This is a genomic window from Chryseobacterium echinoideorum (assembly GCF_007474535.1).
GTDB classification, from domain to species: Bacteria; Bacteroidota; Bacteroidia; order Flavobacteriales; family Weeksellaceae; genus Chryseobacterium; species Chryseobacterium echinoideorum.
Map to the genome: position 1 here is coordinate 115,343 of NZ_VKNW01000002.1, position 115,343 is coordinate 230,685.

99 protein-coding genes (2 of these 99 running past the window's edge) are annotated in these 115,343 nt (G+C 35.0%); 36 read left to right on the forward strand and 63 right to left on the reverse strand.

Going from position 1 to position 115,343, the window contains the following annotated elements:
- The 12 genes from FOL89_RS02945 to FOL89_RS03000 all read left to right on the forward strand — a co-directional run.
- Nucleotides 1-1,146, forward strand: partial view of a glycosyl hydrolase family 17 protein gene (locus FOL89_RS02945; RefSeq protein ID WP_144281358.1) — the 3' portion only. The gene continues 66 nt to the left of window position 1, outside the view; the window shows 1,146 of its 1,212 coding nt (coding positions 67-1,212); its start codon lies off the left edge, out of view; the stop codon is at nt 1,144-1,146.
- 135 nt (nt 1,147-1,281) lie between these two features.
- Nucleotides 1,282-2,766, forward strand: a complete 1,485-nt coding sequence (locus FOL89_RS02950; protein ID WP_144281359.1) for a glycoside hydrolase family 30 protein — start codon at nt 1,282-1,284, stop codon at nt 2,764-2,766.
- 16 nt (nt 2,767-2,782) lie between these two features.
- Nucleotides 2,783-4,303, forward strand: coding sequence for an MFS transporter (locus tag FOL89_RS02955; protein WP_144281360.1), 1,521 nt, complete (start codon nt 2,783-2,785; stop codon nt 4,301-4,303).
- Nucleotides 4,304-4,306: 3 nt separating this feature from the next.
- Nucleotides 4,307-5,203 carry a glycoside hydrolase family 17 protein gene (locus FOL89_RS02960; RefSeq protein ID WP_144281361.1) on the forward strand — a complete coding sequence of 299 codons (897 nt, stop codon included), beginning with the start codon at nt 4,307-4,309 and terminating at the stop codon, nt 5,201-5,203.
- Nucleotides 5,204-5,366: 163 nt separating this feature from the next.
- Nucleotides 5,367-7,067, forward strand: coding sequence for a family 16 glycosylhydrolase (locus FOL89_RS17485; RefSeq protein ID WP_185146894.1), 1,701 nt, complete (start codon nt 5,367-5,369; stop codon nt 7,065-7,067).
- 44 nt (nt 7,068-7,111) lie between these two features.
- Nucleotides 7,112-8,668: a T9SS type A sorting domain-containing protein gene (locus FOL89_RS02970; protein ID WP_144281362.1), complete on the forward strand. Its 1,557-nt coding sequence runs from the start codon at nt 7,112-7,114 to the stop codon at nt 8,666-8,668.
- Between the two features lie 149 nt (nt 8,669-8,817).
- Nucleotides 8,818-11,430, forward strand: a complete 2,613-nt coding sequence (locus FOL89_RS02975; protein ID WP_185146895.1) for a triple tyrosine motif-containing protein — start codon at nt 8,818-8,820, stop codon at nt 11,428-11,430.
- A 181-nt stretch (nt 11,431-11,611) separates the two neighbouring features.
- Nucleotides 11,612-12,634, forward strand: coding sequence for a GDP-mannose 4,6-dehydratase (locus tag FOL89_RS02980; RefSeq protein ID WP_144281364.1), 1,023 nt, complete (start codon nt 11,612-11,614; stop codon nt 12,632-12,634).
- A gap of 140 nt (nt 12,635-12,774) precedes the next feature.
- Nucleotides 12,775-12,996 (forward strand): DUF2795 domain-containing protein, encoded by a 222-nt coding sequence (locus FOL89_RS02985; protein ID WP_027382805.1) that lies wholly within the window; start codon nt 12,775-12,777, stop codon nt 12,994-12,996.
- A gap of 122 nt (nt 12,997-13,118) precedes the next feature.
- Nucleotides 13,119-16,193 carry a preprotein translocase subunit SecA gene (gene secA / locus FOL89_RS02990; protein WP_144281365.1) on the forward strand — a complete coding sequence of 1,025 codons (3,075 nt, stop codon included), beginning with the start codon at nt 13,119-13,121 and terminating at the stop codon, nt 16,191-16,193.
- A gap of 149 nt (nt 16,194-16,342) precedes the next feature.
- The gene (locus FOL89_RS02995) at nt 16,343-18,478 is read left to right on the forward strand and encodes a TonB-dependent siderophore receptor (RefSeq protein WP_144281366.1); all 2,136 of its coding nucleotides are present in this window, start codon (nt 16,343-16,345) and stop codon (nt 18,476-18,478) included.
- 94 nt (nt 18,479-18,572) lie between these two features.
- A complete protein-coding gene (locus FOL89_RS03000; RefSeq protein ID WP_144281367.1) occupies nt 18,573-19,802 on the forward strand; it encodes a PepSY-associated TM helix domain-containing protein in 1,230 nt (409 codons plus the stop codon).
- Nucleotides 19,803-20,242: 440 nt separating this feature from the next.
- Here FOL89_RS03000 and FOL89_RS03005 read toward each other — a convergent pair whose 3' ends face one another.
- From FOL89_RS03005 to FOL89_RS03025, 5 genes are all read right to left on the reverse strand, one after another.
- Nucleotides 20,243-21,217, reverse strand: coding sequence for a hypothetical protein (locus FOL89_RS03005; RefSeq protein WP_144281368.1), 975 nt, complete (start codon nt 21,215-21,217; stop codon nt 20,243-20,245).
- Nucleotides 21,218-21,295: 78 nt separating this feature from the next.
- Complete coding sequence (locus FOL89_RS03010) at nt 21,296-21,793, reverse strand: hypothetical protein (protein WP_144281369.1); 498 nt, start codon at nt 21,791-21,793, stop codon at nt 21,296-21,298.
- A gap of 4 nt (nt 21,794-21,797) precedes the next feature.
- On the reverse strand, nt 21,798-22,394 hold the full coding sequence (locus tag FOL89_RS03015; RefSeq protein WP_185146896.1) for a cysteine peptidase family C39 domain-containing protein: 597 nt from the start codon (nt 22,392-22,394) through the stop codon (nt 21,798-21,800).
- Nucleotides 22,395-22,494: 100 nt separating this feature from the next.
- Nucleotides 22,495-23,040: a hypothetical protein gene (locus FOL89_RS03020; RefSeq protein ID WP_144281371.1), complete on the reverse strand. Its 546-nt coding sequence runs from the start codon at nt 23,038-23,040 to the stop codon at nt 22,495-22,497.
- 13 nt (nt 23,041-23,053) lie between these two features.
- Nucleotides 23,054-25,345 (reverse strand): hypothetical protein, encoded by a 2,292-nt coding sequence (locus tag FOL89_RS03025; protein ID WP_144281372.1) that lies wholly within the window; start codon nt 25,343-25,345, stop codon nt 23,054-23,056.
- A gap of 416 nt (nt 25,346-25,761) precedes the next feature.
- Here FOL89_RS03025 and FOL89_RS03030 point away from each other — a divergent pair, with 416 nt between their 5' ends.
- Entirely contained in the window at nt 25,762-26,730 is a 969-nt protein-coding gene (locus tag FOL89_RS03030; protein ID WP_144281373.1) for an ROK family protein, read from the forward strand.
- 66 nt (nt 26,731-26,796) lie between these two features.
- Here FOL89_RS03030 and FOL89_RS03035 read toward each other — a convergent pair whose 3' ends face one another.
- The gene (locus FOL89_RS03035) at nt 26,797-27,105 is read right to left on the reverse strand and encodes a thioredoxin family protein (protein WP_143883126.1); all 309 of its coding nucleotides are present in this window, start codon (nt 27,103-27,105) and stop codon (nt 26,797-26,799) included.
- 11 nt (nt 27,106-27,116) lie between these two features.
- Nucleotides 27,117-28,526, reverse strand: a complete 1,410-nt coding sequence (locus FOL89_RS03040; RefSeq protein WP_144281374.1) for an MBL fold metallo-hydrolase — start codon at nt 28,524-28,526, stop codon at nt 27,117-27,119.
- A gap of 249 nt (nt 28,527-28,775) precedes the next feature.
- Between FOL89_RS03040 and FOL89_RS03045 the strand changes: the two genes are divergently transcribed.
- From FOL89_RS03045 to msrA, 13 genes are all read left to right on the forward strand, one after another.
- On the forward strand, nt 28,776-30,305 hold the full coding sequence (locus FOL89_RS03045) for a helicase HerA-like domain-containing protein (RefSeq protein ID WP_144281375.1): 1,530 nt from the start codon (nt 28,776-28,778) through the stop codon (nt 30,303-30,305).
- Between the two features lie 109 nt (nt 30,306-30,414).
- Complete coding sequence (locus tag FOL89_RS03050; RefSeq protein WP_144281376.1) at nt 30,415-31,638, forward strand: 3'-5' exonuclease; 1,224 nt, start codon at nt 30,415-30,417, stop codon at nt 31,636-31,638.
- 221 nt (nt 31,639-31,859) lie between these two features.
- Nucleotides 31,860-33,059: a diaminopimelate decarboxylase gene (lysA, locus tag FOL89_RS03055; RefSeq protein ID WP_185146897.1), complete on the forward strand. Its 1,200-nt coding sequence runs from the start codon at nt 31,860-31,862 to the stop codon at nt 33,057-33,059.
- Nucleotides 33,060-33,193: 134 nt separating this feature from the next.
- On the forward strand, nt 33,194-33,676 hold the full coding sequence (locus FOL89_RS03060) for a hypothetical protein (protein WP_144281377.1): 483 nt from the start codon (nt 33,194-33,196) through the stop codon (nt 33,674-33,676).
- A 298-nt stretch (nt 33,677-33,974) separates the two neighbouring features.
- Nucleotides 33,975-34,694, forward strand: a complete 720-nt coding sequence (locus FOL89_RS03065) for a hypothetical protein (protein WP_144281378.1) — start codon at nt 33,975-33,977, stop codon at nt 34,692-34,694.
- A gap of 154 nt (nt 34,695-34,848) precedes the next feature.
- On the forward strand, nt 34,849-36,288 hold the full coding sequence (gene miaB, locus FOL89_RS03070; protein ID WP_144281379.1) for a tRNA (N6-isopentenyl adenosine(37)-C2)-methylthiotransferase MiaB: 1,440 nt from the start codon (nt 34,849-34,851) through the stop codon (nt 36,286-36,288).
- A gap of 3 nt (nt 36,289-36,291) precedes the next feature.
- The gene (locus tag FOL89_RS03075) at nt 36,292-37,371 is read left to right on the forward strand and encodes a PDDEXK nuclease domain-containing protein (RefSeq protein WP_144281380.1); all 1,080 of its coding nucleotides are present in this window, start codon (nt 36,292-36,294) and stop codon (nt 37,369-37,371) included.
- A complete protein-coding gene (locus FOL89_RS03080; protein WP_144281381.1) occupies nt 37,355-37,786 on the forward strand; it encodes a hypothetical protein in 432 nt (143 codons plus the stop codon). The genes FOL89_RS03075 and FOL89_RS03080 overlap by 17 nt, the downstream gene beginning before the upstream one ends.
- A gap of 87 nt (nt 37,787-37,873) precedes the next feature.
- A complete protein-coding gene (locus FOL89_RS03085; protein WP_144281382.1) occupies nt 37,874-39,169 on the forward strand; it encodes a sigma-54 interaction domain-containing protein in 1,296 nt (431 codons plus the stop codon).
- Between the two features lie 12 nt (nt 39,170-39,181).
- Nucleotides 39,182-39,883 carry a hypothetical protein gene (locus FOL89_RS03090; RefSeq protein WP_144281383.1) on the forward strand — a complete coding sequence of 234 codons (702 nt, stop codon included), beginning with the start codon at nt 39,182-39,184 and terminating at the stop codon, nt 39,881-39,883.
- A gap of 18 nt (nt 39,884-39,901) precedes the next feature.
- Nucleotides 39,902-40,423, forward strand: coding sequence for an LptE family protein (locus FOL89_RS03095; RefSeq protein WP_144281384.1), 522 nt, complete (start codon nt 39,902-39,904; stop codon nt 40,421-40,423).
- A gap of 4 nt (nt 40,424-40,427) precedes the next feature.
- Nucleotides 40,428-42,614, forward strand: a complete 2,187-nt coding sequence (locus tag FOL89_RS03100) for a hypothetical protein (RefSeq protein WP_144281385.1) — start codon at nt 40,428-40,430, stop codon at nt 42,612-42,614.
- Nucleotides 42,615-42,624: 10 nt separating this feature from the next.
- Nucleotides 42,625-43,176, forward strand: a complete 552-nt coding sequence (gene msrA, locus FOL89_RS03105) for a peptide-methionine (S)-S-oxide reductase MsrA (RefSeq protein ID WP_144281386.1) — start codon at nt 42,625-42,627, stop codon at nt 43,174-43,176.
- A 162-nt stretch (nt 43,177-43,338) separates the two neighbouring features.
- On the opposite strand, the gene FOL89_RS03110 is transcribed toward msrA, so the two are convergent.
- The 14 genes from FOL89_RS03110 to mraZ form a co-directional block, all read right to left on the reverse strand.
- Nucleotides 43,339-43,785 (reverse strand): GatB/YqeY domain-containing protein, encoded by a 447-nt coding sequence (locus tag FOL89_RS03110; RefSeq protein WP_144281387.1) that lies wholly within the window; start codon nt 43,783-43,785, stop codon nt 43,339-43,341.
- A 115-nt stretch (nt 43,786-43,900) separates the two neighbouring features.
- Nucleotides 43,901-45,793 (reverse strand): cell division protein FtsZ, encoded by a 1,893-nt coding sequence (gene ftsZ / locus FOL89_RS03115; protein ID WP_144281388.1) that lies wholly within the window; start codon nt 45,791-45,793, stop codon nt 43,901-43,903.
- Nucleotides 45,794-45,873: 80 nt separating this feature from the next.
- Nucleotides 45,874-47,256: a cell division protein FtsA gene (gene ftsA / locus FOL89_RS03120; protein ID WP_144281389.1), complete on the reverse strand. Its 1,383-nt coding sequence runs from the start codon at nt 47,254-47,256 to the stop codon at nt 45,874-45,876.
- 22 nt (nt 47,257-47,278) lie between these two features.
- Complete coding sequence (locus FOL89_RS03125) at nt 47,279-48,223, reverse strand: cell division protein FtsQ/DivIB (protein WP_144281390.1); 945 nt, start codon at nt 48,221-48,223, stop codon at nt 47,279-47,281.
- 68 nt (nt 48,224-48,291) lie between these two features.
- The gene (gene murC / locus FOL89_RS03130; RefSeq protein ID WP_144281391.1) at nt 48,292-49,647 is read right to left on the reverse strand and encodes a UDP-N-acetylmuramate--L-alanine ligase; all 1,356 of its coding nucleotides are present in this window, start codon (nt 49,645-49,647) and stop codon (nt 48,292-48,294) included.
- Between the two features lie 164 nt (nt 49,648-49,811).
- A complete protein-coding gene (gene murG / locus FOL89_RS03135) occupies nt 49,812-50,909 on the reverse strand; it encodes an undecaprenyldiphospho-muramoylpentapeptide beta-N-acetylglucosaminyltransferase (protein WP_144281392.1) in 1,098 nt (365 codons plus the stop codon).
- Nucleotides 50,910-50,921: 12 nt separating this feature from the next.
- Nucleotides 50,922-52,160 (reverse strand): FtsW/RodA/SpoVE family cell cycle protein, encoded by a 1,239-nt coding sequence (locus tag FOL89_RS03140; protein ID WP_144281393.1) that lies wholly within the window; start codon nt 52,158-52,160, stop codon nt 50,922-50,924.
- A 50-nt stretch (nt 52,161-52,210) separates the two neighbouring features.
- Complete coding sequence (gene murD / locus FOL89_RS03145) at nt 52,211-53,539, reverse strand: UDP-N-acetylmuramoyl-L-alanine--D-glutamate ligase (protein ID WP_144281394.1); 1,329 nt, start codon at nt 53,537-53,539, stop codon at nt 52,211-52,213.
- An 81-nt stretch (nt 53,540-53,620) separates the two neighbouring features.
- Nucleotides 53,621-54,862 carry a phospho-N-acetylmuramoyl-pentapeptide-transferase gene (gene mraY, locus FOL89_RS03150; RefSeq protein WP_144281395.1) on the reverse strand — a complete coding sequence of 414 codons (1,242 nt, stop codon included), beginning with the start codon at nt 54,860-54,862 and terminating at the stop codon, nt 53,621-53,623.
- Nucleotides 54,863-54,901: 39 nt separating this feature from the next.
- A complete protein-coding gene (locus FOL89_RS03155) occupies nt 54,902-56,362 on the reverse strand; it encodes a UDP-N-acetylmuramoyl-L-alanyl-D-glutamate--2,6-diaminopimelate ligase (protein ID WP_144281396.1) in 1,461 nt (486 codons plus the stop codon).
- A 15-nt stretch (nt 56,363-56,377) separates the two neighbouring features.
- A complete protein-coding gene (locus FOL89_RS03160) occupies nt 56,378-58,369 on the reverse strand; it encodes a penicillin-binding transpeptidase domain-containing protein (protein ID WP_144281397.1) in 1,992 nt (663 codons plus the stop codon).
- Nucleotides 58,353-58,718: an FtsL-like putative cell division protein gene (locus FOL89_RS03165; RefSeq protein WP_144281398.1), complete on the reverse strand. Its 366-nt coding sequence runs from the start codon at nt 58,716-58,718 to the stop codon at nt 58,353-58,355. The genes FOL89_RS03160 and FOL89_RS03165 overlap by 17 nt, the downstream gene beginning before the upstream one ends.
- A gap of 94 nt (nt 58,719-58,812) precedes the next feature.
- Nucleotides 58,813-59,706, reverse strand: coding sequence for a 16S rRNA (cytosine(1402)-N(4))-methyltransferase RsmH (gene rsmH, locus FOL89_RS03170; protein WP_144281399.1), 894 nt, complete (start codon nt 59,704-59,706; stop codon nt 58,813-58,815).
- A gap of 22 nt (nt 59,707-59,728) precedes the next feature.
- Nucleotides 59,729-60,187 carry a division/cell wall cluster transcriptional repressor MraZ gene (gene mraZ, locus FOL89_RS03175; RefSeq protein WP_144281400.1) on the reverse strand — a complete coding sequence of 153 codons (459 nt, stop codon included), beginning with the start codon at nt 60,185-60,187 and terminating at the stop codon, nt 59,729-59,731.
- A 268-nt stretch (nt 60,188-60,455) separates the two neighbouring features.
- On the opposite strand from mraZ, the gene FOL89_RS03180 reads away from it, so the two are divergent.
- From FOL89_RS03180 to FOL89_RS03190, 3 genes are read left to right on the forward strand one after another with little or no spacing between them, the layout of a single operon-like run.
- Complete coding sequence (locus tag FOL89_RS03180; RefSeq protein WP_144281401.1) at nt 60,456-61,217, forward strand: alpha/beta fold hydrolase; 762 nt, start codon at nt 60,456-60,458, stop codon at nt 61,215-61,217.
- A gap of 58 nt (nt 61,218-61,275) precedes the next feature.
- Entirely contained in the window at nt 61,276-61,899 is a 624-nt protein-coding gene (gene yihA, locus FOL89_RS03185; protein ID WP_144281402.1) for a ribosome biogenesis GTP-binding protein YihA/YsxC, read from the forward strand.
- Nucleotides 61,892-62,341 (forward strand): GNAT family N-acetyltransferase, encoded by a 450-nt coding sequence (locus FOL89_RS03190; protein WP_144281403.1) that lies wholly within the window; start codon nt 61,892-61,894, stop codon nt 62,339-62,341. The genes yihA and FOL89_RS03190 overlap by 8 nt, the downstream gene beginning before the upstream one ends.
- A 75-nt stretch (nt 62,342-62,416) precedes the next feature.
- On the opposite strand, the gene FOL89_RS03195 is transcribed toward FOL89_RS03190, so the two are convergent.
- The 4 genes from FOL89_RS03195 to FOL89_RS03210 are packed head-to-tail and all read right to left on the reverse strand — an operon-like array spanning nt 62,417 to nt 65,274.
- Nucleotides 62,417-62,647 (reverse strand): DUF3820 family protein, encoded by a 231-nt coding sequence (locus FOL89_RS03195; RefSeq protein ID WP_144281565.1) that lies wholly within the window; start codon nt 62,645-62,647, stop codon nt 62,417-62,419.
- A 14-nt stretch (nt 62,648-62,661) separates the two neighbouring features.
- Nucleotides 62,662-63,750: an AI-2E family transporter gene (locus FOL89_RS03200; protein ID WP_144281404.1), complete on the reverse strand. Its 1,089-nt coding sequence runs from the start codon at nt 63,748-63,750 to the stop codon at nt 62,662-62,664.
- On the reverse strand, nt 63,751-64,482 hold the full coding sequence (locus tag FOL89_RS03205; protein ID WP_144281405.1) for a beta-carotene 15,15'-monooxygenase: 732 nt from the start codon (nt 64,480-64,482) through the stop codon (nt 63,751-63,753). It lies immediately after the preceding gene.
- A 60-nt stretch (nt 64,483-64,542) separates the two neighbouring features.
- On the reverse strand, nt 64,543-65,274 hold the full coding sequence (locus FOL89_RS03210; protein WP_144281406.1) for a hypothetical protein: 732 nt from the start codon (nt 65,272-65,274) through the stop codon (nt 64,543-64,545).
- A gap of 46 nt (nt 65,275-65,320) precedes the next feature.
- Here FOL89_RS03210 and FOL89_RS03215 point away from each other — a divergent pair, with 46 nt between their 5' ends.
- Both FOL89_RS03215 and FOL89_RS03220 read left to right on the forward strand, forming a co-directional pair.
- Nucleotides 65,321-66,298, forward strand: a complete 978-nt coding sequence (locus tag FOL89_RS03215; RefSeq protein WP_144281407.1) for an aminodeoxychorismate synthase component I — start codon at nt 65,321-65,323, stop codon at nt 66,296-66,298.
- The gene (locus FOL89_RS03220; RefSeq protein ID WP_144281408.1) at nt 66,282-66,908 is read left to right on the forward strand and encodes an aminotransferase class IV; all 627 of its coding nucleotides are present in this window, start codon (nt 66,282-66,284) and stop codon (nt 66,906-66,908) included. The genes FOL89_RS03215 and FOL89_RS03220 overlap by 17 nt, the downstream gene beginning before the upstream one ends.
- Before the next feature lie 10 nt (nt 66,909-66,918).
- On the opposite strand, the gene FOL89_RS03225 is transcribed toward FOL89_RS03220, so the two are convergent.
- The 7 genes from FOL89_RS03225 to FOL89_RS03255 all read right to left on the reverse strand — a co-directional run bounded on the left by FOL89_RS03225 (nt 66,919) and on the right by FOL89_RS03255 (nt 73,540).
- The gene (locus tag FOL89_RS03225) at nt 66,919-67,563 is read right to left on the reverse strand and encodes a response regulator transcription factor (RefSeq protein WP_144281409.1); all 645 of its coding nucleotides are present in this window, start codon (nt 67,561-67,563) and stop codon (nt 66,919-66,921) included.
- Nucleotides 67,564-67,584: 21 nt separating this feature from the next.
- The gene (locus tag FOL89_RS03230) at nt 67,585-68,349 is read right to left on the reverse strand and encodes a sensor histidine kinase (protein WP_144281410.1); all 765 of its coding nucleotides are present in this window, start codon (nt 68,347-68,349) and stop codon (nt 67,585-67,587) included.
- Between the two features lie 16 nt (nt 68,350-68,365).
- Nucleotides 68,366-69,004, reverse strand: coding sequence for a hypothetical protein (locus FOL89_RS03235; RefSeq protein ID WP_144281411.1), 639 nt, complete (start codon nt 69,002-69,004; stop codon nt 68,366-68,368).
- Between the two features lie 11 nt (nt 69,005-69,015).
- Complete coding sequence (locus tag FOL89_RS03240) at nt 69,016-69,576, reverse strand: hypothetical protein (RefSeq protein WP_144281412.1); 561 nt, start codon at nt 69,574-69,576, stop codon at nt 69,016-69,018.
- A gap of 104 nt (nt 69,577-69,680) precedes the next feature.
- The gene (gene uvrB / locus FOL89_RS03245; RefSeq protein ID WP_144281413.1) at nt 69,681-71,672 is read right to left on the reverse strand and encodes an excinuclease ABC subunit UvrB; all 1,992 of its coding nucleotides are present in this window, start codon (nt 71,670-71,672) and stop codon (nt 69,681-69,683) included.
- Between the two features lie 51 nt (nt 71,673-71,723).
- A complete protein-coding gene (locus FOL89_RS03250) occupies nt 71,724-73,166 on the reverse strand; it encodes a M56 family metallopeptidase (protein ID WP_144281414.1) in 1,443 nt (480 codons plus the stop codon).
- A 2-nt stretch (nt 73,167-73,168) separates the two neighbouring features.
- Nucleotides 73,169-73,540 (reverse strand): BlaI/MecI/CopY family transcriptional regulator, encoded by a 372-nt coding sequence (locus FOL89_RS03255; protein ID WP_144281415.1) that lies wholly within the window; start codon nt 73,538-73,540, stop codon nt 73,169-73,171.
- A 109-nt stretch (nt 73,541-73,649) separates the two neighbouring features.
- Between FOL89_RS03255 and FOL89_RS03260 the strand changes: the two genes are divergently transcribed.
- Nucleotides 73,650-74,849, forward strand: a complete 1,200-nt coding sequence (locus tag FOL89_RS03260) for a PQQ-dependent sugar dehydrogenase (protein WP_144281416.1) — start codon at nt 73,650-73,652, stop codon at nt 74,847-74,849.
- Between the two features lie 124 nt (nt 74,850-74,973).
- On the opposite strand, the gene hemE is transcribed toward FOL89_RS03260, so the two are convergent.
- The 30 genes from hemE to FOL89_RS03395 all read right to left on the reverse strand — a co-directional run bounded on the left by hemE (nt 74,974) and on the right by FOL89_RS03395 (nt 107,519).
- On the reverse strand, nt 74,974-76,005 hold the full coding sequence (hemE, locus tag FOL89_RS03265; RefSeq protein ID WP_144281417.1) for a uroporphyrinogen decarboxylase: 1,032 nt from the start codon (nt 76,003-76,005) through the stop codon (nt 74,974-74,976).
- Nucleotides 76,006-76,046: 41 nt separating this feature from the next.
- The gene (locus FOL89_RS03270; RefSeq protein WP_144281418.1) at nt 76,047-76,727 is read right to left on the reverse strand and encodes a uroporphyrinogen-III synthase; all 681 of its coding nucleotides are present in this window, start codon (nt 76,725-76,727) and stop codon (nt 76,047-76,049) included.
- A 124-nt stretch (nt 76,728-76,851) separates the two neighbouring features.
- Nucleotides 76,852-77,508, reverse strand: a complete 657-nt coding sequence (locus FOL89_RS03275; RefSeq protein WP_144281419.1) for a peptidoglycan recognition protein family protein — start codon at nt 77,506-77,508, stop codon at nt 76,852-76,854.
- A gap of 5 nt (nt 77,509-77,513) precedes the next feature.
- Complete coding sequence (locus tag FOL89_RS03280) at nt 77,514-78,095, reverse strand: DUF1287 domain-containing protein (RefSeq protein WP_144281420.1); 582 nt, start codon at nt 78,093-78,095, stop codon at nt 77,514-77,516.
- A 164-nt stretch (nt 78,096-78,259) separates the two neighbouring features.
- Complete coding sequence (gene hemC, locus FOL89_RS03285; protein WP_144281421.1) at nt 78,260-79,168, reverse strand: hydroxymethylbilane synthase; 909 nt, start codon at nt 79,166-79,168, stop codon at nt 78,260-78,262.
- A complete protein-coding gene (gene hemA / locus FOL89_RS03290) occupies nt 79,155-80,429 on the reverse strand; it encodes a glutamyl-tRNA reductase (protein WP_144281422.1) in 1,275 nt (424 codons plus the stop codon). Before hemA ends, hemC begins: the two co-directional genes overlap by 14 nt.
- A gap of 394 nt (nt 80,430-80,823) precedes the next feature.
- Entirely contained in the window at nt 80,824-81,357 is a 534-nt protein-coding gene (locus tag FOL89_RS03295; RefSeq protein ID WP_144281423.1) for a hypothetical protein, read from the reverse strand.
- 4 nt (nt 81,358-81,361) lie between these two features.
- Nucleotides 81,362-81,532 (reverse strand): hypothetical protein, encoded by a 171-nt coding sequence (locus tag FOL89_RS17490; protein WP_185146898.1) that lies wholly within the window; start codon nt 81,530-81,532, stop codon nt 81,362-81,364.
- A 61-nt stretch (nt 81,533-81,593) separates the two neighbouring features.
- Nucleotides 81,594-82,160 carry an REP-associated tyrosine transposase gene (locus tag FOL89_RS03300; RefSeq protein ID WP_144281424.1) on the reverse strand — a complete coding sequence of 189 codons (567 nt, stop codon included), beginning with the start codon at nt 82,158-82,160 and terminating at the stop codon, nt 81,594-81,596.
- Between the two features lie 178 nt (nt 82,161-82,338).
- Nucleotides 82,339-82,686 (reverse strand): hypothetical protein, encoded by a 348-nt coding sequence (locus tag FOL89_RS03305; protein ID WP_144281425.1) that lies wholly within the window; start codon nt 82,684-82,686, stop codon nt 82,339-82,341.
- A gap of 15 nt (nt 82,687-82,701) precedes the next feature.
- Nucleotides 82,702-83,088 (reverse strand): EndoU domain-containing protein, encoded by a 387-nt coding sequence (locus tag FOL89_RS03310; RefSeq protein WP_144281426.1) that lies wholly within the window; start codon nt 83,086-83,088, stop codon nt 82,702-82,704.
- Nucleotides 83,089-83,101: 13 nt separating this feature from the next.
- Nucleotides 83,102-83,263 carry a hypothetical protein gene (locus FOL89_RS17495; RefSeq protein WP_185146899.1) on the reverse strand — a complete coding sequence of 54 codons (162 nt, stop codon included), beginning with the start codon at nt 83,261-83,263 and terminating at the stop codon, nt 83,102-83,104.
- A gap of 126 nt (nt 83,264-83,389) precedes the next feature.
- On the reverse strand, nt 83,390-83,674 hold the full coding sequence (locus tag FOL89_RS03315; protein ID WP_144281427.1) for a hypothetical protein: 285 nt from the start codon (nt 83,672-83,674) through the stop codon (nt 83,390-83,392).
- Nucleotides 83,675-83,676: 2 nt separating this feature from the next.
- On the reverse strand, nt 83,677-84,429 hold the full coding sequence (locus FOL89_RS03320; RefSeq protein WP_144281428.1) for a hypothetical protein: 753 nt from the start codon (nt 84,427-84,429) through the stop codon (nt 83,677-83,679).
- A gap of 82 nt (nt 84,430-84,511) precedes the next feature.
- Nucleotides 84,512-84,805, reverse strand: coding sequence for a toxin-antitoxin system YwqK family antitoxin (locus tag FOL89_RS03325; RefSeq protein ID WP_144281429.1), 294 nt, complete (start codon nt 84,803-84,805; stop codon nt 84,512-84,514).
- Between the two features lie 233 nt (nt 84,806-85,038).
- Complete coding sequence (locus FOL89_RS03330; RefSeq protein ID WP_144281430.1) at nt 85,039-85,401, reverse strand: hypothetical protein; 363 nt, start codon at nt 85,399-85,401, stop codon at nt 85,039-85,041.
- Nucleotides 85,402-85,419: 18 nt separating this feature from the next.
- A complete protein-coding gene (locus FOL89_RS03335) occupies nt 85,420-87,810 on the reverse strand; it encodes an EndoU domain-containing protein (protein WP_144281431.1) in 2,391 nt (796 codons plus the stop codon).
- A gap of 137 nt (nt 87,811-87,947) precedes the next feature.
- The gene (locus FOL89_RS03340; protein WP_144281432.1) at nt 87,948-91,988 is read right to left on the reverse strand and encodes a hypothetical protein; all 4,041 of its coding nucleotides are present in this window, start codon (nt 91,986-91,988) and stop codon (nt 87,948-87,950) included.
- A 208-nt stretch (nt 91,989-92,196) separates the two neighbouring features.
- On the reverse strand, nt 92,197-96,540 hold the full coding sequence (locus tag FOL89_RS03345; protein WP_144281433.1) for a beta strand repeat-containing protein: 4,344 nt from the start codon (nt 96,538-96,540) through the stop codon (nt 92,197-92,199).
- 261 nt (nt 96,541-96,801) lie between these two features.
- Nucleotides 96,802-96,969, reverse strand: a complete 168-nt coding sequence (locus FOL89_RS17500) for a hypothetical protein (RefSeq protein WP_185146900.1) — start codon at nt 96,967-96,969, stop codon at nt 96,802-96,804.
- Between the two features lie 194 nt (nt 96,970-97,163).
- The gene (locus FOL89_RS03350; protein WP_144281434.1) at nt 97,164-98,201 is read right to left on the reverse strand and encodes a patatin-like phospholipase family protein; all 1,038 of its coding nucleotides are present in this window, start codon (nt 98,199-98,201) and stop codon (nt 97,164-97,166) included.
- Nucleotides 98,202-98,337: 136 nt separating this feature from the next.
- Complete coding sequence (fabF, locus tag FOL89_RS03355; protein WP_144281435.1) at nt 98,338-99,579, reverse strand: beta-ketoacyl-ACP synthase II; 1,242 nt, start codon at nt 99,577-99,579, stop codon at nt 98,338-98,340.
- On the reverse strand, nt 99,580-100,005 hold the full coding sequence (locus tag FOL89_RS03360) for a PaaI family thioesterase (protein ID WP_144281436.1): 426 nt from the start codon (nt 100,003-100,005) through the stop codon (nt 99,580-99,582).
- A 6-nt stretch (nt 100,006-100,011) separates the two neighbouring features.
- Nucleotides 100,012-100,614, reverse strand: coding sequence for a TetR/AcrR family transcriptional regulator (locus tag FOL89_RS03365; RefSeq protein ID WP_144281437.1), 603 nt, complete (start codon nt 100,612-100,614; stop codon nt 100,012-100,014).
- A gap of 197 nt (nt 100,615-100,811) precedes the next feature.
- Nucleotides 100,812-101,228 (reverse strand): OsmC family protein, encoded by a 417-nt coding sequence (locus tag FOL89_RS03370; protein ID WP_144281438.1) that lies wholly within the window; start codon nt 101,226-101,228, stop codon nt 100,812-100,814.
- A 158-nt stretch (nt 101,229-101,386) separates the two neighbouring features.
- A complete protein-coding gene (locus FOL89_RS03375; RefSeq protein WP_185146901.1) occupies nt 101,387-104,080 on the reverse strand; it encodes a TonB-dependent receptor domain-containing protein in 2,694 nt (897 codons plus the stop codon).
- Nucleotides 104,081-104,147: 67 nt separating this feature from the next.
- Entirely contained in the window at nt 104,148-104,507 is a 360-nt protein-coding gene (locus FOL89_RS03380) for a hypothetical protein (RefSeq protein WP_144281439.1), read from the reverse strand.
- Nucleotides 104,508-104,530: 23 nt separating this feature from the next.
- A complete protein-coding gene (locus tag FOL89_RS03385; protein WP_144281440.1) occupies nt 104,531-105,190 on the reverse strand; it encodes a hypothetical protein in 660 nt (219 codons plus the stop codon).
- 64 nt (nt 105,191-105,254) lie between these two features.
- Nucleotides 105,255-105,941: a response regulator transcription factor gene (locus FOL89_RS03390; RefSeq protein WP_089741596.1), complete on the reverse strand. Its 687-nt coding sequence runs from the start codon at nt 105,939-105,941 to the stop codon at nt 105,255-105,257.
- 30 nt (nt 105,942-105,971) lie between these two features.
- A complete protein-coding gene (locus FOL89_RS03395; RefSeq protein WP_144281441.1) occupies nt 105,972-107,519 on the reverse strand; it encodes a sensor histidine kinase in 1,548 nt (515 codons plus the stop codon).
- Nucleotides 107,520-107,722: 203 nt separating this feature from the next.
- On the opposite strand from FOL89_RS03395, the gene FOL89_RS03400 reads away from it, so the two are divergent.
- From FOL89_RS03400 to FOL89_RS03415, 4 genes are all read left to right on the forward strand, one after another.
- Nucleotides 107,723-108,211: an SRPBCC family protein gene (locus FOL89_RS03400; protein WP_144281442.1), complete on the forward strand. Its 489-nt coding sequence runs from the start codon at nt 107,723-107,725 to the stop codon at nt 108,209-108,211.
- 41 nt (nt 108,212-108,252) lie between these two features.
- Complete coding sequence (locus tag FOL89_RS03405) at nt 108,253-108,930, forward strand: RluA family pseudouridine synthase (protein WP_144281443.1); 678 nt, start codon at nt 108,253-108,255, stop codon at nt 108,928-108,930.
- Nucleotides 108,931-109,164: 234 nt separating this feature from the next.
- Nucleotides 109,165-112,380 carry a fibronectin type III domain-containing protein gene (locus FOL89_RS03410; protein WP_144281444.1) on the forward strand — a complete coding sequence of 1,072 codons (3,216 nt, stop codon included), beginning with the start codon at nt 109,165-109,167 and terminating at the stop codon, nt 112,378-112,380.
- Between the two features lie 208 nt (nt 112,381-112,588).
- Nucleotides 112,589-114,637 carry an Ig-like domain-containing protein gene (locus tag FOL89_RS03415; protein WP_185146902.1) on the forward strand — a complete coding sequence of 683 codons (2,049 nt, stop codon included), beginning with the start codon at nt 112,589-112,591 and terminating at the stop codon, nt 114,635-114,637.
- A gap of 65 nt (nt 114,638-114,702) precedes the next feature.
- Here FOL89_RS03415 and FOL89_RS03420 read toward each other — a convergent pair whose 3' ends face one another.
- A protein-coding gene (locus tag FOL89_RS03420) for an outer membrane beta-barrel protein (RefSeq protein ID WP_144281446.1) crosses the window boundary here: on the reverse strand, nt 114,703-115,343 show its end. 1,591 nt of this gene lie beyond the right edge of the window; 641 of the gene's 2,232 nt are visible here — the last part of the coding sequence; its start codon lies off the right edge, out of view; its stop codon occupies nt 114,703-114,705.

Consider the following 115,343-nt stretch of genomic DNA (forward strand, 5'->3'; position numbering starts at 1 on the left):
TCTTACGGCGGTTACCGAACCAATTCCAGACGCGTGCAACCTACCGTTTCGCAGTTGAAAGAAGATATGAAAATTCTTTCGGCGATGGATGTGAAAATCATCAGAACGTACAATGTGCATCTTCCGGAAGCGGTAAATGTATTGAATGCAATTAAAGAATTGCGTCAGAAAAATCCTGAATTTGAAATGTACGTGATGTTGGGAGCGTGGATCGACTGTAAAAATGCGTGGACCGGTTTTGAACCGAATCATTATGAGGAAAGCGAAAGAAACGCTGCCGAAATTGCACATGCAGTAGAATTGGCGAACGAATATCCGGAAATCATTAAAGTGATTGCAGTAGGAAACGAAGCGATGGTAAAATGGGCAACGGCGTATTACGTGCAGCCTTCCGTGATTTTGAAATGGGTGGATCATTTGCAGGATTTAAAGAAAAAAGACGAACTTCCAAAAGACCTTTGGATTACCAGTTCGGACAATTTTGCGTCTTGGGGAGGCGGTTCAGAAGAATATCACACTCCACAATTAACAGAGTTGATCAAGTCGGTAGATTACATTTCGATGCACACCTATCCGATGCACGACACGCATTACAACCCGATTTTTTGGGGAATTTCGGAAGATGAATTTCAGTTTTCCAAAGAAAAACAATTGGATTTGGCGATGACTCGTTCCGTGAATTATGCCAAGTCGCAGTACAATGCGGTGAAAAAATACATGCAAAGTTTGGGCGTAGAAAAACCGATTCACATTGGCGAAACCGGTTGGGCAACTTTTTCCAATGAGTTGTATGGAAGCAACGATTCTAAAGCAGTTGACGAATACAAAGCCGGAATTTTCTACCATAAAATGCGCGATTGGACAAACGAAGCGGGAATTTCCTGTTTCTATTTCGAAGCTTTTGATGAACCTTGGAAAGATGCCGGAAATCCGAACGGTTCGGAAAATCATTTCGGATTGTTTACGGTAGAAGGAAACGCTAAATATGCGATTTGGAATTTGGTAGATGATGGAACTTTTAAAAAATTAAAACGAGACGGAAACACGATTCAGAAAACCTTTAACGGAAATCTAAAACGATTGTTGGATAGTTTGGAAATGCCACCACACCGAGAATTTGAAAAACAATTGATGGAAACGAAATGATAATAACGATATGAGAACCGACTCAGGAAACGGAGGCGTTAAAATTTTAGCCGAGTTTCCAGTCTTGAACTTTTGGTTCTTTTGCTTGACTACGTCGAATCTTTGATTTCAAGACAAAAGAATATTAAATAAAAAATGAAAACAAAAATCCTACATATCGCCCTAATAATCAGTTTGATGATGAGTTGTCAATCTCAAAAAAAGTGGAAAGCAGAAATCTACGAAACCTCTGCAAGCGGAAATCAATTAACTAAAATTGATGCGGTAAAACCTGTTGAAAATTCAATCAAAATCAAACTCAATCCTGAACAGAAATTCCAAAGAATCACGGGATTTGGTGGTGCTTTTACCGAAAGTTCAGCGTATTTATTGAATAAATTAAGCCCAAAAAATCGGGGAAAAGTATTGCAATTGTATTTTGGCGAAGATGGGGCGAATTATTCTTTAACCAGAACCACGATTGCTTCTTGCGATTTTTCTTTGAAAAATTACACTTATGCTCCGGTTCCAGACGATAAAGAACTGAAATATTTTTCGGTACAGGAAGATATGGACGATTTGATCCCGATGATTAAAGAAGCACAAAAAATTTCCAAAAACGGATTTAAAATACTGGCTTCACCGTGGACTTCACCGCCTTGGATGAAGGATAACAATTCTTGGATCAATGGAAAATTATTGACACAATACAACGAAACCTTTGCTTTGTATTTTTCAAAATATTTAACTGAATATAAAAAACTGGGTATTCCGATCTGGGGAATTACCGTAATCAACGAACCGCACGGTAACGGCGGAAACTGGGAAAGTATGTTGCTTACCCCAAAAGAAATGACCGATTTTGTGGAGAATTTCCTTGGTCCAAAATTAGAAAAAGACGGCTACGGAAACGTGAAAATTTTCGGCTACGACCAAAACCGTTCTGAACTTAAAAACTGGGTAGACGAAATGTACCGCTCCGAAAAATCTTCCAAATATTTTGCAGGAACAGCCATTCATTGGTATGACAGCACTTATAAAATTTTTGAAGACGAGCTACAATATGCGCATCAGAAAAATCCGTCAAAACACTTAATTCAAACCGAAGCCTGTATTGACGGCGATATTCCGAAATGGAAAGACGATTCGTGGTATTGGAGCGCAGAAGCGACAGATTGGGGATTTGACTGGGCGAAAGAAGAGGAAAAATATCTGCATCCGAAATATGTTCCGGTGTTTCGTTATGCAGGAGATATCATCGGTTGCTTGAACAATCAAGTCGATGGCTGGATCGATTGGAATATGGTTTTGGACAAAAATGGTGGTCCGAATTGGTTTAAAAACTGGTGTGGCGCTCCGATTTTGGTAGATCCTGAAAAAGACGAAGTGTATGTAACGCCTTTGTACTACACGATGGCTCATTTCAGCAAATTCATTCGTCCCGATGCTGTACGAATTGGTTTTGAAAATCCCGATAGGGAATTACAAGTAACGGCAGCCAAAAATCCCGACGGTTCAGTTGCGGTCGTGGTTTTCAATCCATCGGAACAGACAAAAAATATCGAAATTTCTTTAGAAAATCAAAAAATTCCGGTTCGCATCAGTGCAAAAGCATTGCAAACGGTTCATTTAACTTTTTAATTAAAAACACTACAAAATGATACATCAACAGATAGAAGAACAGAGCGAAAGAGTTCCATTGCTGCAAAAAGCCGCTTTTGGCGCAGGACATTTAGTGAATAATCTGTTACCCGGAGCGTTGGGTGTTTTCTCTTTTTTCTTAATTACTGCTTTCGGAATAGAACCTGCCATTGCGGGTTTATTGGCGGCAATTCCAAGGTTTTTTGATGCCTTGTCGGATCCGATTATGGGGTTCATTACAGATAATACGACTTCGAAATGGGGAAGAAGAAGACCTTATATTTTTGTGGGAGCTATTTTAGCATCAGTCTTATTTGTCGTGCAGTGGCAAATGTTTGAAGAAAACGGTTCCACGTACAATTTCTGGTATTTCTTATTGTTTTCTATTTTATTCATTTTTGCCAATACCATTTTTTCAACTCCGCTTATCGGAATGGGTTACGAAATGACTTCGGATACCAAAGAAAGAACCCGATTGATGGGGATTGCCAATATGGTGGGACAGGTTTCCTGGATGATTGTTCCTCTTTTCTGGATTTTGATCGCCAATAAAGATTTATTTGAATCTCAAGCAGATGGCGTAAGAACCTTATCAATTTATGTAGGTTTTGCGTGTTTATTTTTCGGGATTTTACCAGCCTTTTTTTGTAGAGCGAAAGATGTTTCAGATCCTGACAGTAAAGCGAAAATTACCTTCAAAAATATGACTGCCAATTTGGGGATTCTATGGAGGGATATGAAAAATATGACCAAAAACATTCCTTTTATGCGTTTGTGCGGTGCTACATTTTTAGTGTTCAACGGATTCCAGATGGTAGCATCATTCAGTTATTTCATTATTGTTTTTCATATGTTTAAAGGAAGTTACGAAATGGCAGGAACAGTTCCTGCAATATTCTCAATTTTAGGTGCTATTTGCACGGCAACGATCATCATTCCAATTGTTTCATGGATGGCAAATAAATTCGGAAAGCGAAACGCATTTATTATTTCAACATTCATTTCCATCATCGGATATATCCTGAAATGGTGGGGTTTTGTAGAGGTGGACGAAAATACCACGATTTTATTTAAAGATGTTGTTCTCCAAGTTGGCGTGGTGAAATTATCATTAGAAATTCCATTAATTCTTTTACTTCCAGTTCCGTTTATGGCTTTCGGTTTGGGCGGACTATTCACTTTAATGATGAGTATGACGGCAGATGTTTGTGATTTAGATGAACTCAGAAACGGATTACCAAGAAGAGAGGGAACTTTTGGCGCCGTGTATTGGTGGATGGTAAAAATCGGTCAGTCCATCGCATTGGCTTTGGGTGGTGTTATTTTATCCATGGTAGGTTTTGATGCCGGAAAAGCAACACAAGCAGCCGAAACAATGCACAATTTAAGAATTGCAGACATCATTGTCCCAAGTTTAACGGCAGGAATCGCCATTTGGATCATGTGGAATTACAGTTTGAATGAAGAACGAGTTGCTAAGATTAAAAAAGAACTTGAGAAACGTAGAATAAAGAAAAATCAATTAGAAAATCTTTAGAAAATGTCATACAGAGCAGAGCAATATTTATCCTTACCCAAGCAAAATCAGGATAATTACATCAAAGGAAAAACCGAAACCGAAAAAAAAGATTTGTTCAGAGAAATTTTGTTTGGCGGTGTTCACGGATTTTGTTTCAGTTTGTATGAAGACGGACAAAAACCCGGCGACATCATTTCCGAAGAACAAGTCCGCCGAAGAATGGAAATCCTGAAACCACACACGTCTTGGGTTCGTTCGTTTTCCTGCACCGAAGGCAACGAGCATATCCCGAAAATTGCCAAAGAATTCGGAATGAAAACCTTGGTTGGAGCGTGGCTCGGAAATAATCCTGAAGTCAACGAAAGAGAAGTGGAAGGACTGAAACAATTAGCAAAAGAAGGTTTCGTTGACATTGCAGCCGTAGGAAATGAAGTAATGTACCGCAAAGATTTAACTGAAGACGAATTACTGGATTTCATCAACAGAGTAAAAAAAGAAATCCCCGAAATTCCGGTAGGCTATGTAGATGCCTATTATGAATTTACCATAAAACCAAGAATTACCGATGCTTGCGACGTTATTTTGGCAAACTGTTACCCGTTTTGGGAAAGTTGTCCCGCCGAAAATTCGCTTAATTATATGAAGCAAATGTATCATCAAGCCAAAAATGCAGCAGGCGGAAAACCGGTTATCATCTCCGAAACCGGTTGGCCAAGCAAAGGCGAAGATTTGAAAGGTGCCTTTCCGTCCCCAGAAAACGCCTTGAACTACTTCATCAACACCCAATTGTGGTGTATGGACGAGGAAATCGATTGTTTCTATTTTTCTTCTTTCGATGAAAGTTGGAAAGCCGGTTCAGAAGGCGAAGTCGGCGCATATTGGGGAATCTGGGACAAGCACGAGAAGCTGAAGTATTGATGGTTGTCAATTGTTGGTTAATGGAAGTTTTTGGGCAGCTTAATCCGCCTTCCGTTCCCGCTTTTTTCCTCGTCGTCCCTCCTCACAAAAAGAGCTCCACTCAAGTCGGGCTGCGAGAGATTCAATGTTAGAAATAAAAGCATTATTTAAAAATTAAAATATTATGATTAAAAAATTACACCATATCGTTCTATTCCTTTTCAGTACACTCTATTTGGCGCAGGTCGATGTGGTGTATAATGATCTGGTCTGGTCCGATGAGTTTTCTACCAACGGAGCCATTGATAATACCAAATGGTTTCATCAGACCCAATTACCAGTCGCAGGAGGTTGGTACAATAATGAACAGCAGCATTACACCAATCACATTACCAATTCTTTCGCCAACAATGGTGAACTGAACATTGTTGTCAAAAAAGAAGTTTTTACCGATCAAGGATTTACCAAAAATTACACTTCTGCACGTCTCAATTCAAAATTTGCTTTTAAATATGGTAGAGTAGATGTACGAGCAAAAGTTCCAAAAAACCAGGGATCGTGGCCTGCTATCTGGCTTTTAGGAAAAAATGTAAATGAACCGGGCGGATTTTTCGCCTCTACTTTCGGAAATACCAATTGGCCGGCCTGCGGAGAAATTGATATGATGGAATACGGAATTTTTCCATCTGCTCCTGCCAATTTCATTCAAAGTACGTTGCATACACCGTCTTCGTCCGGAAGTTCTGTCAACCACGGCGGAATGTTGGCTTCTTCGGATATTTCAAATAATTATCACATTTATTCGATGAACTGGTCACCGAACCAAATTACCTTTTTATTGGATGGAGTGGCTTATTACACCTACAATCCTTCAGTAAAAAACGCATCAACCTGGCCTTTCGATAAAGAGCAGTATTTGTTGCTCAATATTGCAATGGGCGGCGTTGCAGGAAACATTCCTTCCACATTTACCGATGCTTCGATGATTATAGATTATGTAAGAGTTTATCAAAACACCACCCCAGATACTATTGCACCCACTCAATTTACCGCAACATTAGGTACAATTACAGGCGATTCCGTTGAATTAATTTTGAATGCGACGGATAATTTGGGAGCGATTACCTACCAAATTTCTGGCGGAGTTACCCAAACTGTTTACGGAACTTCAGGAACACCAAAATCGGTAATTATTTCCGGATTGAGCCCTACTACAACCTATAATTTTAATGTAACAGCAAGCGATGCCGCAGGAAATATGGCTGCAAATAATCCCATTCCTTTGTCAGCAACTACACTTTCCAACGTCAATACCGCTTGCCACGGAACGTCAACTTTGGCTTCGCAAGGTGCATTTTCTACGGGTTATAAATATGGTTTCCAAACCATTGGAACTGACGTGAAAATTACTTTCGAACTTTTAGACATCGATAAAATGGGCGTTGTCGCCTATTTATGGAAACAAACGCCTTTCACCGAAACACCAATGACCAATGTTTCTGGAAAAAAATTTACGCTTACGATTACCGGACAAACGATTGGTTCTACCATCAATTACGCCGTAAAATTTGCTTATGCAGGAGGTTTGTCCGTAACCAAATACTATTCTTATGTAGTTGGTGATGCGTGTAATTCTCTGACAGTAGAAGATTTTCTAAAAACCAAAGAACTTGTCTATCCCAATCCTTTCGAAAATATCTTGAATTTAAAATTATCAGAAAATAAAAATACTGTTACAGTGTTTGATTTTTCGGGTAAAAAATTGTTAGAAAAAAATATCAAAGCGAATACTGAAATAGATATGACTTCTTATCCTTCAGGAAATTATTTAATTAAAATTAAAAATTCAATGGGAACAAACTCTCATCAATTAATAAAAAAATAGTTGTTAACAATTAACAATAATACTAATCCTTAAATTTTTATAAAATGAAAAATTTATCTCTTTTTCTAATGTTGATGGCATTTGCGCTTGGCTTTTCCCAGCCAACAACCAATGCGCCTACACCGACTCGTTTGCCGGCTAATGTAATCTCTATATTTAGTGATGCATACACGAATGTGGCTACTAATTATAACCCCAATTGGGGACAGACAGGTACCGTAAATACAACATTTGTTCCCGTTTCCGGTTCGGGGAATAATGTATTGTTATATTCTAATTTTAATTATCAGGGTACAGAGCTTTCGACACAAAATGCAGCTTCAATGGAATTTTTGCATATAGATGTCTGGTCAAATACTTCAGGTGCAATATTGAAGGTTTCTCCTATCAATAACGGAACCGGAGCAGGAGAATTTTTGGTTAATGTACCCTTGACTGCGGGAAGCTGGAACAGTGTTGATTTACCAAAGTCAGCTTTTACAGGAATGACTTGGGACTCTGTTTTTCAGTTAAAATTTGATGGTCAGTCAGGAACTACACCTTCTGCAGTTTATTTAGATAATATCTATTTCTGGAAAAGTCCCGTAGATCCTACAGCAGATACCACTTTAAGCGATCTGAAAGTTAACGGAACTACTGTTGCCGGATTCAGTTCTGCAATCACAACTTATTCTGTACAGTTTCCGCAAGGCACTACTGCTATTCCACAAATTACTGCAGCAACAACAGCCAATGCCAATGCGACAAAAGTCATTACGCAAGCCAATTCTATTCCCGGAACAGCAACAGTAGTTGTAACTGCACAAAACGGAACAACAACTAAAACGTATACGGTAAACTATACTGTTTCTGGTCCTTCAATGGCGGCTCCGACTCCACCGGCAAGAGCTGCTTCTGATGTAATTTCTTTCTTTAGCGAAGCGTATACTAATGTTCCAGTTTCGGAATGGTCTACTTCGTGGGATGATTCTAACATCCAGGATATTACAGTTTCCGGAAATGCTGTTAAAAAAATTACTTTTACCAACTTTTTAGGAGTGCAGCTTGCCAATTATACAGATGCTACTGCAATGACGCATTTTCATATGGATTATTTTATAGATGCAGGTACAGACTTAGTCGGAAAAGTATTCAATCCTAAATGGTCAAACCATGCTGCTCAAGCAGGAGAAACTTCATCATTTTTATTGAATCATTTACCTTCAACCACAGGAACATGGGTTTCTATTGATGTTCCGATTACCGATTTTAATATTCCTGGCGGACAAATCAGAAATTCTTTATATCAGTTTTTGATTTCGAGTAACCTCGGAACTGTTTATGTAGACAACATTTATTTTTATAAAAACGGAACTTTAGGTGTAAAAGATATTCAAACTAAAAAAGATGCAAGAGTATATCCTAACCCTGTAAAAGCTGGGGAATTGGTAACAGTAGATGGAAATGTAAAGTCTTTGGAGATCTATAATATGACTGGTCAGAAAGTGAAAACAGCAGTTGAAAATGCAGTGAAAACAGATGGTCTTACTAAAGGGGTTTATATTCTAAAAACAGCGAACGAAAAAGGAGAAATACAGTCTTCTAAGCTTATTATTAACTAAATTATATTATTTTTTTTAAAGCCCGTCATATTTGGCGGGCTTTTCCATTTTAATTCGTTATTTTTGATTTGATGGTGAAAAGACTTCTTAGCTGTTTATTGTGTTTATTGTTTGCTTTAATTTATTCACAAAGCATTCAAAACATAGGCTTGCCTTTTATCCAGAATTATCTGCCTAAAGATTACGGCAATCACGGTAAAATCTGGGAAATAAATGCAGCAGATAACGGACTGGTCTATATGGCCTCTGAAAACGGTGTTTTGGAATTTGACGGTCAGAACTGGAAACGGTTTAGAAACTATAAAGGATATACAAGATCTCTTCATATTGCAAATGATTCTATAATATATGTTGGTGCGGATATGGATTTTGGCGTTTACAAAAAAGACAAATTCCAAAAGTTTTCTTATACCTCACTTTACCCTTATCGGAAAAATACCAACGGAATTACAGAAGAATTCTGGGGAACATATCAGATAAAAAATGAGATTGTTTTTATTTCGCATCAGAATTTATATATTTTGTATCAAGACAAAATTTCTAAAATACCAGCTCCGGTAAGATTTACAGACAGTTTTTTCGTAAATGGACTGCTTTACCTTGCAGACGACAGGAAGGGATTGTTTCTATTTGATGGAAAAAAACTGGATTTAATCTGTTCTTACCCCGAAAATACCCAATTAGAGATAGCGGGAGTTTTCAAACATGAAAACAGACTTAGAATTATCACTAAAAACCATGGGATTTTTAAAATTTCAGAAAAGAAAATTATACCAATTCCTTCGGAGGTCAATTCTTTCCTTGAAAAAAATAAAGTCTTCAGCTTTGCTTTAATTGCGGATAAATATTTAGCTTTTGGAACAGTTACCGATGGACTTTATATTACAGATCTGAACGGAAAAATTGTTCAGCATATTAATAAAAATAAAGGCTTACCCAACAACACTATTCTTTCTCTTTTTTATCAAAAAAACGGCAAACTATGGCTTGGTTTGGATTACGGAATTGCTTCTATAGACATAAGCAGCAGTATTTCTTACTTTTATAGTGTTAATGGTGATTTTGGGACAGGATATACTGCTCTTATTAATGGAAACACTTTTTTTCTGGGTTCCAATCAAGGCTTATATTCTGCTGACGGGAATAATTTTGGAAATAATCAAAAAAATCTGCCTTTTAACCTTATCAAAGGTTCTGATGGACAGGTCTGGTCTTTAGAAAAGATTGACGGAAATATGTATTGCGGTCATGATAAAGGATTGTTTTTAGTAAAAGATAATGTACTCCAGAAAATCAATGACGAATATGGTGTTTCCCAAATAGTTTCTTTTAGAAATAATTATGTATTGACGGGAAATTATAAAGGAATTTCTATTTATAAAAAAGAAAACGGCAGATTGAGATTTGTAAAAAATATGAAATACATTCTCGGAGCAATCAGCCAGATTCAGATCGAAAACGACCAGACAATCTGGATCAATATTCCCAATTATGGGATCATAAGAACCAATTTAGATCAACATTTTAACCCTATAAACAGAAAAATTTTTCTGGATTCAGAGTTTGAAGGAAATTTCCCTAAAATATTTAAAAATAAGGGAGAAATACAGATTGTGACTGCCACTCATGCTTATCAATATAATGTGGTGAAGAAAAAATTTGAATTAACGGAAGATAAGATCAATCGTGCGGTTATTAAAGAAGAGCTTCCCGGATTTTATTTCCCTAAAAAAATTTCATCAGAATACAATTTTTACCCTGTTTACAATGGTTTCGCAATAGAAAAAAGACAGTACCAAAAAGTAAACTTTGTGGCAGATTTAGTTTTCAGAAAAGCTCAGGCTTTTAATAATCATCATGAAACGGCAATACATCAGCAACAAAGTATCGGTTATAAATATAATAATTTTCGTTTTAGTTTTATAATTCCTAATGAAGAAGAGGTAGAATATCAGTATTATCTACAGGGCTTTTCAGAGGAGTGGTCGTCTTGGAATACTAAAAATGAGGCTGATTTTTTAGATCTCAAAGAAGGCGACTACACACTTCAGGTTAAAGCCAGAAAAGGAAATGTTGTTTCCGCAGTAAAAAGATTTGATTTCACCGTTAAACCGCCTTGGTACAGAACCCTATACAGTTATATTTTATATGGATTATTACTTATTACTGCATTTTATTTTTTGAGAAAACATCATCAGAACAAACTGAAAAAACAAGCGTATGATTTCCTTAAAAAACAACGGGAATCTCTGAGACAACAGGCTGAAAAACACCGTGAGGAAATATTGATAGCCAAGCAAAAACAAATGGATAAAGAACAACAAAATCTGAAAGAGGAAGTTCGCAGGAAAACCATTGAGTTAGCTACCAAAGCAAAAGATGATGAAGATAAAAACAGAATACTTTCTACGATTAACTCCAAAATAAAAGAGATAGAAGATACCCCTAATATCTCTAAAATCAGGTTAGGAGAAATCCGCAGAATGCTCAATCAGTATCTTCATACTGAAGATCATACTTTTGAAATTCAAATGGATGAGCTGCATCAGGAGTTTTTCAAATCTATGAAAGTCAGGTTTCCTAATCTTTCTATTTATGAGCTGCGGCTTTGTGCCTATCTTCGAATTGGTTTAAACTCAAAAGAAATGGCAGATATTTTCCAAGTTCTTCCGTCAAGCATCAACGTCAGCAGATCAAGACTGAGAAAAAAACTAGGGCTAAAACCCGAAGATGATTTGTATAACTTTCTTAACGGATTTTAAATATTTAAAATCTAGTTTCAATCCAAATTTTATTTTTTTAAAGCAAATTGAGTTTTTAAAACTTATAATAAATATTAAATTAAAGATAGCTAATAATTATTTATGAAATAATTGAAGGATTACAAGGATAAAAACAAAAATTCAAGTATTATTAATAAATTTGCCATACAAAAATCAGCAAATGATATATCTCGTTACCGGAGGAAGCGGTTTCATAGGTTCCCATCTTATAGAAAATTTATTAAAAAAAGGACATTCTGTCATTAATATTGACAATTTTGATGATTTCTATGATTATAAAATAAAAATTGAAAATACTTTAGAATCTTTAGGTAAAAATCTTCAATTTGAATTTACCGAGAAGACCAAAGATATAGAAGTGCTTTCTGCACTCACAAAATCTTCAGACTACCAGTTGTTTTTTCAGGATATACGGGATAAATCGGAACTTGAAAAAATTTTCAGAGAAAACAAAATAGATATGGTCATCCACTTGGCAGCTCTTGCAGGTGTTCGTCCGTCTATTGAAAGACCTTTGGAATATGAAGAAGTCAACATCCGCGGAACGATGAATCTTTTGGAGCTGTGCTGCGAGTTTCAGATTAAAAAATTTGTCTGCGCATCCTCATCAAGTGTGTACGGAAACAACGAAAAAATTCCTTTCTCTGAAAATGATAATGTTGATCATCCCATCTCGCCGTATGCTGCAACCAAAAAATGTGTGGAGGTTTTAGGTCATGTATATCATAGTTTACATAAGATAGATATCATACAGCTGCGGTTTTTTACAGTGTACGGACCTAGACAAAGACCTGATCTGGCTATCCATAAATTTACAAAATTAATTTTTGAAAATAAAGAAGTCCCTTTCTATGGCGATGGAAATACCGCAAGAGATTATACTTATATTGATGATATTATCGAAGGTGTTTTAAAATCTGCTCATTATCTTGAGAAAAATTCCGGTGTTTATGAAATTATTAATCTTGGGGAAAGTGAAGTCGTTACTTTAGCTGAAATGCTTTCTGAAATTGAAAAAAATCTAGGTAAAACTGCCACCCGGAAAAATCTGCCATTACAGCCGGGAGATGTCCTGAAAACCAGTGCAGATATAGCAAAAGCAAAAAAAATAATTGGTTACAAACCCGTCACAAACTTCCAAAATGGCATAAAAAAATTTGTGGAATGGTTTTTGAGAAAATGACAGCAATACGCCGGAAAAACTTTGGTAGTAGTACTTTAAAGTTTCCAGCAATAAATATTTTATTAAAAGAATTGAAAATCAAGTCATAAAAAAGTTTATAATATAACCTATTTTTATACTTTTGCAAAAAAATAAAAATTATGTACTGGACATTAGAATTAGCTTCTTATTTAAGCGACGCACCTTGGCCGATGACAAAAGCAGAACTTATCGACTATGCGATCAGAACTGGTGCACCAATGGAAGTGGTAGAAAACCTTCAGGCAATTGAAGATGAGGGTGAAATATACGATGCAATTGATGAAATCTGGAGTGATTATCCTACAGATGAAGATTATCTTTGGAACGAAGACGAATATTAATAAAGCAGATAAGCTTTAGGCATCGCGCTTAAAGCTTATTACCTTTTCTATATATCAATTTACACGTTAAGTGTTATTAAAACGCTTAAAGCATTTTCGCTTAAAGCATAAAGCAAAAATTTATGAGTTTTTTAAACAAAGTTCTTAAAGGGTTTTTGGGAGACAAAAAAGCGCAGGACCTAAAAGAAGTAAAAAAAGTTGTAACAAAAATCAAAGCCGTTGAACCAGCGATCCAGCAATTGTCTGATGATGGTTTGAGAGAGAAAACTGCTGAGTTCAAATCTAAAATAAAAGAAGCGACAAGCAATATCTCGGCGCAGATAGAACAAATTAAAGAGCAGATCAAAAACTCTAAGAATGTAGATGAAAAAGAAGCTCTTTTTTCTAAAATTGAGGTTTTAAAGAAAGATTCTTACGAAATTGAAGAAAAAGTTTTAGCTCAGGTATTGCCGGAAGCTTTTGCTTTGATCAAAGAAACATCCAGAAGATGGGCTGAGAATGGTGAAATCCGTGTAACAGCGACTGACTGGGATCAGCAATTGGCTGCAGCAGGAAAAGATTTTATTGAAATTCAGGGCGATCAGGCTGTATGGAAAAATTCATGGAACGCTGCGGGAACTCCCGTAGTATGGGACATGGTACATTATGACGTTCAGTTTATTGGTGGTGTGATTCTCCACAGCGGTAAAATTGCGGAGATGGCAACCGGTGAAGGTAAAACATTAGTAGGGACACTTCCGATTTACTTAAATGCACTTCCGGAAAGAGGGGTTCACGTAGTAACAGTTAACGACTATCTTGCGAAAAGAGACTCGGCTTGGATGGGACCATTGTACCAATTCCACGGAATGTCTATCGACTGTATTGATAATCATCAGCCTAACTCAGACGGAAGAAGAAAAGCATACAATTCTGATATTACTTACGGAACCAATAACGAATTCGGGTTCGATTATCTTAGAGATAATATGGTGACTTCTCCTACAGAACTGGTTCAGAGAGAATTGAATTTTGCCATTGTCGATGAGGTAGATTCTGTATTGGTAGATGATGCAAGAACACCATTGATTATTTCCGGACCTGTTCCGCAGGGAGACAGACAAGAATTTGATGTTCTAAAACCATCTATTGACAGAATTGTTGAAGTTCAGAAAAAAACAGTTTCTGCGATTTTTAACGAGGCAAAAAAATTAATTGCTGCAGGGAATACCAAAGAAGGTGGTTTCAAACTGCTTCAGGCTTACAGAGGTCTTCCAAAAAACAGACAATTGATCAAATTTTTATCAGAAAGCGGAAACCGTGCATTGCTTCAGAAAGTTGAATCTCAATATATGCAGGACAACAACCGTGATATGCCGATTGTAGATAAAGATCTTTATTTCGTTATTGAGGAAAAGAACAATCAGGTGGATTTGACTGATAAAGGGGTTGAATACATGTCTCAGGGAAACTCTGATTCCAACTTTTTCGTATTACCGGATATAGGAACAGAAATTGCTGAAGTGGAGGCTAAAAATTTATCTAAAGAAGAAGAATTTGAAGCTAAAGAAAAACTTTTTTCAGAATTTGCTGAGAAATCTGAGCGTGTCCACACCATGAGCCAATTGCTGAAAGCATATACATTGTTCGAAAAAGATGATGAGTATGTGGTGATTGATGGTGAAGTAAAAATTGTGGATGAGCAGACTGGTCGTATTATGGAAGGAAGACGTTATTCTGATGGTCTTCACCAGGCTATTGAAGCAAAAGAAAACGTAAAAATTGAAGCTGCTACACAAACTTTTGCAACAGTTACCCTTCAGAACTATTTCCGTATGTACAACAAACTGGCGGGAATGACAGGTACAGCAGAAACTGAAGCAGGAGAATTGTGGCAGATTTATAAATTGGATGTAGTGGTAATTCCTACCAACAGACCAATCCAAAGACATGACAGACAAGATTTGGTTTACAAAACCAACCGCGAAAAATATAATGCAGTAATTGAAGAAATCGAAAGACTTACCGCAGCAGGAAGACCTGTTTTGGTAGGAACAACTTCGGTTGAGATTTCACAGTTATTATCAAAAGCACTCCAACTTAGAAAAATTCAGCATCAGGTTCTGAATGCAAAGCTTCACAAAAAAGAAGCGGAAATTGTAGCAGGAGCAGGACAGCCGGGTGTCGTAACGATTGCAACCAATATGGCAGGTCGTGGTACCGACATTAAGCTTTCTAAAGAAGTAAAAGAAGCAGGAGGTTTGGCAATTATTGGTACAGAAAGACACGATTCAAGACGTGTGGACAGACAGTTAAGAGGTAGAGCCGGAAGACAGGGAGATCCCGGAAGCTCGCAGTTTTATGTTTCTCTGGAAGATAATTTAATGCGTTTATTCGGTTCTGAAAGAATTGCTAAGATGATGGATAGAATGGGTCATAAAGAAGGCGAAGTAATTCAGCACTCTATGATTTCTAAATCTATTGAAAGAGCGCAGAAAAAAGTAGAGGAAAACAACTTCGGAGTAAGAAAAAGATTGTTGGAATACGATGATGTAATGAATAAGCAGCGTGATGTAATTTACAAGAGAAGAAAGAATGCATTGTTCGGAGATCATTTGAAATACGATATTACCAACATGATTTTTGATGTGGCAAATTCTATTGTTTCTAAAGGAAAGATTGCAGGAAGCTATAAAGATTTTGAGTTTGAAATCATCAAAAACTTCACCATGGAATCTCCGGTTTCTGAAAATGATTTTAAATCAAAACAAATTCCTGAGCTTACCCATATTCTTTTCAAAGCAGCTCAGGATGACTACAATATGAAGCTTAACCTTCTGAAGGAAAAATCATTCCCGATTATTGAAAATGTATATCAGAATCAGGGTTCTATGTTCAAAATGATTCAGGTTCCTTTTACAGACGGAACCAAAACATTAACTATTGTTACTGATCTGAAAGAAGCGTATGAAACACAGTGTGACAGCTTGATCAATGATTTTGAAAAAAATATCACATTATCTATTATTGATGAGAACTGGAAGCTTCACCTTCGTGAAATGGACGACCTTAGAAGATCTTCGCAAGGTGCCGTTTACGAGCAGAAAGATCCTTTGGTAATTTATAAACAGGAATCTTTCCACCTTTTCAGTGAAATGGTAGATAAGATGAATAAAGAAATCATTTCATTTTTATACAGAGGAGAAATTCCTGCATAAAATTTAATTTTCTATAAATAAAAAAGTCCTGCTGAGTTATTCAGCGGGACTTTTTATTTGGAATAAATCTTAACAGGCTGACAAATATCACTCATTTTGTTAATTTAGAATAATTAAAAACAATATATTTGCAAAAAGTTTTTAATGCTATGAAGAAAGTTTTGGTATGTATATCTATTTTGGGATCAGTTGCAGCAGTTGCACAGGAAAAAGATTCTGTTAATGCAAAGAATATTGATGAAGTAGTTGTTATCGGATATTTGTCAAAAGACAGCCAGTCTGCCAACAAAATGCCTTTGAAAGATATTGAGAATCCGCAGGTTTACAATACTGTAAATAAAAATGTAATCAAAGAGCAGGTGGTGACCAATTTTAACGATGCTTTGAAGAACGTTACCGGAATTACAAGACTTTGGGAGTCTACGGGAAGAGGCAATGATGGAGGAGAATATTATTCAATGAGAGGGTTTTCTTTACAGCCTAACCTTGTCAATGGAATGCCGGCTTTTAACAACGGAACATTAGATCCTGCCGGAATTGAGGTAGTTGAAGCTATAAAAGGACCTTCAGGAACATTGTATGGAGGAAGCGTAATTTCTTACGGCGGTCTTCTGAATGTTATTACCAAAAAACCGTATCATTATTTCGGGGGAGAAGTAGGTTACGTTACCGGAACTTATGGTCTGAATCGTGTAACAGCAGATGTGAATGCTCCCGTGGCAAAAAATATGTTTGCAAGAGTAAATGCAGCATACCAAAAACAAAACTCTTTTCAGGATGCAGGATACAGCGAATCAATTTATGTAAATCCTTCCTTAAAGTTTATCGCTAATGATAGATTTACTTTCTTTATCAATACTGAGATTAAAAAATCTGATGTAGCCAATGCTCCCATGATTTTCTTAAGCAGATACAGTCCGTTATCATTTAATTCTATTGATTTATTTGAGCAGAATTACAAAAAATCGTATACTTCAAATGATCTGAATATCAAAAATTCTACTTTCAATATTCAGGCACAGGCTCAATATAAAATATCCGATAACTGGACATCAAGTACCATACTTTCCAGAGGTAATACTAAAACCGATGGTTACTACCAATATTTATGGGATTCTTCCAACGGAAATGAGTTTACAAGATTTATCACGAAGGCTTACGGAGAAACCAATACAACAGGAATTCAGCAGAATTTTGTAGGAAACTTCAATATCGGAAGCGTAAAAAACAAACTTTTATTCGGATTAGATTACTTGCAAAGAGAATTTTTGATTGGAGGAACGGGCTGGACAGGATTCGGAACAATTTCTTTAATAAACCAAACCGATACATCTTTTCAAAACTTAAATAAATCTGCTGTAGATAATGCGCTTGCAGGAACCAATCAGGAAATAAATACAATGACGGCACAGATTTACAGTGCATATGTTTCAGATGTGATAAATATATTTCCTAACTTATCTGCAATGTTAAGTTTAAGACTTGATCATTTTACAGGAAACCCTACGGCATTTGCTACGGAAGAATCTGAGCCTACTACTACTTTGTCTCCAAAATTAGGATTGGTTTATCAGCCGATAAAAGATAAGGTTTCAGTTTTTGCAAATTACATGAACGGATTCCAGAATGTTGAGCCGCAACTGGTTCAGTTTACAGATCAAACCGGAAATGTTACCGGACAGGAAGTCCGCTATTTTACTCCGGAACAGGCCAATCAGTGGGAAGTGGGTACTAAAGCAAGCTTAATCAAGGATAAACTATCTGTTACAGCGAGTTACTACGATATTAAAGTTAAAAACAAATTGATGGGAACAGGTCGTGATATAAGTCAGGAAGGAGAAGTAGAAAGTAAAGGTTTCGAAATAAGTGTTGTAGGTAGCCCGATTGAAGGATTGAATGTTATTGCAGGATTCAGTTCTAATGACAGCAAAGTGGTTGCAGGAGACGATACTTATGTAGGGTACAGACCTGAAGAAGCTGGACCGAGAAATATTTTTAACTTTTGGACAAACTATAAAATCCAGCAGGGAGTTCTGAGAAATGTAGGAATTGGTTTCGGAGCCAATTCTGCAAGCGAATTATATACATTAAACAGAGCCGGAGTCGGGACTTTTGCAATTCCTAGTTATGCTGTTTTCAATGCGGCATTGTCTTATAATGCTGAAAAATATTCAGTAATAATGAAACTGGACAATATTGCCAATAAAAAATACTTTACAGGTTGGTCTACAGTCACTCCACAAAGACTGAGAACATTATCTCTAAGTTTAAATTATAAATTTTAGAATAAAATACTTTGAGTAAAAAAGTTTCTTATAAAATACATTCTGAGCCAGGCTTTTTACAGCTTGGCTTTGTGCGTTTAATTCAATCGTAGAAATGAGAAAAAAACATCATCATAAAAAAAAGAAGCCGACGCTTTTCAAAAAATGGACAGGAAAACTGCACCTCTGGTTCGGGCTTTCTATCGGGCTTATTATATTTGTTGTTTCGGTGACAGGAGCTTTATACGTCTTTAAAGATGAAATAGAAAACTATACCCGTAAAGATGTTGTCTATCACAATGAGAAAAATGTTGAGCAAAAGCAGACTCTCCCCATTCGTGTTCTAGAAAAAGCCGTAGAAACTCAGGTTCCGGAAAAATACAAGATTCATTGGGTAAATGTTCCGATTGATAAAAAAATGTCTTATCAGTTTTACTGGTATGAGCATGATACAGAAGGGACATGGAATTATTTTGATGAGTTTCCCATATATAAAGTTGCCTACGTAAACCCATTTACAGGAGATGTTCTTCGGGTTTATGATGAGAAAAACGGTTTCTTCCAGATTGTAAAAATGATTCACTGGAGCTTTTTATTAAAGCAGGATTGGGGAAAATATGTTGTTGGGATACCGGTTATTATTTTTGTTATCATGCTGATTTCAGGAATTATTTTGTGGTGGCCAAAAAACAGAGCCGCCCGCAAGCAAAGATTTTCGTTTAACTGGAAAAATGTTAAAAGCTGGAAAAGAAAAAATTACGATTTACACAATGTTTTAGGTTTTTATACTTCTGTTTTTGGGTTGATTTTTGCAATTACGGGACTTTTTTATGCTTTCTTTGTCGTTCAGACGATGATATATGTAGTTTTTTCCGGCGGAAATACTGTTTATCCGGACTTCTCTCATATTACAACAAAAGCACCTGTTGAAATGCGCAACGAAACTACTTTAGACAAAGTAATGGCAACAGTAGAGCGAAAATACCCTGATTCTTACGGATATTCTATTGATTTGGGACACGAGCATATGGACGACCATGAGCATCCTAATTTTTCAGTTTTTGTAAAGCATCTTTCCTACTCTTATCATAAAAACAGCAGTCTTATTTTTGATGAAAACTCAGGTGAGCTGCTTCATACACATGATCACGAAGACAAGAATATGGGTGAAAAAGCAGTTGCTGCCAATTACGATGTTCACGTAGGTTCTATTTTAGGTCTTCCGACTAAGATTATCGCATTTATTGTAAGTCTTATGTGCGCATCTTTGCCTGTTACAGGTTTTCTAATTTGGTGGGGTAGGAGGAAGAAGCAGAAGAAAGCTGTCATATCATTCAAAAAATAAAGAATTATTTCGATTACTAAAGATTAAACCCTCTGCTCAAAGTCACAGACTTTGCGCAGAGGTGGGTGGCTTCTTTTGGTTACAATTTCTACTTTAAGACCAATATCTGCATATTTTTCTTCTATTAATTTTACCATTTTTTGAAGCCTCTTTCTTGTAAATCTTTTTCCTCCGCCATTTCCTAATAATTGTTTTCTATAAATTTCTTCAATTTCTTTGTCTATTTTAGAAAGATTTTTAGGCTTAGCTGTTAAAACAACGTTTTAAATTTCCTGAGCAGTCATGCCTAAATCCTCAGCCTTTGTTCCATTTTTAGCTCCTTGCAACAGTTCTTCTATAAATTTTAGAAATCCCTTGAAGCCTTTTGCGCAGGCTTAGAAAATAAAAACCACTTCTACTGTACTTCAAAAGTGGTTTTATTAAATATTTAGATAACGGATCTACCTTTCATCGTTTTTAATTTCACTAAAGGTAATTATTTCCATTTTATCTATATTTGTAATATAGGCATCAATGGAGAAGCATTTTATTTTTTGCTCATACTCATACATATACCAATTGGTTTTACTGCCATATGGATTAAAGGTAATAATTCCTGTCCAGCTTTCCCATTCTCCAAATGATTTATGATGTTTTAGATTTCCGTTTGTAATTCTCTCTACAAGCTTTAGTAATGTAGTATTATCATTTGTCTCAAAAGTGAAAATTAGTTTATAAATATTGCTATTTTCTGATATATACTTTTTTTGGTATTGCTTGCTTGGGTCAGATTGATAATTATCTATTCTTTTTAGGCGGCTTCTGCCTCCATTTTGAAGGGCATCTGTTAGTAATTTTTCTTTTTTTTCATTCTCAGATTTGACATATTCTTTTATGGAAGAGAACCCTATATATATGTCTTCTAATATTCTAAAAGAGATTAAATTTCCTGATTTTGCATAAATTAAGCTAATATTAACTATCAATTTATTGCCTTTTGCATTGGAGATCAAAACCTTTACTGGAACAAACATTTCTTGATTTGGATTATTTTCATCAATTGAGATTCTGTTCTCTTCAATGAAAATTTCTTTCACAAAAGAATCTTCCCAGTCAATCTTTACTTTTGTATCGTCAACCGTAAATGTTTTTTTACAATTAAGAAAATTTCTTATGATATTATCACCATACATTGCACTATTGTATTTATAGTCTGAACTATCAGACATTCTCTTATAGCGCAATGTGTCTCCATTTTTCAGATATTCATCCAGTAATTGTCTATAACTTTGATGTTTTTTAAAAAATGAAATTAAATTGTCATCTTTTAAATAATTGGTAATCTCCTTTATATCTTTTTCTATAATCTGCTTGTTTTGAGAAAATAATTTAATATTCCCTACAAAAGTGAGAATTAAAAAAAGTATATATTTCATAGTTTGCTGTTATTATATAAATTATGATTAAATAACCCACTTCTTTATTTCGGAAGTGGGTTTTATTTTTTTGTAAAATTACCTCAAAATCTTATAGGTTGTATAATCTTTAAAAGTTTTGAGTTCATAAATTTTATTTTTATCAACATCTATTATCCTAATATTGTCTAAAGGTACATTTTGACAATGAATAAAACTGATGAATTGTGGAGCATTAAAATATCCTTTTACAATAATGTCAAAGCCTTTTTCTACTTCTATTGAACTGTACCATTCCCACTTTTTAATTTCTTGGAAATTATAAATAGACATATCTATATCAACTAAAATCTCATCATACTTGAAATTATCATCATCTAATTGCTTTACTTTAGATACAATCCCTTGTGGTAAGAGTTTCTCCCATTTAGGGTCTTCATAATGAAGGTTTTTATTTTTTAAGAATGCTAAAACTGCATTTTTAAAATTATCCAATACCTCTTTGGCATTGTTAATATTTCTTACTCGAATAATTTCATATTCTTTCAAAGGCTTTTCTCCTTTTACATTATATTGTATATTTCCTTGTTCTGTCATCACATTACTTTTTTATAATTACTGCTTTTTGTTTAAATATTTCTTTAAAATCTTCCATTTTCATAGAATAAGAAGTTCCCTGATTCATAGGCAAAGGGTCTCGCAAAAATACTTTCCCATTTTCTACTTTTTCCAATACTACTGCATGGCTACCAAATTCTCTTGTTCCAATGCTTATGATTGCCTTATCCCCATCTTGTAATTTTTCCAATAATTTAGGTAATGCAATTTTACTTTCAGAAATAGCTGTTACTTCATCTTCTAACCTTTTAAAATACAAAGCATCAGGTATATCTAAAATTGAAGCACCATTCGCATCTGTTTTTAATGCTCTTGCTAATTCATCTTCTAACTTTAAAATTCCTTTATCGTGCAATATCATTCTCAAAGAAGTTGCAGCACAAGTATGGTCAGTTGATTGTCCAAAAATTTTGGTTTCACTTATCCATCTCTCTATTTTTATCCCTGCATTTTCTGCAAATGATTTGGTTGCATCTCCCCCTCCTTTTTGAAATTTCTTCCCTTTTACAATTACTTCTTCAATATCCTGAGCCTCTTCTGCCAAATCCTCTGCTTTAGCTCCATTTTTAGCTCCTTGCAATAGTTCTTCTATAAATTTTAGAAATCCCTTGAAGCCTTTTGCGCAGGCTTAGAAAATAAAAACCACTTTCTACTATACTTCAAAAGTGGTTTATTTTTTATCAGCTATATTTAGTTGCTTTATTAGGATTCATTATTATTTGAATATTTTCTGAAGTAATTTTAATTTTTGAAATAGGACAATTATCAACAGATATTTCATTACCTGAAATTGATATATTTTTATCCTTTAAACAGTCTGTTACACTTTGTATCAATAATGGCATTGAATGATTTGATTTAAAATTAAATTGAAGATTTTCATATAGAATATGATTATTTAATTTTATATACTTCACATACATACTTTCAACTATTGATTGCTCTTTTAGGGGCAATTGTAATTCATATTTAAAAGAAAAATCACCAATAAGCAATTCATCCAAATTTGTTATCACAGGAGTTTTATCTTTAAATATTCTAATGATTACATAAACAAAATCTTCTAATGTACATTCTTTAAGAAATTGTTTAATTGCATTTAATTTTTCACTCCTTTTTCTTTGGTTATTTTGTCTTTCAAATATTTCGTCTATTGTAAGGCTGTCATCCATATCAAAAATATAACCAGTGTATAATTCTTCTAATGGCAATGTGTTTTTATTCATAATATTTTAAATTTTATTGATATCGTGTATATTTTATAACATCTCTTAATTGGTAGAGCAATTCATCTGCATACAATTGTTTCAGCTTGTTATTAGCATTAATAAATGATAGAGATTCTTTATTGGTTATCTTTCTCATCGTATTTATCAATTGTGCATTTTTTTGATTATATCTTGCAAAAGCAGCAGGTTGTATAATTTTTTCATATTCCTCCCAAGAGGGTAATTTTCCTTTTTTTTGCAAGCAAAATGCTTTTTGTTCTCTAGTTACAGCTCTTAATTCTTTTAAATCATTTGCTATAAACATTTCTATATCCACATAACTTATAGATGAACTCTTAGGATGGTTATGAGTAATTATCAAGTTTCCTTTACCTGCCAAATCTTCTGCATCTCTCATTACATTTTTAGAAAACTCCACATTATCTAATTGCTTTTGAGTTATTAAACCAGAAAGCTCATTGCCTTTATCATCAAAAATTTTCGCTGCTTCATATTCCAAAGAACGGATTTCGTTTTCAACTCTTTTTACGTTTTTTAGTTTGCCTATATCATCATAAACTCTAGATAATTTTCGATAACCACTCGCTCCCGCTCCTTCTGCCACTTTTTTTCCTCTTAAAACTACCTCCTCTATATCCTTCGCTTCTTCTGCAAAATCTTCTGCTTTAGTCCCATTTTTAGCTCCTGTGAAAAGTTCCTCAATAAATTTAATAAATCCTTTGAAACCTTTTGCACAAGCCTTACCAAATCTAACCATAAATTTTGAAAGGAAAGCCAATAAATCTGTAATTCCTAAAGTTGCCACAGATATACTTTCTCTTGCCAAAACCTTTAGCAGACTTACTGCTTTTTGTACATAAGTAGCTCCTTTTACTACATTGCCTTCTCCTGCTGTAAAGATAAGAAGCAATATATTTATCAATACTTCAAAAGCAAATACACCAACATAAAATGCTATTGTATAACGAGAAGCCTTATCCCAATATTCTTTCATCTTATCCAAAACAGCTTCCATATCAGAAGAAGATAAATTACTACTTCCTGTAAAGAGGTCTTTTATGCCTTGCAAGAACTTAGGCACATTTTCATGTACCCAATCCAAAACATCTTCTGCTTTTTCCAAAAGGTCTCTTCTTTCCAAATACTGCTGATAAGAAAATGTAGTGGTAGGCTGTGAAAGAAACTCCAAAATATACAAAATACATTGCACCAAACCTACTAAACCATTCATCACTCCACAGTTAAAAGCATTGAGGATTTTCAAAAATTCAATTCCTTTCTCTGCCAAATTAGTAACTACATCTTTAATTTCTGATAGAAAGGTTTTGATAGTATTGATAACTCCCGTAATTCTGTTTATCAAATTTTTAAAAGAATCAGGTAAATGTTCAATGGAAGCATCTTTAACTTTACTGGCTGATTGCGTTACTAATTCCCAAACTTGGCTAAAAGCTGTTTCTACACCCTGTACAAAAGGGTTATTTCCTAAATTTTCAAAAAAATTGGCTGCCTTATTTATATTTACAGGAACAGCAACCCCTGCAAAAACAGGAATCAATGGGGAATAGTCTTTAGAACTAGGATTGTAATTTTTCTCTGTGGGTTTAAAGCCTTCTAATTGTTTCGCACACCATCCAATAGCATCAGCAGGAATGGAAGTAATATTACCTATAATTTCTTCAAATCTTCTATCACCAGTATAAAACTGATATTCTCTCATCAATGCATCACGAACAAGAGTAGCATTAATCTTATCTCCCTCATAAGTATAAGCTAACTGTGCTAGATATGCAGCTTCATCTTCCATAGAGGTAATATTTTTAAAAAATTTCCCTCCTATGTTGGATGGTAATGGCTCAGGAAATCTTTTAAAAAGAGTTAGAAAATAATCTCCCATCTTGGCAATATAGAAATCTCCTGCAAAGTTAGACTTGTTAGGATTAGGCTTCTCATAGAATAAGAATAAACTTTGAGGCTCTCTTTTATTGGAATTGTAGCTTCCTAATACTTCTGAACCATTTTCACATGGCAGTACTTCTGCCCTGTATTCGTACCCTTTTTTTCCTTTTTCATCTACACCAGTAGAAGGAAAAACAGATACAGGGTCATCTGTGAGATAAGAATAACCTAAAGGCGTATTTTTATAATCGTGGAATTTACTCCTAAACTCTGGAGAGTTATCCCTATCAATTATAGTATTTTCAAAAGCATTCTTATTCTCAACAAACCCTTTACTCACTTCTTCAAAAGAGAGTATTTTGTATTGTGATAAATCTCCAAATTCATCATCAAAATTTTCCATAAGTGTTGTTTTAATAATTAATAATTCTTTTTGGAAACGTTTCTGAGGCAAAGCTAAATGCTACAAGCGACAAAACTTGACGTGTTTTATTTTTTTGTATAATTAAAAACCCCGCTACGCAAAGTCTTCCGACTTTGAGCAACAATAAAAAATAAAAAAAGTGAAAGCTATACCATAAAAGACAATAGAATTAGCAGATAGTAAAACAAATGAACTTTGGAAATACAATAATTACGAAAAATAGATTAGCGTAAAGTCACAGACTTTGCCAGCGGATTTTCTGATTTGGTGGGGTAGGCGCAAAAAGCAGAAAAAAGCTGTCATATCATTCAAAAACTAAAGAATTATTCTCATTACTAAAGATTAAATCAATCTTTTTTATAAATTTATTGCTTCTAAATTATACAATAATAAAAATGTCAGTAATAGATTTGTCAAAACAGGTTGCATTAGGGATAGATATTGGTGGTACCAATACCAAGTTCGGATTGGTTAATCACAGAGGTGAAATTATAGTTAAAGGTTCTATTTCTACTGATCAATATGAGACAGCAGAAGCTTTTGTAGATGCTTTGCACGAAACCATTAAGCCGTTAATAGATAAACATTGTGACGGAAAGATAATGGAAGGTATCGGAGTAGGCGCGCCGAATGCAAACTATTATACGGGAACAATAGAGCAGGCTCCCAATCTTCCATGGAAAGGAGTGATAGAGTTTGCTGATTTAATGTCCGCCAAATTTGGAAGTCCTTGTAAAATGACCAATGATGCTAATGCTGCTGCTTTGGGAGAAATGATGTACGGAGCCGCCCGAGGAATGAGAGATTTTATTATGATAACTTTAGGAACCGGCGTAGGAAGCGGAATTGTTTCGGGGGGGCATCTTATTTACGGACATGATGGTTTTGCCGGAGAATTGGGTCATACAATTGTAAAACCTGGAGGAAGAAAGCATTGGAGCACAGGTTCTGAAGGTAGCCTTGAAGCGTATGCTTCTGCAACGGGAATTGCTATTACAGCTAAAAAAATGAGAGCAGAGTTTCCGGATTCTATGCTCAATCAGTATCCTGAAGATGCCATCAATTCTAAAACAGTTTATGAATGTGCAGAAAAAGGAGACGCTGTAGCCATTGAAGTTTTCAGATATACAGGTCAGAAATTAGGGGAAGCTTTGGCAAATTTTGTCATGTTTTCTTCACCACAGGCAATACTTCTGTTCGGAGGCGTTATTAAAGCAGGAGATTTTATATTAAAGCCTGCAAAGCTCCACATGGAAAGAAATCTTCTTCCTATCTTTAGAAATAAAGTGAAACTTGTCTTTAGCGAACTTGATGAGGCGGATGCTGCAATTTTAGGAGCAAGTGCATTGGTTTGGGAAAAATAAGATTCGAATTTATACATAAAAATAAAAGCATCCGAAAATGGATGCTTTTTGCTTTTTATAGTAAGGCTAAATTGATTCCGAAAACTGCTTTAAAAGATCAGTCAGTGTATTGACATCGTGTACTCCGCTTTGCTTGTACAGCAATTCACCATTTTTAAAAACAGCCAGAGTCGGAACTCCTCTTACGCCTACCTGAGCCGCAATATCTGGATATTGGTCTACATCCAGCATCATAATTCTTGCAGATTCTCCTACATTCTCTTTTACTTTTGTTAAAACAGAAGACTGTACTTTACAAGGCTGACACCAGGTTGCAAAAAAATCAATAAGAACCGGACGCTCCGAATTAATAACTTCCTGAAATTTTTTAGACATTTAGATCAAATTTAAAGAACTTTAGACTGACAAACAAAATCTGAAACCGGAAGTTTTTCTGTTTTTTTAATTCCGTTAAAACCACCTTCTATTTCAGTGAAATTTCTGATTCCGTGTGAGTTAAGTATGCTCGCAGCAATCATGCTGCGGTAACCTCCTGCACAGTGTAAAAAGAAATGTTCAGAATCATCAATGGTAGAAACCCATTCGCTGATGATATCTAAAGGCCTGTTGTAAGCATTCTCAATATGCTCTGAAGAATATTCTGATATTTTTCTTACGTCAATCACTTTTGAGTTTGCAGTAAAAAGCTCAGCAAATTCAGCAGGAGAAATTCTCTTCACTTCATCAGTTTCTTTATTGGAATTTTTCCATGCATCAAAACCTCCTTTCAGATATCCCAAAACATTGTCAAAACCAACACGGCTCAATCTCGTGATTACTTCTTCTTCAGTACCTTGATCAGAAACCAATATGATAGGCTGCTGAACATCTACTATCAGTGTTCCTACCCAAGGTGCGAAATCTCCTTTTAGTCCGATATTAATTGAGTTCGGAATAAAACCTTTATGAAAATCTCCTGGATTTCGGGTATCTAAAACTAATGCGCCCGTTTCTTCTGCAAAACTTTCAAAGTCTTCAACGGAAATGGGGGTAAGACCTTTATTCATCACAACTTCCAAACTTTCATAACCACCTTTATTGAGAGCTACATTCATTCCGAAATATTTTGGTGGAGCAGTTAATCCGTCCAGCACTTCTCTCACAAAAGATTCTTTATCAGGCTGATTGAGTGCATAGTTCGTTTTTTTCTGATTTCCCAAAAGATCAACAGTTTCTTTCTGCATATTTTTTCCACACGCAGATCCTGCTCCATGTGCCGGATAAACAGTAATACTATCATCTAAAGGAATGATTTTAGCCTGCAAACTGTCGTACAAAATTCCGGCAAGATCTTCCTGTGTGAGATTGGTTGCTTTCTGAGCCAGATCCGGTCTTCCGACATCACCTAAAAATAAAGTATCGCCAGTGAAAATGGCCGTTTCTGTTCCGCTTTCGTCAATAAGCAGGTAAGTGGTACTTTCCATCGTATGACCGGGGGTGTGAAGCACCTTTATTTTTATTTTTCCAATTTCAAAAATCTGTTCGTCCTCAGCAATAATTGCTTCAAACTCAGGTTGAGCAGTAGGACCGTATACGATAGAAGCATTTGTTTTTTTGCTTAAATCCAAATGTCCCGAGACAAAATCTGCATGGAAATGAGTTTCAAAAATATATTTTAAAGTGACATTATCTTTTTCTAATCGATCCAGATAAGGTTTCACCTCTCTCAATGGATCTATAATTGCTGCTTCATTTTCAGATACAATATAGTATGCACCTTGGGCAAGACAGCCTGTATATATTTGTTCAATTTTCATTGGACTTATTTTAAGCAAATTTTAATACAAAGTACGGAATTTATTGTAAGCTATAAAGTATCATCATTAATAGTTTCTGTCAATAATGAAAATTCCGATTAAAATATGATTCGAAATTGCTGATTATCAACAGTAAGCGTATGTTTCGCCGATTTTTATGTTTTTTATCATCTTTTTTAACAATGCTGATCAAATATAAAAGAATAATATTCTCAAAAAATTTTATCTTTAAAAATTAAAAAAATTCAAATGTCAGACAAAACAAAATTTATTAACGAACTTTCAAAAAGATACACCCCAAAAGGCGACCATATTATTTTAGGAAAAGGAATGCTTGATGGAGAAGTTGTAACCGAAGTGAATGTAACCATCCCTTTAAAAACGATCAACCGTCATGGGCTGATTGCCGGTGCAACGGGAACAGGAAAAACCAAAACGCTTCAGGTTTTTACCGAACAGCTTTCTCATGCCGGAATTCCTTCCTTAGTTTTAGATATTAAAGGCGATTTTTCTGGAATTGCTGCAGAAGGAAAAATGAATTCAATCATTGAAGAACGCTATGCAAAAACTCAGCTGCCTTACAATCCGCAGGCTTTCCCTGTTGAGCTGATGAGTATTTCAGGCGAAAAAGGTGTAAAACTGAGGGCAACGGTTACAGAATTCGGTCCTGTTTTATTAAGCAAAATTTTACAACTGAATGATACACAGCAAAGCATCATGTCTATTGTATTCAAGTATTGCGATGACAAAGGCTTGCCATTAATTGATTTGAATGACCTAAAGAAAGTTTTACAATTTGTGACTGATAATCCGCAGGGAAAAGCAGAATTATCTGTAAATTATGGTTCTATTGCTTCTGCTTCTTTGGGAGCCATTCTCAGGTCTATTGTTGCTTTAGAGCAACAGGGTGCTTCAGATTTTTTTGGTGAATTGAGCTTTGACGTACATGATTTGCTTGAAACACGAGACGGAAAAGGAGTTGTCAATATTTTAAGAGTGGCGGATATTCAGAATAAGCCACAGTTGTTCTCTACTTTTATGCTTTCACTTTTCGCAGAAATTTATATGACTTTTCCAGAGGAAGGAGATAGCGGAAAACCGAAACTGGTGCTGTTTATTGATGAGGCACATTTAATTTTTGATGAATCTTCCAAAGCTTTGGTTTCACAAATTGAAACTATGGTAAAGCTGATCCGTTCCAAAGGAGTCGGAATATATTTTATTACCCAGATTCCGGGAGATGTACCGGAAAATGTACTTTCACAATTAGGGTTAAAAATTCAGCATGCGTTAAGAGGTTTTACCGCAAAAGACAAAAAAGAAATTTCAAAAGCAGTCGAAAACTATCCCACGACAGAATTTTATAATGCTTCAGAACTCATTCAGAATTTAGGAATTGGGGAAGCTTTTGTTACTGCCTTGGATGAAAAAGGAATTCCTACACCTTTGGTTCATACTTTTCTGATTTCTCCCGAATCCAGAATGGATGTTTTGAATGATGCTGAAATTTCAGATTTAACTTCGAAATCATATTTGGTGTCTAAATATGAAAAAGCGGTCGACCGTGAATCAGCTTACGAAATTTTGGCAAAAAGAATGGAACAGGCTGTAGAAAATTCTGCATCAGCACAAAAAACAAAACCTGTAAAAGAAGAACCGGGAATGTTTGAACAAGTAATGAAAAGCAGCGCAGGAAGAACTTTTGCCAACACTTTGATGCGCGAAGGTGCGAAAGCGATTTTAGGAATGCTTGGTTTGGGAGGAAGGAAAAGAAGGTAGTTACAAGTTTTCGGGGAATTTTATTATTTTAGCAGAATTGCATTTTAACAATCGAAAGTCAAAGGGTTTGGTTTTTGATTTGCCCAATTTGTAAAGTAATTAGAAATAAATGTATTCAATTATAGATATAGAAAGTAATGGTGCAGGTTTTAGAAAAGAATGCATTATAGATATTGCCATCTATCGGTATGATGGTCAGAAAATTGTAGACCAGTTTATCTCATTGGTAAATCCCGAAAGCGATATTACTCCTTTTGTGCAAAAACTTACAGGGATTACCCACAAAATGGTAAAAACAGCTCCTAAATTTCACGAATTGGCAAAAAGAGTCGTGGAAATCACACAAAATACCACACTGGTAGGTCATAATATAGATTTTGATTACAGGATGCTTCGCCAATCATTCAGCAGGCTAGGATATGATTTCAAAATCAATACTTTAGATACTATTCCTCTGGCTAAGAAACTAATTCCTGATGAAGTAAGTTATTCTCTTCAAAAATTGGTAAAATCTCTTGGAATTCCGCTTTCTAACGCTCACCGAGCGGAGGGTGATGCAAGAGCGACTTTAGAATTATTCAAACTTTTAATCTCTAAGGATACTGAGAATGAAATTATCCAGAAACAGCACGAAGAGAGCAATGCTAAGAATTATATCAACAAGATCAAAGAGTTAACTCAGGATTTGCCCAACGAAAAAGGATTTGTTTACTTTCAGAATTGGGACGGGAAAATTATTTTTTCGGATTATGTGCAGGACATTAATAAATTTTCTAAAAAACTGTTCAATTCAAAATCTAAAAAATGGGAAAAAATCCAGAACGATACAGAGCAGATTCATTTTGAACTTACAGGTTCAGATATTATTGCTAAAATGATTTTAAATTCGAAAGGGATTAAAAAAAGAGAGATACTTCCATTCGGACTATATTATAGAAATCAAAAATACATTGTAGAAAAAAATAATTTAAACAAAACCGAGAAGCCGATTCTCAAGTTCAAAGCATTTACACAGGGTACAAAAGCAATACAGTTTATTAATCTCATTGAAGAATTTAATAATCCTGAAAATCTTAAAACAAAAATTGATTTCAGAAAAAAAGATGAACTTTGGCTTGGAACAGGCAGAAAACTTGGTGAAAGAATATTTATCATTATAGAAAAAGGAAAACCTGTTTCGTATGGTTTCTACGAACTTTTTACCCAAATTCAGACGATGAGTAAGATTTCAAAACTGAAGATTGATTTGCCGGTTCCTGCTACAGATCTTATCAATGACCTTCAACTGGCTCTGCTTCGCCGTGATTTTGAAACACTTCCGCTACCAAAATAAGGGTTCTTCTTTAGATCAATTTTCTCAATGTAAAAAAGAAATAGTATTTTTGCTGAAAATTAAACAGAGCAATGCAAAATTTTAAACAAAATAAAACCGGTAAAAAGGGAGCTGTAAAGTTCTCTAAGGTTTGGAATATTTAAAAGAGTAGCTTGCATAAAATAATCATTGCGGCAGACTCTTTTCGAAGAATCTGCCGTTTTTTATGCCAAAATGAAATTATGAATTCAAAAGATTTACTTAAGATTGCCAATGAATTTGGTACCCCGTTGTATGTATATGACGCAGAATCAATAAAAGCTCAATACGAAACACTTTCTTCCTCATTTTTAAAACACACCAAATTTTTCTATGCTGCCAAAGCTTTAACCAACATCAATATCTTAAAGTATATCAAAAACTTAGGAGCTTCGTTGGATTGTGTATCTATCAATGAAGTGAAACTGGGCTTAAAAGCAGGTTTTACAAAAGAAAAAATACTTTTCACACCCAATTGTGTAGGTTTAGCTGAAATTGAAGAAGCAATGCAGCATGGTGTTCACATCAATATCGACAATATTTCTATTCTTGAACAGTTCGGCAATAAATACGGAAATTCGTATCCGATTTTTGTAAGAATCAACCCGCATATCTATGCTGGTGGAAACCATAAAATTTCTACAGGACACATTGATTCGAAATTTGGTATTTCCATTCATCAAATGCGTCATATCGAAAGAGTAATGAAATCTACCGACCTGAATGTAGAAGGTCTTCACATGCATACCGGAAGTGAGATTAAAGATCCGGAGGTTTTTATTCAGGCATTAGAAATCATGCTCGAATTGGCAGAACATTTTCCAAACCTGAAATATCTTGATATGGGAAGCGGTTTCAAAATTCCGTATCAGGACAGCGAAATGGAGACGGATGTGAAAACTTTAGGCAAAAAAGTGGAAAAGGTGCTTTCGGAATATGCTAAAACAATGGGAAGAAAGTTTGAGCTTTGGTTTGAACCGGGAAAATTCTTAGTTGGAAAAAGCGGGTATCTTCTGGTAAAAGCAAATGTCATTAAGCAGACTACGGCTACTGTTTTCGTGGGAGTCAATTCAGGATTTAATCATCTGATCCGACCTATGTTTTATGATTCTTACCATGAAATCGAAAATTTATCGAATCCTAAAGGAGCCGAAAGAATTTATACTGTTGTAGGAAATATCTGTGAAACCGATACTTTTGCATGGGACAGAAAGCTGAATGAGGTAAGAGAGGGTGATATTCTGGCTTTCCACACTGCGGGAGCTTATGGTTTTGAGATGAGTTCCAATTTTAATTCCAGATTAAAGCCTGCGGAAGTTTTATTTTTGGATGGTAAAGCACATTTAATCAGAAAAAGAGACGAGTTTGAAGACTTACTGAGAAATCAGATTGAAGTTTTATAGAACGTAAATCACCAAAAGCTTAGGAAACTTCACAATCAACTGTGGAGTTTCCTTTTTTTGGCTTAATTTTTACTATGAATTTTAATGATTAGCTTTTATAAATTATTACTCATTTTGTTCAAAAAATTATAGATATGAAAACATTAACATTTTTATTAGCTTTAATAGCTTCCAATCTTGCTTATTCTCAGACTTTAGATGAAAGAGACGACTCTTTTATCATGGAAAACAATAAGAATTTGCTGAAAATTGATATAAAAGAGCCTTTTATGCAGGTTGCTGTCAAAGGATGTTCAGATTTTCAGCCTGCAAGTTTCGAAGGCGGAGCTGCAGCTTACAAAGAGATTTTGAGAAAATATATGTATACATTTCTAAATTCAGATTTTTATACCTTAACAGGAGATTTTACTTTTACACTGACTATAGATGCAATGGGAAAAGTGATTGATGTTGTTGGCGAACCGAAAGTGATGAATAGTGAAGTTTTTTTTGATGATATGCAGTATGTTGTAAGAAGAATAAAAACCAATTGGACGCCTGCAATGTGCAATGGCAAACCGGTAAAATCTGAAATGAAATTAAAAATGAATTTCTCATCTCTGTCGTCTGATATGTAGTCGATGATAAAATATTTTGTAATGTTTTCTTTTAGATTTTAAAAGTTTTTGCGGGAGACAGAGCTAAAATTGAAAGCACTGAAATGTTCATAGAAATAATTAAGATTTGTTATGAAGAAAACAAACAAGCACTGTAACCCGAGTTAGAAATGGTAAATCTGTAACTATCACAAAAAATAGTCAGTATTAATTTTACATAGGATTATTTTGATCACGGAGATTAAATATATTTCACCTTAAAATTAATAAAAATCTTATTTTAGCTGTTGTTAATTTTACAACAGTTATTTTTTTAGATATGAATAAATTTTTTGTTTTAGTTGGGCTGTTTATTACATTAGTTTTTAACGCTCAGGTATTATATGAATATCCTAAAGGTCAGCTTTTTTATGAAGGAGGAAGAGAGGCTTTCAACAAGGAAATCAAGGAAGTTGCCGGAAAAATAGACTTGAAGCCATGTGAAAAAACGGAAGCTTTATTCATGCGATTTGTTGTATATCCTGATAATAAAGTAAAGTATGTGGCAGATCCTGATGTAAAAGCGGTTGAAAACAATAAATGTCTGAAAGATAAAGTGCTTAAGGTTATAACACAAATGAAAAACTGGAATGTTGCGGAAGTAAATGGAAATAAAACTCCAGCCATGTTTTGCGCCCTTTTTTACGATGATTTGTTATTCAATAACGTAATGAGCGAAAATGATTTTTCCAAACCAGTCTATATGCACAAAGAAAAGGAGAGCGATATCATGAAGTTTAGAGAAAACTTCGCAAAATGTTTCGATAACCGTGGTTATACACCAAACGGAACCTACTCTTTCATTATCAATTTTGATATAGATACAAATGGAGAAGCGGGCTTTTTTTATATAGAGAATCAATCTAATCTTGAAAAATTCAACGAAATGGTGGTAGATTGCGCATCTAATACAAAAAAGTCCTATTGGAAGCCGGCTTATTACAAAGGTGTACCCATAAAACAGGTTTTCAAGATGCCTATTAAATTTAATGAGGACTAAAATTTCTGAGATTTTTAAACTCAGTAATTTCTGCCATTCTGTCACAATATTTTGTATCTTTGCAAATTCAATAGTTCAGAATTTAATGTTTTGAGTTCAAATCTGTATGTGTAGAACCCGGGACGTTAAATTTGAAACCTTAAATAAGATTATCGTGCAGGAAAAATATATAGACGAAACCAAACAGGGAGAAGCTTTTGCTATTGCGGAAAAAGACGGAAACTCAAAAAAATTATTTTTAGAGAGCTACGGTTGTCAGATGAATTTCTCTGACTCTGAAATCGTTGCATCCATTCTTAATGAACAAGGCTATAACACCACTCTTAAAGTTGAAGAAGCAGACCTGATTCTTTTAAATACATGCTCCATCCGTGAAAAAGCTGAGCAAACGGTAAGAATGCGCCTTTCTCAGTTTAAAAATCTTAAAAAAGAAAAACCGAACATGACTGTCGGAGTTCTGGGTTGTATGGCAGAAAGGCTGAAAACCAAATTTTTAGAAGAAGAACAGTTGGTTGATCTTGTGGTGGGTCCCGATGCGTACAGAGATTTACCCAATCTATTAAAAGAAACCGAAGACGGAAGAGATGCTATCAATGTAATTCTTTCAAAAGAAGAAACGTATGCAGATATCAATCCTGTTCGTTTAGGCGGAAATGGCGTTACAGCCTACGTTACGATTACGAGAGGTTGCGACAATATGTGTACGTTCTGTGTCGTTCCATTTACGAGAGGTCGTGAAAGAAGCCGCGATCCGCATTCTATTCTGGATGAATGTAAAAACCTTTGGGAAAGCGGATATAAAGAAATTACCTTGTTGGGACAAAACGTAGATTCTTACCTTTGGTATGGAGGAGGTCCTAAAAAAGATTTCGCAAAAGCATCTGAAATGCAGAAAGCAACTGCGGTAAATTTTGCCCAATTGCTTGATTTGGTGGCGAAAGCTGTTCCCGAAATGAGAATTCGTTTCTCAACTTCAAATCCGCAGGACATGAGTCTGGATGTTTTCAGAATGATGGCAAAGCACGACAATATCTGTAAATATGTTCATCTTCCGGTTCAGAGCGGAAGCAACAATATGCTGGAAGCAATGAACAGACAACACACCCGTGAGGAATATTTAGATTTGATTAGAAAAGCAAAAGAAATCGTTCCGGAAGTGGCGTTTTCTCAGGATATGATCGTTGGTTTCTGCAATGAGACTGAAGAAGATCACCGGGATACATTAAGTCTGATGAGAGAAGTGGTATATGACTACGGTTATATGTTTGCCTACTCAGAAAGACCGGGAACACCTGCTCACAAAAAAATGGAAGACAATATTCCGGCAGATGTGAAGCAGAGACGTTTGGCTGAAGTCATTGCCTTACAGGGAGAATTGTCCAGAAAAAGAATGAAATCTTACGTAGGAAGAGTTCATCAGATTTTAATTGAAGGAACTTCCAAAAAGAATGAAAACCAATGGAAAGGAAGAAATTCCCAGAATGCGGTTTGCGTTTTTGATAAACTGGAAGGACAGAAAATTGGTGACATTGTGGACGTTTTTGTTTTTGACAATACACAGGGCACGCTTTTAGGGGAAACGGTTTCAAAATAAACGATGTCTGACTTACCGACAAAACAACTTTTAGATAATATTTCTGCATTATTGGAAAATGCCAGAAATAAGATTGTTGTTGCCGTTAATCAAACCATTGTTCTTACCTATTACGAAATAGGAAGAATGATTGTTGAAGATGAACAAAAGGGTAAAAGCCGTGCGGAATATGGTAAAACTGTTCTAAAGGATTTATCTTTACATTTAACAGATAGATTTGGAAAGGGATTCTCGGTAGAAAATCTTGATAGAATGCGATTTTTCTATAAAACTTATTCTGAACAAATTTCGTCAACACTGTTGACGAATTCTTCAGATGCAATTTCAAAGATATCTGGAAGTGTAAATAATATTCAACAGGCATCAATTCTGAATTTTAATCTTTCATGGTCTCACTATTTAAAATTAATGAGAATAAAAGACCCCAATGAAAGAAAATTTTATGAAATTGAAAGTTATAAAAATAACTGGAGCTTAAGAGAATTGCAAAGACAGTACGATTCATCATTATATACAAGACTATCTTTAAGTAAAAATAAAGAAGAAATTCTTCAGCTTGCTGAAAAAGGACAAATTGTAGAAAAACCCAAAGATCTCATCAAAGATCCTTATATTTTGGAGTTTTTAGGCTTATCTGAAAAACCTCATTATTCTGAAAACGAATTGGAATCTGAGTTGATTGATAAATTAGAACATTTTCTTTTGGAATTAGGAAATGGTTTTACTTTTGTTGCAAGACAGGACAGAATAACCTTCGATGAAAAGCAGTTCCGTATAGATTTGGTTTTTTATAACAGAATTTTGAGATGTTTTGTCTTAATTGATTTAAAAATAGGGGAACTAAAACATCAGGATATAGGGCAAATGCAGATGTATGTGAACTATTACGACAGAGAAAAACGCCTTGAAGGTGAAAATAAAACCATAGGGATTGTTCTTTGTCAGGATAAGAGTGAAGCTTTGGTAAAATATACTTTACCGGAAGATAACGAACAGATTTTTGCAAGTAAATATTTTACCGTTTTGCCAAGCAAAGAGGATTTTATTAACATTTTAAACTCAGACAATGGCAAAATTTCATAAGTATTGCCTAAGTGTATTGTTGGTAATAATCTGCAGCAATATTTCGGCTCAAATTTCCAACGGAACAGTCGAAAGTGAAGGCTGTAAACAATTATACGAGCTTTATAACCGGATTTTAAATCAGAGTTGTGAGGCTTCGAATGAAATTTGTGTAAAAGAAAACCCTGCACAGAATTTAACTATTAATCAAAGGCAGGACGCAATTGATCTTATAGGTAAAATTTTCTACGGAAAACAACAGAACAATTCTTATTATAATATAACAGGATCAGATTTTTCTGAAAAAGAAAAGCATAATCAGCTCCTGAAAAACTTTGAAAAAAACAGCAAAGACAGTTTCTTCGCTGAAATTTTATATTTTAAAACTAAAGTTTCAAAAGTCAGAAACAAAGATTATTTAGAAGTTATTGGTTAAAATCAAATCAAATTATTTTTAAACCAATTAACAGATCTGCAGTTATTATATGCAGGCTAAAACTAAAATCAATAATCTATTTTACTTATGAGCAACGAGCTACAAAATATAAAAAACCGTTTCGGAATCATCGGAAATTTTCCGGCTTTAAACCGTGCCCTGGAAAAATCTATTCAGGTGGCACCAACAGATATTTCAGTCCTTGTGATTGGAGAAAGTGGGGTAGGAAAAGAATTTATTCCTAAAATCATTCATTCAGAATCGAAAAGAAAACATCAGCCTTATATTGTCGTCAACTGTGGAGCTATTCCTGAAGGGACCATCGATTCCGAGCTTTTCGGACACGAAAAAGGAGCATTTACAGGCGCAACAGCAACCAGAAAAGGTTATTTTGAAGTAGCTGATGGAGGAACAATCTTCCTTGATGAGGTAGGGGAATTACCTTTACAGACTCAGGTTCGTCTTTTAAGAGTTCTGGAAAGCGGAGAATTTATGAAAGTAGGTTCTTCACAGGTTCAGAAGACAAACGTGAGAATTGTTGCAGCAACAAATGTGAACATGATGAAGGCAATTCAGGACGGAAGATTCCGTGAAGATTTGTTTTATCGTCTGAATACCGTCCAAATTGATATGCCTGCTTTGAGAGAACGGAAAGGCGATATTCATTTGCTTTTCAGAAAATTTGCCATAGATTTTGCTGAAAAATACAGAATGCCCGAATTGGAGCTGGAACCAGGTGCGGTTCATTATATCGAAAATTATACTTTCCCGGGAAACGTCCGCCAATTGAGAAATTTAGTTGAACAAATGACGGTAGTAGAACGTGAAAGAAAAATATCAGTAGAAAAACTTGCAGAGTACATTCCGATGGATGCACATCTTCCGATGGTTGTCAGCCAGCCGAATACACAAAAGCAAAGTGATTTTGGAAGCGAAAGAGAAATTATGTACAAAATTCTCTTTGATATGCGGAATGATATTAATGATTTAAAATCCTTAACTTCGGAACTGATTAAAAACAGAGGGAATTCAGATTTGAGCAATCAGGAAAAAAATCTGATTAACAGAATTTATACTTCGGAATCACAGCAGCCGGCAAATCCGAATTCTCTTTTGTTTTTTGAAAACAATAATAACTCAGGACAGAATAACATTCAAAATCCTACCATCATATCTAATTCTGATGATAATTTTGATGATTTTGAAGACGTGGAAATTGAAGATAATAAACCGGTATCTCTTTCACTACAGAATAATGAAAAAGATCTGATTGTGAAAGCCTTAGAGAAGCACAACGGAAGAAGAAACAGAGCGGCAGATGAACTGGGAATTTCTCAGAGAACGCTCTACAGAAAAATTAAACAGTATAATCTGGAAGATTAGAATTAATAAAAAATGAATATCAACTTAACACCTAAGCCAATCAACTTCAAGTTTGGAGAATATATCAATAAAGCTTTTGAGCTGCTAAAAAAAGATTTTGGAAGTATTTTCGTGGGATTTCTCGTGACTTTTCTTATGTCTATCATTCCGTTTTGTGGCTATTTAGCAATGGGGAATTTTTATAAATTTCTGAGAAATAAATCAAAGGGAATTCCTGCAAGTCCGGGAGATATTTTCAATTTTGATGATTTTGTACCTTATTTGATCTTGCAACTTATCATTTTGGCGGGTATTGTCGCTGTTTATCTCCCTATTATTTTTATGATTCCTGCTACAGCGTATGTAGATCCTGAAATGGGAAGAACAGGACTTCCTATATTCTTTTATTTGTATATGATGGTTTTTTATGTTGTGTTCTTCTTCTTTATCGTCAAAGGATTTTATATCATGGCATTAATATCGCTTAAAAAAGTAACCGATATTAAAACTGCATGGAAGATGTCTGTAATTATGACAAAAGATAATTTTTTCAATATTCTTGTTTTTTGTATCGCAGTAAGTTTATTAGGTTCTTTAGGAATTATTGCTTGCGGAATAGGAATTTTATTTACACTTCCTTTTGCTTATACAGCTAATTATTTTGCATTTGAAGATGCAATGGAGCAGATAAGCTATGATGAAATTACAGAAATCGGAACAGAAGAAAACGTATAAAATTTAATCAGAAAATCAATGAACACGCTCAAAAATGTTTTTATTCTATTGGTATCTATAAGTTTGCTCCATTCTTGCTATACATTTACAGGATCTTCTTTGAAGGACGAAAAAACCGTTCAGATCAACGAGTTTCCTAATAATGCAGCTTTAGTAAACCCGACACTTTCCCAGCAGTTTTCTACAGATATTCAAAACAGATTTTTGCAGCGAACTACTTTAAAAGGGACCAAAACCAATCCGGATATTTTGATTGAAGGGGAGATCGTAGATTACGCAATCACACCCACCACTATCAGTTCGTCAACACAACAGACCAGTGCAGGAACAATTCAGCAGTCTCAGAATAAACTGACGATTACCGTAAAAGTGCGTTACGAAAATAAACTTCATCCTGAACTTAGTTTTGAAAGAAATTATTCTGATGAAGCTGTTTTTAACAGTGACTTGACGCAGAGTCAGATTGAAACATCACAGGTAAAGCTGGTAACAGAAAGAATTATTAATAAGATTTTTAACGACATTGTAGCTAATTGGTAAAATAATGAATAACAGAGTTTTAGAATTATTAAAAAATCCAAAAATCATTCAGTCAGAAGATTTGAGTCTTTTGAAAGAGGAAATTAATTCTTCCCCGTATATTCAGAATATACGTGCACTTCATCTTTATGGAGTTCACCTTTTTGATAGAGAAAATTATCAGAAAGAATTATCTACTACAGCAGCCTACACTACGGATAAGAAAATTCTTTATCAGCTGATTAATGGTAAATTACAGCAAAAGCCGTTAATTCAAAATGTAAAAGAAGAAGAAACGAAGCCTGTTGAAAATGATAACGGAATAGGTCAACTAAAACATGATTATGAAGCTGTTTCCCAAGATCTTATCGCTCCGAAGCCTGAGATTAAACCTGTTTTTGTAAACGGAGAAAGAAACCGAATTTTATATGAGGGTGAAGAAAATTTCCTGGGTGAAGAAAATTCTGAAACTATTGATCTGGAATCTACACTAGAATCCGGAGTAATCGTTACCCAAAAAAAAGAGGTATCCTCAGAAATTCAAAATACAGACGAAGAAATTCTTCAAGCAAATAATTTAGAGGAAAATCAAACAGCTTCCATCCAGTTAGATTCAAAAATACCTGAAACTTTATCTTCCCAAGAAGAAAAAATAGAAGAAAATCAGCAGGAAATCAGTGCTTTGGAAAATGAAACTGAACCAGTTGCAGAAAATCTGAATATAGAGACAGTTATTGACGAAGATACAATTGATTCAGAGAAAGCTTCGGATAAAATAAAGGATGAATCAGAATTAAGTTTTCTGAAAATAGAATCTTTTGAGCCTGGAAATGAAGAAGGAGAAGAAAATCAGCAGGAAATCAGTCCTTTAGAAAATGAAACCGAGCCAGTTGCAGAAAATCTGAATATAGAAACAGTTATTAACGAAGATACAATTGATTCAGAGAAAGCTTCAGAAAAAATAAAGGATGAATCAGAATTAAGTTTTCTGAAAATTGAATCTTTTGACCCTGAAAATGAATCAGAATCAGAAAGTATATCTGAAAAAATTGATCGCAAGAATGAATCAAACGAGATTCTAAATCCGGAAATCATCATTAATGAAGACAAAATTGAAACCCCTAAAATTGCCGAACAAATAAATGATGACACTCAGCTGAGTTTTCACGGAACAGAGTCTTTTTTTCCTGATGTGAAAATTGAGACTTCACATCCTGAAACTCAGGTAAAAATGGAGACTTCTAAATCTTCTGTAAATAAATATGAAGAAGAAATGAGACGTCTTATTGAAGAAGTTGAAAAGAAGATGAAATCACAGAAGCAGGAAAGTGCAGCTGAAATGGCAAAAGATGAAGAAGAGCATTCGGGAAGTGAGATCAGTTTTGCAGAAACACAGGATTTTGTTGTTGATAAAAAACAGAAAGAAGATAAAATAACTGCAGATGATGAACAAAATATTTCACAAAAAATAAATAATGATGAGGTAGAACCGGAAATTGCAAATTCCACATGGAAACCGATGAATTTTGAAAATAATCTTCCCGATGCTTTATTAAAACAAAATAATAAAACTGAAGAAGTCTCAGTAAAAGAATCTGAAACTGTGAAGAATCTGGAATCTGTTGAAGCTGAGCCTGAAGAGCAAAAAAAAGGTTTTGAAACTGATATAGAAAACGAAGCAGCCATTGAAGAAACCACGATAACGGAGGACGAAGGTGAGAAGGAGGAAGTTCCTGTAATGAATGTGTCTTTTTTCGGATCGGAAATTTCAAGTTTGCTGATTAATAAGGAAAATAAAACGCCAAAGGGGGAAACAGAAAAAGATATAAGTGCTTCTGAAACTCCTGAAAAAGCTCTGGCAGACAGTAATGTTCCCGGATTTATCAATACCTGGCAAAACTGGCTGAAAATTGATCGTACAGAAGAAATTCTGAAAGAAAAAGCTGTAATAAAAACTAAAGTAATTGAGTCTTTCATTGAAAACAATCCTAAAATCAGCCAGCTGAAAGATGAAGTTAATTTTGTTGTGAAAGAGAAAACTGATGATATTTCACATCTGATGACGGAAACTCTTGCCAATTTGTATGTTGAACAAAAGCTTTATACAAAAGCGATCAATGCTTTTCAGATTTTAATAGGTAAACATCCTCAAAGGAAAGATTATTTTGAAGCTAAAATTCAGGAAATAAAAGACAGCAGAGGAAAAAATTAATATATTTAAAATGGATAATGTGAAACAAATTACATTTGGTGGAGGTTGTTTTTGGTGTGTTGAAAATTGTTTTAATATGCTTAACGGTGTTATTTCTGCTGTTTCCGGATATTCAGGAGGTGATAAAGATCATCCGACTTATGAAGAAGTTTGTACAGGAGAAATAGGTCACGCAGAAGTCGTTCAGATTACTTATAATGCTGATGTGATTTCGTATGAACAGTTGATGGATGTTTTCTTTTTTCTGCATGATCCTACACAGCTCAACAGACAGGGAAACGACATTGGAACCCAGTACCGGTCAGTAATTTTTTATAAAGATGAAGAGGAGAAAGCAAAAGCAGAAGAAGCTATTGAGATATCAAAAAAAACAGAAAGATGGGAGGGAACTTATGTAACCGAGCTGTCACAACTGGAGAAATTTTGGTCTGCTGAACAATATCATCAAGGATATTATAATGAAAATCCTTTACAGCCTTATTGCAGTGCGGTTGTAGGACCGAAAATCCAGAAGTTTAAGAAGTATTTCGGAGAGCGGGGAATGCTCAGAAGTGAAGCTTAAATTTCTGTAAATTTTAAATAAATAATGAAGCCCGAAAAATAAATTTCGGGCTTCTTTAATCAAATCGATATGCAAAGGTTGAATATCCAAAAAAAATTAATGATAAATGATAAAATTTAATGCATGATGATTGCACCTGAATTATCTTCTATCAATCATGCATTATGAAAGCAGCTTTTTTGCCATCTCGGAAATACTTTTCCCATCAGATTTTCCGGCTAAATTTTTAGATGCTATTCCCATAACTTTACCTAAATCCTTCATAGATTCGGCACCAGTTTCAGCAATGATTGCTTTCATTTCCGTTTCCAGCTCTTCTGAAGAAAGCTGTTTAGGCAAAAACTGCTCAATTATTTTCATCTGAGCTTCTTCTACTTCTGCCAAGTCATTTCTTCCCTGCGCAGAAAACTGGTCATAAGAATCCTTACGCTGCTTCACCATTCTCTGAAGAATAGCAATTTCCTGCTCCGGAGAAACTTCTTTTCCCAAAGCTTCAGTTTTCAATAATAATATTTGTGATTTTACAGCGCGAAGAGAATCTAAAGCTACTTTATCTTTAGCTCTCATCGCTGTTTTTATCGCCTCGCTTATTGTTAATTCTAAACTCATATTAATTAATTTAACAATGTATCAATGTAACAATTTACCAATGAGGTACTTTAAAAAGCTCAGCATGACAGTTCGGGATTGTTACATTGGTACATTTCCACATAGCTACATTATTTTAGTCTACATCTTTATTCAAAAATCTGTTTTCTCTTATTTTCATATCTCCGTTATTATCAGAAAGATACGTGTTGATATTCTGGTCTGATGCGTTGCTTCCGTCAATAGAAATATTTTTTCTCTTAAAAGCAGGAACAGACTCAAACTCATTGGCCATATCAAAATTCTGGTAACGAGAATTGAACTCTTTCAGTTTATTTCTTCTTTCCAGAACACGCTCCTGATCTGCAGGTTTGCTGACAAAAGTAAATTCACTTTCTGTTTGACTAGGTATCTCAGTTTCAGTTTTTGGCTCTGTAATATTTTTTTGTTCTTCTTTTACTTCAAATATATTTTGAGCCTTTGGAGCGGTTTCTTCGTCTGTTTTTGTGAAAGTTTCCACCTCATTTTTGGGTTGACCAAAATCTGATTTTGGCTCGTTTACCGGCTCATTAACAGTAAAACTAAACTCTACAGGCTTTTCATCAGAATAGCTTTTTGAGAATGAATCGTTTTTTTGTTCTTCTTTTTTATCTTCAAAATCAAATGAAAATGACTGAATTTCCAAATCATTATCTCCTTCTTCGTCAAAAGAGAAAAGATTGTATGCATCATCCTGAGATTCATCGTTGTTTTTCCAGCTTTGAGCGGGATTGTCAATCGTATCTTGCTCTTTTTCAGGGGATTTTATTTCAGTTTTAACGTCTTCATCCTCAATAATCATTTTTTTTTCAGTAGAAGAAATTTTAAACTGAGGGGAATCCTGTTCTTCATCGTCTAATCTGAAAAGGTTTTTTCCGCCAAAATCATATCCATGCTCCGGAGTTGTTTCTCTTTCTTCCTTTGTTTTAAAAGGGGAAGCCTTTGGAGTATCCAAAGCATCATTCAAACCAATTCTGATTTTCTCTGTAGGACCTGCAAATTTTTTGTTGTCATTAGAGAATCCTGTAGCAATCACCAATACACTTACTGCATCGCCTAATTCTTCATCAGCGCCAACTCCGAAGATAATATCTGCTGTATTTCCGGCTTCTTTCTGGATGTAATCCATAATGATTCCGATCTCATCCATTGTAGCTTCTTCTGCACCACTTCTGATGAGTAATAGTACATTTCTTGCTCCGGTAATCTTATTGTCATTCAACAACGGAGAGTCCAATGCTTTTTTCACTGCTTCTTCCGCTTTGTTTTCGCCTGAAGCCATGCCTGTTGACATCAAAGCTGTTCCAGAATTTTGAAGAACCGATTTGGCATCACGGAAGTCAATATTTACATCAAAATAACCTGTGATTACCTCTGCCATTCCTTTAGCGGCGTTGGTTAATACCTCATCAGCTTTAGAAAAGCCTTGTTTAAAGCCTAAATTTCCAAACTGTTGTCTTAATTTATCATTATTGATAACAATTAAAGAATCAACATTATTTCTTAATTTTTCAAGACCATTTTCTGCCTGTTCCAGTCTTCTTTTTCCTTCGAAGCTGAAAGGTACGGTAACAATTCCTACAGTCAGGATGCCCATATCTTTGGCAACTTTAGCAATAACGGGAGCAGCTCCGGTTCCTGTACCACCACCCATTCCGGCAGTAATAAAAACCATTTTGGTATTCTGTCCCATAGCTGCTTTGATGTCTTCAATACTTTCGATAGCCGCTTTTTCTCCTACTTCAGGATCTGCACCGGCACCAAGACCTTCGGTAATGGTAACGCCCAACTGCACTTTATTGGATACCGGATTGTTGTCTAAAGTCTGAGCATCGGTATTACAGATCACGAAATCTACTCCGTGAATTCCTTTTTCGTACATGTGCTTCAGTGCGTTGTTACCGCCGCCTCCAACACCGATTACTTTTATAATTGATGAATTTCCTTTTGGCAAATCAAATGAAAATCCTTGTGAACCTATATTTTCCATGTCTAATTTTTTTATAATTGATAATCGATTCTGATAATTGATGAGAAAATCATTCATCGCTTATCATTCATCATTTATACTTATTCTACTTCTTCAAAGAATTTTTTTACTTTTTCCATCAAAGACTGCCCGAAAGTCGGCTTTGACTGTTTTGCAGGCTGTGACTTTATCTCCTCCTGAATCTGTTGTGGCATTACTGTAGGTCGAGAATCATCATTCTCATCCACAGCTGTCTGTATTTCTTCAGTTTTAGTTTCTGTTTTATTTTCAACAGTTTCCTCTGCAACGGGAGTTTTTTTATCACGGATCTTTAAACTTTCCATTAATAATCCGATGGAAGTAGCAAATTCCGGTCCCTTAAGATACTGATTTTTATCGTTTGCGATATATTCATTAGCAAAACCGATTCTGCTGTCAAAACCTGTGGTATAATTTGCCAGTTGACGAAGATGCTTCAGGTTTGAACCACCACCCGTCAAAACGATTCCTGCAATCAGTTTTTTCTTTTGCTCAAATGCTCCGTATGCTTTTAGTTCTGTATTGACCATCTCCAGAATTTCCTCTACTCTTGCATTGATGATCTGCGCCAAAGTTTTAAGAGAAATTTCTTTATCCGGTCTTCCGTGAAGTCCCGGAATGGTTACAAATGTACTGTCTTTTTCCAGCTCGGGAACAGCAGAACCGAACTTAACCTTTAATTGCTCGGCATGCTTTTCTATAATTGAACATCCTTCTTTAATATCTTCGGTTATAATTCCACCTCCGTAAGGAATGACGCATGTATGACGGATGATATTATCTTTAAAAATAGCAATATCTGTAGTACCACCACCAATGTCTACGATCGCAACTCCTGCTTCTTTTTCTTCTTTGGTAAGAACGGCTTCAGAAGATGCCAAAGGCTCTAAAGTAAGCGCTTCCATCTCAAGACCGGCTTCTCTTACACATCTTGCAATATTTCTGATGCTTCCCATTTGCCCAACGACAACATGAAAATTGGCTTCGAGACGTTTTCCGTGCATTCCGACAGGCTCCTGAATTTCTCCTTCAGAATCAACCTTATATTCCTGTGGTAATACATGTATAATTTCTTCGCCGGGAAGCATGACCAGTTTTTTTACCTGATCCTTTAATGCTTCAATATCATCATCCGTAATAAATTTATCCGGATGTTCACGCATAATGTAATCGGAATGCTGTAACGAGCGGATGTGTTTGCCTGCAATTCCAACCGTTACTTTTTTGATAGGAACTCCTGCACTTGATTGTGCTTCCGAAACAGCCGCCTTAATTGAGTTGATGGTCTGCGAAATATTATTCACAATACCTTTGTGAACCCCAAGACTTTTGGCTTTCCCAACACCGAGAACTTCTATTTTCCCGTGTGCATTCCTCCTTCCGACAATGGCGACAATTTTAGTTGTCCCAATGTCCAGACCTACTGAATACTCTTGATTTTCCATTGTTTATATCGATTTGATTTTTTTATTCTATTTTAATTTTTGCCTTCGTTTTCTGACTTGTTGCTGTTGTCTTTTTCTGTGTTTTCCTGACTTCTTTTGACTTTGCTGTCTGAGTTTTTACGGAGGCTGTTTTTTTAATTTCAGAGACTTTTGTCACTGGTTGTTTCTTTAATGAGGAATTTTCTGAAATTTTTGCCAGATCTTTTCCTCTTGCTTTCAGTAAACTGTCGTTTTCCTTAAAATAAGGGTTCAAAGTAGTAACAATCTGGTTTTGATATTTTACAGAAATCATACTGTATTTCTGAGAATCCTGATAAACAAGATATTTTTCTACAAAGGTTTTGAAGCCTTTTACCTTGAAATCTATATTGTCTAAATCGCCAATCTCTACTTTATAATTGCCTTCACTTGTAAGGAGATTGTAGTCATTGTTTCTATCTTTTGAAATTCCTATGAAATATTTTTTGCTGAAATCATCTTTGTCAATTTTCTCGATGAGTTCTGCAAGCTTTTGATATTCATCTTTTTTTACATCACCGGTAACCAGCATGCATGGATGAGAGTATGTTTTGGAAATTGGAAATTCTACTCCTTTTTCGTCTACATAAAAATCTCTTCCGTCTTTATTTAATCTGAAAACAGGAACTCTCTGTTTAATATCCAGATTTAATTTTCCATTGAGATTCAGGTAAACATTCGCACTGTCTACAGCGGGAAGCGTATTGATTTTCTTTTCCAGCTCAGGAATGTTTAGATCTCCTACTTTTCGTGAAGGATTCTCTTTATTCACAATCTCACGGATGTCTTTTTCATCAATAAAATAAACCGGCGTTTTTTCATTCATTTTTACAGAAATCTTATTGTCGGTAATCTTTTGCCCGCTGAATTTCTTCAAAGAGAAACTCAACAGAAATCCGAGGATGATTACTGTGATGACAATTTTTAATATTCTGTATTTATTTTTCATTATTTTAAGATGATAGATTTTAGATGCCAGATTTCAGACATTTAAAATTGTTTTAATTTTATTTTTAATTATTTACTACTTAGCCACTCACAAATAGGATCGTACAACGTATCTATATTTCCTGCTCCTACCGTAAGAAGAATATCAAAATCTTTTTCTTTTATTTTATTAAAAGATTCACCTAATGTTGAAACTTCTTTTTTATCTAATTTCACTTTTTCCAATAACCAGTCTGAAGTAATTTCTTCAAAATTTTCCTGAAGTTCTCTTGCAGGATAAATATCCAATAAAATCAGCTCATCTCCTTTACTTAAGCTTTCTGCAAAACCATCCGAAAAATCTTTGGTTCTGCTGAATAAATGCGGCTGGAAAACTATCAGAAGCCTTTTCTCCGGATTGAATGTTCTCACCGAATCTATCACAGCATTAAGCTCTGTAGGATGATGTGCATAATCATCAATGTAGATCTTTCCGCTGTCGAAAATATGTTTTGTATATCTTCTTTTGATTCCTTTAAAAGAAGATATTCCTTTTTTAAGGATTTCAAAATCAACTCCTAAATTATTCAGAATCGCAATAGCTACCGTTGCATTTTCTACATTATGCGTTCCGGGAATCAGCCATGCAAATTCTTCTTTCTTGCCGTTATGATGAAAATCAAACATCATCCATCCGTCAACAATGTGCAAATTGTCTGCATAATAATCGGCTTTTTCGTTTACGGCATAGGTGAGATGCGGTCTCCCGATTTCGATTCCTTTTCTTACAAAAAGCTGTTGGTCTTCCGGAACTAAAGCTGCAAACTGTCTGAATCCTTCTTCAATGGTATTTTTATCGCCGTAAATATCCAGATGATCGGCATCTGTGGATGTTATTACTGCCCAATCAGGAGAGAGATTGAGGAAGCTTCTGTCATATTCGTCTGCTTCTACAACTGAATATTTTTTTCCGTTGTACAGAAAATTTGATTTAAAATTCTCTGAAATTCCACCTAAAAAACATGAAAAAGGCAAATCTGCTTCTTTACACAAATGAGAAACCAAAGTAGATGTTGTTGTTTTTCCATGGGTTCCGGCAACTGCGATACAATCTGTGTTCTCTGTAATTAACCCTAAAACTTTTGCACGTTTTAAGACTTCAAATCCATTTTCATTAAAATAATCTAAGATTTCCAGCTTTTTAATGGCCGGAGTATAAATTACCAATGTATCTGCTTTCTGAAGCGTTGTAATTTTTTCATCAATAATATCTTCAAAAACAATATCAATTCCTTCGCTCATCAGAGTTTGTGTGAGTTTGGTATTGGTTTTATCATAGCCCAATACATTTTTGCCCGAAGCATGGAAATATCGCGCCAAAGCACTCATTCCTATACCTCCGATTCCCACGAAGTAAAAATTTTGATATGTATTTAAATTGTTCATTTTATATTATTTGAGATTTGAAGTTTGAGATTGCTTATAACAGTCTCATTACCATTTTTTCTCTTTTTTCTCTAAATTTTGCTTTGTCATTCCGGGGAATGAGAAATCTCAATATGGAGATTCTTCACTTCGTTCCGCTGCATTCAGAATGACATCTGTAATACTTATTTTATCATTTTAAAAATCTCATCTACAATTTCTCTTGCTGCATTAGGCTTTGCAAAATATTTCAAGTTTTGAGACATTTCCTTTCTTACATTTTCATTTTCACATATTTCTGAAAGAGTATTCCAGAATTTTTCCTTCATTTCAGAATCCTTTACCATTCTGGCTGCTTTTTTTTCGACCAGATTCATCGCATTTTTGGTTTGGTGATCTTCTGCTGCAAATGGAAACGGAATCAGAAGTACAGGTTTTTGAGCTACTGCCAATTCTGAAATGGCAATAGCACCCGCTCTGGAAACTATAATATCTGCTGCCGAATAAGCCAAAGCCATATCAGAGATAAATTCTCGAATTTGGATGGATGCATGATGCTGAATATTGGATGTTATCTCAGCAAAATCCAACTTTCCGGTTTGCCAGATGAGTTGATAATCCTTTTCTTTTATTTTGTCTAAATTGTCCTTCCATCCGTTATTTAAAGTTCTTGAACCCAAAGAACCACCAACTGAAAGAATGGTAAGTTTATTCTTTTCCAAGCCTAATTTTTCTTTAGCCAAATCTTTGTCAATCAGATCTGTAATAATATTCTGACGAATAGGGTTTCCTAAGAAATAAGTTTTGGTTCCTGAGAAAAATTTTTCCATATCCGGATAAGCTGTGAAAATAGCTTTAGCTTTTTTTCCGTTGGCTGTATTTGTTTTACCAGGAAGAGAATTCTGCTCCTGAATAAAAGTCGGAATTCCCATTTTTGCAGCCATAAACAAAGCCGGTCCGCTTGCAAAACCTCCTGTTCCTATTGCGAAATCTGGTTTAAATTTCTTGATGACTTTTTTGGCTTTCAGCAAACTTGAGATAAGCTTAAAAGGCAAACCTATATTTTTCAGCAAATTTCCTCTGTCGAAACCTGCAATATTTAATCCTTCAATTCTGTAGCCTGACTGAGGAACTTTTTCCATTTCCATTTTGCCGTTGGCTCCGATGAACAAAAATTCTGCATGAGGAAATCTTTTTTTGATTTCATCTGCAATAGCGATTGCCGGGAAGATATGCCCTCCTGTTCCGCCGCCGCTTAATAAAATTTTTAATTTTTTGTTCATAATTATTTATCTCTATGCAATGTCGTTTATTTCAGCAATACTTTGCTTTTTGCCCATTCCTTCTTCATCGTAAATTTGTATCCTGGAACTGATGTTTAAAATAATTCCTAATTGGATGTAGGTGACCAACATAGAGGTTCCTCCATAACTAATCAGTGGTAGTGGCTGCCCGGTAACCGGAATCAGATTAACAGCTACGGCAATATTTACCGCCAACTGGATAAAAATCATCACACCGAGACTAAGAACGAGTAAAGAACCGAAAAATGCGGGCATTTTACTGGCTATCATTACAATTCTTACCACCATAATGAGATACATACTGATGAGAAATCCAGCTCCTATTAAGCCATATTCTTCAACAATTACTGCAAAAATAAAATCGGATGCAGATTGTGGCAGCATTTGTTTTAAAGCAGATTTCCCAGGTCCCATTCCGGTAATTCCACCATGAACGATGGCGGCTTTCGCCTGCATTACCTGATAATTTTTTGCCTTTATACTTTCATCATCTACATCGGCAGATTTTGCTTTACTTGAAGTAAATGTTTCGATACGGCTCATCCATGTATGAACACGGTTGCCACCAATTAAGTTGGTATTTAAAGCAACCAGTAAAAACAAAACAATAGCAACAAACGAAGCAGATATAAACCCTGCAATATACTTCCAATGAAGTTGTCCAATAACCAGAACAATTACAGAAACCATTAAAATCATCAAAGCCGTGGAACCATTATCTTTTGCAACCAATACAAAAACCAGAAGAATTGGTCCGAAAATGTACATTATATTCTCAATTGGAAGTCTTTCTCTCGTTATTTTTTTGGTTAAATATCTGCACAGATAAATAATCAGCATTAAAAAAGCAAATGACGAAGGCTGAAACGAAATGGGTGTCCCGGGAATTTTCAACCATCTTGAGGCACTCGCTCCGTCGATAGTTTGTCCTGTAAACATTGTGATGATCAGTAAAATAATCATTAAACCAAGCATGATACTGCTGAGTTTACCCATGTATTCATATTTTACAGTTCCTACCAATCTCATGATTCCCAGTCCTAAGACTACAAAAAACATGTGTTTCATTACGTGACCGGTTGTGGTTCCGTTATTCACAATATATTCCAGATTTGAGCTTGCAGAATACACCGGGAAAATGGAGAAAATGGAGATCACAAGAATGACCATCCAAAGTACCTTATCGCCCTTTAGAAATTCAAATCTGCTTTCTGTAATCTGTTCGTTCATATTATTAAATAAATAATGAAAAATTCTTTTTCACTTTTAACTATTCATTGTTAATTCTTTAGCACCTGCTCTTTAAACTGTTTTCCTCTGTCTTCGTAGCTTTTAAATAAATCAAAACTTGCGCAGCACGGTGAAAGTAAGACCGTATCTCCCTTTTTAGCAATAGCTTTTGATATTTCTACTGCGCTTTCCATACTTGAGGTATTGTATATAATGTCTTTTTTATCTTTGAAAAAATCAATAATCTTCTGGTTATCAATTCCGAGACAAACAACTGCTTTTACTTTTCTTTTAACTAAATCTTCTATTTCGGTATAGTCATTTCCTTTGTCTACTCCGCCGACAATCCATACGGTTGGATTTTTCATGCTTTCTAAGGCATAATATGCCGCATTCACATTGGTTGCTTTGCTGTCGTTAATGTATTTAACGCCATCAATTTCAGTTACAAATTCCAGTCTGTGTTCAACTGCCTGAAAAGTCATCAATGAGTTTCTTATACTTTCATTATTGATTTCCAGTATTTTACCTGCGATTGAAGCGGCTAGGCTGTTGGCAACATTATGATTTCCTAATAAAGAAAGTTCATCAATTTTCATTGATAGCTCATCTTTCAGCTTAACTACAATTTTATCTTCCTCAATGAAACCTCCTTCCGATAATTTTTCGTGCGTTGAAAAAGGAATCATTTTAGCCTTTACTTCAAACTTTTCGAGAATGTTTTTACTCATTTCATCGTCCTTGTTGTAGATGAAAAAATTGTCATTCTCCTGATTTTCAGTTATTCTGAATTTGGCTAATGCATACTCTTCGTAGTTGTAATTGTACTGATCCAAATGATCTTTAGACAGATTTAGCAACAAAGAGATATACGGTCTGAAATTCTGAATATCATCTAATTGAAAAGAGCTTACCTCCAAAACATAATATTCATAGTTTTCATCGGCAACCTGCTTTGCAAAACTAAAGCCGATGTTTCCGCCGAGACCTACATTTAATCCGTCATTTTTCAGTATGTAATAGATCAGGGACGTTGTTGTTGTTTTTCCGTTGCTTCCTGTAATGGCGATGATTTTGGCATCGGTAAATTCAGAGGCAAATTCAATTTCAGAAGAAAGCCTGATTCCTTTCTCGTGAATTTTATGGATGATGTCTGCTTTTTTCGGAATTCCCGGGCTTTTTACAATCCAGTCAGCATTGAGAATTCTTTCTTCATCATGATTTTCCTCCTCAAATTCAATCTCATTTTCCAATAAAAATTGTTTGTAGTGATCTTTAATGGCAGATCTGTCTGAAAGAAAAACTTCCAAGCCTTTCTTTTTCGCCAAATAAGCAGCACCACAACCGCTTTCTCCTCCTCCTAAAACAACTATTTTCATATCATTTTATATTTAATGATTAAAAGATTTAGATCATTTAAGAATTTTAAATACTTTAAATCTTTCAATTTTAAATTGATTTTATCTCATCTTCAATGTAATGAGACATACGATTGCCAGCATAACTCCAATGATAATCATTCTGTTAACGATTTTACTTTCGTGAAATCCTTCTTTCTGATAATGATGATGCAAGGGTGACATTTTAAACAATCTGTTGTTTTGGGCATATTCAATCCCAAATTTTCTTTTTCTATATTTAAAAACAGCTACCTGAAGCATTACCGAAATGTTTTCTATCAGAAAAATTCCGCAAAGTACAGGAATCATCAGTTCTTTTCTTAATATAATGGCTAAAACGGCAATCACTCCGCCCAACATAAGGCTTCCCGTATCACCCATGAAAACCTGAGCCGGATATGTATTATACCAAAAAAATCCGATGACCGCTCCCACCATTGCGACTGCAAAAATGGTAGTTTCACCCATATTCGGAAGAAACATGATGTTGAGGTAATCTGCAAAAATGATATTTCCTGAAACATAAGCAAAAAACGCCAATGCAAGGAGAATAATTGTACTGGTTCCTGCGGCAAGACCATCAATTCCGTCGGTAATATTAGCTCCATTGGAAACAGCGGTTACAATGAATATCACAATCGGGATAAATACCACCCAAGCCCATTCGTGAGCATCTTCGTCATTCATCCAAAATAGAAAACCGCTGTAATCGAATTCGTTATTTTTAGTGAATGGAACTGTAGAAACGGTGATATTTTCGGTTGGCATAAAGTTTTGCTCTACATTGTTTCTGTTGACTACTTTTGCATCTGCATATTTTCTCTTTACCGTAATATCAGAATGGAAATACATTGTAACTCCGACAATTAACCCCAAACCAACTTGTCCTATTATCTTAAATTTTCCGCTTAAGCCGTCTTTGTTTTTTTTAATTTTCTTTAAATAATCATCTAAAAAACCAATAGCTCCCATCCACAAAACGGTTACAAGCAAAAGGATAATATAAATATTGGTAATTCTTGTAAACAGCAAAACCGGAATAATGGTTGCCAAAATAATGATGAGACCACCCATTGTAGGAGTTCCTTCTTTTTGTTTCTGACCATCCAAACCAAGATCACGAACCAATTCGCCCATCTGTTTTGCTCTGAGATAATTGATGATTCTCTTTCCGTATACCAAAGCAATGGTAAGAGAAAGCAAAACTGCCATTCCTGCACGGAACGAGATATACCTCAGCATTCCGAGACCGGGAATGTGAATTCCGTGATTGGTTAAATATTCATATAGGTAGTATAGCATTTAGTTCAAAGTTTATGGTTTAAGATTTAATGCTTAAATTTACTTGCTCATCAGCTTCCAAAGCTCATTAATTATTTCTTTATCATCAAAATGATGTTTTACACCATCAATTTCCTGATAATTTTCGTGACCTTTTCCAGCAACGAGGATAATATCTTTTGGCTCGGCAAATTTTATTGCCATTTTTATCGCTTCTTTTCTGTCGGGAATCGAAGTATATTTACTGAAATTCTGAGGTTCAACACCTGCTTCAATTTCTTTTATAATTGCATTCGGGTCTTCCGTTCGCGGATTGTCTGAAGTGATGATCGCCAACGTAGATTTCTTTGTCGCAATATTTCCCATTTCTGGTCTTTTTGAGTGATCTCTATCGCCCCCGCAACCGAAAACTGTGATTAGCCTTTCGTTTTTTGTTCTGATGTCATTAATGCTGTCTAAAACATTTTCTAATGCATCGGGAGTGTGAGCGTAATCTACAATAAAGAAAATTCCGCCGTCTGATTTGAAGGTTTCAAACCTTCCGTTTACTCTTTTTAGTCTGCTGATTGCCTGAAGAATTTCATCGTGTTCAAAACCCAATTCAGAAGCAACCCCGAAAACCAACAAAAGGTTATAAACATTGAATTTTCCCGTTAATGTAGTCCAGAATTCTTTTCCGTTGAAATTAAGCAGCATTCCGTTGAAATCAACTTCCAGAAGTCTTCCGTGATAATCTGCCATAGTTTTCAAAGCATAAGATCTTTTCTGTGCTTTTGTATTCTGAAGCATTACATTTCCGTTTTTATCGTCAATGTTGGTAATGGCAATAGCTTCATCATTTAATTCATCAAAAAACCTTTTTTTAGTTTTAAGATATTCCTCGAAAGTTTTATGATAATCTAAATGATCGTGTGTAAGATTGGTAAAACCTGCAACTTTGAAATGTAAACCTTCAATTCTGTTTTGGGCAATCCCGTGAGAGCTTACTTCCATAAAGGCAAATTCACAACCTGCATCAACTGCTTCAGCTAAAATTTTATTGATGGTAATAACGTCCGGAGTGGTATGTGTTGCAGGAATAACCTCATCACCAATCCTGATCTCAACTGTTGAAAGAAGAGCTGAGCTATATCCTAAATTTTTAAAGACATCAAAAAGTAGAGTAGAGACAGACGTTTTGCCGTTGGTTCCGGTTACACCGATTAATTTTAAATTTTCAGAAGGATTCCCGTAAAAATTAGAAGCCAGCCTTCCTAAAGTTTTTGAAGAATCTTTTACTTTTACATAAGTTACATTTCCGGCTAAATTTTCAGGAAACTCTTCACAAACTATTGTTTTTGCTCCTTTTTCAATTGAAGATGCAATAAATGAATGTCCATTCACAACGGTTCCTCTCATTGCAATATACAAAGAGTTCTCTGTCGCCTTTCTGCTGTCGAAAACCAAATCGGAAATCTCACGGTTTTGATTACCACGAATTTCTATTACCGGAATTCTGTTTAATAAATCATTTAACTGCATTTTCTTATGCTTTATTTAGTTTTGAAGAGATAAATAAATTCTCTGGTTTTTACTAATATTTGTCCCTTCCAGCGGAAACTGCTCTTTTATCCTACCAACCCCTTTAAAATCTATTCTGTATCCTAAATTTTCAAGCTGCGGAATTACATTTTTCCCGATTAATCCCACCACATTTGGCATTTTTTTATTGGTTACAACCACTTTTACATTAGGTTCCACCATTTTATTCAGATTAACCTTTTTATCAACAAGCATTTCTTTTTCAATATTTTGCGGTGTCTTCAGGAAGGTTTTACCAGCTATTTCTTTAAAGACCGGTGCAGATACGGTTCCCCCATAAAATCCTTTGGAAACATTAGGCTCGCTAATCATCACATAGCAAGTGTATTTAGGATTGTCTGCCGGATAAAAACCGGCAAATGAAGCTCTGTATTTCATCGGACCAGGCAACCAATATTCAAATCTTGCGGTTCCTGTTTTTCCTGCCATTCTTAAATTAGGCGTGAAAATACTTTTTGCGGTTCCTTTTTCTACTGCTTTTGTTAGGGCGCTGGTCATCATTTTAATAGCTTTTTCAGATGCCATTTTGCTTACCATTACTTCCGGTTTCGCATTATACAGTACCTTACCGTCTTTCATTATCTTATCAATAAATAAAGGCTTCAGCATTTTGCCTCCGTTAGCTACTCCGTTGTAAAATGTGGTGAGCTGTAGAAGATTAAAATTACTTGCATATCCAAAAGATGTGGAGGCAAAAGTTCCTTTACTCCATTTTTTATGCTCTGGAGTATACACAAATGGTTTTGTAATACCGGGAAGCTCAATATCCATTTTGTCGAGCATTTTCCATCTTTTTAAATGATCAAGGAAAATACTTGGCTTATCACCATAAAATTTTGTAATTAATTTAGCGGTGCCTACATTACTTGATTTAGCCAAAACATCACTAATATCGTAGGTTCCGTGACCATGTCCGTCGCTGATTCTTTGTCCGGCATACACCCACACCCCGTTTCCGATATCTACTGTTGTATTCTCGTCAATAAATCCGTCATCCATTGCTGCTAAAAGCGAAACCGTTTTAAAGGTAGAACCTGGTTCGATACCATCTTTCAGCGCATAGTTATAGGAATCTGTATAAGTTCCGTCTTCGGTTTTGGTTAAATTAACCAAGGCTTTTACCTTTCCCGTTGAGACTTCCATTACGATTACTGTCCCATGTTTTGCTTCGAAATTAATCAATTGTTTTTCTAATGCTGAATGTGCTATATCCTGGATTCTTAGATCTAAAGTAGTATATACATCCTGTCCGTCTGTAGGTTCGTTTACTTTCCAATAATCAATTGGTTTCCATTGGGAAGAATTCACTCTTTGTTCTAATCTGCTTCCGTCTGTTCCCGTAAGGTATTTAGAGAAAGCACCTTCAAGACCTGAGCTGTATTTGCCACGATCCATTCCGATGGTTCCTGACCCGATTTCTGTGGTTGCAAGTTCACGCTTATAATTACGGTCAACAATAAAACCTCCTTTATTTTTTCCTTTTCGGAAAATCGGAAAATTTCTGATTCTGTCATACTGGTCAAAATCAAGACCTTTTACCAGAGTGTAATATTGATTTTTTTTCTTTCTCTGCTCATCAAATCTTTTTCTGAAATCAGCTCTTGGCTTTCCGAACATTTTGCTTAAAGAGTCAGTAAGGGCTCCGATATTATTGCTATAAACGGTATCTTTTATGGTTTTGAAATCAAGATAAATATCATATCTCATCACTGTTGTTGCCAATATGGAACCATCTGATGCGTATAAATTTCCTCTTGCTGCCTTCAAAGTAGCTGTTCTGTAATTATTGTTGATATAGTCATCTTTAATTTCCTGAACATTAGTATTTTGAAGAATAATGATTCTTCCCAAAAACATGACAAAAACGCATAGAGCGACCACTGCAAAAAGGTATCCCCATCGCAGCGTTTTTTTTCGCTTGTTATCGTAATCATTTTGTTTTTGCATCAGTACTGTCTAATTTTATTAACAATTTATGTGGATGGTTTTCCAGCGGTATTAATGAATCTGCAGCTACTTCTTTTCCCAGCTGAGATTCCATTTTTACTTTTATTAATTTACTTTGAGCAAATGCATTTCTTGATTTGTACTCTTCTGTCTGTTCTTTTAGTGCGTTGACAATTTTAATTTTTTTATTAACCAGATGATTGCTGTAAATCATTGCCATCATTAAAACAAAAAGCAGCAGAAAGTACTTGTAGTACATCTTTAGCTCATCCCGATTGAGGAAATTTCCCTTTACAATATCTATAAAGGTGAGCTTCTTCTGAGGTTTGTATGTTGTTCTTTTTGCCACAGCTTTTTTAATGTCAATTTGCTTTGCAGTGAATTTGCTTTGTTGTCAATTGTCAATTTTAAAAATTCACTACTGACAATTCACTCGTTTACCTTTACAATTTTATTCCTGTTCTCATTTTTGCACTTCTGGCTCTTGAGTTTTCTTCAATTTCCTTGTCATCAGGAATTATCGCTTTACTTTTTACCAGTTCAAATGCTTTTTTATAATTTCCGTAAATATCTCTTTCCGGTTCGCCTTCAAACATTCCGTTTTTCAAAAATCTTTTTACAAGACGGTCTTCAAGAGAGTGATAAGAAATCACGACAAGTCTTCCTCCCGGTTTTAAAATATTATATGACTGTACCAGCATTTCTTTCAGAACTTCCAATTCCTGATTAACCTCAATTCTTATTGCCTGAAACAGCTGGGCATAAAATTTATTTACTTTATGAGGCGGAAGGTAACTGAACAGTTTTTTCAGATCTTCGGTAGTTTCTATTGTTTTTGATTTCCTGTGATGAACGATGTCACGTGCCAGTTTTCTAGCCTCTCTGAGTTCGCCATAATAATAAAAAATATCTGCTAAAGCTTCTTCGTCATATTCGTTGATAACTTTTTTAGCGTCAAGACTTTGCATTACGTTCATCCGCATGTCAAGCGGAGCATTACTTCTGGTAGAAAAACCTCTTTCAGCTTCATCAAACTGATGTGAAGAAACGCCGAGATCAGCCAGAACTCCATCCACCTGAGAAACGCTGTACATCAGCAGAGAATTTTCCAGAAATCTGAAATTTTGGTTGATGAGCGTAAATCTTTCGTCATTAAAAGAATTTTCAAGTGCATCAAGGTCTTGGTCAAAGGCGTATAATTTTCCTTTTCCAGAAAGGCGGCTTACAATTTCACGGGAATGCCCACCACCACCAAAGGTGCAGTCCACGTATATTCCGTCAGGATTCGTCACCAAATCGTCCACACTTTGCTTCAATAAAACGGGGTTGTGATACATTCTGTATTTGTGTTTACATTAATTATTCTTCATCAAAAGCTCCCATTACATCTTCTGCCAGATTGGCAAAATCTTCTTCATTAGTTGCTATTACTTTTTCATAAGCTTCCTTATCCCAGATTTCAAAAAGTTCTCCGGCACTTGTGACAACAACATCTTTTGTAAGATGGGCAAAAGAGGTAAGGTCTTTAGAAACCTGCAGTCTTCCGGCGGTATCAAGCTCTACCATTTTTACTCCTGCAGTAAACATTCGGATAAAATCTGCATTTTTTTTGATGAATCTATTCAGTTTGTTAATCTTTTCCATCAGTTTATCCCAGGCTTTCATAGGATAAACTTCAAGACATGGTTGAAACACAGAGCGTTTTACCACAAAGGTTTTATCCTCAAAGTTCTCCATCTGCTTGATAAGCGATGAAGGCACTTTCAGGCGACCCTTGTCGTCTATTTTGCACTCGTATGTTCCAATGAAATTTCTCATTTGGGACAAAATTAGAAATATTTTTCCAAAATTTCCCACTTTTTCCCACTTTTTGACTTAATGTTAATAAGTTTTGATGTTCGTTGATTATCAGTTAGATAAATATTATTATTTGTCAGTCTTTAAAAGCTTTATTTATTGCATAAGAAAAAGAATTTCAAATTTCTTTTCAGAAGTGGGCGAATATATTATTTTTAGTTTAAATTAGAGACATCAAAACAATTTTGGTGTTTAATTTGTATTTTTGCAAGGCTTATACAGGCACTTTATGAGATTTAGTACAAAAAAAGAAAAGAAATATAACTTTATAGAAGCGGGAGAAGGTCATCCGCTTGTGCTTCTGCATGGGCTTATGGGTGGTTTGAGTAATTTTGATAAAATGGTGAATTTTTTTTCAGAAAACGGATTTAAGGTGTATGTGCCTCAACTGCCGATTTACGATTTGCCGGTTCTTAATACCAATCTTACAACCATTGCAAAATACGTTATTAAGTTTATTGAAACCACGATCGGAAAGCCGGTGACCATAGTAGGAAATTCTATGGGAGGTCATGTAGGTCTTATTTTAACACTAGCAAGACCGGATCTGGTTCAGAATCTGGTTCTTACCGGAAGTTCAGGATTATATGAAAGAGCTTTTGGTGATAGTTTTCCGAGAAAGAATGACCGCTCTTATATCAGAAAGAAAGCGGAGGAGGTTTTTTATGATCCTGCTATAGCTACTGAAGATTTAGTAGATGAAGTTTTCAGCGTGGTGAATGACCGAATGAAAGGCATCAAGACGGTAATGCTGGCAAGAAGTGCCATTAAACATAATATGCTGAATGATCTGCCAAAAATATCCAGACCTACGTGTCTGATTTGGGGGAAGCAGGATAATGTGACACCACCGGAAGTGGCGGAAGATATGCATAAATTTATTCCGAACTCAGATTTATTCTGGATTGATAAGTGCGGACATGCTGCGATGATGGAAAAACCGGACGAATTCAACGAAATTCTTTACAACTGGGTAAAAGATAAAGTATAAAACAATAGCCATTAAGAAAGTTCTTAATGGTTTATTTTTCTAAATAAAAATCAGATCAATGGTTATTAAAACAGCAACTTTTGTAAAAAGCAGCGGCAAATGGCAGGAATGTCCTGAGCCGAATATGCCTGAATATGCTTTTATCGGGAGATCAAATGTAGGAAAGTCTTCGCTTATCAATGCGATGATGAATCATAAAGATTTAGCAAAAACTTCGGGTACGCCTGGAAAAACTCAGCTTATCAATCACTTTTTAGTAAACGAAAACTGGTATCTTACTGATTTGCCGGGATATGGATATGCAAAAGTGTCAAAAGTTATCAGAAAAGATTTTGAAAAGCTCATTACCAATTATATTTTAAACAGGAGAAATCTGGTCAATCTTTTTGTGTTGGTAGACTCGCGTCACAGTCCGCAGAAAATAGATCTGGAATTTATCCAGTGGTGCGGAGAAAGCGGTGTTCCGTTTTCAATAGTATTTACAAAAGCGGATAAACTTAAACCTAATGTTGCACTCCAGAATATTGAAAATTATAAAGCTGAGCTTCTTAAAACATGGGAAGATCTGCCGGAATTGTATCTGACTTCAGCGGAAAAAAAAGAAGGCTGTGAGGAAATTTTACATTTCATTCAGAAAACTAATGAATTTTTAGCCAACAATAGTGTAAGTTTTGATGAGTAATATAATCTGGAAAGTAAAAAGTTTTGAAGAAATGACGACTTCTGAACTTTATGAAGTGATCAAAGCGAGAGTAGATGTATTTGTAGTAGAACAAAACTGTCCTTACCCTGATCTGGATAATTATGACAGAAAAGCCCTTCATCTATGGGCGGAAAAAGATCATACCGTTCTGGCTTATTGCAGGATTTTTGATAAGGGTATTAAATATACTGAATGTTCTATTGGGAGAGTTTTAACCTCAGAAAACGGACGCGGGAAAAATTTGGGAAAACAATTGATACAGTATGCTGTTGAAATCATTGAAAACCGCTTCAGAACTTCTGAAATAAGGATTTCTGCACAAGATTACCTGCTAAGATTTTATTCTTATTTCGGATTTGAAGATACGGGTAAAAAGTATCTTGAAGATAATATTCCGCATACGGAAATGTTCAGAAAATGAGATATGTTTTACGAACGATAAATAAATAAACCGGACTTTTCAATCCGGTTTTGTTTTTTGGTATTATTGAGTTCATTATTTTTTGAAATTGACTAATCCTTTACGAATGGGGATCAATAAATCTGTTAAACCGTTCAGTTTTATTTCATAAACCGTAGCAAGCTGCATCCCCAGTTTTCCTTTTGGCATTCCCTGCCTCTGAAACCATTCAAGATAACTGATCGGAAGATCTGCCAAAACCGTATTCTGATATTTCCCGAAAGGCATTTTTACGGTACATATTTCCTGTAAAATTTCAGGATTGATTCCATTCTCCATTTTTATACCATTAAATCTATTTTTTCTTCTAATTCATCATCTTTGTCAGGAAGCTGAAGCTCAGGCGTTTCATCATCTGAAAACTCATTTCTGTATACTTGGATCAGGAGCAAAGTAAATGACACCAGAATAGGACCGAAAACCAATCCCATAAATCCAAAGAGCTTCATTCCCATGATAATTCCAAAAACGGTGTTGAGCGGGTGAATATCTTCCAGTTTTTTTAGAAGCGTAAAGCGAAGAACATTATCAGTAAGACCTACTACAACCATACAGTAAGCTCCCAAACCCAATCCTGCGCCTGTATTTCCTTCTGCAATCATAAAAATACAGATCGGAACATATATAATGGCGGCTCCTACAATAGGAATCATGGAAGCAGCAGCGGTTAAAGCAAAAAGTAATATCGGGCTTGGTGCGCCAAAAATAAAGTAACCGATCAATGCAACAATTCCCTGACCCAATGCAACGACGGGAATTCCGATGGCATTTGCCATGATCAGTTTTCTCATCTTCTCTCCAATCATGGAGACGTTTGATCTTTTTAAAGGAGCGGCAGAAGCCAGAATGCGTTCAAATAATCTTGGTCTCTCAAACATAAAGTAGAGGATGAAATACATAGACATTACAACAGTCAAAGTATTGAGTGTTCCGCTAAGTGCTGAGGTAGAATATTTTCCGGCAAAATCTTTCAGCTTTGTCATGTTTTCTTTGCTCAGGATATCAAAATTTGTTTTAGAATAAACAAAATCATGAATCTTATCAATAAAAATATTGAACTTTTCCATGTACGCCTGTGCGTTTCCCAGCTTTTCGATCAGTAAATCAGCAATGAAATAAATTGGAAGAATAATGATAATCAAACTTGCGAACATCAATGCCAGAGAAGACGCCCAAGGTTTCCATTTTCGTTCTTCCTGAAGATAAAAGTTGTATTTCCTGCACACTACATAAATAGTAATTGCTCCCAAAACAGAGGGAATAAATAAAGCGAGATTAAAGCAGATAAGAGCTGCTAAAATCAAAATAATTGCAAGAAGAGATACCTGTTTTATTTTGATACTGCTAATTTGATTTTCTTTATGTAACATTTAGCGATTGATTATTTGTCTTGGTTTTCCTAAAAATGCACAGTAAGTGGAATACATTACTATGTTGATGAATGGTAAACTAAAAATTATACCAACACAGCATAAAAGTATTCCTGAAAGACTGATTATTCCTCCCAGTAATGCCGTGAGTAAAAAAACAGCGTAATTCTCCTTAGCAATATTAAATGTTTTGTTGAGAGCATCCATTGCAGTGGCATTTTCAAATAATAAAATAGGATATCCCATTAAAAATAAAGGATATACAAAAAGAAAAGGAAGCCCACAAAGCGATAAGGATACTAAATAAATGATAAAAGTGATAAGTCCGTAAAGCAATATATTGCCAAGATTTTGGCGATAACCAATAAAAAGATCAGAAAACTGAATTGGAATTTTTGTGTTAAATTTATTAGTTATGTAGATTAAACCTACCGTAAGCGGTGCAAGCAGAATACTCCAAAGTCCCGAAAAAGAGTAGTAAACCCGGGATTCAGGTCTTTGCCAAATCGGAGAATTAGAAGAAAATTCACCGAAATTTTCATAATCGAAATCCTGCCATACCGTGAATCCTGTTAAAGATTGGATAATGCTGTCGCCAATGATATAAATAATCATGTATAAGAAGACGTACAAAAATACCCCCTTATACATTTCGAAAGCATGAGAGATGATAGAGCCGGTTTCTTTTGCAGGAACCGAACCCTGCTCATCAAATTCGTTAAATTCTGACATAGTTTAATATTTTTATGATTACTCAAATTTAATTTTTTTGAGTCATTAAACCATGAAAGATTAAGGATTTTCTGCTTTTTCTGAAAAAATAATCTTGTAGAGAGAATAAATCATTGCATTCCAAAAAGGAAAAGTAAAAAGTGCGCCCACAAAAAACAGCCCAAATCCGATGTATTTGAAAATGAAAGCAATCAGAATACAAACAAAAATTTCAAGGAAGTAATTTTTCATCGCTTTGAAACTTAACGAAAGTCCTTCAAAAATGGTCTTGTTCTGGAAAAACATCAGCGGAGCGATGAATAAAGTAACTGCAATCCAGAATATTGGAAAAATGATTGTTCCCAAAAGCTGAGAGTAAGGTATGATCCAAAACAGAAAATAGGAAGCATATCTGAAAAAATTAAGACCATTGTACCCGACAAACAGATCCGAAAGGCTGATCTCTTCTTTCATATCCATTTTTCTGTAAATCTGGAAAAAGCCTAAATTTAAAGGATAAAGAAAAATGACCGTTCCTAAGACAGAGTACATAAACAACCTTGAACTTTCAGTTTGCGAAAGAACCTGAGCTTTCTCCAAATAAGCTTCTGTACTTGTTTTATAGGCTTCAATCAGTGCTTGATTCTGCTCCCATATTCCGAATTTTGTGGCGAAGAAAAACAGAGAGGTGAAAAATATTGAAAAATAAATAATGGAAAACATCAGCTGATAGATCAGCGTCTTATTCCAGTAAAAAAAAGCCTGCTTTACTATAAAATCTATTCCCGGTTTTGATGGATAATTCTCCTGCATTGAAATTTTTTATGCAAAAGTAAACATCAATAACTATTTTTGCGGAATGTTTTCTGTAAATACTCAAAAATTTTTGGAAATGGACGAACTTTCGCAGCAGAAGGTTCCTTTTTTCTTTATGATTGATTTTTTAGTAGACAATATTGAAATATTGAAAGAAAATGAATTAAAAGAAAGAGGTTTGTTGGTTGATTTTCAGATCTTTTCTAATGTTTCCGGACAACATGAGTTAACTAAAAACCCCAAGTTGCATTCTTATCCGGAAACGCTTGAAAGTTTCAGAAAAGGTTTTGATTATGTTCAGAAAAACATCCGCTTAGGCAATTCCTACCTTACCAATTACACCAGAAAAACCAAAATTAAAACAAATCTTAGCCTGGAAGAGATTTTTTATCATTCCAAAGCTAAATATAAAGTGTTATATCCGGAATTTTTCGTATTTTTTTCTCCTGAAACATTTGTGAAGGTGATCAACGGAGAAATTTTTACCTATCCTATGAAGGGCACTATTGATGCTTCTGTAGAAAATGCTGCAGACGTGCTGAAAAATGATAAGAAAGAAAAAGCAGAGCATTACACAGTGGTTGATCTTTTAAGAAATGATCTCAGCAGAGTCGCAGATGATGTAAAGGTGGATAAATTTCAGTATATTGATTTTTTAAAAACCCATCAGAAAGATTTGTATGCGATGAGTTCTGAAATTTCAGGAAAAATTAAGCCTGAATATAAAGAGAAAATCGGAAGTATGATGCAAAAACTTCTTCCGGCTGGTTCTATTCTAGGCGCACCAAAACCCAAAACACTGGAAATAATTCTCGAGGCAGAAGGCTATGATAGAGGATTTTATACAGGAATCTGCGGCTGGTTCGACGGTAAAAATCTCGACAGCTGCGTGATGATAAGATTTATTGAAAAAGAAAATGATGCTCTTTACTTCAAAAGCGGTGGCGGAATTACCCACATGAGCAAACTGGAAGATGAGTATCAGGAGATGAAAAATAAAATATATGTTCCAATTCATTGAAAGTATCAAAGTAGAAGATCAGGAAGCTTTCCTTCTTGAGTTCCATCAGAAACGTGTAAATCAGACCTTTGCCCATTTCGGAAAGGAAGGCTCTATTGATCTTGAGAAAATTTTTAAAGACCTCAATCACGATGAAGATGGTTTGTATAAATTAAAAATCACTTATGATTTAGACAAACATTTTCGTACAATGATGATTCCTTATGCTATTCCGGAAATTCATAGTTTTCAGTTGGTTGAAAATAATACTTACGATTATTCATTCAAATTTGAAGACCGGAAAGAACTGGAAAAAATGAAGATGAAATCTAAAGCTGAAGAAATTATTATTGTAAAGAATAATCATATTACAGATACTTCTTTTTCTAATATTCTTTTTCAGAAAGGTAAAGAATGGTTTACACCGGCTACTTATCTTTTAAACGGTGTACAAAGACAGAATCTTCTGAAAAAAAAGAAAATCAAAGAGATGGAAATTACCCTTCAGAATATTAAGGAGTTTTCTCATTTTCAGTTGATTAATGCGTTGAATGACTTTGATGACATGTTCATCTATCCGATTCACAAAATCAGCAATCTTCCGGGAAACAATGATTATTTGGATTTTTAATTAAATTGTTTCAGCACAGGTGATGTTTCATTGCAAAAAGTACAAGACCTACTCTGTTTTTTATTTCTAATTTAATGAAAACAGAATCTCTGTAACCGTCAATTGTTTTCGGGCTTACAAACATTTTGTCGGCAATTTCTTTATAAGTAAGTTCGCTGCATGCCCACTTAATAAATTCGAGTTCTCTTCCTCTCAGTTCTGAAAGTAAAGATTCGGTTTTGAGGTCTTCGGTTTTCACTTTTAATAATTTTTGAGCAACAAAATCAGTATAAAAACTGCCTTTTTCGTACACCGTATCAATTGCCTGAAATAAAATAGAAGGCTGCATATCTTTCAGCAAATACCCTTTGGCTCCTGCTTTCAGCATTTTGATCAGGATTTTTTCATCATCTTCCATAGTCAGAGCAATGACTTTGATTTCCGGATGATTTGTAGAGAGCCATTCGGTGGTTTCAATCCCGTTTTTAAAAGGCATATTAATATCCATCAACACAACAGCAGGAAATTCTTCTGTTTTTTGCAATGCTTCAATAAAATCTTCACCGTTTGGCTTATTCATCACAACGCGGTAATTGGGATTTTCCACAATCATATTTTCTAATGCTTTAGACATCAGGGTATGATCGTCTACAATAGCAATGGGGATTGTTTTCATAGGTAGCTTTTTAGGGTGTAATTAGTTTTTGTGATAAATGATAGTTGTCTGCGTTCCTTTTTCTAATTGGGAAGTAATGGAAAAATCTGCATAAATTATTTTTGCACGTAGCTGCATGTTTTTTAGTCCTGATCCGTCATTTTCTGTGGTGGTATCAAACCCTTTTCCGTTATCTGATATAGTAACGAAAAGATTTTCCGGTGTTTCATCAATAAGAATTTCTACGTTTTTAGCGTTTGAATGTTTCAAAATATTGTTAATACTTTCCTGAATGATTCTGAAAAGAATCAAGCCGTGCTTCGGAGAAATATCAATGTCGTGCTTTTGCGAAATGATTTCTATGTCCAAAAGTCTCAGTTTTCTGATTTTTAGAACCTCGCGTTCCAGAGATTCCATCAATCCGAAATGGATAACCTGCTCCGTAATCAATGTTTTTGATAAATTTCTAATGTCCTGAATGCACTCGCCCAGCAATTCGCTCAACTCTGTAAGTTCTTCTTTCTCCGAAGTATTTATTTTGCTGATGAGCTGGTTCTGTCTTAGCCTCACTACCGAAAGTTTTTGTCCCAGATCATCATGAAGTTCCTGACCGATGTAATTGAGTGTCTGTTCTTTAATTTCAATCTGAGAAGTCGTCAATTCTTTTTCAAAACGCATGTCTTTCTCTTTTTGCTGAATCAGCAAGGTGGTTTTTTTTTTAAGAAATATTACATAAACGAAAATCATCGTCAGAACTACGATTAGCAAGGTAATGGTAAAAATGATAACCAGATTATTCTGTTCCATACGATGATTTGATTATTTATATTTTTTCCGGTTTATTCAGAATCAGACCCAAAATGATAATAGCGTTATTGATAAGATTTAATAAAAATAGAATAAAAAAATAAATGTTCATAGAAACTGTAGTACGAAAGAAAAATATGGGAATGATTCCGATATAAAAAATGAGACAGGCAACGGAAATCCAGAATGGCAGATAGTTTTTTATCCTGAATATTTTATCAGAATTGAAGGTTTGATATAAAAACAGGATCACCGAAAAAGTGAGCAAAAGAATATTAACATAAAAAATGCTGAAGGAAAAATGCTTGAAAAAATCCGGATTAAAATAAATCATTACCCCAATATTTATCCAGAAAATCATCAGAAATAATAGTTGTATCTTTTTGAGAACAGGAATATAAAATAGGCGGTAATAATATAATAAATAAAGAAAAAAAGCACCGAAAACGCCTAAGATATAAAAGGTATCGGTTGGTTTTTTTGTTGCTCTAAAATAGAAATAGCAAAAAAGATCTATGACAGCAAGCAATATAAATCCGGAAAAAAAATATACGTTTACTTTCTGGATTTTTTTGTAATTCCAGAAAATCATCATCAGAACGATCACCAGAATGATCATTGATACTTTTTTGCTGATTTCTACATCCCAATTCATTTGCTTACTTTTTAGTTCATGGAATTGGTCAAAGAGTTGGGTGGCGGCGCAAGATTGGTCATGTTCAATGGCTGAATAGACTGAATGTCTTCATTTTCGTCCATCGTTTGTACTCTTTTAAGGGCTTTGTTGTTTTCTTTTTCCGCTTTTGCAGTCGGCATTAGAAAAACGGTTTGGTAACCTGCGTACTCAGGTTTTGCCATTTTACCTGCAGGATGATTTTCCGGATATTTTCCCAAATAAATTCTTATTCCGGGATCTTTCAGATTTTGTTTTTTAGCATTTTCTTTTACGTATTTGATGTAGCCTTCCATATCTTCCAGAGAAAACCAGTACCAACGGGAATCGGGATTTCCGTTTCTGGATTGGGCAAGAATCTGGTTGTTGGTTCTGGAGTATTCGTCAAACAAAACTCTGCTTTCTTCATAGGTAATCAGCTTCTTTTTGTAGCTGTCACTTACGGGTTCTTCCGGCGGAGGGGGAGTACATCTTACGGTAATGACTGCAATAAAAGCAAGTACAATCAGACTCAAAATTGAACCTGAATTTCTGAACAAAAATTTAGTTTTCATGTTTTACTATTTTATAAGGTTGTGTAACAAAGTTAGTTATATGCTTCCTTACAAAAAAGGGGTAAAACACCGTTTTTTAATCCAAAAAAAATATCGAAGCAATATTATCCTTTCAAAGCAGCAATCTCATCACGCAATTTGGCAGCTTTTATAAAATCTAAATTTTTAGCGGCAGCTTCCATTTCTTTCTGCTTCTGAGTGATAATTTTCTCTACATCTTCAGATGAATAATTGGCTTTAGTTTCTGCAACTTTCTGCACAATTTCTTTCTGGGTATATCTTTCATCAGGGAAATCCTTGCTTCTTCCTACCAGATTTTCGGATATCTTTTTATTTAATGCAGTCGGAACTTTGCCATGTTCCTCGTTGTATGCTATTTGTTTAGCCCGGCGATATTCTGTTTCATCCAGGGTATTCTGCATAGATTTCGTAATTTTATCAGCGTACATGATGGCTCTTCCGTTCACATTTCTCGCTGCACGTCCTACAGTCTGAATCATAGATCTTCGACTTCTGAGCATTCCTTCCTTATCTGCATCTAAAATGGCAACCAATGAAACTTCGGGTAAATCTAAGCCTTCTCTCAATAAGTTTACTCCAATTAAAACATCAAACAATCCTAAACGAAGATCCTGCATAATCTGAATACGCTCAAGAGTTTCTACGTCAGAGTGAATATATCTTGTTCTGATTCCGAATTTTGTGAAATATTTGGTGAGTTCTTCTGCCATTTTTTTGGTTAAAGTAGTCACAAGAACACGTTCGTCAATCTCTGCACGTTTCCGGATTTCTTCCATTAAATCATCAATCTGATTGACAGTCGGACGAATTTCAATAATAGGATCTAAAAGTCCGGTAGGACGAATAATCTGTTCAATGTATTCCCCTCCGGTTTTTTCAAGCTCATAATCTGCAGGAGTTGCCGAGACGTAAATAACCTGATTTTGAATCGCTTCAAATTCTTCAAATTTCAAAGGCCGGTTATCCATTGCAGCCGGAAGACGAAATCCGTACTCTACTAAAGCTTCTTTACGGCTTCTGTCGCCGCCATACATAGCATGAACCTGCGGAACGGTAACGTGGCTTTCATCTATTACCATTAGAAAATCTTTAGGGAAATAATCTAAAAGGCAGAATGGTCGTGATCCGGGAATTCTTCCGTCCAGATATCGGGAATAATTTTCAATTCCTGAGCAATAACCCAGTTCTTTAATCATTTCAAGATCAAGCTCGGTACGTTCCTGAAGTCTTTTTGCTTCAAGCGGTTTTTCGATAGAACCGAAAAAATCAACTTGTTTTACCAGATCGTCCTGTATGTTTCTTATCGCTCCGTTTAATGTTTCTTTTGAGGTCACAAAAAGATTGGCAGGATAAATCTGAATCTGTTCAAAATTGGACGTTACATTTCCTGAAACCGGATCAAAACTTTGGATTTTTTCTATTTCGTCACCAAAAAACTGAATTCTTACTCCGTTATCCGCATATGCCGGAAAAACATCTACTACATCGCCTTTTACCCTGAATGTACCTCTTTGGAAGTCTCCTAAGGTTCTGGAATATAGCGCATTAACTAAAGAGTGGAGTAGGGATGTTCTTGTGGTTTTTTCACCAATAGCCAGTGAAATCAAAGATTTATGAAATTCTGACGGATTTCCGATACCGTAAATACATGAAACTGAGGCTACAATCAGTACATCTCTTCTTCCTGAAAGCAAACTTGCAGTGGCTGAAAGTCTTAATTTTTCAACCTCTTCGTTGATGCTGAGATCTTTTTCTATATAAGTTCCCGAACTTGCAATATAGGCTTCAGGCTGATAATAGTCGTAATAACTCACGAAATACTCTACTGCGTTTTCAGGGAAAAATTCTTTGAACTCCATAAAAAGCTGGGCGGCCAAAGTCTTATTGTGTGCCAAAACCAAAGTCGGTTTCTGTACATTATTCACTACATTAGCAATAGTAAAAGTTTTTCCCGAACCTGTTACCCCAAGTAAAGTCTGATATTTTTCACCGATTTCGACCCCTTTTGTCAGTTTTTCAATAGCGGTAGGCTGATCTCCGGTTGGTTTGTATTCTGATTGAAGATTGAATTTCATACAACAAATTTAGGAAATAAAAAAGAGTTCGAATCGGACTCCTCAATATAATTATTGTGCTTTTTTAGGATTTTCAAAATGTAAAGCCATCGGTAGACTAAATGCAGTTCTCACAGGTTTTCCATCATCGGTTGCGGGCTTCCACAATGTTTCTCCTAATGCTAATCTGACTGATCTTTCTGCTTCCTTATTAAAATCTTCATGGGTACCTTTTCCAATTATTTTTTCTACTTTCCCTTTTTCATCAATGGTTATATAGACGGTAGATTTTAGAGTTTCTTGGTCATTTTTGATATAAGAGGCATCAAATATTTCTATTGCTTTTTTTCTTATGTTTGATACTCCGCCCGGAAATTCTGCCTGTATAAATTTTGCTGACGGGGGTGGAGGCGGAGGAATGGAAGACTCACTGTTTGTAATAATATTTTCCTCAGTTTTCGCATTTGCTTCTTGTCGGGGTTTTATTGTGTCTTTTTTTGTTTGTAATAAAAATTCACCTGTATCACTTTCTTTAAACTTAATACTGATATCTTTTTTTGCATCAACATTTCTAGGTTGGTCATAAGCTTCAGAATGATCATATGACTGTTTTTTTGCATTTAATATTATTTTTGAATCATCAATTCCAGTATTATCATTCGCATATACTTTTTCGGCAAAAGCGAATGTAAGTACGATAAATACTGGTAATGCCAGACATTTTTTGGCTGTTGCAAATTTTGAATTCTTTTTTGTCATCATAATAAATCTTTTTTTAGTGTTATTAAAATTAAATTGGTGTATTAATTGTAAATTTTGCTGTTTCAGGATTTCCTGTAAAATGAGCTCCTGATAGATTTTTACATTTTTATTTTCTGCAATTACAGCTTCATCAGCGATAAATTCATGATTGTTGATAATTGCTTTTTTATAGAAATAAATGAAAGGATTAAACCAGAAAACAGCTTTTACAATTTCTATAAAAAGAATATCGGCTGAATGTTTCTGTTTAATATGAATTTCCTCATGAAGAAAAATAGAATCATCAATTCTGGAATCCTTAAAATAATTTTCGGAGAGATATATTGTATTCCAAAAGCTAAAAGGAGCTAAGTCATTTTCAAGAAGAATAATTTTTCTATTTTGATAGGTGGTCTTTCTTCCCTTCAATCTTTTGATTTTAAAAAATGAATATCCAAATTTTAAAAGTAAAATACCTGTTACTATGCAATTGACAATCAATAAGAAATCTCCATAATCAAAGTTTTCTTCTTGAGATATAATCGGAGTTTGTAAAATTGGTTTTTCAGCTTCTTCTGTAAAAACAGTTTTTGGGATCTGTTCCTGAACCTGTTGAGTTTCTATGGTAAAAAATGGAATGATTAACGAAAAAACTAAAGCAACAATCAAATAATATCTGTTGAAAATGAATGTTCTTTCTTTCGACAGGAATAAATAATAAATACCTAGTAAAAGCCCAGAACAGAGAATTGTTTTTATAAGAATCGTTTCCATGATTAGTCTTTTATTTCTTTATCAATAATATCACGGAGTTCTTTCAGCTGTGTTTGTGTCAGTTTTGAATTAGAAGTAAAGAATGAGGCAAACTGTGTTACAGAGCTGTTGAAAAAACGGTCAATCATAGAAGTCATTTCTTCCTTGAAATATTCGGTTTTTGCTACTTTCGGGAAGTATTCGCGCGAATTTCCATAAACTTTAAATCCTACAAGATTTTTGTTCTGCATTCTTTTGAGAAGTGTTGCAACGGTGGTTGCAGCGGGTTTCGGATCAGGATAAGATTCCAGGATATCTTTCATAAAAGCTTTTTCTTTTTCCCAAAGAAAATCCATCAGAATTTTTTCGGAATTGGTCAGTTTTATTTCTTTCATGTTCTACAATTTTTAAATTTATTCTACAAATGTAGAGATTAGTTTTTATTGTGCAAATTTTATGGCATTATTTTTCCACTTATCAAAAAAACGAATCTTAAATATTATTATGAAAAAACTACTCTTACCTATTTTGATGGCATCTGCCACAACCATTGTATCGTGTCAGGGAAAAGGAAAACCAAGTGAGCCATCTGCAAAAGAAGAAAAACCCAACACCAACTACCAACCTGCTTTCGAAGGACAGACCAGAATTACTCCCGTAAAAACCTCAACTCCATATAATGTAGAAGTTTTGAATACGTCTTTGGGAAAACCTTGGGGAATCATCAATCTTCCTGACGGACGTTTTTTAATTACCGAGAAATCAGGCTTTATGAATGTTGTTTCTGCTGACGGAAAACAAGTTTCAAAAATTGAAGGCTTTCCTGAAGTAGATTCCAAAGGGCAGGGTGGAATGCTTGATGTAGCTCTTGATCCTGACTTTAAAACGAATAACATGATATTCTTCGTTTTTTCTGAACCTTACGGTGAGGGAAACTTAACGTCTGTTGCAAAAGGAAAACTTTCTGCAGATATGAAGAATATTTCTGATGTAAAAGTGATTTTCCGTGCTACTCCTTCTTATGATGGAGATAAGCATTACGGTAGCCGGCTTGTTTTTGATAAAGACGGAAACCTTTTTGTGAGCACCGGAGAAAGATCTGATAAGGTGACAAGAGTATATGCCCAGAAAACAGATAATTATTTAGGAAAAATTTTAAAAATAACGAAAGATGGAAAACCTGCTCCCGGAAATCCATTCATTGGGAAAGAGGGCTATAAGCCGGAAATCTATGCTTTCGGAATCCGTAGTCCGCAAGGTCTTGCTTTAGATGAGAAAGGTCAGCTTTGGGATATTGAAATGGGACCGAGAGGCGGTGATGAAATTAATTTGATTCAACCCGGAAAAAATTACGGATGGGGTGATGTAACTTATGGTATTGAATATAACGGCGACAAGATCAATAACGGAACAACCCAAAAAGAAGGAACAGAACAGCCTGTTTACTATTGGGATCCTGTAGTTTCTCCAAGTGGAGTCACTTTTTACAACGGAAATATTGAAGAATGGAAAAACAACCTTTTCATTGCCTGTCTCAGCGGACAGCATATTAACAGAATTGTTCTGAAAAATAATAAAGTTGTAGGTGAAGAACGCCTTTTATTAGATCAAAAAGAAAGATTTCGTGATGTTTTGAGTGCTATGGACGGAAATCTTTACGGTATTACCGACAGTGGAAAATTATATAAAATTTCCAGAAAATAAATTCTTGCTTAATCAAATCGATATGTAATTCCGGTGCAGATAAATATTATGCACAGGAAATAAAAATCCCTTTCATGAAAATGATAGGGATATTTATTTAAAGCTATTTTAGTAAGTATAAATGTTAATTACTTGGTTTCCATTCCACAACTGCTCTGATAAAAGCTTCCGCATTTTCTACCGGAATATTGGGTAAAATTCCGTGTCCCAGATTAGCAATGTATCGGTCTTTTCCAAAGCGATTAATCATTTCGGTAACCATTTTTTTAATAGTTTCGGGACTCGAATGTAATCTTGCAGGATCAAAATTTCCCTGTAAGGTAATTGAATTATTGGTAAGCTTTCTTGCTGTTTCCGGACTTACTGTCCAGTCTACGCCCAATGCGGAAGCATTAGAATTTGTCATATCTTCCAATGCAAACCAGCATCCTTTTCCGAAAACGACAACGTGCGTCAGCGGACTTAAAGCATCTACAATCTGGTTAATATATTGCCATGAAAATTCCTGATAATCAATAGGAGAAAGCATTCCGCCCCAGGAATCAAAAACCTGAACGGCAGATACACCTTTTTCTACCTTTCTCTTTAAATAAGCAATGGTGGTATCGGTAATTTTCTGAAGCAGTAAATGTGCCGCTTCCGGTTGTTGGAAACAGAAAGATTTTGCAATATCAAACGCTTTGCTTCCTTTTCCTTCCACACAATAGCAAAGAATGGTCCAAGGAGAGCCGGCAAAACCAATCAGAGGAATCTCGTTGTCTAATTTCTGTAAAGTAAGTTCTATTGCATCAAAAACGTATCCTAAAGTTTCATTCACATCGGGAACAGCAACATTCTGTACATCTTCCATGGTTCTGATCGGGTTATCCAGCCACGGACCAACAGATTCTTTCATTTTAAAATCAATTCCCATCGCCTGTGGAACGACCAGAATATCAGAAAATAAAATCGCTGCATCTAAAGGAAACCTTCTGATCGGCTGTACAGTTATTTCCGAAGCCAATTCCGGGGTCTGACATCTTGTGAAAAAGTCGTACTGATCACGGAGTGCGATAAATTCCGGCAAATATCTTCCTGCCTGTCTCATCATCCAAACCGGTGGTCTTTCTACGGTTTCTCCACGAAGTGCTTTTAAGTATAGGTCGTTTTTAATCATATATAATTGATGGTTGTTGGTTTTCACTAAGTGTTTTTAGGCTAAATCTTTTTTAAATTGCTTCTGATAATTGATAACAGATTTAACAAAGTATTTTGTTTGCTTGTGAAAATCTCAGATTTTGTATGTTTTTTTAATTCCTTAGAGGTAGTTTCTCCAATCGAAAAAAGAGTGGCAGCTTCTAAAGAGTTATTTTTTGCAAAACTACGAACTCCGCTTGGGCTAAAAAAAACTATTGCGTGATATTTCTCATTTATTACAGGGTAAAGTTCTTCTGTTTCATAAACTGTGACTTTTTTATACTCAATATTCTGCAGCGGAAGCTCTCTGTCTAAAACATCTAAAGCTAAATTTCCGCAAAAATGAATGAATTTTTCGTGCGCACAGTTTTCAGTAATAAACTTAGATAAAGTTTCTGCATTTTTCAAAACTTTGAAGGTACCGAAACCGTTTTTGCGGAGTTCTTTTTTCGTTTTTTCTCCTACACAGTAGATTTTATTGTAGTTTTTGGCTGTGAAATCTTCGTTTGGCTGAAACTTATTTTCAAAAAATGCCTTTACACCGTTTAAGCTTGTGAAAATTAAAGATCGATCTTTTAAATCAAAACTTTTCACGGGAAGTGATTTCGTTTTTATTACCTCTATATAATCTGCCGAAATATCATTTCCTAACTTGTCGGAAATGTATTTTGGATCAATTTTTTTGGTAAATAAAATGTTCATTGTTTTGTTTATTCTAAAAGATTTTAATGCAAAGTCCGCAAAGATTTTCTTTTAAATTATTGAGAATATTTTTCGTTCGCAAAGGTGTTACATCAGCAAAGAGCGTAAAGTTTTTTGGTATTAATTATGGTTTATCTTTTAATTTTAAATCAGAAACCTTCTCTCTGACTTTGGTCATGAAATCTTTTCCCGGGTCTTCTTTTCCTGTGAAGTATTTTGCGTCAGATTCTTTCCAAAATTTAGAATTTCTGAAAACACCATATTCCGAGTGTCCGATGAGGTATTCTATTTTATATTTTTGAGCTAAATATCTTACCAACTGTGCGTTTGCAGTAACTTGTTTCTCCGTAAGAGGCTGCTTTTTGCTTCCTATATTTTCAACTCCGATGGCGCAGTAGTTTAAGCCTATTGTGTGTCTCGCAAACATATTCGGTTCCATCAGCTGATAAATCGTTCCGTCTCTGTCTATGATAAATTGTGATGTAACATTTAGTGTACTTTGCTTTTTTAAAGTATTTCTGGAGTTTTCAAGATGAGTTTTGTTGAAATATTTATAGTTGCTTTCAACGGTTCCGCCTGCAGTGTAATGCAAAACAATCATTTTAGGATTGATCACGGGAGTTTTTTGTATTAAACCATGATGATCCTTCAGATATTCAAGGCTCAGTCTTACTCTCTCCTCGTTATAACTGATGGGTTTACTGATGATTTTAATTTCGCCTTTCTGTGCCACTGAAAAGCCGCCCATCAATAAAAACACAAAGTAGATCAAGTTTTTCATATCATTTATTTCTGATATTGATAATGTCCTGTAACAGTAAAATTGAACAAGCAATCTTCAATCACTTGTCCGCCACCAATATTATGAACAATTAAATATCTTTTTCCGTCTGCAGATTTTTTGTTGATCACAATTCCGATATGCGTTAAATTTCCCGGAAGAAGCCATGTTACAATATCTCCGGGAACATACAATGTGGGATTCCTCTCAATAGGCTTAGATTTGCCAAATTTAGCAAAGAAAACCTGCAGGTTGGGCACTCTTCTGTGATCAATATTGGTATCTGGTTTTTTCAGACCATATTTTTTAGGGTATTTAGAAAAATTTTTCTTCATATCTTCATGTAATTCTTTCTGAAGATCTATTCCCAACTTTCTGTAGGCACGGATGACGACATCTGTACAAACGCCTTTGTTTGCAGCGACATCCCCATTAGGATATTTGATTGAATAATAGGCAGGATCGTAAGTTACTTTATCTTTTGTTAAGCTTACAGCAGCATCAGAAAGCTTTTGAGCAAATGCATTCTGAGCATTTACAGCACAAATAAAAAACATGAAAATAAATACGGAAAAATACTTTTTCATTGACTTAATTTTGATCAGAGACAAATGGGCAAAGTTCAAAAATTAATTTTGAATACTAAGAGATTTTAGACATAAAGAAATGTTAAGATTCAGATCAATATAAATTGAGAAGTCTCTTTTAAATAATTAGATGAAAAATATTTAACGCATTCTGTATTAATAGCTTATATTTGTGTTTTAATCTCAGCCATTAGTTCTTTACCTCCATTTTCAAGTACGATATTGGCAAATTTTTCACCGAAATTTTCTTCTTCATTGTATTCAAAACTTTCGTCGGTTGCAATATAATTTTTTCCGTCCAGCGAGCAGAGTGCTGCTTTAAAGCGGATCTGGTTTTCTACTATTTCTGCAAAAGCACCAATGGGAGCGGTACAGCCGCCTTCCAGTGTGCTAAGGAAATTTCTTTCGATCTCTACGCAGATTTGTGTTTCTTTGTGAGAAATTTGTTTCAGAATGTCGTTGATCTCCTGTTTGTCAGAATGTCCGGCAACGGCAATTACGCCTTGAGACGGCGCAGGAATCATTAAAGGGAGCATTTCGTAATCAATATCCATATTCATCCTTTTGATTCCGGCCAATGACAAAAGTGTGGCATCAAAATCCTGCTCTTCGAGTTTCTGAAGCCGGGTCTGGATATTGCCTCTGATGTCGGAAAACTCTGCATCCGGATAATGTTTGAGCCAGAAAGCTCTCCTTCTTAAACTGCTGGTTGCTAATTTAAGTTCGTGAAATTCTTTATTTTCGGCAGATTTTCTTCTGATGAGAACATCCTGCGGATAATCTCTTTCGAGGTAGGCGATCAGCTCAATATTTTCCGGAAGTTTAGTCGGTACATCTTTCAAAGAATGAACTGCGATGTCGATTTCGTCATTCAACAAAGCAGTATCCAAATCTCTCGTGAAAATGCCCGTAATTCCCAGAGAATATAAAGGCTGATTGAGATTTTTGTCTCCCGAAGAAACAATCGGGATGATTTCTGTAAGGTGATTAAGGTTTTGTAAGTGCCTTGCTACTTCTCTTGCCTGCCAAAGTGCAAGTGCCGAATTTCGGGTTCCTATTCTAATGCTTTTCATTGAATTCTTTATTGGGTTGTTCAACTAAAATTTCGTGCATTAATTTACTAATTTCTTCGGCTTTCAAAGGATTATCAATGATATATTTTGCAAATCGGCTGGTAATTTTCTGAATCATCTTGTCAGAAAGCTCCATGTCGTTGATATTGACATATTTATTTTTTCGGTAGAAATTATGCATTTCGTTGCGTTCCATGTTTTTCAGAACCGCTTTGAAGTGATGAATGTTGGGCGCAAGTTTTCTCTTTTTTTCCCATTCCAGAAAGTCTTTTGCCATTTCTTTGATAATTTTTTCGGCTTTCGGGATTTCTTTTTCTCTTTGCTGAATGGTTTCCTGAATCTGCTTGGAAAGTTCATCCACATCAATCAAAGTTACATTTTCAAGTTCCGAAACAGTGGTGTGAACATTATTCGGAATTGAAAGATCAATGACCAGAATTTCTTTTCCGTTTTTCAGGTGAGTTTGGTTGATGATCGGCGCTTTTGCCCCGGTTGCCACGATAAGGATATCCGTGCTTTCCAGTTCTCTCTCAAAATTTCCATAATCAATATTCGGGATATTGTATTTTTCGGAAATTTTTGCTGCTTTTTCCTGAGTCCGGTTGGCAATTTTGATTTTCGGCTGATAAACATGTTTTACCAGGTTTTCTACCGTATTTTGTCCGATTTCCCCAACTCCGAGAAGAAGAATATTTTTTTCGGTAATTCTTTTCTGGTTGTTTAAAATATAATGCACCGCTGCATAAGATACAGATGCAGCACCATTTGAGATTGCGGTTTCGTTTTTTATTTTTTTGGAAATCTGAATGGCAGAATTGATGGATCTTTCCAGAAACGGATTGGAGTTTTTCCTTTCTTTTTTGAATCGGGCATAGGCTTTTTTGATCTGTCCTATGATTTCAAAATCTCCGATGATCTGACTTTCTAATCCGGCTGCAACTCTGAAAAGATGATTCAAAGCTTCTTCCTTCGTTAAGATATTGGCAAACTGCAGAAAATCTGAAAGATTGACGCCAATGGTTTTGCAGTATTCTTCTGCCACAAAAAGATAGTTGGAAGTAGTGGTATAAATCTCGGTTCTGTTGCATGTGGAAACTACAAATGCATCTCCCAGATTTTCCTGATGGATTCTTTCAACAAAATTTTTAATATTATCATCAAAAAAAGCAAATTTTCCCCGTGTTTCCACATCTGCCTTTTCGTAGCTGATGGATAAAACAGCAAAATTTGATGTCTGATGAATATTATTATACTGTGTCATAATCAGGGGCAAATTTACGGAATTTTTGGCGAATTGTCCTCTGATTGTCTGTATGATAATTATCGTAAAAACCTATGAATTTAAAAATGATTTTTATGGAAGTGTATTAATATTTATACTAATGGAAATTGTTATTAAAACAGCCATGTTATTGTGGAATTTGTAATTTCTGCTCATCTTTATGTTTATATAAAGATAAAACTTTTGAAGTAGTTTTAAAATAGAAGCCACACGAAGGGATTCGTGCGGCAGCGGGGGGATGGCTACGGTAAGCTCACCTGATAAAGATAATAATTCTAACCAAAATAGGTATTCTGATAATGTTTTCCCAGCAGCATTTCTTGCTCCTGTAAGTTTTGCTTACAAAAAAAACCACCCGCAGGTGGTTTGACTATTAATGAAATCTTTTTGATTTTTTCATGTTCGCTTTTAATTTAAAGAAAGTAGGAGTCGCTTCAATGTATTCTATTCCGCTATCGGAGTTTACTGTGTACTTGTCTCCGTTTTTTGAATAGTTTTTCCCGATTAAATATTCCTCTACAGTATTTGTAATCTGTGCAAAAGGATTTACAAACTCAAATTCTAAATACTCAAAATGATCTTCTATATTATATTTAAATTTCAAAGATTTCAAATCTTTTCTATATTGAGTTTCTTTAAAATATAAAACTCCATCAGTTTTTTTTTCTTTTGTAATAGTTTTCGAAATAAAAGAGCTCAATAATGCTCCATCTGCATACTCATTTTTAAAAATAGCAACAATTACCCAAATAAAATCTTTAAGAGTGCAATGTTTTAGATAGTTTTCAATTTCCGTTTTTTCCTCATCAAATTTCATAAGTTCTTTAAAACTTTCCATAGGATCGTCAATTATCCGCATCGGTTCTACATAGTAGAACGGCTCAAAATTTAATTTTTCTCTTTTCATAATATTATTGATATTTTATATATTCTATTACTTCTCCTAATTCTTCTATCCAAGTATCGGCTATTTTTTGATCGTACAAACGCCTAGCAATCTCGTCTCCATTCTTAGCTTTTGTTATAATTTCTGCCTGTTCATTATTAACTCTATTAATAATACGTCTAATTATTTCTTTCAAATCATCCCCCTCCGAAGGCAAATCCCTCCGCTGCCGCACGATTATATCGTGTGGTCTGATATTACAAATCAAACATTCTAAAAACAACAATGTAGTCTAACAAACCTTTTTCATCAGCATAATCAACAGCACTGCTGTACCTGTAGTCTTCTGCACGAAAAACCAAACCTGCTTCCACAGGATTCTGATGTACATAATTAATTTTTTGGAAAATAACTTTATTACTCCATAGTTCAATGGGTTTATTATCGTGTCTCCAAAATTGATATTGACTCACATTCGATGTTTTTGAGCCTTCTTTAAGAAAGAAATCCAGCAGAAATTTTTTTCTGCTTTCTTTAGGATTTTCTTTTATTGCTTGTACAATTGCTTTGCTTGTAAATCTTTTTAAATCGCCAATAAGAAGTTCTGGTTTCTGCTTATTTATACTTCTGAAAACCAAATGCACATGGCTTGACATAATGCACCAAGCATGAATTTCCCAACCTTTATTCTTTTGGCAGAATCTTAGACTTTCCAAAAAAATTTCTTTATATTCATTTCGGATAAATACATCAAGCCAGCCTACAACGGCAAAACTTATAAAGTATAATCCTTCGGGATTGTGGAATTTGTAATTTCTACTCATCTTTATGTTTTTATAAAGATAAATAAAATTACAATTTGAGAAACTTTGTTAAAAGGAAAAGCGACACGAAGGGATTCGTGCGGCAGCGGGGCAATTTCTAGTAGTAGGATTTTTTTTAATTTTTCTAAAACAAAAAAAGTAGCTGCCCAAATTTTTGGACAGCCTTCTCTAGATAATTTTAACTGTTACTTTCTACAAATTTTTTAAAATCTTCTAAAAATTTTAAAAAATCTTCATGAGTAAGTTGTAAGGTTGAAGATTTTGGATCTTGCTTGCCTGCTCTTTGGGCAAGCATATCTATAAGCAAAACCCCTTTTTGGTTTACATAGATTTCTAAATCTTCCGAAGCCCAATTGTACTCTTCTCCATAAGGTTTTGTTCTTCCTAATTTTACACCATCGATGATTGTCTGAACTTTTTGAGGAGTCCACCCCCAACTTCCAAAATTATTTAATATTTTTTTTTCAGATATGACGCCATACATAACTGTACCATCCCAATCATATTTTTTAAAGTCGTATTTCATTTTAATTTTAATTTTTTATAATAATGGATATGAGTTTATAATATTTCCTAAGTCATCAATCTCAATAAGAATATCGAAGTTTCCTAAAGAGTCCTTCATCTTATATTTCTTAAATTTCAAATTAATAGAATTTGGATCTAGCCCTACTCCTTTCATAACAGTATTTTCATACACCAAAGCTACTTCTTCCTTTATTCTTTTCACGCTCCAGTTTCTAGGAAACATTGATGATTCTGCACTTTTGGGAAATAACTTTCCTTTTAAGCTTTTTATTGTTACTCTTGCTTTAAATGGTACATCTTTTGGCAAGTCTGCAACTCTTGTTATTCCTGGTGGTTCTAATACAGAATCTACTTTTAAAAATTCATTCAGCCAATGTCCGCCTTGTCCTTTTTGTACAATGTAAAAATCATCTTTAAAGAATTGTTAATTTTTCTAAAGCAACATCTCCACTTAAATGGTGTACAAAGTTTGCATCAAATTTATCTGCATATTTAATATAAATTTTTTCGCGTAGCAATCCTTTGAGTATATCTTCTACTTTTTCCACATCATAACTTGCCCTTTTCAAATTCATCAAAGTCTTTTGGTACGCTTTATCATAACGGTTTCCTTGAGCAACAATTTCGCCTTTGTAGACTAAAAGTAAAATATTATATAAGTAAAAGAGACTGCCCTTTCTAGACAGTCTCTACAGTAAAATTTATAGATACTTAGACAATTCTTCATCTTTATAATAATAGTTTTTGAAAAAAAATATTATATCATCTATTTTAATGCTGTTCAACATTAATAAATTGGCAATCAAATTACCATCATTAATTTTCTCTATAGTCCATTTTTTAGTTTCTTTTATTAAAACAATATCAAATTCCTTATTATCATAACTTGAACTAAAAACTTTTCTATTTTTATTATCTCTTTGCTCTTTCTTTAAATGAACAAATCCTTTAAAACCAATAAGGTTCAATTTTTCTTCTATAGTCATAATTATTTATTTTTTAAGAATATAACATCTACGGAAATATAAATTCCATCAGAGTTTTTAATTGTAGTATCTTCTATTTTAACATTAGTAAAGCCTAACTCGTTTGCCATTTTACCAGTAAAAGTTCTTTTCGCAGCATTTTCTGGTGTCATTCCTGCTTTAATAAACTCATTGAAAGAATACAAATTATCTCCAATTTTTTTACTTGCTCTCCAAGTACCTCTAATCTTGAAAATCTCATCATATTCATTATTAATAAAATTAAATAAATTTTTGAATATTTTCCTTCCGTTTTTTTCTAAAGAAGTGTTTTTTGTGACAATTGAAATATTAAACTCTCCATCACTATCCAACCAAGCTTTAGCAACATTTTCATTTTCAACTCCCCGAATAAAAGCCCAACCATCTTCTTCAATTATCTTATTTATTTTTATTTGTTTTATTAAGTCCTCTAATATTTCTCCCACTTTTTTTACATCATAGCTTGCTCGCCTCAAATCCATCAAAGTCTTTTGATACACTTTGTCATAACGACTACCCTGAGCAACAATTTCCCCTTGATAAATCAAAGCAAATTTTCTGCTTGGACTTATCGCTCCTATTATATCCGGGTTAATACCTTTTTCTATTTGACCCAAAGTATTTGCAGCATCCAGCTCCATAAAGAAAGCGCCATTTTGTACTAAAGCATCACATTCTACCGTTTTTGAAAAGAACCCTGCACTTGGGATTACCCATTCTGTCTGTTGAAACAAGCGCAAATCTTTCCTTTGGAAAACTCCGCTGTCCGATAATAAGGAAATAAAAATATGGCAACCAAAAAGTTGTCATTAGTGTTTAAAAAGAGGAAATTAAATTACCATCTTTATCCCATTCTTTGAAAGTATCATCAATGGTTATATTATTATGGTTATTTGATTCTTGATTTAACTTTCCATTTTCAAAATAATATCGTATCCAACCCTCTTGATAACCGTTCTCATATTCTTCCTCTTTAAAAACAACGCCATTGTCATACTTAGAAAAAACAATTCCAGTAAATGGTTTTTCTTTATAATAAAAAATTGGAACACCTCCGCCATCTAATCTAGGAATTTTTAAATCTTTATCATTCTTTTGTATTCGTAACATATTTAAAATATTTAATTGATTAAACAAAATTTTAAAATCCAACAAATTTTACTCCTTTGGTAATATAAAAACAGTGTACACAGGGAGGTTGAATAGTTTTTGAAGAACTACCCAGTATATAGTTTGTAAAAACCTTAGCTAGTGTCTCTCAAATCTTACTGTGTTTAAATCTAAAAATTATGAAATTTTTTGAAAATAAAATACGGCAACTTGCGGTTGCCGTTGGTTAATTTTTAAATATTACTTTCTACAAATTTTTTAAAATCCTGTAAAAATTGTAAAAACTCTTCGTGTTTAAGTTCCAAAGTAGAGGACTTTGGATCTTGCTTGCCTGCTCTTTGGGCAAGCATATCTATAAGTAAAACCCCTTTTTGGTTTACATAGATTTCTAAATCTTCCGAAGCCCAATTGTACTCTTCTCCATAAGGTTTTATTTTTCCTAATTTTACGCCATCGATGATTGTCTGAACTTTTTGAGGAGTCCACCCCCAATCACTAAACCGACCTAATGGGTAATATATTCTCTCTTCAAGTCTTATAAAATAGTATGGATATTTATCAATATCCAATTTTTGAGTTTCAAATTTATATTTCATTTCTATATTATTTTAAAATTAAAGCATTGGGTGAGCATTAACAATATTGCCAAATTCATCTATTTCTAATCTAATTTTGAAACCATTTGTAGACAAACCTTCATATTTATCAAATACATCATCAACTTGTCGAGGTCTTTTATTCAAGCCTTTTGCAACTGTATTTTCATATACCAAAGCTACTTCCTCTTGTATTCTTTTTATACTCCAGTTTTTTGGAAACATAGATGATTCTGCACTTTTGGGAAATAACTTTCCTTTTAAACTTTTAATTTTTACTCTTGCTGTAAAAGGAAGGTCATTTGGCAAATCTGCAACTCTTGCTATTCCTGGAGGTTCAATTATAACATCTACTTTTAAAAATTCATTCAGCCAATGTCCACCTTGTCCTTTTCGTACTATATAATAGTCTTCTTTAAAGAAAATTGTTAAACTTTCTAAAGCAACATCTCCACTTAAATGGTGTACAAAGTTTGCATCAAATTTCTCTGCATATTTAATATAAATTTTTTCTCGTAGCAATCCTTTGAGTATATCTTCAACCTTTTCCACATCATAACTCGCCCTCTTCAAATCCATTAAGGTCTTTTGGTAGACTTTATCATAGCGGCTACCTTGAGCAACAATTTCTCCTTTGTAAACTAAAGCAAATTTTCTGCTTGGACTTATCGCTCCTATTATATCCGGGTTAATACCTTTTTCTATTTGACCCAAAGTATTTGCAGCATCCAGCTCCATAAAGAAAGCCCCATTTTGTACTAAAGCATCACATTCTACCGTCTTTGAAAAGAACCCTCCGCTTGGTATTACCCATTCTGTTTTCTGAAACAGCCTCAAATCCTGTCTTTGGAAGGCCTCGCTATTTAAATCCAAAAATACTGAAATTGCAGAAGCTTTCAAACCCTGCTGTACATTTTTTGCAGCTTTGGGCAGCAATACAAAAATTCCCCGGTAAAAAGAAACAATAAGCTGTGGTGCTGCTACAATAGCGCCGCCAATTCCATAAATAAGATCCCAATCTTTAAGAAACTGCTCCCCGCCAGGAAGTTTTTTTATTTCCTCCCGAAAAGTTTGTATAGTAAGATCCGGTATGGCAAGGCTGAGATCTGCGGCGGCAGCTAAAAGAAGATAAGGGTTTCCCGTAGTCGCAAGAGTACCTACTCCCAAAATAATAGCGGCAATATCTGCTACAATACGCAATCTGTCATTTATTATTGCCCATTTTTCTGCATCCGCTAAAGCTTTTACATAGATTGCCGGAACTTTCGTAATCATAGTAACCCCATCAAACTCTTCTTCAAAATATACCATTTCTAATGGTAAAAACTGCCTTCCTTCATCTAAGTCTTTGTATATTGTTTTTTGTGTGATGCTTTTAGCATTTGTACTTACCCCAAGATCATCCGTTTCGTAATTTTCTACTTCAATATATTGTTCTTGTTGTTGTTGCAGAAAGAATGTTTCCTCATCAGACAAACCAAATAAACCCAAGACTTTTCCCGAAAGTTCAGTAACTTTTGTATTTACTCTATAGCCTTTTTTAATTTTAAAAATTGGGACATCCTCTTTTATCTTGTGATTTTGTGCGAAAGACCGCATGATTCCCGCAAAAATGATTCGGTTAGATTGCGGCTTTCCATCAGCATAGCTTATCCCATCGAGGTTATAATAAATCCTGTTGCAAAGCTCAGGTTCTTTTCTGAACCGATTCATGATGTAACCGGGAGAAGAAGCTTTGAAGACATTTACCAAGGCAGAGCTTCCATCTTTCCAACCGCTAAAAAAGCCATTATCATCATATTCTGTAAGAGTGATAAGATGCTGCATCACCTTTTCATCATCCAATGCCATTCTTTCAAAGACAAAATCCGGTGTATTGGTATACAGAAATATCAACTGTTCTGGAGTACTCGCTTGGTTAAAATAGAATTCGTAAATTTTAGAAAAATATCCGAGATAATTATATGAAGTGTCTTTTTCAAAATCTCCATAACCCACATATTGTACAAGGTTTTTGAATTCCTTATATGAAAATGTTTCTAAAACAATTGCTTTTTTTCTACGAAGGCTTTCTGTATTTGCATTTCTATGAAAATAGTATTTCAGCCGAAAGTGTAGCTTCTTTTCTGTTAAGTCAATATCAAATTCTATTTCGGTTTGCATCCGAACCAAATCTACCAGTTCTTTGTTTTTATTCAGGTAGGTTTTTAAACGGATTGTGTTTTCCTCCCGATCAGAAACTGATGATTGTTCAGCATGCCAATCGTAGTTGTCAATATTATAGTCTAAAATATAGTGATTAGAAAAATAGTTTTTTCTTCGAAGTTCATAGCAAAGATATTGCTTGTTGATAAAATCATCTGTTCTCCATTCTTCCAAAATCTTTTGTGGTGATTGTAATGTGTCCATTTTTCTTCGTTTTTTTTAATTGTTAAACAATTCATTATTTACTTTCAAAAATTTCATGAGGATTATAAGGCAGCACAAAAAAGTGCTGCCCAATAATCTCGGGTTTTGCCCGATTCATGATGAGAAATTTTAAAAGATTAGACTAAAAACTTAGAAAGCGGAGCCTGATTTTCGTATTCTTCCGGCGACAAAGTCTGTCCCTGTTTGTCTAAAATTCTTGTAATTCCAAAATCAGGAAGAGGGTAAATTACTTTTAAGTAAGAATCTGCATCTGTAGTAAATACAAATTTCCTGTCATCAGAATTAATGCTGACTTCTTTAAAGTCAAAGCTCTTAATGAGTCTCGCATTTACTTTAAAGGTGATTCCGTTTTCTCCGGTAGGATAGGCTTCTACACCTTCAATTTGTGAAACTTCTTCTGCAATACGCTTGTAAAGTTTTATTGAAGAATCTGATCCTGTCAATTCACCATCTATTTCAAATGAATTGCCCAAACATTCAAATGTTTTAGGATAAACTCCCACATCCTTGAAATCCTGAATTGTCGTAAACGAAACATCATCCATTTCATTAAAACTAATCTCTATCCATTTGTCTGAAGACTGACCAAGCTGATTGTTGTTCAGTGCAAAATTGCTTCCGCACATTTCGCCTAACTGATCGTCAAACTTTACTCCCGGTTCGCAATTGCAAGGCAAAGCTTTTTCAACTCTTAGACCGATAGAATCTGCCTGAAGAATGGTAAGTGAAGTTGGGATTTTCTCTCTCCACGGTTCGCCCTGTTTTTTACCGACAGCAGCACGCATTTCGTCTACAATAGATAAGAACAACGGATCGTCAATCACCGGAACTTCACCGCCGTTCCAGATTTGTCCGGTTGCCATGAAGTGTCTTACGGCTTCTTCAAAACCAGGTCTTACGGTAACGATTACTCTTGCCATTCCTGATTGCATAAACGCTCTGAAGGTAGGATCGTTATCATCAAACTGATACATTTGTGACCATTTGTTTCTTTCTCCCCAATAAAAAGGGTAGAAGTAGTAGCTCATAATGTCCCATTCAAAAGCCTGTTCCATAAACTTCACGAAGGCGGCGTACTGATCTAAGCTTGAATCAACTTTTATATCGGTATTTAGGAAAGTTTCAACACCGGAAGTAAAGCCGTTATTGTGATATTTTCCTTTACCGAAAGTAAGTTCAGTAAAAGGATTCTGACTGATCATGTAAGAAATACAATTCTTTCTTAAAATGGTATTCTCAATCTTTCTGTAGAAGCCTGGGTTTGAACCTTTAATCTCTACACCTAAAGCTTTTGCTTCTGCTAAAGCTTGGTTGTATTGGTCTAATTCAATCTCGTAGGCTTCAATGATTTTATTGAAGGTTTTTTGATGCCATGCGTTTTTGGCTTCTTGAGTCAACTTGCATTTTACAGTTGCATTTACATCAACGGCATGAGCCGCAATACTAGAAAATGATACTGGAATTGAAGGATAGAAGTTACCAACCGTTACCAAAGTCCCATCCATATATTCACCACCAATTCTCAAAAAGTGTCCTAAAGTACCTTCTCCTCCCGATTGAACAAATCCTCTTGCACCAATAGAAACATAACCTTCTGGAATTTGAATTTCTGCACTTCCTGCAATAGCTTCATCCCATTCAGACTTAGTATTAGACTCTCCGACTGTGTTTGAAAATGCTTTTCCTACATATACATATTCTTCTGGTTTTTTCTCTATCTCAACATTATACTTACTGATCCAGTATTTTAAAATAATTTCGCCAGTTGGACCATCTAAAGACATGAAATTTTCCAATTTATGTATGGTTGATTCTCTCGGATCTACAGGTTTAATCAATTTTTCCGATTCGTCAATCATTTTGATTCCTAAATTGTGAAGCTTAGCAGGTTCAGGAATCATAAACTCAAACATCATACGTTTACCATAATTGTAGATTTGGTTTTTTACTACCTTATCTACCCATCGGTAAACTCCGACAACATGATTGCTTCCTTTTGTATTGTCGAAACCATGTTTATTGTTTTCTTCGTATTCTTCAAGAATCTTATCAATACGTTCTTCTTTTACTTTGGTAACGATTCTGTCTAAAGCTCTTGCTGTAATGTCTTTAGCTTCTGTTACCGCCTGTCGATTACTTTCTTCTTTTGAATTGTGAGTGGCGTAACTTGCGTTTGCAGAGATTCCAAAACTTGCAGAGTTACCAACTTTCCAATTTGCTTGTGCTCCAGCGTTGGCGGCAAAGTCTTTCGATTCCTGTAAGATTTTAGAAATCTCACTCTGCATTTCGTGCCTTTCGGTTGTTGTAGTATCTGTCAGTTTTTCTTTTTCAGACTCTGAAGATTTGGTAGTCTGAGATTCGCTTCTTTTTAGTCTTCTGGTTGCACGCTCTTTGTACTCGCGCGCCATAATGTTTTCGATATGAGCAACGTCTCCTTCTACATAGCAGTAGGTGCTTTGCTCAACCTTTAGATAGTCTGCAACCCCGATATTTTTCATTCCGAATCCGGAAGGGATAAAAGTTTCAATAGTCGGATCTACAGGCGGATTTCCTTTAGGTGGATTTTCGGGAGGGAGGCATCCATCGGCACCACGGAAATGATACTGTTTTGTTGTTCTGTCTAAATCATTAGGATCAACAAACAGAGTAACATTAAAATCGTACACCACACCATTAGCTGATGTAAATTTCCCTTCCACAACAAACTGCTCGACTACCGTAGTTTTAGAAACTAAAATTTTAGGCATATCAAATAAAAGATATGATCCTCCCCCTAAAGAAGAAAAACTTGTTGAAGAAATCTCAGTATTGTTGACCGTCGCTTTATATTGTGCGGAAACCAAGTCTATATGGTCGTTAAATGCTAATATAAGGCTCCACTCCGTTGAGCTTCTTGCAAATGTTTTAATACTGAATGGGATATACCCTGATGAGGATGAATTGGTAGTAACCGGAATTACAACACCTCCGACTTTAGCAGAAACCTGTTGGTTGATCACCGTATTGTTCAGTACAGTCTGTTGTAATGCCTGATTATTCTGATGGATGTTATCATTAAGCTCTTGGAATGTATTAATTCCTGATAAAGCTTCCGCTACAGTAGAAGCTCCGAATAATCTGCATAATGCATTCTGCTCTTGCTGACCAAGAACTCTTCCTATTTCAGCGGCATCAATTTCCGGAGTTTCATAATGGAATTCAAATTCAGGGATTTCAGTGTCAGAAACAGTGATTTCCATGATTTCTTCCTTTATGCGGTGAAGTTCCATTTCAAGCTCGCTGTTGGCATAGAACTTTTCCGGATCGGCTATACTGAGCTGTGTAAGATAATTGATTCTGTTTTCCAGGATCTGCTTTTTTCTGTCGGCTTCAGTGGCTTCTCTTTGTACTTCTCTCAAAAGAGGTTTTACGTTTTGCTGATACTCATTATAAGCGGACTTTTGGGCTTCATCATATTGTGTTCTGTATTTTTTTTCTAGCTTGGATAAAGAATCGGCAAGCTTTTGAGTTTCCTTCAGTTCGTATGATGCTTCGGCAAATCTCATTGCGGTATTGTTGAAAACCGTTCTTTGGGTAGAAGATGTGGCAGCAGTACCAAAATTTACAGAAGGAGTTGCAAATAATTCTTTTGGAAGAACAACTTTGGCTTTCTTTAAGTCTTCAAATGCTTCTTCTGTACCGTCATAGTTTTCAAGAATATGATTCAGGTGAAGAAACTGCATCAATGTTTCTTTTGCATAAAAATCTTTTTGGGTAACCACCTGATAAATTAAATTATCCCAAATCAGTTTCATATTGGCAATGTAAGGGGATGTATTTGAAGCTTTATAAGTTTCAACTTTTACATCGAATTCAGTTTTTGAGGCTGTTGATTTATTTCTTGCAACCCATACAGCCAGATCGTGAAAAGCGGGATTGATTGATATTAAATTATCTTCTGAATACATTGTGATAAGCTGCTGCTCATCTATTCTTCTGCATACAGCCTGTAATGTTTTGTCTGTTGAGATGTGCTCATCGAAAACTCCTTTATGAATTTCTTTTCTGAATACAAATCTTCTATTTTTGTTTTTAGGATCGGATAATTCCGGATTTCTCATCGCTGCAAACCTGAAAAGAGTTTGCGAAGAATTGTTTGTGTTTAAATCTGTTGACATTTTAAAATTGTTTTGGTTTTTAAGATTAAAATTTTTTGGAAAGTTCTTTTTAGCAGAAAATTTCCGGGCATAGCTTTATTTTTTAAAGTGGTTTCAGGCTAGATGATGTCCACTGATTTTCTTATTCATCTGTAAAGTTTTATTATTGCAATAGTAGGGGGGTGAAGCGACAAAACTTGACGTATTATAACTCCGAATTAAATTTTTTTTAATTTAAAAAAGCTGCAGAATGATAAGAGCCTTTTTTAATTAATCTCCTTTCAGCAGTAATGTAATATTCTGTGGTTTCTCCTGTACGTATTGTATCAATAGAATGATCTTCTCTTCTTACATTAATCTCAAAAGGGGCGAGATTGGTTACGGTTATCTGTCTTTCAGGGATGAGTTCGGCTTCAAGTTCCAGATATTCTTTTGTATATTCTTCTGTAATAATTACAGTGTTTATTTTACACGAAGCGCTTATAGGATAGTCGGGATTGATGAATTCTGCGGTGATTTGTGCCATGCTTTCATTCACGAAATCAGAAGTTGCATAACCTGCTGCAGCGTGATTGCCCCATCCGAAAGCAGAGTTCCAGTTGTTGATTTGGGCAGTATTAACTCCGTTGACAGGATGGCTTGTTGGTATTGCATCAGTTATCCCATAACCGGATAAAGTTGTTGGTTTGGAAGTTATTGACGAAAAAGTGTGAATGTGATTATTTAATGCATAACTATTGCTATCTACAGAACCATCTGCTTTCAAAAATTGTGATGAAGTACCTCCTACCTTTGCAATTGATTCAGCCGTAAATTTACCTGTACTATCTAGGTAAGCTTGACCAGTTGTTACTGCATCTCCTTGTGGTCTAAAATATATAGCACCTGTTGTTCCCTCACCTGATAATATTAATGAATTACCATTAGTACCTCCAGTTCTAATTCTATTAACATTGAATCTTTTAATTACAAGTTCTCCACTGACAGAACTTATACTGTCGGTTACATCTAAATTACCAAAAACAAATTGATTACCAGATACGTGTAAAGCATGATCTGTAGATGGTGTAGAAACACCACTGAGTCCGATACCCACTCTACCATCAGATGTCCATCGTATAGCATTTTTAGTATTATATGCCTCACCACCTAAATAACCATAAGTCAAAGTAACAGTCCCAAGTGTAGTTGCGTTACTATAATTACCATAATGACCAAATGCGTCTACTGTACCATTGCTCCCTATAAGTTTTATGAAGTCTACTGCAAATCCACTATTACCGTTAGTTGTAGAATAATCTCTTGTTATTGAAGATGAAAAACTACCTAATCTTATTGGACCAGTCATAGTACCACCAGATAATGGTAAATATGAATTAGTATCAACTGAACCATTAGCTTTTAAGAATTGACTTGAAGTTCCTCCTAATTTTATAAAAGAATTTGAAGTAACACCAGTGGAATTAATTTCAGTATGTTTAGTTGTATTATCAAAAAACTGAAATGTAGCACCATTTACACCACTCAGACCTTTACCTACCGCTTTGATATATGCAGTAGGTGTTGTTGATGTTCCGTATTTAAAAGCAAGTGGGATAATATTAGCATCTGCACCACCTTGGTCATGAAATGTTATTACATCTTGTTCGTAAACACTTCCACTATTAGATGGCTTGATTGTTAATGCACCAGTTAATTCTCCACCAGTTAATGGTAAATACGGAATAGTACTGGCATCAGTTAATATCCTTTTCCATACACCCCATGTAGTTGATATACCTGTACCATTTCTAAAATACACTTCATTTAAACTTGCATCAAAATACATTTGATGAAATCTATCAGTAGCAGACTGTGTTATTAATAAATTACCATAATTACCTGCATTTAAAGGTTTATTAGTTAAATTACCTCCAAGGGCATAAAAACCTTGTGTTTTATATAAATCAAAATCTGCTGATACAGGTCTAATATTATCTTCAAACATACTATCTGTAATTCCATAACCATCTAAAGTTGTAGGTTTAGATGTTAATGAATTAAAAGTATGTGTGTGTGTAGTTTGTGAATAATTAGCAGGATTAAAATTACCAGTATGATAAACTTCGTTCCACGTACCAAATGTGCTATTTTCCTCAGTAACAAAAAATAATTTATTAAGTCTTGCACCTAAAGAAAATCCATAAGTTTGATTTGCTGTATTATATGGTGTGAAATTAACTACCGCACTATTAGTGTTATTCGGTCTATTAGTTGAAGTTGCCCAAGCTGATGCATTTCTAAGACCAAAAGCATCTGTCCCAATTAAATTATGTTTTGATACTCCATTACCTTCAATTTTTAAAACACTTCCATCAGAAATTGCACCTATTTCAGCTAATGACCACGAAGCATCACCTGAACCATTAATAGTTTTTGTTGTATTACCAATAGTTATATTTCTCGAAGTACCCCAGTTAGCTGTAATAATATTTCCAGTACCATCAAATAAAGTTCCATTAATAAGTCTTTGATTTGTTAATTTTATGGCACTATTAGCACTTTCCGTTCCAGTTAAATTATTTAAGTATGTACCATGAAGGTTTAAAGGACTTCCCTCAGAGGTGATTAGATTAATTATAGGTGGATTAGTTTTAATAGCATCATGATTTACATTGATTAAACCTCTTATACTTATCTCAGTCCAGTTTCCCCAATTAGTTGCTAAGTCACCTATATAAATATGTCTTTCAGCATTATTATTAGTCCCAATTGAAACATATCTAACTCCAACATTATTAGGATTTTTACCTATAAAAGTTACTGAGTTACTTCCTGCGAAATTTATACTCGAACCATAAAATGTATAAAACTGACAAATAAATGTACCAACCAATGCACCGTAGGTAAATACATCAATATAAAACACACCCATAACATTAATGTTAGGTAATGTTATATCAATAATACCCGTGCCTTGTACTGTTCTTGATGCTAAATTATGTATATGTTTTCCAGTACTTAACCTGCCTGATGTTTCAAAATTTCTTGTATTTAGATTTACATTTGCTGTTGCACCTGTAAATGGAATAAATTTACCATCTGATTCAGTTTTAGTATAGTAATTAGATGCAATACCGTAAGATGCAATTTTACTATTGAACCATTCTTTAGTAATTAAAGTTTTATTGGTTGTATCAGCATCTAATGTATTTACAGTAGATTGTGGCATTAAAAATTCACCTCCTGAAATTATATTTTGATAAGATTTAGTTGGTTCTAATCCACTTCCAAATATATTAATATTAGAGTAAACTAATTGAGCATTAAACTTATGACCTGTACCTGTTCCTGCATCAGTTATATTATGTGTCTGACGAACATAACCATTAGTAAGAGTATCAGAAAATGCAACAGTATTCCCATCAACTATTCTTACTTGAATAATAGAACCATCAAGAATCCCTGTAATAGGTGAAGTTCCTTGTGTAAATTTTAAATTAACATAAGCATTAGTTGCACCAAATCCATGAGCAGGTAAACTAATAGTTTTAGATATTAAGTCTATTGCAGTAGAATCGAATGTTTTAAAATGAGAAGGATTTTCTTTAAATGTATAATTAGAACTTTGACCAAAAACATTTACATTATTACCTTGGTTATATCTATTTACACTACCACCAAATGAATTTACAAATAGACCAGTGTTTAAATAACCAGCATTTGCACCTAAATGATTCACATAACCACTAGTATTAAAAGCACCTGCATTTGCACCTAAATTATTTGTATAAACGCCAATATTATATCTTCCTGCAAGATACCCTAAATTATTTGAATGAACACCTGTATTAAATTGTCCCGAATACAGTCCTAAATTATTAACATAATTTGCAGAATTATACATACCTGAAAACTGCCCTAAATTAATAACCGATAATCCTGAATTAAGTTGTCCAGCGAATCTTCCAATATTAATTGTTTCAGCACCTGTTGAAGAAGTTCCTGCAAGCTGACCAATATTTATATTTGGATATGATGTAGCTTGAAATGAACTTCCATTCCAATAGTGGGTTTGGTATGAAAATATAGTTTCATTTGAATTATTTTTTATATAATTCAGAAATCTTCCCACGTTAGTAACTTCAACAGTATCAGGATTTAATCTTAATCCTTTTGAGATTGTAGTATCAGTTCCATTATCAATAATGTTAGAATTACCTATTACGTTTGATCCCGTAAATTTAGGAATTGTGTTTATTGTACCTGATATACTACTAATCAAAATATACTCCGAGCCGCTCCATCTGTATTGAAAGTTATTATTGGTAGTGATGTAAATTTTTCCCTGTTCTCCGGGGCTGGGTAAATCTCCAAAAGAATCAAACTCCAAAACGTCATCTACATAACTTGGGAGCTGAGAAGAAGGGATTTTACCATCAATGAGATCTGCTTTCTTGCTTAGCTTTTGGTCTGTATCTTCAGGAAACTGTCTGTTTTCATGCCAATAAGCATCCAGATCATTCCAAAACGTATTGGTATCAGGAATGTTGTCTGGATCGAAATCGAAATTAAGTTCTTCATTTTCTGCCATTTTTTATTATTTTTGTTAAGGTTTTTAAGATTAAAATTTTTGAAGTTTCTTTTTAGTAGAAAGCTTCCTATTTTAGCCTTTATTTTTTAAGGTGGTGTCCGGCAAAGGATATCCACCTTTGTTTTTAATCAGTAAATTCATTTTTATAAGACATATTTCTTTCTGTTCAACATTTTTATCAATGCTGAGTTTAAAAGGATTCGAAAAATTTGGCTGTAATTATTTCATAAGAAAACCGAAAGGTGGTAGAATCATACTTAATTAATTGCCTTCTTCAAGAACATCATTTTCAAAATCTTCTCTAAAGAAATTCTCAATCTCATTAATATAATTTTCATAATCCGGTTCTTCATTTTCAATGTCAGTCCAGTTAATGGTGTAGAAAGTGTCTTCAATTGCCACTTCAGGCTTGTAATTATTATTTTCCATATTTGATAAGTTTTTTTGTTGAAATTATTCCTTCATCAGTTTTATTAATGAATGCTGTGTTTTAAAATGATGATTTTCAAAGGTAAAATGCCAATGCGACAAAACTTGACGTATTATATTTTATTTAATCAAAAATTTTAATAATGTTTATATAAGTCTTTTACCTTATTTAATATTATTATAAGTCAAAAAGATTATAATTTGTTTTTAATCAGTTTTTGTACAATTTGATTTAAGGTTTCTTTATGATCATCAATATAGCTTAGTCCTGCCTGTACCAGATTTTCTATATTAGATCTTCTTACATTATCCATGGCAGGGGAAGCACTCTTCAACGAAGGATTTAGTCGATAATAATTTTTCTGATTTCTTACGCCTAAAGTCTGAAACATTTGGGAAAGCTGATAATCGACCGTTTCTGCATTGGCAGACATCAGAATATCAATGATAGGATTTACCCAACCGATTTTTCCGGCTTTTTGGAGTTTTTTAAACGAGTAAGATTTTGCTTCAATACCTGTTCCTATTGAGATAATAATCATATCTTTTACTGTGGGATGGTTGGTTTTCTGATGATTTTTCAGAATTTCGGCAAAAGGAATTTTTCTCGTTTCTGCATAAGCACACAAAGCAGGATTATTGGCAAACATTCCGCCATCAATGAGACTGAAAATTTGTCCGTACATTGATTTGATCTGAACGGGTGTAAAGTAGGTGGGAGCTGCAGAAGTTGCTCTGCATACGTCTTTTACATAAAAATTGTCGGTGCTTACTCTTGCTTTCCAGGAATTGAAGAGCTTGGCTCTTCGGTTTTCTATATCATAACTTGTAATTAAACAGGGCTTTATCAACTCCTTTAATTCCAGATTTCCAAAAAAATCATTAAGGTTTTTTTCTAAAGCTTCCTGAGAAATTTTCTCGTTTAAAAGTCCAAAAGGATTCACGAGTTTTTCCCAGAAGGAAACCTGAAATATATCGCCGCCTTTTTCAGAGTAAAGCTCCAATCCTTTTTGGATAGAATATTTCGCTTTTCTATGTTCATCAGGACAAAGAATGATAGAAGCAATCAAAGCTCCGGTACTGCTCCCTGCAACAAGGTCAAAATAATCGCCCAGTTTTGCACCGGGTTTGTCGTGTATCTGAAGCTGCTCTTCAATATAACGCAAAATGATGCACATTATAATTCCTCTGATGCCGCCACCGTCTAATGAAAGTAAAGTTGTTTTTTTCATTTTTCTACTTTTGGATAAAACAAAAGTAGCAGCGTGAAGCGACAAAACTTGACGTGTTTAAAAATAATTCTGAAAAATAAAAGAAAATCCTCTCATGGATCAATCGGTTGTCTATGAGAGGATTGAGGAGCAATGTTTAAGAAAATTTCTTAAAGATAAGTGTTGCATTATGTCCGCCAAATCCAAAGGCGTTGCTCAGTGCATAATTGATGTTTTTTTCTTTCGCTTCACCAAAAACAATAGGAATATCTTTAGGAATATTTTCATCAATATGATGAAGGTTAATGGTTGGCGGAATAATCCCGTTTTCAATAGCTTTAATGGAAAGAATGGCTTCTGCTGCTCCTGCCGCACCTAATAAATGTCCGGTCATAGATTTCGTAGCGCTGATGTCAAGATTTTTACTTCCTTTAAATAATTTATTAATTCCGTTCAACTCAACCAGATCTCCTAATGGAGTAGAAGTAGCATGAGGGTTTATATAATCAATATCTTCCGTGTTGATCTGGGCTTCTTTCAGGGCTAGCTGCATGGCTTTAATGGCTCCTGTTCCGTCAGGATGAGGTGCCGTCATGTGATACGCATCGGCGGTCATTGCAGCTCCTGCCAGTTCTGCATAAATTTTTGCACCTCTTGCTTTTGCGTGTTCATATTCTTCTAAAATTAATGCGCCGGCTCCTTCTCCCATTACAAAACCATCTCGGTCTTTATCATAAGGGCGGCTTGCTGTGGCAAAATCGTTATTTCTTGTAGACATGGCTTTCATTACAGAAAAACCTCCTACAGAAGCAGGTGTTATAGCAGCTTCAGATCCGCCGCTTACCATTACTTTTGCTTTCCCTAATCTGATGTAATTAAATGCATCCATCAACGAAGTATTTCCTGTTGCACAAGCGGAAATGGTGGTGTAGTTGATTCCCTGAAGCCCAAATTTCATAGAAATCATTCCCGAAGCCATATTGGCAATAAACTTAGGGACGAAAAAAGGATTGAATCTTGGTGTTCCGTCTCCTTTAGTAAATTCCATTACCTCACTTTCGAAAGTCCACATTCCGCCCTGTCCGGTTCCCCAGATAACACCGGTATCGAACGGATCCATTTTTTCAAGTTCCAGACCGGAATCTTTCAAAGCTTCAGCAGTGGAGTACATGGCATACTGAGAAAACAGATCACTTCTTTTGATCTCATGATGAGTTAAATAAACTTTCGGATCAAAATTTTTAACCTCACAAGCAAATTTTACTTTAAATTTTTCGGTATCGAAATGAGTAATTTCATTGGCACCGCTTAACCCATTAATACTGTTTTGCCAAAATTCTTCTACATTGTTTCCTAAAGGCGTCACTGCGCCCAGACCTGTAATGACAACTCTTTTCATTTAATTATTGATTTTAAATAAGTTTGAGGTTCCTCTTGCAATAATGCGTGTTTTGTCTGTATTCCAGATTTCACATTCGGCATTTACAAACTGTTTGCCTCTTTTGATGATTTTTGTTTCTGCTATAATATGATCATGTTCTTTGGCTGTAGAGAAATAATCTATATTGTTGTTGATGGTTACAATAAAGTTTTTTTCGTTAAGAGAAAACATGGTGGCTCCGATGACATCATCAAAGATCGCTGCTGTCACACCACCGTGAAGGTTCCCCATCGGATTCAGCCACTCGTGTCTTACGGTGTACTGAAATTCCAGATGTCCTTCTTCAGCCGAAATCACCACAGGATTCAGCCATTTCATAAACGGAGAAGGAGATTCTGTAAACTCTTTTCCGACAGATTTCTGTAATATTTTTAATTTATCCATAGTATTTTATGAATGTATTTTAAGTTCTTGCTCTATAATTTTTGAAACTTTATCTAAAGTAAAATGAAGATATTTTTCATTTTCCATTGTTTTGGCTAAAAGAATACCGCCTTCAATCATCATAATAAATAGAGAAGCATATTCTTCGGCACTGATCTCAGGATTAAATTCGTGATGATTCTGTCCTTCTTCGATAATTTCTGATAGTGTTCCGATCCAGTCACTAAATGAAACCTGTACCTGCTTTATCAATTCGGGAAAAGTGTCATCACATTCCGTAGCAGCATTCAGTAGCGGACAGCCGCCATTTTGAAACACCGTCTTCCAGTTTTTTCGATAAAAGGATAAAAAGACATTAAGTTTTTCTGTCACTGTCGGGAATTCCTTGTTCAGAGATTCCGCCATGTTTTTTTTGAGAACAAATGCATTATAGCAATAGGCTTCAAGGGCAACCTGATCTTTATTTTCAAAATTTCCGTAGATACTTCCCTTGGTTAAACCTGTAGCAGAACTGATGTCTGAAAGAGAGGTGGAAGCATATCCTTTGGTATTAAACAAAGTAGCTGTTTTTTCAATAATGAATTGTTTGGTCTTTTCCGCTTTCGACATTTGGTAATGTTGTTTCGCAAATATATGAAAAATATACCAATCGGTATTTTTAATTGAAATTAAATTGATGAAATGAAGATTAATAACTCGGAAAAAAAATCAGGAACCTTTTATGCATAAAAAATCCCGCTCCGTAAGAGCAGGATCTGTAAAAATAATTTGAAAAAGAGAACTCCGAATAAGTTCAATTTAAATATCTAAGCTAATGTTGCGCTTAAAGTAATTTCAAAGTTAAAAGCAGCGCTTACAGGGCATCCTTCTTCCGCAATTTTAGCATATTTCTGAAATTCTTCTTCTGAAATTCCCGGAACTTTAGCCGTTAAAGTCAATTCTGATTTTGTAATCTTCCCAACATTCGGATCTAAAGTAATAACAGATTTTGTAGTCAATTCTTCCGGAGTAAACCCTGCCTGAGAAAGTTCTGCACTTAGTTTCATGGTGAAACATCCGGCGTGAGCTGCTGCAAGAAGTTCTTCAGGATTTGTTCCTACTCCTTCCTCAAATCTGCTGCTGAACGAGTATTGAGTTTGGTTTAAAGTTGTACTTTGAGTGGTTAAATGACCTTTTCCTTCTTTTACGGTACCGTTCCAAACGGCTGTTGCGTTACGTTTCATATATAATATTTAGGTTTAAAATTAAAAACTAAGATACGAAAAAGCACGATTTCATAATCATTAAATTATTGAAACCATGCCTTTTTAATTTTAAAATTTGATAATAAAGTAATTTTAAAATTTATACAAAATTTCAAACTTAAATCTTAGTCTCAACCTTAAAATGTTACATCAAAGCCGACGTAAAAATTAGCTTTCATAATGGGAGCATACACCATCCCACCATCAAAGTAATTTCCGAAAGGATTTCTGAAATCAACAATCGCATTTTTCTGTGAATAAGATGTTAGATTTTCTCCGCCCAAATATGCTCTGATTTTTTTGTTGAAATTTCTGGAAATCTGAGCATTAAGAACTGCATAAGATTCTGAATAAGCAGGAATTTGAAATTCAGCAGGATTGGTTGAGGTGATAGGCAATCTTTGTTTTCCAACCAAGTTTAAAGTCGTATCAAAACTCCAGAAACCTTCTTTAGTATTTTTGTTGGTTGAATAGGCTAAATTTACAAACCCACGATGTTTCGCCATAAACGGAACCTGTCTTCTTCCATCCAGATAATCTGCCTGAACATCATAATATTTATATGCTAATCTTACATCAAAATTTTTCAGCGGAGTGAAATCCCATTGTGTCTGAAATGAGTTGGCAAAAGATTTTCCGTCCAGATTATAGAAGGTCAGTTGTTGAGGCGAACGATCCAGATCTACCACTACCTGATCCTGAAAATCTGTTCTGAAAAAATCTGCAACAACGGTAGATTTTCTTCCGAAAATTTTAAATTCCTGTTGTAAACTTGCGCCGTAATTCCATGCAATTTCGGGTTTCAAGCCATAAATGCTTCCATTATTCTGCAAAATCTGAATATTTCTGTTGGATGCGAAGTATTGCTGGTTTTCTGCAAATATATTGGCCGTTCTGAAACCTCTTCCTGCGGAAAGTCTTAGAATAGTCTGTGGAGTAAAATCGTATTTAAAATTTAACCTCGGCGTAAACTGGGTTCCTGCTAAATTATGAAAATCTGCTCTTGCTCCCGCAACTAAAGTATATTTTAAGCCTGTTAAAGTGTATTCAGCAAAAATTCCCGGAACTGTTTCGGTTCTTTTAATACTATTATTCAGGTAAATTTCGTCATATCCGTCATACAGGAAACTTGCTCCTGTTTTGTATTTATGATTGGTGTTGCCAATAATGCTTTCAAAAATTAAGTTGGAATAATACGTATGCTGATTACCCGAATAATTTCTCAAACCGAAAAAGCTGTCCTGTTGATGATAGGTATATTGATTCATCCATCCTAAACTTTGGTAAGGTTTTCCTTTGAAAACATAGCCGGTTTTATTCCAAACCTGAAATCTTGAAATATCTATTCCAACACCGTAAAGATTTTGCTGTGCCTGCGGAAGTTTTTTATCAAACCCGATTTGTCCTGCAGTTCTCTCGTCTTTAATAAAGTTAATGCCGAAATGTGAGCCAAAACCTGAGTGTTCTAAATCATTGAAATTTAATAAATAAGCAGCATTGATCTGAGTTCCTTTGGGTCTGTCCAGAAAACTGTCGTTATTCATATCGGTATCTCCGAAAGTTCCGTTTCCATGAAGAAGGAAAGTCTGAGTCCAGTGATCGTTAATGGGTTCCACATGGGTAATGTTGGCTTCTGCTCTTCCGTTGAAATCCGCAAAAAGGTTGAGCGAAGTTTCCGATTTTTCCGAATGTTTGATTAATTCGGTATTGATCTGACCTGTAATGCTTTCATAGCCGTTGGTAACGGTGCTTCCGCCTTTGGTAAGCTGAATGTTTTCAATCCATCTTCCGGGTATGAAATTCAGTCCGTATGCAGAAGCCAGTCCTCTGATTTCCGGAAGCAACTCTTTAGTAAGGCTTGTGTATTTTTGGTCTAAACCCAACATTTTGAGCTGTTTCGTTCCGGTTACTGCGTTGCTGAAAGATACATCAACGGTTGCATTGGTTTCAAAGCTTTCAGATAAATTGCAGCAGGCTGCTTTCAGCAGTTCTTTTTTGTCAATATTAAAAATCAGTCCGGCTTCTTTTTTATTAATTGAAGTGGCTGCTTTTGAGCCTGTAATATTCACTTGCTCAATGTTTTTTTCTGAACCGGAATGTGAAGTGTGATCTTCTGAATCATTATGATTGATGTGATTTTGTTTTTGGGATTCTTCTTCAAAATGAACTTTAGGATTGGTCTCCCCAAAAGCAATATCGCGGTCATAAAGACAGCAGCCGGGAAGTTTTTTATAGACTTCATCTGTCGTTTTGTACATCTCGTTGTCATGTCCCACCTCGGCAATTTTCTTTAAAATTTTGTCTGCTGAAGTTTTTGATGAGTCAAAATGTAAAATTACGCTTTGTTTTTCGGCATTCCATTCTGCTGAATCTGCACCGGCATCCTGAGCGGCTTTTTCAATTCTTGCTTTACAAGAGCCGCAGTTTCCTTTCACGAAAAATTCGTTTTCACCTTTTTTATGGTCAGAATGATCCATCCCCGGAACAGAAGAGTTTGAGTTTCTTTCATAATGGCAACAAGCAGGAAGGTTTTTATAAACCTCATCATCAGCCTTAAATTTTTCGCTGTCGTGACCGGCTTCTGCTACTTTTGAAAGAATCTGGTCTGCTGAAATATTTTCTTTGGTTTCAAAGCTCAAAGTTTGCGAATCTATCGAATATACAGCAGATTTAGCACCTGCTTTTTTTGCAGTGTCTTCAATTCTTTCTTTGCACATTCCGCAGTTTCCTTTTACCATAAACTGATGTTTGGTAAGGGTCTGTGCAGAAATTGTTAGGGAAAAAAATAACAGTAATGTTCCCAGAAATGTCCGGGTAATATATGATTTCATAAGTTTTTAAATTAGATTAAATAAAATAGCTGTTCATTACATATGTAATAAACTTTGTGAATTGTATTTAAGCTAATTTAGGCGGCTGCCAGATTTCTTTTAAACTGTCTGAAATAAAAGGATCAATATACTGAACCTGAATTTTGGTAATAGATGAAAATAAAGTAATTTCTCCGAAGTTATTTTTGGTGAAATTATTTTCCAGAAATGTATGACAGGTCATACAAAAAGAACAGCAGTCATCGTTGCACGATTGGTGTTCTTTTTTTGATTCTTTGGAGTGATCACTGTTTTTATCACAACACGATTTTGTTTTCGATTCTGTTTTACAGCAATTTTCCTGCGAAACCTGTGCATAAAAATTATCTTTAGGAATCAAAAAAATTCCTAGGCACAAGATGATTAATAAAAAACGAATAGGTTTCACAAGGCAAAGTTAAGAAAAAATGTTTAAAGTGGTGCGCCGACTTGCTTTGCACAGTCATGCCACGGTTCGCCATGCGCAGGATTGAGTTTTGGTTTTGGTCCTGTTTTGGCTACAGAAGGTTGGGAAGCAGGAGCAGAAACAGGTTGTGAAGTTTGTACAGGTGTACTTGCTGCGGGTTGTGCGGCAGGTTTACTGTTTAAAGGCTGACCTACAGGAATGTCACATCGGTGTCCCGGTTGTCCGTGAGGCGGATTCATTCCTGGGGCGGTTTTCACCTGTTTTCCATTGTTGTCGATGGCAATTTTTCCCGGACTTACAGCATTAGGGTCTATTTGTACGGAGCCATTCGGGGAAACACTCATATTTTGTGCTGAAGAATTTGCAGGCTGAGCCGCACTGCCGTTGAGTGGCTGACCTACAGGAATTTCGCAACGGTGTCCCGGTTGTCCGTGAGGCGGATTCATTCCCGGAGCTGTAACCATTGTTGATCCGGTTTGAGCGGTAGATTTAATACCCGCCTGATCCATTAAAGTTGTCTGAGGTTTGCTAAATGCTACATTAGGCTGTTGTGCGACACCTTCTTCTTTTATGTAGGTAGGTTTTTCATCTTTTTTACATGAAACAGCAATCAGGGAAGTTGCAAAAACACCTAAAAGTAAATTTTTCAAATTAAATCTCTTCATAAAAACAAAATTAGCAAAACATTTTGAATTGTTTTGCTAATTTAGAATTTATATGATTTAAACTTTAGTTCTTCACCAAAAGTCTGAAACCTTCTCCGTGAACATTGATGATTTCCAATCCTTCATCATCTTTCAGAAGCTTGCGGAGTTTAGCAATGTAAACATCCATACTTCTTGCCGTAAAATAATTTTCTTTTTTCCAGATTTTTCTCAATGCGAGGTCTCTTGGCATAAAGTCATTTCTATGCAGGCAAAGTAATTTTAAAAGTTCATTTTCTTTTGGTGAAAGTTTGTATTCTTTATCACCCACTCTCAGTTGTCTAAGCATAGAATCAAAGAAGATATTACTGATTTTAAATTGTTCCTGTTCTTCGTTCTCAAGGGTAGAACTTCTCTGAAGAATTGCTTTTATTTTATACAAAAGTAATTCTGTATCAAAAGGTTTGGTGATGTAATCGTCTGCTCCTAGCTGATATCCTTTCAAAATATCTTCCCTCATATTTCTTGCAGTAAGAAAAATGATCGGTGTGTTTTTATCAATTTTTTTTACGTCTTCTGCTAAAGAAAATCCGTCTTTTTTCGGCATCATTACATCAAAAATGCAGATGTCAAATTCGTTTTCTGTAAATTCTTTCAGCCCCTGTTCTCCGTCTACGGCAAGGGTAACCTCAAAATTATTGATGGTGAGATAATCCTTCAGTACTGCACCGAAACTTTGATCGTCTTCTACTAATAATATTCTGTTGCTCATATTTTATATCTTTTAATTTATTATTTAATTTTAAGCCATTGGAAGCTTGATGATAAACTTGCTTCCCTTTTCTTTCTGAGATTCTACAATAATCTGTCCCTTATGAAGTTCAACAATTTTTTTTACGTAAGAAAGACCCAGACCCTGACCTTTTACATTGTGAATATTACCTGTTTCTTCTCGGAAAAATTTTTCAAAAATCTTGGTTTTGTTTTGGGTTTCCATTCCCATTCCTTTATCTGAAACTTCAAGTACGTAGAAATTACCTTCGTTTCGCGTTTCTATTTGTATTTCTGGAGTATCCGGTGAATATTTGTTGGCATTATCCAAAAGATTGACCAGCATATTCGAGATGTGAAATTCATCTATTTTAAACTGATATTTTTCAGCATGAAAATTTTGTATTAAAGTTCCGTTTCGCTGTGCGACAATCAGCCCGAAAGATTCTGTGGTTTTTTTTATTAATTCCCGTACGTTGGTTTCTTTCAAAAATAATTTAACCTCATTCCGTTCCAGTTTGGACATGTTGAGGACGTTTTCAACCTGTTTTTTCATTCTAAGGTTTTCCTGCTTGATGAGGTTTGAATAATATTTTACCTTTTCAGGATTGGTTGCAATTTTATCATTAGCCAAAGAGTCTGTTGCTACGGAAATTGTTGCCAGCGGAGTTTTAAACTCATGAGACATATTATTGATAAAATCTGTTTTTACCTCTGCCAGTTTTTTCTGTCTCATCATATAATTAATGGAAATAATATAAATTCCGAGAATGGTAAGAAGAGATAAAAAAGTACCCAAAAGCATCGGCCAATTGTTCATAGCCAATGAATATTCCTTTTTAGGAAAAACTAATGCCAATGTATAAAGCGTTCTGTCTTTTGTGTCGGTAAAAAGGGGATAGGAATATGAATGATTATCTTTTTTTTCTTTAAATATCTTATTGGAGATATTCGTTAGTTTATTGTTTCTGTCGGAAACACCATATCCGAATTCGGAGTTGATTCCTTTCATCCGAAGTTCTTTGGTGATGACAGAATCAAGAGTTTTCAAATCTACTCTTTTACTGATGGGACGATTGGTGCCGGCTACTCTTACAAATTCTTTAAGCTCGTAGTCGCCACTTTCAATATCACTGTTGATTTCCGAAGTAAGAATCTCTCTTTTGGTTGTGTCTTTTTTTATTTTGTAAGCGGCGTCATCCGTATACATTTTGGTAAGACGTATAGAGTCTCCCAAAGAAGAAAGAGGAAGCTGTTTGGTTTCGATGATATTTCGGTAGTAAATTATTGATTTTTGTGTACCTGAATCCTGAGTCTGCTGAATGGTGGTAAGGGAAGGTTTATCTGAATTGGCTTTAATATCGTCACGAAAATTAGAATAGTATTCATTCAATAATTTATCTGCTTCTATTTTTGCGATATTTTCTGATGTATTTTCCAAAGCGGAATACACTTTGTTAGAAAACTCTTGTTCTAAAGCTACGTAATAACCTTTAAGCCAATAAAACTGAAGTGTTACGAACACAATCAGTGATATAGTCATAAAGACAGAGATAATCGGAATGAATTTATTATTCATTGCATATGTGGTTAAAATTATAAATGTTAAAATTAAGCATTTTAAGATTTGGTAAACAAAATATGAACCAAATTATTGTGTTTTTTTTCTTAAAAGTATAGTTTTTAACATTTAATTATAAATATTGATGAATAATCTTAACGCAAATTGTGAAATGCTTGTCTTAAATGGTCAACAGAAATTAATTATTAAAATAAATCAGTATGAATTCAGGAGCTATTTTTACCCCAGATTTTGATTCGAAAAGCGTGTATGTAATGAAGATCTACCAGCAGAATGTTGACACCATCTGGAATCATTTTACGCAATCAGATTTACTTGATTTGTGGTGGGCACCAAAACCATGGAAATGTGAGACTGTAAAACAGGAGTTTTCTGAAAACGGAAGTTGGCTGTATGTCATGATCGGTTCCAATGGCGAAAAACATTTTGCCAAAGCACAATATGGTGAGATTAAAGCTAAGAGAAGTTTTGACTGGACTGATGCCTTTTGCGATGAAAACGGTATCATTAATGAAAAACTTCCTAAAGCAAAATGGCTTTTTGGTTTTACCGGGGTCGAAGAAGGGACGAAGGTTACCATGAATATTCATTTTGATTCGGAAGAAGAAATGAGATCAATCTTGGATATGGGATTTGAAGAAGGCTTCAAAATGGGACTTCTCCAATTAGAAAAAATTCTGCAGAAGTAGTTATCTTTGTAGTGGAAGAAGCAAAATTTTCTTCATTAAAAATGATCGCAGAGCAGATTGTATACGAAGACAACCATCTTTTGGTAATTAATAAAAAAGTCGGACAGCTCGTTCAGGGTGACAAAACAGGCGATGAATCTTTATTGGATTCCATTAAAAATTTCATCAAAAAGAGAGACAATAAGCCGGGAAATGTATTTCTTGGTCTGGTTCACCGTATCGACAGACCAACTTCTGGTTTGGTCATTTATGCTAAAACGTCAAAAGCTTTGTCGCGTTTAACTCAAATGGTCAAAAATCGGGAAATCAAAAAAACATATTGGGCTGTCGTGGCAAAAGAAATGATTCCTCAGAAGCAAAGGCTGATCCATTATCTGAAGAAAAATGAAAAAAATAATAAAGCGATTGTCTTTCCAAAGGCAACTGAGGGTGCAAAAGAAGCAATTCTTACGTACAGTATAATTAAAAATCTAGACCACTATCTTCTTTTGGAAATTGATCTTGAGACCGGAAGGCATCACCAGATCCGGGCTCAGTTGTCAAAAAGCGGTGTTCCGATTAAAGGAGATTTGAAGTATGGTTCACCTCGATCAAATCCTGATGGAGGAATTAACCTGCATGCCAGAAAACTTGAATTCATTCATCCTGTTACCAAAGAAAAAGTTGAAATCACAGCTCCTGTTCCTCAAAATGATGCAGTCTGGAGAGCTTGTGAATAGTAGCAATAAGCCTTAATCTTTCAAAACAATAAGTAACATAAACCAATCCATTTATTAAAGTTTTGGAATATATGGTTAAATGTTAAAATTTCATAGATTGCAAATAAATAGGATAAAAGGTGAATAATTTTATTAATGTCTCATTTTTTGACTAATTAAATTATGGTATTGTTAATTTTAATGTTGTGTGATAAATAATAAATTCATACATTTATCAAAATTTAATCCATATCTATGAAACATTATTACAATTTCTTTACTTATCGAAAAAAAATAAAGAGTCTCCAGAACTCTTTGATTTTATTTGTTCTTTTCTTAATTGCATCATTTCAGTTTTTTTCTGCACAATTGTATCAGGTTGCCGGTACATGTGCCAGTTTAGGAACAACGACTTATGCACTTAACAGCTCTACCAATGCTTCTGCTACTAATAGGATTGCTGTAATATACCCTGCAAGTCAGCTTACGGGAATTGCTAATCAGCAGCTTACTGCTCTGTATCTGAAGAAATACACTTCCACAGATCTCGGCGGAACACCTAATTTGAAAATCTACCTTAAGGAAACATCGAATTTGGATTTTGGTGCAGGTGCAATAGACTGGGCTGCCACAACAGCCGGAGCAACTTTATTGTATGATTCAAATCCTGCAACCGCAACAGCGGGAGCTGCGGGATATAAATCTTTACAGTTTTCTAGTACTTTTATGTATTCCGGAACGAGCAATCTTATGCTTCTAATGGAATATGTAAATACAGGAAACAACACCAGTGTCACCTGGCAATATGAATACAGTACTGGTTGCGTAGATACAGGCAATGATAACACAACAAAATATATCAATACAACCAACGGTACATTGGGGTCATCTTTGTCTTCAAGTAATTACAGGAGACCGGTCATAGGCTTTGATTATACGGTGACTTGTCCTGCGACAAGTGTTCCCACAGTTTCAAATATAGCAACCAATGGAGCTACTGCGACATGGGTTGCAGGCGGATCTGAAAGTAGTTGGGATTATGCCGTTCTGCCATCCTCAGCAGGATTGCCTACTACATGGACCAATACAACAGCTACAACAGTTAATTTATCTTTAAATCCTCAAACAGAATATATATTTTACGTGAGAGCAAATTGCGGAGGAACAAACGGAGAAAGTGTGTGGAAAGCTAGTTTACCTTTTTATACTTTATGTGTACCTGTAGCTACGATGTTTGAGAATTTTGATTCTTACGCTACAGGAAGTATTGTACCTGTTTGCTGGGATAGAATTATTACCACTAATGGAAGTCAGACTATTAGTTCTGCTACTCCGGCATCGGGAACCAGAAATATTTATCAATACAGCACTACTTCTCAAAACCCTACAGCAGTTGTTTTACCAGAATTCAGTAATGTGAGTGCTGGAACTCATTGGTTGAGGTTTAAAGCTAGAATAAGTTCTGCTACAGGAACTTTGAATGTAGGTTATGTTACAGATCCTACAAATGCAAGTACATTTACCCTTATTCAGGCATTGACGATTGCCAATACCGCTTACGATTCTACATCAGAATATACGGTTATAATACCATCAACAGTTCCTGCTAATGCAAGACTAGCGATAATGAATACGCCTGACGGTAAATCTTACTATTGGGATGATGTTTACTGGGAAGCTGTACCTTCTTGTCTTCCTCCTGTATCTCTTACTTCAACAGCTTTAAGCAGTGATTCGGGAAGCATTACATGGCAGGCATCTCCTTCTTCACCTACCAATGGATATGAATACTATTATTCTACATCAAATACAGATCCTACTGCTGCCACTACACCATCTGGAGCTACAGTAGCTGGAGTAAATACGGCTACTATTTCCAACCTTATGCCCAATACGATATATTATGTTTGGGTAAGATCTGTGTGTTCTTCATCAGACAGAAGTATTTGGCGTGCTGTGCCGTCCTTCAAAACCTTGTGTGCTCCGGTAGCTACAATGTTTGAAAATTTTGATTCTTATTCTACAGGAAGTATTGTGCCTGATTGTTGGGACAGAATTATTACTGCAACTGGAAGTCAGTCCATTAGCTCTACTACTCCAGCATCGGGAACCAGAAATATTTATCAATACAGCACTACTGCTCAAAATCCTACAGCAGTTGTTTTACCAGAATTCAGTAATGTTAGTGCTGGAACTCATTGGTTGAGGTTCAAAGCGAGAGTAAGCTCTGCTACAGGAACTTTGAATGTAGGTTATGTTACAGATCCTACAAATGCAAGTACATTTACTCTTATTCAGGCACTAACGATTGCCAATACTGCTTACGATTCTACATCGGAATATACGGTTATAATACCATCAACAGTTCCTGCTAATGCAAGATTGGCAATAATGAATACGCCTGACGGTAAATCTTACTATTGGGATGATATTTACTGGGAAGCTGTGCCAAGCTGTTTTGCCCCTTCTTCAGTGGCAGTATCTGGTATTACTCAAAATGATGCCTTGGTAAGCTGGGCTGCGCCTGCTACAGCGCCTGCCAATGGTTATGAAATTTATTATTCAAGTTCCAGTACGCCGCCTACATCTTCCACAGTGCCTAGCTTAACAGGAATTACAGGCCTATCTGCTAATATAGGACCTTTGCAGGCATCAACCAACTATTATGTTTGGGTAAGATCTGTGTGTTCTTCATCAGATAAAAGTAACTGGTCTGCTGAAGTAAGTTTTACAACACTTTGTGGAGCAATTACAGGTGCTTATTTTGAAGATTTTGAAGGTTATCCTGGAGTTTCCAATGGTAGTACGGGTGGAGTATTGCCAAATTGCTGGACTAACCTTGGAACAGCCAACGGAGGTCATATCTCTAACAGTACTACAATTAGTGGAAACAATACTTTGTATTTATGGACTTCAGGAGCTCGTATTGCTTTCGTTGCATTGCCGGCAATGAGTACGTTGCAATCTGGCGATTACAGACTAAAATTTGATGCAAAAGCTTCTGTAACTGCAGGAGGTATTCTTGAAATCGGATATTTAGATACGGCTAATGCTTTCGTAATATTGACAACATTCAGTGTTAGTGCAGTTAATACTACGTTTCCTTTTTCTTTTGACATCCCTGTTCTCCCTGCCGGAGTTACGCAGTTGGCAATTAAGAATCCCGGAACTCCTGCCAACAGTTTATCAATAGATAATGTCTCTTATGAACTTAAAACATTATCTACATCTGAAACTGTAGTGAAAAATACTATTAAAGTGTATCCTAACCCGTTCACGGATATTGTGAATATTGATAAGCCAGAGTTGGTAAATTCAATTCAAATAATTGATTTGTCTGGTAAGCTGGTAAGAAATAATATGAAAGCAGAATCTGTTTTAAGATTAAATGATCTTTCTCAGGGAATGTACATTTTGATTCTTGAAATGAAAGACGGGTCACGACAATCCATAAAAATAATTAAAAAATAGTTTTTTTAATTTGATATTTTACAAAAAAGGTTTCAGAAATGAAACCTTTTTTATTTATAATTTAATGAAAAGTGTTATTTATAATAAATTTTTTAAAATACAATGTATTTAGCTATTAAATGTTTATATTTAATAATTATTTAATCCATAATCTATGAAAAAAATCTATCGGTTTTTCTTTTGCGAAAGAAAAAAAATTTTGAACGTCATGACAGCTCTTATACTGTCATTTATATTGAGTTATGAAAGTCTATATGCACAAGTGAGTGCATATAGTTTTAGTCAGTCATCCGGAACCTTTACTGCAATATCCGGTGGCACCGTTTTGGGATCAGCAACGGGTAATACTACTTCTACTAATCTTGGAAGTGGTATTTTTCCTGTTACTCTGCCTTTTAATTTTAATTTCAATGGTATTTCTCACAATTCCATCAACGTCTCTGCTAATGGTTTTATATCATTTGGATCTGTTGCACCAACTACGGGTTACTCTTCTCCTATTTCTGGAACCACAGCTTATGATGGAGCTGTAGCTGCTTGGGGAAGAAGTATAAGCAGTTTTTTTGATGTAAATGGAAGAACAGGAAATATTTCTTGGGCAACAGAAGGGACTGCTCCTAATCGGGAAGTAGTTATTCAATGGTCTAATTTTAGGACTAATTCTGCGACAGCAGTTACAAGTGTTTATTCATTCTCATTTCAAATACGTCTTCAGGAAACATCAAATATTGTAAAGGTGGTATACGATTCAGGAAGTTTTCTGATTGGAAGTACTGCTGTTTCAGGATCCGCACAGGTGGGGCTAAGAGGCAGTTCTAATTCTGATTTTAACAACAGATTAAACAGTACAGCAACAGAGTTTTTTAATTCTGGAGCGGGAACGGCAAACAACAGTGGTCAGGCGTTTAATACTTCAAATTCTGTTCCCGGAATGCCACCTTCGGGACTTACCTATACCTGGATTCCGCCTACCTGCTATATTCCTGTAGGATTTTCGGTAGTTTCTACCTCTACAAATACAGCTGATCTGGCATGGTCTGTTTCTCCATCATCACCTAATACATATGATATATATTACAGTACAAGTAATACACCGCCCACATCATCTACGGCACCAACGATTCCAAATATATCGGGAACAAGTTATCAAATAACAGGGCTAGCCCCTTTAACTACTTATTATGTTTGGATAAGATCAAACTGTGGATCTGGTAATACAAGTGTATGGTATCCTGAAACTGTATTTTTTACAACAACATGTCTTCCTCCCAATGTGCATAGCTCTACGGGAGCAACAGTTTGTCCCAATCAGACAGCAACACTTTCTGCAACAGCTAATGCCGGCATCAATTTAAACTGGTATGATGCTCAGACCGGCGGAAATTTGCTTACCACCGGGAATACTTTTACCACACCAGTATTGACAAATACGACCAATTATTATGTAAGCGCATCATCTGGAAGCAGTGGTATTCAGACGGGAAAAGCAACTTATAATCCCTCGCCTTCTAGCGGTGCGGGAACTACAAATTTTGGTCTTGTATTTGATGCTTTAGGATTTTTTATCCTTGAGAGCGTTACAGTTTATCCGGTGAGTGCAAGCGGTGCTTCTGGCACACTTACAATTGATGTAATCAATTCAAATGGAGTTGTTGTGAATACAAAGACGGTGAATGTTACGGGTGCGCCAACGAGTGCCCCTGTTGCACAGGTGATTACTCTTGATTTTCCTATATTTCCGGGCTCGAATTACAAAATCCGCCCGGGTAGTTATACGGGTATTTCTGGTTTATTGTTTGATCCTTCTGCAAATGCACCGGCAGGAAATTATGGTTATCCATATACTGTACAAAATTTAGTAACAATTCAAACCAGTACATTGACTGCAGCACCTACAAACACGGCAAGAAATGATTTGTACTATTATTTTTACGACTGGAAAATAGGAACTAAATGCGAGTCTCCAAGAACAATGGTTACAGCGACGGTAGATTCTGCAGGCTGTCTTTCAACATCAGAAACGGCTAAGAAAGATGTCATTGCTGTATATCCTAATCCTTTTACAGATGTTGTAAATATAGACAGACCGGAATTGGTAAATTCAATACAGATAACTGATTTGTCCGGCAAACTTATAAGAAATAATATGAAAGCAGAATCTGTTTTAAGATTAAATGATCTTTCTCAGGGAATGTATATTTTAATTCTTAAAATGAAAAATGGGTCAAGACAATCCATAAAAGTAATCAAAAAATAACAGAATAAACAAAATTAAACAGGCTCTCAGGAAACTGGGAGCCTATTTTGTATATATTAAGATATCTATTGTCCAGACTGTAATATTCCGTTACTTTCCTCCTTTTTGCTGTTTAATATATTAGCATCTTCTTTGGCAAGTTTATTTTTTGTAGGAATTTTATAGTTGAGCGACAATCCAAAATTCCGGCTGTCGTATTTTGTTCTGAGAAAAACATTATTTCCTCCGTCCGGATTATTGGTTCTGATCTGCATAATTTGCCCGTTCAGAATGTCATTTCCAAATACAGAAACCGTTAAGCGGTTATCCAGAAATTTTTTTGATAACGTAATATCTAAAGAGTTATTGAAAGGCTTTTCTGCCGTGAAATAAAAATATCCTGCTCTAGGTGTTAGATAGCTGTAATTAGCAGTCATTTTAATGTCTTTTGGTAAAAGAATCTGGGTCATCACATTGAAAATCCAGAAACCGTTATTCTTGAGATTATTAATGTCATGTTTCTGATAGCCTGCATACAAATACATAAAATTGATTTTGTCCGGATTAAAATCAAACTTCATGATTTCACTCAGCGGCTTGGTAAAAATCATAAACGGAATAGGTAATCCAACATTGAAATTGTGGATTTTCATTTCCGAAATATTTACCTGCTCGTTAAAGATATTTTTTCCTTCTCTGCGGATGATCTGTGCTACCTGATTTTTAG

What these genes read in the sequence shown, in the direction of transcription:
- mraY (WP_144281395.1), bottom strand. Translation starts at nt 54,862, where the DNA reads ATGCTATACTACCTATATGAATATTTAACCAATCACGGAATTCACATT.
- mraZ (WP_144281400.1), bottom strand. Translation starts at nt 60,187, where the DNA reads ATGAGAAATTTCATTGGAACATACGAGTGCAAAATAGACGACAAGGGT.
- FOL89_RS03390 (WP_089741596.1), bottom strand. Translation starts at nt 105,941, where the DNA reads ATGAGCAACAGAATATTATTAGTAGAAGACGATCAAAGTTTCGGTGCA.
- FOL89_RS03075 (WP_144281380.1), top strand. Translation starts at nt 36,292, where the DNA reads ATGTCTGACTTACCGACAAAACAACTTTTAGATAATATTTCTGCATTA.
- FOL89_RS03270 (WP_144281418.1), bottom strand. Translation starts at nt 76,727, where the DNA reads ATGAACATTTTATTTACCAAAAAAATTGATCCAAAATACATTTCCGAC.
- FOL89_RS03385 (WP_144281440.1), bottom strand. Translation starts at nt 105,190, where the DNA reads ATGAAGAGATTTAATTTGAAAAATTTACTTTTAGGTGTTTTTGCAACT.
- ftsZ (WP_144281388.1), bottom strand. Translation starts at nt 45,793, where the DNA reads ATGGAAAATATAGGTTCACAAGGATTTTCATTTGATTTGCCAAAAGGA.
- FOL89_RS03225 (WP_144281409.1), bottom strand. Translation starts at nt 67,563, where the DNA reads ATGAAAACAATCCCCATTGCTATTGTAGACGATCATACCCTGATGTCT.
- FOL89_RS03255 (WP_144281415.1), bottom strand. Translation starts at nt 73,540, where the DNA reads ATGAAAGAAATAAAACTGACCAATTCCGAAAAAATTCTGATGGATTTT.
- FOL89_RS02960 (WP_144281361.1), top strand. Translation starts at nt 4,307, where the DNA reads ATGTCATACAGAGCAGAGCAATATTTATCCTTACCCAAGCAAAATCAG.
- FOL89_RS03080 (WP_144281381.1), top strand. Translation starts at nt 37,355, where the DNA reads ATGGCAAAATTTCATAAGTATTGCCTAAGTGTATTGTTGGTAATAATC.
- ftsA (WP_144281389.1), bottom strand. Translation starts at nt 47,256, where the DNA reads ATGGAAAATCAAGAGTATTCAGTAGGTCTGGACATTGGGACAACTAAA.
- FOL89_RS03360 (WP_144281436.1), bottom strand. Translation starts at nt 100,005, where the DNA reads ATGGATAAATTAAAAATATTACAGAAATCTGTCGGAAAAGAGTTTACA.
- FOL89_RS02985 (WP_027382805.1), top strand. Translation starts at nt 12,775, where the DNA reads ATGTACTGGACATTAGAATTAGCTTCTTATTTAAGCGACGCACCTTGG.
- FOL89_RS03040 (WP_144281374.1), bottom strand. Translation starts at nt 28,526, where the DNA reads ATGAAAATTGAACAAATATATACAGGCTGTCTTGCCCAAGGTGCATAC.
- murC (WP_144281391.1), bottom strand. Translation starts at nt 49,647, where the DNA reads ATGAACAATTTAAATACATATCAAAATTTTTACTTCGTGGGAATCGGA.
- FOL89_RS03140 (WP_144281393.1), bottom strand. Translation starts at nt 52,160, where the DNA reads ATGAACGAACAGATTACAGAAAGCAGATTTGAATTTCTAAAGGGCGAT.
- FOL89_RS03275 (WP_144281419.1), bottom strand. Translation starts at nt 77,508, where the DNA reads ATGAAAAACTTGATCTACTTTGTGTTTTTATTGATGGGCGGCTTTTCA.
- FOL89_RS03405 (WP_144281443.1), top strand. Translation starts at nt 108,253, where the DNA reads ATGATCGCAGAGCAGATTGTATACGAAGACAACCATCTTTTGGTAATT.
- FOL89_RS03155 (WP_144281396.1), bottom strand. Translation starts at nt 56,362, where the DNA reads ATGCAGTTAAATGATTTATTAAACAGAATTCCGGTAATAGAAATTCGT.
- FOL89_RS03250 (WP_144281414.1), bottom strand. Translation starts at nt 73,166, where the DNA reads ATGGAAACGATTCTTATAAAAACAATTCTCTGTTCTGGGCTTTTACTA.
- msrA (WP_144281386.1), top strand. Translation starts at nt 42,625, where the DNA reads ATGGATAATGTGAAACAAATTACATTTGGTGGAGGTTGTTTTTGGTGT.
- FOL89_RS03235 (WP_144281411.1), bottom strand. Translation starts at nt 69,004, where the DNA reads ATGAATTGGGATGTAGAAATCAGCAAAAAAGTATCAATGATCATTCTG.
- FOL89_RS03330 (WP_144281430.1), bottom strand. Translation starts at nt 85,401, where the DNA reads ATGAAATATAAATTTGAAACTCAAAAATTGGATATTGATAAATATCCA.
- FOL89_RS03000 (WP_144281367.1), top strand. Translation starts at nt 18,573, where the DNA reads ATGAGAAAAAAACATCATCATAAAAAAAAGAAGCCGACGCTTTTCAAA.
- hemE (WP_144281417.1), bottom strand. Translation starts at nt 76,005, where the DNA reads ATGATTAAAAACGACCTATACTTAAAAGCACTTCGTGGAGAAACCGTA.
- FOL89_RS03220 (WP_144281408.1), top strand. Translation starts at nt 66,282, where the DNA reads ATGTTCCAATTCATTGAAAGTATCAAAGTAGAAGATCAGGAAGCTTTC.
- FOL89_RS03395 (WP_144281441.1), bottom strand. Translation starts at nt 107,519, where the DNA reads ATGAATAATAAATTCATTCCGATTATCTCTGTCTTTATGACTATATCA.
- yihA (WP_144281402.1), top strand. Translation starts at nt 61,276, where the DNA reads ATGGTTATTAAAACAGCAACTTTTGTAAAAAGCAGCGGCAAATGGCAG.
- FOL89_RS03410 (WP_144281444.1), top strand. Translation starts at nt 109,165, where the DNA reads ATGAAACATTATTACAATTTCTTTACTTATCGAAAAAAAATAAAGAGT.
- FOL89_RS03020 (WP_144281371.1), bottom strand. Translation starts at nt 23,040, where the DNA reads ATGAATAAAAACACATTGCCATTAGAAGAATTATACACTGGTTATATT.
- uvrB (WP_144281413.1), bottom strand. Translation starts at nt 71,672, where the DNA reads ATGAAATTCAATCTTCAATCAGAATACAAACCAACCGGAGATCAGCCT.
- FOL89_RS03060 (WP_144281377.1), top strand. Translation starts at nt 33,194, where the DNA reads ATGAAAACATTAACATTTTTATTAGCTTTAATAGCTTCCAATCTTGCT.
- FOL89_RS03375 (WP_185146901.1), bottom strand. Translation starts at nt 104,080, where the DNA reads ATGAAATCATATATTACCCGGACATTTCTGGGAACATTACTGTTATTT.
- FOL89_RS17495 (WP_185146899.1), bottom strand. Translation starts at nt 83,263, where the DNA reads ATGAATTTGAAAAGGGCAAGTTATGATGTGGAAAAAGTAGAAGATATA.
- FOL89_RS03340 (WP_144281432.1), bottom strand. Translation starts at nt 91,988, where the DNA reads ATGTCAACAGATTTAAACACAAACAATTCTTCGCAAACTCTTTTCAGG.
- FOL89_RS03365 (WP_144281437.1), bottom strand. Translation starts at nt 100,614, where the DNA reads ATGTCGAAAGCGGAAAAGACCAAACAATTCATTATTGAAAAAACAGCT.
- FOL89_RS03210 (WP_144281406.1), bottom strand. Translation starts at nt 65,274, where the DNA reads ATGCAGGAGAATTATCCATCAAAACCGGGAATAGATTTTATAGTAAAG.
- FOL89_RS03205 (WP_144281405.1), bottom strand. Translation starts at nt 64,482, where the DNA reads ATGTCAGAATTTAACGAATTTGATGAGCAGGGTTCGGTTCCTGCAAAA.
- FOL89_RS03095 (WP_144281384.1), top strand. Translation starts at nt 39,902, where the DNA reads ATGAACACGCTCAAAAATGTTTTTATTCTATTGGTATCTATAAGTTTG.
- FOL89_RS03295 (WP_144281423.1), bottom strand. Translation starts at nt 81,357, where the DNA reads ATGAAAAGAGAAAAATTAAATTTTGAGCCGTTCTACTATGTAGAACCG.
- FOL89_RS03090 (WP_144281383.1), top strand. Translation starts at nt 39,182, where the DNA reads ATGAATATCAACTTAACACCTAAGCCAATCAACTTCAAGTTTGGAGAA.
- FOL89_RS03100 (WP_144281385.1), top strand. Translation starts at nt 40,428, where the DNA reads ATGAATAACAGAGTTTTAGAATTATTAAAAAATCCAAAAATCATTCAG.
- FOL89_RS03400 (WP_144281442.1), top strand. Translation starts at nt 107,723, where the DNA reads ATGAATTCAGGAGCTATTTTTACCCCAGATTTTGATTCGAAAAGCGTG.
- lysA (WP_185146897.1), top strand. Translation starts at nt 31,860, where the DNA reads ATGAATTCAAAAGATTTACTTAAGATTGCCAATGAATTTGGTACCCCG.
- FOL89_RS03160 (WP_144281397.1), bottom strand. Translation starts at nt 58,369, where the DNA reads ATGCAAAAACAAAATGATTACGATAACAAGCGAAAAAAAACGCTGCGA.
- fabF (WP_144281435.1), bottom strand. Translation starts at nt 99,579, where the DNA reads ATGAAAAGAGTTGTCATTACAGGTCTGGGCGCAGTGACGCCTTTAGGA.
- FOL89_RS03065 (WP_144281378.1), top strand. Translation starts at nt 33,975, where the DNA reads ATGAATAAATTTTTTGTTTTAGTTGGGCTGTTTATTACATTAGTTTTT.
- FOL89_RS03280 (WP_144281420.1), bottom strand. Translation starts at nt 78,095, where the DNA reads ATGAAAAAGTATTTTTCCGTATTTATTTTCATGTTTTTTATTTGTGCT.
- FOL89_RS03025 (WP_144281372.1), bottom strand. Translation starts at nt 25,345, where the DNA reads ATGGAAAATTTTGATGATGAATTTGGAGATTTATCACAATACAAAATA.
- FOL89_RS03010 (WP_144281369.1), bottom strand. Translation starts at nt 21,793, where the DNA reads ATGACAGAACAAGGAAATATACAATATAATGTAAAAGGAGAAAAGCCT.
- hemA (WP_144281422.1), bottom strand. Translation starts at nt 80,429, where the DNA reads ATGACACAGTATAATAATATTCATCAGACATCAAATTTTGCTGTTTTA.
- FOL89_RS03305 (WP_144281425.1), bottom strand. Translation starts at nt 82,686, where the DNA reads ATGAAATACGACTTTAAAAAATATGATTGGGATGGTACAGTTATGTAT.
- FOL89_RS03030 (WP_144281373.1), top strand. Translation starts at nt 25,762, where the DNA reads ATGTCAGTAATAGATTTGTCAAAACAGGTTGCATTAGGGATAGATATT.
- hemC (WP_144281421.1), bottom strand. Translation starts at nt 79,168, where the DNA reads ATGAAAAGCATTAGAATAGGAACCCGAAATTCGGCACTTGCACTTTGG.
- FOL89_RS17485 (WP_185146894.1), top strand. Translation starts at nt 5,367, where the DNA reads ATGATTAAAAAATTACACCATATCGTTCTATTCCTTTTCAGTACACTC.
- FOL89_RS02955 (WP_144281360.1), top strand. Translation starts at nt 2,783, where the DNA reads ATGATACATCAACAGATAGAAGAACAGAGCGAAAGAGTTCCATTGCTG.
- FOL89_RS03045 (WP_144281375.1), top strand. Translation starts at nt 28,776, where the DNA reads ATGTCAGACAAAACAAAATTTATTAACGAACTTTCAAAAAGATACACC.
- FOL89_RS03335 (WP_144281431.1), bottom strand. Translation starts at nt 87,810, where the DNA reads ATGGACACATTACAATCACCACAAAAGATTTTGGAAGAATGGAGAACA.
- FOL89_RS17500 (WP_185146900.1), bottom strand. Translation starts at nt 96,969, where the DNA reads ATGGAAAATAATAATTACAAGCCTGAAGTGGCAATTGAAGACACTTTC.
- FOL89_RS03260 (WP_144281416.1), top strand. Translation starts at nt 73,650, where the DNA reads ATGAAAAAACTACTCTTACCTATTTTGATGGCATCTGCCACAACCATT.
- FOL89_RS03050 (WP_144281376.1), top strand. Translation starts at nt 30,415, where the DNA reads ATGTATTCAATTATAGATATAGAAAGTAATGGTGCAGGTTTTAGAAAA.
- secA (WP_144281365.1), top strand. Translation starts at nt 13,119, where the DNA reads ATGAGTTTTTTAAACAAAGTTCTTAAAGGGTTTTTGGGAGACAAAAAA.
- FOL89_RS03315 (WP_144281427.1), bottom strand. Translation starts at nt 83,674, where the DNA reads ATGACTATAGAAGAAAAATTGAACCTTATTGGTTTTAAAGGATTTGTT.
- FOL89_RS03300 (WP_144281424.1), bottom strand. Translation starts at nt 82,160, where the DNA reads ATGAGTAGAAATTACAAATTCCACAATCCCGAAGGATTATACTTTATA.
- FOL89_RS03200 (WP_144281404.1), bottom strand. Translation starts at nt 63,750, where the DNA reads ATGTTACATAAAGAAAATCAAATTAGCAGTATCAAAATAAAACAGGTA.
- FOL89_RS03230 (WP_144281410.1), bottom strand. Translation starts at nt 68,349, where the DNA reads ATGGAACAGAATAATCTGGTTATCATTTTTACCATTACCTTGCTAATC.
- FOL89_RS02995 (WP_144281366.1), top strand. Translation starts at nt 16,343, where the DNA reads ATGAAGAAAGTTTTGGTATGTATATCTATTTTGGGATCAGTTGCAGCA.
- FOL89_RS03110 (WP_144281387.1), bottom strand. Translation starts at nt 43,785, where the DNA reads ATGAGTTTAGAATTAACAATAAGCGAGGCGATAAAAACAGCGATGAGA.
- FOL89_RS03215 (WP_144281407.1), top strand. Translation starts at nt 65,321, where the DNA reads ATGTTTTCTGTAAATACTCAAAAATTTTTGGAAATGGACGAACTTTCG.
- FOL89_RS03350 (WP_144281434.1), bottom strand. Translation starts at nt 98,201, where the DNA reads ATGAAAAAAACAACTTTACTTTCATTAGACGGTGGCGGCATCAGAGGA.
- FOL89_RS03370 (WP_144281438.1), bottom strand. Translation starts at nt 101,228, where the DNA reads ATGAAACGTAACGCAACAGCCGTTTGGAACGGTACCGTAAAAGAAGGA.
- FOL89_RS03190 (WP_144281403.1), top strand. Translation starts at nt 61,892, where the DNA reads ATGAGTAATATAATCTGGAAAGTAAAAAGTTTTGAAGAAATGACGACT.
- FOL89_RS02980 (WP_144281364.1), top strand. Translation starts at nt 11,612, where the DNA reads ATGATATATCTCGTTACCGGAGGAAGCGGTTTCATAGGTTCCCATCTT.
- FOL89_RS03345 (WP_144281433.1), bottom strand. Translation starts at nt 96,540, where the DNA reads ATGGCAGAAAATGAAGAACTTAATTTCGATTTCGATCCAGACAACATT.
- murD (WP_144281394.1), bottom strand. Translation starts at nt 53,539, where the DNA reads ATGAAAATAGTTGTTTTAGGAGGAGGAGAAAGCGGTTGTGGTGCTGCT.
- murG (WP_144281392.1), bottom strand. Translation starts at nt 50,909, where the DNA reads ATGAACAAAAAATTAAAAATTTTATTAAGCGGCGGCGGAACAGGAGGG.
- FOL89_RS02950 (WP_144281359.1), top strand. Translation starts at nt 1,282, where the DNA reads ATGAAAACAAAAATCCTACATATCGCCCTAATAATCAGTTTGATGATG.
- FOL89_RS03180 (WP_144281401.1), top strand. Translation starts at nt 60,456, where the DNA reads ATGAGATTTAGTACAAAAAAAGAAAAGAAATATAACTTTATAGAAGCG.
- FOL89_RS03005 (WP_144281368.1), bottom strand. Translation starts at nt 21,217, where the DNA reads ATGAAATATATACTTTTTTTAATTCTCACTTTTGTAGGGAATATTAAA.
- FOL89_RS03415 (WP_185146902.1), top strand. Translation starts at nt 112,589, where the DNA reads ATGACAGCTCTTATACTGTCATTTATATTGAGTTATGAAAGTCTATAT.
- FOL89_RS03125 (WP_144281390.1), bottom strand. Translation starts at nt 48,223, where the DNA reads ATGAAAAATAAATACAGAATATTAAAAATTGTCATCACAGTAATCATC.
- FOL89_RS03325 (WP_144281429.1), bottom strand. Translation starts at nt 84,805, where the DNA reads ATGTTACGAATACAAAAGAATGATAAAGATTTAAAAATTCCTAGATTA.
- rsmH (WP_144281399.1), bottom strand. Translation starts at nt 59,706, where the DNA reads ATGTATCACAACCCCGTTTTATTGAAGCAAAGTGTGGACGATTTGGTG.
- FOL89_RS03240 (WP_144281412.1), bottom strand. Translation starts at nt 69,576, where the DNA reads ATGAAAACTAAATTTTTGTTCAGAAATTCAGGTTCAATTTTGAGTCTG.
- FOL89_RS03035 (WP_143883126.1), bottom strand. Translation starts at nt 27,105, where the DNA reads ATGTCTAAAAAATTTCAGGAAGTTATTAATTCGGAGCGTCCGGTTCTT.
- FOL89_RS03085 (WP_144281382.1), top strand. Translation starts at nt 37,874, where the DNA reads ATGAGCAACGAGCTACAAAATATAAAAAACCGTTTCGGAATCATCGGA.
- FOL89_RS02970 (WP_144281362.1), top strand. Translation starts at nt 7,112, where the DNA reads ATGAAAAATTTATCTCTTTTTCTAATGTTGATGGCATTTGCGCTTGGC.